Origin of the sequence: Streptococcus sp. TATVAM-FAB8 (assembly GCF_046592795.1) — a bacterium.
GTDB lineage: Bacteria > Bacillota > Bacilli > Lactobacillales > Streptococcaceae > Streptococcus > Streptococcus ruminicola.
Map to the genome: position 1 here is coordinate 57,672 of NZ_JAWVPQ010000002.1, position 115,343 is coordinate 173,014.

Here is a 115,343-nt window from a genome sequence, read left to right on the forward strand (position 1 = left end):
AAATCAAATCGTTGGAAAATTAACCTTTCGGATTTGGCCGCTAACACGTTTAGGAGCAATTGAGTAACAAGGATTTATAGCCAAAAGAAAGGAGTTCTTATGAAAAAGCTGTGGCTCAATCTGATGACTCGATTTAAGCTGAGGCTTAGAGAAAGTGTTATTGCAAGGATAGCTTTGGCTTTATCGATTATTGTCGTTTTTTGTACAACTTATGCTTTAATTTTACCCGCCCTAACTGTCAGTATGGACAATCGTTCAGCTCTGATGCAATCAGCTGAAAATGTTTCTACCGAGCAACTAGAAAGCTCAGAAGAAAAGATGCAAGTGGAAGCTTCAAGTTCTGAACAAGAAACATCAGAGCAGAAAGACAGTCAAACCTCTTTAGATACGTCTTTAGAAGCTAGACGGTTGCAAGAAACAGCTGATAACCTAACAGTAGTGGCAGATTTTACGCAGGGAACTTTTACAGAGGATGTCTCTTTGAAAGTTAGACCGATAGCAGACACGGGAGAGATTAATCAAAAAATATCTACTGTTTTACGTGAAACAAAGCAGAGCCTGTCTAAGGCGTTATCTTATGATATTTCTTTTATTAATGCGGCTGGTCAGGAAGTTGAACCTCAAAAAGAAGTCACTGTTTCCTTGCAGTTCAATGCTGCGATAACTAGTTCGAAGTTGCAAAGCAGCTGGAAGTTATATCATTTCATTGGTAATGATATCAACCATGTAGAAGATTTGACGCACGAAAGTGACACCAATATTGAGCAGGACAGTTCAGAAAATGTTAAAAGTATTGGCTTTAAGTCGGATTCCTTTTCTACGTATACCTTAGCTGGGGTAACTTATGCAGATTTTACAGAATACTTAACGGGTTATTCTTATGATGAAAAAACTGTTGAAGAAAATTTAGCAACAAAAGTTTTGACAGTTGATTTGGAATTGGATTACTTGATTTCTAAGGCTCATTTGATGGCAGATAGGTATTATTATCTTGAATTGCCAAAAGGCACGGCTATTGGGCAAGATATAAATCTTGGGACAGAATATATTGGCAAGGATACGAATCAAGTTGATGCTTATACTTATCGCTTTGTTTATGACGAAGTCACGGGAAAATATTATATTTTAATTGCTTTTATTGAGAGTTATGTCACTGATATTGCCGATGGCACACAGTCAAAAGGGTGGATAAAATACGATGCGACCTATGGTAGTGACTATCAGCAAAATGATGGGAGTTATCAAGTGATTTATTCGGATGACCTTACCGTGACCATTCCAGAAAATGATATTAAAAAGAATTACGATTTAACAACATCTAAATCAGGTTGGGTTACTTATGATGGCGATACGCCTTACTTGACTTATACTGTTAAGGTTGATTCAAAATTTGGCACACCAAGTTCAATTGATATCAAAGATATTCTGAAAGCATCAGGCATTTCTCTGGCTGCTATTGATTCTGTTACTGTCAGTAAATCAACTTATGCTGGAAATAGTGGTAATGTTACTTCAACAGAAACTCTTCCATCTAAAGCTTATTCTTATGATTTTGATGTCTCAAATAAGAATTTGAACATGATGCTTCCACAGTTAATATCTGGGGGAACAGATTCAGCTGGTAATGTTATTGGGCACTTTTATACCATTACTTACCGTTATAAGATTTCTGGTTTAACAGCTGGTTCATCAGTTACGGCAAATAACACGGTGAATGCAAGTTCGCAGACAGATACAAGTGATAAACAGTCACATACAAGTAGTTCTCAAGTAACTTTAGCTCTAAATCAACTTGATAAAAAAGGACAGTACAACGATTCTGATGGCACGATTACTTGGACGATTAGAGTCAATGAGGGGCAAAGTGATATTGCCGGTGCTGTGTTGATCGATGATATGTTAGCTTCAGCAGGTAACATATCAATTTCACCAGAAGCTGGAGCAACTATTGAGTACAAAAATGGAAAAATTTCAGGCATTCGATTTAGCGCCTTTTCGAACAATAACAATACGAACAGTTATACGATTACTTATACGACGCCTGTTGATCAGACAACAGCTGGTTGGGATGCTGGTAAGATAACGAATAAAGTTATTTTAGATGATGATGGAAAAACGTTAACAACGACTGATCAAACGATTAAGGAAGCAGAGGTAACTCTTCCAGGAACAGGAGATATTACCAAAGAAGTGTCAGAGGTCATGGAGTTATCTGAACCAGGTGTCAGAGAAGTGGTTTGGGATGTTGAGATAAAAATGCCAAATTCAGGAGTGCTTAAAAAGGGGACAGTGTTTACAGATACATTGAAAGATCCGTGGAGTCCAAACGCTGATGTTCATTGGTACACTAAAGTGCAGTTGGAAGATCTTTACCACCGATTAGAAGAAGTTTTAGGAAAGAACAATTTTACATTAGAGGCACGTCAATCTTATTCTGATTATACGGATTACAGCCATTTAAGAGATAATGTTCACTATACAGAGTTTAAAGTGACTCTAACAGCTGATAAAACATCTTCAAAGGATGTCATGATTCATTATAGATCAATGATTAGCCTGGAGAAGAGTTCTAATCAACGTTATAGTAATCACATCATATCAGGAACTCACAGTGTTAGTACGGAGTACAATTATAGTAAGGACTCTAACGTCGTCAAAACTGATGGCCATGGTAATTCTGGAACAACTAAAACGACAAGTGCTGACGGAACGGTTACTTGGATGGTCAAAGTTGAGTTAGATGATAGTGCTACAAGTATGGTAGTGACGGATACTTTGCCAGAAGGTATTAGCTTAACAGGTCTATCATATGGTCAACGCTGGGGACAAATTAAGGCTAATCTTGATAGCGGTAGCTTGACACAAGGAAGTAACGACTGGGGAACCTATAACATTGCTTTAAACGGAACAGTTTCAAGTGATGGTGTGGTAACGCTAGATTTCACGACGACTGATGGCAAGAGTTTAAAGAACAACATTGGTGGGAACAGTGATTTTTGGATGACTTTTACAACTCACTACGATGATTTTACAGAAGGCAGTTCTAAGTTAGTCAAATCTCTCACAAATAATGTTTCTGTTACGGTCAATGGTGAGGATTATGGCTCAGATAATCAGACGCAAGAAGTAACGTTTAGTTCAGATGAGGGGAACTCTACAACGCCTGATGTTAAACCAATTGCTAAATCAGGTGAATGGGATAATGCCAAACGTCAGTTGACTTACAGCTTGTCAATCAATCCTCAAGCAGATGATTTAGTTGAAGGCTCAGACACGATAACTTTGACGGATGTTATGCATAATTGGTCAAATGTGATTTCTGAATATCTTATTCAAGATTCAGTGAAACTTTACTACACTGATGGTACTGAAGTTCCAGCCAGCGAATGGGCTTGGAAGATAAGTTCAACAGATGATGGGTGGGGCAATCATTATCACACCTTAGTGGTGACAATGAAAGATTCTAAGGCTTATATTCTTGATTACTCTTATCAATTAACAAAACCAAATGAAGATGCTGCCGCTTATTATTATCCTCACAATACGGCGACGCTTGAAGGCGTAGCAAATGGCTCAGATCACACCACAACGACAGTTCATTGGCAAAGAACGGGAACAAGTTCTGGATTTGATACTGAGAAAGCTTATATTATTAGCAAAGTTGATGCGGATAATTTTGGTTTAGATTTAGAAGGAGCAGTCTTTACTGTTTATAAATATGACGGTGACTCAGATGATAGTAACGATGAAATCGTGACGGCTTATCAGACAAATGCCAAAGGTCTCATCTCTATTGTCTACTCTTCAGGTAACTATCAAGAAGATCAGATTTACTATGCTAAGGAGACACAAGCTCCGGCAGGATACGAGTTGTCAGATAACCCTTCTAAGCACTATTTCTATTGGGATGAGGATGGTAGTTTTTCGGCTTTGCCGATAACCATTTCCAAATTAACCAATCTCTCAGAAAATAATGGTTCTGATTTTGTTGAAAATAAAAAAGCCAAGACTATTAATCTTACGGTTAAAAAGCAATGGTTCGATGCAGATGGTCAGGAAATAGGCAGTGCAGACGGTTCGATTGTATATGATGTGATACAAGTCGCAACAAAGGAAACTGGAGAAAGAACTGAGACATTTTATAAGTCTGGTGAGACTATGAGTCATTCAGATGATTGGACAAAAACTTACTCTAATTTACCATTAACAGATGCTCAAAAGACTGTTACTTATACTTACTATGTTCGAGAGTATGCAACTAGTGGATTTGACATTAGTTATGATAATGGAGCTCAAGTATCAGAAGAACCATCGACTCTTGCCTTGGCTTCAGATTCGGCTCTTATTGTTATGAAAAATACTGCGCAGAAACGATACGCTTTACCCAAAACGGGTGGTAAAGGTGATATTTGGTACTACGTTCTTGGAGCAATATGCATACTGATTGTTGTAGGGATGTTGATAGCATTTATATACGGCAAAGGTGGTGTTGCTTAACGAAGACGAGTAACTGCCTTGAAGTAAATATTTATATTGATTTAAAGGAAAGGACTTATGATGAAAAAGCTTAAATTATTTTTGGCAACCTTGCTAGCTCTTGTTTTTGCCTTTTCAGCAGGCAAAGTAAAAGCTTATGACATTACTGTTGATAACGCAGGTAGCGGTACTTATGAATCATACCGTATCTTTACAGGAACGTTATCAGAAGATGGAAAAACTCTTTCAAATATTAAGTGGGGAGATGGCATTACAGAAGCAGGTCGAACTGCTTTACAAGAAAAATACAAAGTGAGTTCTGCCGCAGCTCTTGCTGAGGTGATAGGAGCAGAAGGCTTCACAGCAACGCAGGCAGAAGAATTTGCGAAAGAGGCTGGTAAATACCTTCAAAATCCCGGCGGTTTAACAGGACTTACTGCTGGTTATTATCTTGTGCAAAATAAAACAGTTGGTAGTAATGAAGCCTACACTAACTATATCTTAGAAGTTGTTGGAAATGTTACTGTAACACCAAAGACTGATATTCCTACACTAGAGAAAAAGGTCAAAGATACAGATGATACTACGGGTGAAGTAACAGATTGGCAAGATTCTGCTGACTATGATTTTGATGATGACGTCCCATTTCAGTTGACAGCAACTTTACCAAGTAATTTCGATAGCTATGAAACTTATTATTTTGAAATTACAGACTCTCTCTCAGATGGCTTAACTTACAATAAAGATGCTAAAATTTATCTTGTAAATGGTAATCAAAAAGACGATGTTACAAAGAACTTTACTGTTGAAACTACTAATGAATTAAGTTTTAAGATTGATAATTTAAAAGCTGTTTCAGGTGTTACAGCTTCATCTAAAATTGTGGTTGAATATACTGCCACACTTAATAAAAGTGCTGTTATTGGTAAAGTTGGCAACCCAAATACGGCTAAATTAATTTATTCAAACAATCCAAATAGCCGAGGAACTGCTGGTAGCACGACAGAAACACCAGAAGACACGGTCATTGTCTTTACTTATAAAACAGTTGTCAATAAAGTTGACAATAAACAAACTCCTTTGGCAGGAGCAGAGTTTACATTGTACAAAAAGTTAGCAGATGGTTCTCAAAAAGCTGTTACGGCCATTAAAAATGATGCAGGGACAACTTTTGAGTTTAAAGGACTTGATGCCGGTGACTATATTTTGTCAGAAACAACAACACCAAATGGCTACAACACTATCGACGATATTGAATTTACCATCACTGCAGAACATGATGTCTTATCAGACACCCCGGCATTGAAATCTTTGTCTGGGAATGCTGCTAGTGGTGACATTACCTTTACTTCAGCTGTGACTGAAGGTTCGGTGTCAACGGATGTTGTCAACAAGAAAGGGGCAACTCTTCCGTCAACTGGTGGAACTGGGACAAGACTTCTTTATGTATTAGGTTTTATCCTTATATTTGGAGCGGGTATCTTATTAGTAACCAAAAAACGTATGGAAACTAAGTAACGAATTGCTATAGGGAATCAATCGGCAAGGTTATTTATCAGCGTTAACACTTTACACCAAGGACTATTTTTGTAAAGTTTTTGTTTACAACCTTGTCAACTTGATGTTGGGAGTGATTACATACTATCACTCTCTTTCCTATGTTTTAGAAAGAAAAATGTAATGCGATTTAGAAAATTCAAAGAGAATTTTGCTACAGCTATATTGATTAGTTTGCTACTAGTTGGTTTGTCCTTGGTTTTGTACCCGACAGTTAGTGATTATTGGAATTCATTTCATCAGTCAAAAGCAGTAGCTTCTTATTTGCAAGATGTTGAGGATATGGAAGAGAGTAAAAAGGATAGTTTGCGAGAAGAGGCGCGTGTCTATAATGAAAAACTTCCTCAAAACGTGACACCGAGTTTACAGGTAAGTAGGTACGACAAGACTTTTTACAATGAAACTTTCAAGGTATCAAAATCAGGGATTATGGCTTACATTGAGATACCAAAGTTAAATACCACACTTCCTATTTATCACGGGACAGACGAGACTGTTTTGCAAGTAGCTATTGGTCATATTCCGGGAACATCTTTTCCTATAGGAGGAAAAGGTATTCATGCGGTGGTTTCTGGTCATAGAGGCTTGCCATCAGCAAGATTGTTTACAGATATTGATCATTTGGTAGAAGGAGATATATTCTTAATTCAGGTTTTAGATGAAACGTTGACTTATCAAGTAGATCAAATATTGACGGTGCTTCCGCAGGAAGTGTCAGCTTTACGTGTTGATCCCAATCAAGATTATGTCACTTTAACGACATGTACGCCTTACGGGATTAATACTCATCGTTTGTTGGTTCGAGGTCATCGTGTGGCAAATCTTAAAGGAGATGTTCGCGTGATTTCAGAAGCGAGCCAAGTAGAGGTCTTACTGATTGCACCATTTATTGCCATTTTTATTTTTGTCGTGATTTTATTGGTGATAGTTGTTTATCGCAAGTGGCGACAATAGTAAAACTAGTTAGCTTTCGGGCTAACTAGTTTTTTGGCTAGTTCGTGTAGCAAAATCAACAAAGCGAAATTTTTCGAGTTTTTGTCGGCTTTCGGTGAATTGAAATTGCTGCTTGTTGGCAAGATAGACTTTTGATTTGACAAAAATTATAATAACAAGAGGATAATTAATAAAATTGCAATGATTAAAGTGATAGATAGCACATAAATCACTTTACCAGCAAGGCTATGAGGGTTAATAGAGACACCAAGTGTTCTTAAGCGCGTGATGTCATCTGTGTTGGAAAATTTTTCACACTCATACCGATAGGCAGAGGCAAGAAGTCCAAGAAGGGTAAGACAGAAGCCGCATAAGATGATTTTTAGACCAAAAGTCGATAACGATTTGCCAAATACCGCAGCAACCATAAAGAAAAAAATAGACAACACTAAAAAAATGAGAAAAGGTCCCCTTTTATCCTGACTAGTTTTCATAAAACCTCCCCAAATAACCTTTTTCCTCATTATAACACTAATTAGTTTAGACAATAAAAAATTATCTCCCTCAAACTCTTACTTGGGGGAGATTGTTTTTATGAGAATGTTTTTTGGAAAATATCTTGAACTTGATTGTCAGGTGTAATAGAAATCAGTTTTATTCCAATTACCTTTCCTTCAGAAAGTGATAAATGCTTCAGACAATAATGATAAGCCTTAGTCATCTTATCTTCAGCAATTCGGTTAGCAATTGTAAGATGTGGAACCCAGTTATTTGGTGAGTAAAGTGAGTCCTTGCTGAGATAATCACTTAATTGCTGATGGATGTCAAAATGAAGTTTACTCATCTGCGGAGTTTTTATAGGGCTAAGAAAAATGATATTGGCATTAATAAAAGAACCAATAGATGTAAACGAAATATCAATTGGCTTATCAGGAAGTGTTAAAGTTTCTAGTCCTTTTATGATATCGTCTTTGGTGGTGCCTTCGTCAAATGATGCTAAGGTAATATGTGGCTCTCTATCTGTTACTTCGTAAGCATATTGAGATAATTGGGCATCACTTAGCTCTTTCCAAAACTCTTTAATAGTCGCTTGTAGGTTATCATCCAACGTCATAATAAGTGCAAACATATCTCCACATCCCTTTAAGTATTTTAGGTAATATTATATCATCTTTTGAAGGACAATAAAAAAACACTTTAGCAAAATGCTAAAGTGTTTTCTGTATTCAATTATTTAACTTCAGTAAAGATTACGTGTTTACGCAATTTTGGTGAGTATTTTTTCAATTGAAGACGGTCTGGAGTGTTACGTTTGTTTTTTGAAGTAAGGTACAAGCGTTCACCAGATTCTTTGTGTTCAAGTGTAATATTTACGCGCATGGTATCTCCCTTCTAATTATTTAGCTGCTTTAGCGATTTTACGTCCTTTGTAGTATCCTTTAAGTGATACACGGTGAGAACGTGAGTAATCTCCAGTAGTTTCGTCAAATTTAACTGATGGAGCAGTCAATTTGTAGTGTGTACGACGTTTGTTTTTCTTCGCTTTTGAAGTGTGACGTGCAGGTACTGCCATGTTTTATTTCCTCCGATAATATTTTTAATTTGTTCTTGATTTTGAATCAACTTTAACATAATAACATATCTTTTTTGTAAAGTAAAGTTACTTGACAAAAAAATTGAAAAAGTTGGCAATTTAACGTTTTCAGGCAAGTTGGGCTTTAATAAAATACGAAAAATAAATAGTCCCTTCTTCTTTAGCTGCCCTTTTTATGATAAAATAAAGAGTGATTGAATAGCTACAATAGTAGAAAGGAATTAATGGGCTGAATTTGCAAAAATTTGGTGCCGGTATATCTTATTTATGAAATTACAAAAACCTAAAGGAACACAAGATATTTTACCTAGCGAAAGCGCTAAATGGCAATATGTCGAAGCTGTTGCACGTGAAACCTTCAAAAAATACAACTACAGTGAAATTCGTACACCAATGTTCGAACATTACGAAGTTATCAGTCGTTCAGTCGGTGATACAACTGATATCGTAACAAAAGAAATGTATGATTTCCATGATAAAGGTGACCGCCATATCACTTTGCGTCCAGAAGGAACAGCGCCAGTGGTTCGTTCTTTTGTGGAAAATAAATTATTTGCACCAGAAGTTCAAAAACCAGTTAAAATGTACTACATTGGCTCAATGTTCCGTTACGAACGTCCACAAGCTGGTCGTTTACGTGAATTCCACCAAGTCGGTGTTGAGTGTTTTGGTTCAGCAAATCCAGCTACAGACGTTGAAACAATCGTTATGGCTTACCAATTGTTCCAAACATTGGGGATTAAAGATGTGACACTTCACTTGAACACTCTAGGAAGTGCTGCTAGCCGTGCTGCTTACCGTCAAGCTTTGATTGATTATTTGACACCAATGCGTGACAAATTGTCAGCAGATAGCCAACGTCGTTTGGATGAAAACCCACTTCGTGTTCTTGACTCAAAAGAAAAAGAAGATAAAGTAGCTGTTGAAAATGCACCATCAATCCTTGATTATCTTGATGAAGAAAGTCAAGCTCACTTTGATGCCGTGCGTGAAATGCTTGAAACACTTAACATCCCATATGTAATTGATACTAATATGGTTCGTGGACTTGACTACTACAACCACACTATCTTTGAATTCATCACGACTGTTGATAAATCTGAGTTGACAATCTGTGCAGGTGGTCGCTACGATAGCCTTGTTGAATACTTTGACGGACCAGAAACACCTGGATTTGGTTTTGGACTTGGTCTTGAACGTTTGCTTCTTATCTTGGACAAACAAGGTATTGAATTGCCAGTTGAAAAAGAAATGGACGCCTACATCGCCGTCTTGGGACAAGGTGCTAACATTAAAGCTTTGGAATTGGTACAAGCTATCCGTAACCAAGGCTTCTCAGCTGAACGTGATTACCTTGGACGCAAGATTAAAGCACAATTCAAATCAGCTGACGCTTTCAATGCTAAAACAGTCATCACATTAGGTGAAAGCGAAATTGAAGCAGGTCAAGTCACTGTTAAAAATAATAAAACACGTGAAGAAGTTTCAGTCAGCTTTGCAGATATCGAAACAAACTTTGCAGAAATCCTTGCTAAATTAAGCTAAGAAAGCAATCTTTGCAAAAAGTTATGAGCTCTTTGTTAATGAAAAGGCTTAATGAGAAAAGAATTTGAAAAACTCCCCCACATGGGTGGGGTTTTTCTTTGCTTTTTGCTATAATAGATGGGAATGAATAAATTTAAAACGGAGAATCATATCAAATGAAACGTACAATGTATGCTGGTCGTGTTCGCAGCGAACACATTGGCCAAGAAATTACTCTAAAAGGTTGGGTCGGACGTCGCCGTGACCTCGGTGGACTTATTTTCATCGATCTTCGTGACCGCGAAGGTATCATGCAATTAGTCATCAACCCAGAGAAAGTTTCAAGTGATGTTATGGCAACTGCAGAAAGCCTTCGTAACGAATTCGTTATCGAAGTAACTGGTGTCGTTGCACAACGTGAACAAGAAAACACTAACTTGCCAACTGGTGCTGTTGAATTGAAAGTATCAGCATTGACAGTTTTGAACACCGCTAAAACAACACCATTTGAAATCAAAGATGATGTGGAAGTTAGCGATGATAACCGTCTTCGTTACCGTTACTTGGATCTTCGTCGTCCAAAAATGCTTAACAACTTCAAATTGCGTGCCAAAGTAACTCACTCAATCCGTAACTACTTGGATGGTTTAGAGTTTATCGATGTTGAAACACCAATGTTGACAAAATCAACTCCAGAAGGTGCGCGTGACTACTTGGTACCAAGCCGTGTGAACCAAGGTCATTTCTACGCTTTGCCACAAAGTCCACAAATCACAAAACAATTGTTGATGAACGCTGGTTTTGACCGCTACTACCAAATCGTTAAATGTTTCCGTGACGAAGACTTGCGTGGTGACCGTCAACCTGAATTTACACAGGTCGATATGGAAACTTCATTCTTGTCAGACAAAGATATCCAAGATATCACTGAAGGAATGATTGCTAAAGTCATGAAAGACACTAAAGGAATCGACGTTACATTGCCATTCCCACGTATGTCTTATGACGATGCAATGAACAACTACGGTTCAGATAAACCTGATACACGTTTTGAAATGCTTTTACAAGACTTGACAGACCTTGTCAAGGATGTTGACTTCAAAGTCTTCTCACAAGCTCCAGTCGTAAAAGCAATCGTTGTTAAAGGTAATGCAGATAAATACTCACGTAAAAGCATTGATAAATTAACAGAATTCGCAAAACAATTTGGTGCCAAAGGTCTTGCTTGGGTTAAATTTACTGATGGTTCTCTTAACGGACCTGTTGCCAAATTCTTGACAAGTATTGAAGATAAGTTGACAGCAAGTTTACAACTTGAAGACAATGATTTGGTACTTTTCGTTGCTGATACACTTGAAGTAGCTAACAACACACTTGGTGCACTTCGTACACGTATCGCTAAAGAACTTGATATGGTTGACAACTCTAAATTCAACTTCCTTTGGGTTGTTGATTGGCCAATGTTTGAGTGGTCTGAAGAAGAAGGGCGTTACATGTCTGCTCACCACCCATTCACATTGCCGACTGAAGAATCAGCTCACGAATTAGAAGGTGACCTTGCTAAAGTTCGTGCCGTTGCATACGATATCGTTCTTAACGGTTATGAACTCGGTGGTGGTAGCCTACGTATCAACCAACGTGAATTGCAAGAACGTATGTTCAAAGCTCTTGGCTTTACAGCTGAAGAAGCAGCTGACCAATTTGGTTTCTTGCTAGAAGCTATGAACTACGGATTCCCACCACACGGTGGACTTGCTATTGGTCTTGACCGTTTTGTTATGCTTCTTGCTGGTGAAGACAACATTCGTGAAGTTATTGCCTTCCCTAAAAATAACAAAGCAACTGACCCAATGACACAAGCACCTAGCCTTGTTTCAGACAAACAATTAGAAGAATTGGCTTTAGCAACTAAAACTAATAACTAATGATTAAAAAAGCATCTTTAAAAAAGAAAACAAAGTATATCGTTAGCCGTTGGGCTAAGAAATATGGCCTTTTAAAAACGATGCAAAGCATTTCAAGAGAGAAGTACGCGGAAAAAATTTCCGCTTCTCTTTTTTATGGTTTGCTTTCAGCTATCGCGGTAAACTTCTTCTTCCAACCAGGACATGTCTATTCAAGTGGCGCAACTGGTTTGGCACAGGTTTTGTCAGCGATTAGCGAGCGTTTGATTGGCTTTAGATTACCGATTTCTATCGTTTTTTATGCCATTAATTTGCCGCTATTAATCTTGGCTTGGTATAAAATTGGTCATAAATTTACCGTTTTTACCCTGATTACAGTTTCCATGAGTTCATTCTTCATCCAAATTGTTCCAGAGATTACGCTAACAACTGATCCACTTGTCAATGCTATTTTTGGTGGTTTGGTTATGGGTACTGGGGTTGGATTTAGTTTGAAATCACGTATTTCCAGTGGTGGTACTGACATCGTCAGCTTGACCATTCGTAAAAAAACGGGACGTGATGTCGGAAGCATTTCCCTTATGGTAAATGGCGTTATCATGATTTTTGCGGGCATTCTATTTGGTTGGCAGTATGCCCTTTACTCAATGGTGACTATTTTCGTCTCAAGTCGTGTGACGAATGCGATTTTCACAAAACAAAAGAAAATGCAGGCAATGATTGTAACCAGCTGCCCAGAAAAAGTTATCGCTATGATTCACACTAAACTTCATCGTGGAGTGACACAGATAAATAATGCTGAGGGAACTTACAATCATGAAAAGAAAGCAGTTCTGCTAGCTATTATTACTCGTGAAGAGTACAATGATTTCAGATATTTAATGAGGAAAACAGATCCTAAGGCCTTTGTTTCGGTTGCTGAAAATGTTCATATTATTGGACGTTTTGTTGATGACTAACCTTTTGATTAATTTCCTATAATTAGTTTTAGGAGGAGTGTAATATGGCTCAAAAGCTTAGACAAATTCGAAGTTTATTGTTGATTGCTCTTGGTGTAGCAATGTATACCTTTGGTTTTGTTAAATTTAATATGGCAAACGCTCTTGCTGAAGGTGGCGTTGCAGGGGTAACCTTGATTATCCATGCGCTTTATAAAATTGACCCAGCTTATACTTCTCTCATTTTAAATATTCCTTTGTTTATCATGGGAGCTAGAGTTTTGGGGCGAAAATCATTAGCTTTGACCATTTATGGGACAGTTTTACTTTCCTTCTTTATCTGGTTTTGGCAACAAGTACCAGTGAAAATTGTGTTACAAGATGACATGATGTTGGTTGCTGTTGTCGCTGGTTTATTTGCAGGTGCAGGTAGTGGACTGGTTTTTCGATATGGTGCAACGACAGGTGGTACAGATATCGTTGGACGCGTGATTGAGGAAAAATTTGGCTTTAAATTAGGTCAAACGCTTCTATTTGTGGATGCTCTTGTATTGACAGCGTCACTTGTTTACATTGATTTGCAACACATGCTTTACACTTTGGTAGCAAGTTTTGTGTACAGCCAAGTGCTAACAATTGTGCAAAATGGTGGTTATACAGTACGTGGTATGATTATCATTACCCAAAAATCGCAAGAAGCTGCGGATGCTATTTTGAATGGTATTAACCGTGGTGTCACTTACCTAAATGGACAAGGGGCTTACTCAGGAAATGAAAAAAATATCTTGTACGTTGTTTTGAATCCAGGTGAAGTTCGTGATGTCAAAGCTATCATGGCTGATCTGGACCCAGATGCTTTTATTTCCATTATAGATGTTGACGAAGTTGTTTCTTCTGACTTTAAAATCAGAAGAAAGAACTACGATAAATAGTCAAAAAGACGAGGTGATTTCACCCGTCTTTTTTTTGATTGACATAAGTGCGGAAAATTCATAAACTAAAGAAAACGATTACAATGTATAGGAGTGATTTGAGATGGCTAAAAGAATTAATGTCACACTTGTCAAAGTTTCTATGATTATTAAAGGTTATGAATGTGGACCAGGTGTTCCAAAACTTTTGGTACAGTTGACGCATAAAGTGTCAGGAGTTATTGCTGATAAGCTCCTAGTCAGGACTGCAGGTAAAGAACGTCAGATTAGTAGAGTGTACTTATCAGATGACAAGGGACAAGAAGTCAGCAGTGCCAGTGAGTATCTAGTTATCAAAATGCCAGTGACTTTTGATAGTCAGAAAAATGCAGCTATAGCTTGTCCATTTTATTACAATCTAGAAACCTTGCATAACACTTGGGTGGAAGATTATCCAGTTACTATAAATGGATTAGAGGTAATTTGTGACGGTGAAGTGGCTGAACTATCTGGAAGCTATGATATTATTCATAACCGTCTATCACCTGATACTGATGTCTTTAATAAGCGTGGCTTTTATTCTGGGACTTATCTCAATCCATTAACGAAGCAAACAGAAAAACTCTCCCTTCATTATGTGGCTTACGAGCCTAAGCACTTAAAATCCGGAGAAAGTTTTCCTTTGTTAATCTGGCTACATGGTCAAGGTGAAGGTGGGGTAGACACGGACATTACCCTTCTTGGAAATGAGGTGGTAGCTCTAGCTAAGCCCGCTATTCAATCCCATTTTACAGCTGGTAAGCAAACAGGTGCTTATGTTTTAGCTATTCAGACTCCAACTTATTGGATGGATGAAGGTGATGGGACCAATGGTGCTGGCGCTGGCGATTCGCGTTATACAGAGATTCTGATGGATATCATCAAAAATTATGTTGCGAGTACGCCTGCTGTGGATACCAATCGCATTTACCTAGCAGGTTGTTCAAATGGTGGCTACATGACGATTAATCTTGCTATTTCAAATCCTGGTTATTTTGCGGCTCTAGTTCCTCAAGCGGCAGCCTATTCTTATTATCAATATGAGAGAAATGCTGACGGTTCATACGCCATTTCGCCTTTTTCTAATAGCCTTATTCGTAAAGATGACTTTTATTTTGATGAGGAAAAAATGCTAGCGCTAAAAGAGACACCGATGTGGTTTGTCCACGCAGCCAACGACAGCATTGTCAATCCAAAGGATTATTCATTGCCTATTTATAAGGCTTTGCTTGATAGCGGAGCTGAGAACAAGTGGTTTTCTTACTTTGAAAGTGTCGAGGGAACAGACATGAAAGGTGTCTCTTACCTTGGGCATTTATCTTGGATTTATTTCTTTAAGGACCAAGTGTTAGGGGTGCAGGATGTCTCTGCTATCAAAAGTGCGAAAGACTTATCAGGCTTTTCTCCAAGTAATAAAGGAAAAGGCGGCACAAGCACAGCTAAAGTCTCAGGGAAAACCTATCACAATATCTTTGATTGGTTAAATGACCAGAAGAAAGCATAAAAAAAGACCGTTAAAACGGTCTTTTTGACTATGGATGAAAGAGGCTGCCTAGCATAATAGCAGTAGCGGCATGCCCTTTATATTTTTCAGGGCTGTCAGCAATTTCTTTGTAAAGTGCTGTAATTTCAGGTGATGTCTTGAGTTTATGCGTTAGCAAATACATAGAAATGGCATGAGCCAGTTTGGTACGTGCTAGTTGATCGTGTTCGTTTTTTTCCAAATCTTTAGCAAGTGCAAAGATGTCTGCTTTTAGAGGTTCGTTATCAGGTAAGCTAGCATAAGCTTTACTGAGCAATTCCATGAGATGATTTTCCCTTGTCATAATAAAAATCTCCTTTATGATTATGGCAATAGTTTATTATTTTAGCTCAAAAAGGTCAAGAAAAAAGAGAGTGGACAGATTCCAACTCTCTTTTTTATATATTGTCAGAAATGATTACATTTCGTTTGGTGCTTCAACGCCAAGAAGACGAAGTGCTTCTTTAAGAACTGTAGCAGTTGCGTAGCTGAGGGCTAGACGGCTGTCACGTTCTGGGCTTTCGTCAAGGATACGTGTGTGTGCGTAGTATTTGTTGAAGCTTTGTGCAAGGCTGATAGCGAATTTTGCAATGATTGATGGTTCAAAGTTGTCAGCTGCACGTTTGATAATGCGTGGGAAGTCTTGGATAAGTTTCACAATTTCCCAGCTTTCAGCATCATCAAGGCTGTAAACGTCGTTTACAGATGGTGTAAACTCAGCTTTACGAAGGATTGATTGGATACGAGCGTGAGCGTATTGCACGTAAGGTCCAGTTTCACCTTCAAATGATACCATAGCGTCAAGGTCGAAGTCGTAACCGTTCAAGCGGTCTGTTTTCAAATCGTAGAATTTGATAGCGCCGACACCGACAGCATGAGCAACAGCTTCTTTATCAGCAAGGTTAGGGTTTTTAGCGTTGATTTGATCTTCAGCTCGTTTAACAGCTTCAGCAATTGTTGGTTCAAGAAGGATAACGTTACCTTTACGAGTTGATAATTTTTTACCTTCTTTAGTAACAAGTCCAAATGGTACGTGAGTAATATCTTCGTTCCATTCGAAATCCATTTCGTTAAGAACGGCTTTCAATTGTTTGAAGTGAGCTGATTGTTCGTTACCAACAACGTAGATAGCTTTGGCAAAGTCATAAGTACGTTTGCGGTAAAGAGCGGCAGCCAAGTCACGTGTGATGTAAAGTGTTGCACCATCAGATTTTTTAATCAATGCTGGGTGTTCGATACCGTATTTTTCAAGGTTAACAACTTGAGCACCTTGAGATTCTTCAAGAAGACCTTTTTCAGTCAAGATATCGACAACTTCATCCATTTTATCGTTGTAGAAAGCTTCACCGTTAAAGCTATCAAATGAAACACCAAGTTCATTGTAAAGGCGGTTGAATTCTACAAGACTTTCGTCACGGAACCATTGCCATAGTGAGATAGCTTCTTCGTCGCCTGCTTCCAATTTACGGAACCATTCGCGAGCTTCTTCATCAAGTTCTGGTTTAGTTTCAGCTTCAGCGTTGATACGAACGTAAAGTTTCAAGAGTTCGTCGATTGGATGAGCTTTAACAGCTTCTTCGTCACCCCATTTTTTGTAGGCAACAATCAACATACCGAACTGTTTACCCCAGTCACCAAGGTGATTGATTTTAACAGCTTTATAACCGAGTTTTTCAAAAATGTTAGCCAAGCTATCACCGATAACAGTTGAACGAAGGTGTCCAATTGAGAATGGTTTAGCGATGTTTGGACTAGACATATCGATAGCAACATTGCGGCCGTGTCCTTCATCCTGGCTAGCGTAGTCGCTTCCGTTTGCGATAACTTGCCCTAGGACATCAGCAGAGATGCTTTTTTTGTCAAGGAAGAAGTTGATGTATGGTCCAACAGCTTCGATTTTTTCAAAACCAGCTGTGTCCATTTTTTCAGCAATATCTGCTGCAATCATTTGTGGTGCTTTACGGAGGATTCGAGCTAATGAGAATGCTGGAAAAGCAAGGTCCCCCATATCAGAATTTTTTGGCACTTCAAGCAGATTAACAATTTGTTCTTGGTCTAATTCTGGAACAATAGTGTGAATGCGTTCTGCAATTGTACGTTTAGTATCCATGATTTTCTCCTAAATTAGTTAGTCATATTATTTTAACATAAAAATAAGAAATAAACGAGGCAAGTGACAAGAAAACGTTTGAAGGAGTAAAAATTAAGACTTTATAAGGAAGATAGCCCAAGGAAAGGTGAAAAAATTCCATTTTTTTGGTATAATTTTAAGGATAAATATACACAAAGGGAAAGTTAAATGAATAAAATAGAACGTCAAAATCGAATCAAACGTTTGATTCAATCAGGCCATATCGGCACACAAGAGGAAATCAAGCGACATTTGCAGGAAGAAGGCATTAACGTCACTCAAGCGACCTTGTCACGTGACCTTCGTGAAATTGGACTGTTGAAATTGCGCGATGCTTCAGGAAAACTCTACTACAGCCTATCAGAGACTTCAGAGACAACTTTTGGAGCGAATATCCGTTCATATATTCTAAAGGTAGCTCGTGCAGGTTTCATGTTGGTGTTACATACTAATCTTGGTGAAGCAGATGTTTTAGCCAACTTGATTGACAGCAGCGATATCGCTGAAATTTTAGGAACTGTGGCTGGCGCTGATACTTTGTTGGTCATTTGTAAAGATGAAGAAACAGCAAAAGCTTTTGAAAGTGACTTATCAACAGGCTTATGAGCAACTATGAAGAAGCCGTAGAACGATTGCTAGAAGTCATAAAAAAGCATGATAGCGTCATCGAATTTCAAAAGGCTGAAGAAAAAATAAAGGACTTTCCAGAACTAGAAGAATTGGTCAAAGATATGAAGGCTTATCAGCAGGAGGCTGTGCTTTTTCACAAGATTGATAAAGCGCACGCTGAGAAAAAAGCTGGTGAGCAAGCTGACCAGTTGCAAGAAGAACTATCAGACCTTCCAATTGTCAAAGATTATCGTGCAAAAATGCAGGATGCCAGTGACCTAGTTCAATATATTACAAATAGCTTGGAAACGAAAATTAACGAGGAGTTAAGTAATGGCAAAAGATAAAATTTCTCCAGGCATGCAACAGTATTTGGATGTCAAAAAAGACTATCCAGATGCTTTTTTACTTTTCCGCATGGGAGACTTTTACGAACTATTTTATGAGGATGCTGTTAAGGCGGCACAGATTTTAGAGATTAGTTTAACTAGTCGTAATAAAAATGCTGACAATCCTATTCCGATGGCTGGTGTTCCTTATCATTCAGCCCAACAATACATTGATGTCTTAGTTGAGATGGGGTATAAGGTAGCCATTGCTGAGCAGATGGAAGATCCGAAGCAGGCAGTTGGTGTGGTTAAGCGTGAAGTCGTTCAGGTGATTACACCAGGGACAGCGGTTGATTCTTCTAAGCCAGATAATGCTAATAATTTCTTGGTAGCCATCGATTCAGATGGTAAAACTTTTGGTTTGGCATACATGGATGTGTCAACAGGTGAATTTTATGCTACAAGCCTCTCAGACTTTACTAGTCTAAAAAGTGAGATTTTAAACCTCAAGGCTCGTGAAATCGTGGTTGGTTATGACCTTTCTGAAGATGAGCAACACAGCTTGGTTAAACAACTCAATCTCTTATTATCGTTTGAGCAAGAGCGCTATGAAGATGTGCATTTGATTGACCCGAATTTAACAGCGTTAGAGATTTCTGCTGCTGAAAAACTTCTTCAATACGTTCATACGACACAAAAACGTGAACTCAGTCACCTGCAAAAGCTGGTTCACTATGAAATCAAAGACTATCTTCAAATGTCTTATACGACAAAATCAAGTCTTGATTTGCTAGAAAATGCCCGCACAAGCAAGAAGCACGGTAGTCTTTACTGGTTGCTTGATGAAACTAAGACGGCTATGGGGATGCGTTTGTTGCGTAACTGGATTGATCGTCCATTGGTTAACCAAGAACAAATTGAAGAACGCCAAAATATTGTCCAAGTTTTCTTAGACAACTTCTTTGAACGTAGTGATTTGACGGACAGTCTAAAAGGCGTTTATGATATTGAGCGTTTAGCTAGTCGTGTGTCATTTGGAAAAGCCAATCCAAAAGATTTGCTTCAACTTGGTCACACTTTGGGACAAGTGCCAACTATTAAAGCTATCTTGGAATCTTTTGATAGTCCTTACCTTGACAAGCTTGTCAACAGCATTGACACTTTACCAGAGCTAGAGTCATTGATTAGCTCTGCTATTGACCCAGATGCTCAGGCAGTGATTACAGAAGGAAGTATTATTAAAACTGGTTTTGATGAGACTTTGGACAAATACCGTAAAGTCATGCGCGAAGGGACAAGCTGGATTGCTGAGATTGAAGCCAAAGAACGTGCGGCAAGTGGCATTACAAATCTGAAAATTGATTACAATAAAAAAGATGGTTACTATTTCCATGTAACAAATTCTAACCTTTCTTTGGTGCCAGATTACTTCTTCCGTAAAGCAACTTTGAAGAATTCAGAGCGTTTTGGTACGGCTGAATTGGCTAAAATTGAAGGTGAAATGCTAGAGGCGCGTGAGCAATCAGCGAGTCTGGAATACGATATTTTCATGCGCGTTCGCGCACAGGTGGAACGTTATATTTCACGTCTGCAAGATTTGGCAAAAGCTATTTCTACAGTCGATGTTCTGCAAAGTTTGGCAGTGGTTGCGGAAAACAACCATTATGTTCGTCCAAGCTTTAATGATAGCCATGAAATTAAGATTGAAAAAGGTCGCCATGCGGTTGTTGAAAAAGTCATGGGTACGCAAGAATATATCCCAAATACCATCACATTTGGCAGAAATACCAATATTCAGCTGATTACTGGTCCAAATATGAGTGGTAAGTCAACTTATATGCGTCAGTTAGCTTTGACGGTTATCATGGCGCAGATGGGGTCATACGTTGCTGCTGAGAGTGTCAGTCTTCCCGTTTTTGATGCGATTTTCACACGTATTGGTGCGGCGGATGATTTGATTTCAGGTCAATCAACCTTTATGGTGGAAATGATGGAAGCCAACCAAGCCATCAAACGTGCCAGTGAAAAATCTTTGATTCTCTTTGATGAATTGGGACGCGGGACAGCGACTTACGATGGAATGGCTTTAGCACAATCTATCATTGAGTATATCCACGATCACATTGGTGCTAAGACCATGTTTGCGACTCACTATCATGAGTTGACATCTCTGTCAACTACATTGACACATCTTGTAAACGTCCATGTTGCAACTCTAGAACGTAATGGTGATGTGACTTTCCTTCATAAAATCGCAGAAGGACCAGCTGACAAATCTTATGGTATTCATGTGGCGAAAATTGCAGGTTTGCCAGAAGATTTGTTGCAACGAGCAGATAGTATTTTAACCAATCTCGAATCAGGTGCTGCGCAGCTTCATTTGACAGCAGAAACTGAAGAGAAAACTCAAGTGAAGACAGAAGCGGAAGAACCTGTTGCAGAGCAGCTTAGCTTATTTGCAGATGACTCAAGTAACCAAGAAGTGATTGAAGCTCTTAAAAAAGTGGACTTGATGAATCTAACACCAATGCAAGCTATGAATGTCATTTATGAGTTGAAAAACATGTTATAAAAGTAAGAGGCAATCTAAAAGCAGATTGCCTTTTTACTTTGTGTTATAATTAAAGGTAAACAATCCTGAATGAAAGGAAAAGGAATGCTGCTTCAAAACTGCATTCTATCAGATAAATTATGAGTAAAATTATTGAGTTGCCAGAGGTTTTGGCCAACCAGATTGCTGCAGGTGAAGTGATTGAACGACCGGCCAGTGTGGTTAAAGAATTGGTTGAAAATTCGATTGATGCTGGAAGTAGTCAGATTACCATCGAGATTGAAGAATCAGGTCTTAAGAAGATTCAAGTCACTGATAATGGTGAGGGAATTTCTCAAGAGGATGTGGCTTTAAGTTTGCATCGCCATGCTACAAGTAAGATTAAAAGCCAAGCTGACCTTTTTCGTATCAGAACTTTGGGATTCCGCGGTGAGGCCATTCCTTCCATTGCCTCAATTAGCCACTTTACAGTGAAAACAGCGACAGCTGATGAACACTATGGAACGCTTTTAGTGGCAAAGGGGGGCGATATTGAGCGACAAGAACCAATTTCAACACCTGTCGGGACAAAAATTACTGTTGAAAATCTTTTTTACAATACACCTGCTCGTCTCAAATATATGAAGAGCTTGCAATCAGAGTTGGCTCATATCGTTGATGTGGTTAATCGCTTGAGCCTAGCTCACCCAGAAATTGCCTTTACTTTGATTAATGATGGTCGTCAAATGACAACGACTTCTGGGACAGGTGATTTGCGTCAAGCCATCGCTGGTATTTATGGTTTAAATACAGCTAAGAAAATGATTGAAATCTCAAATGCTGACCTTGATTTTGAAGTCTCAGGTTATATTAGCTTACCAGAATTGACGCGTGCAAATCGCAATTACATCACCATTTTAATCAATGGTCGCTACATCAAAAACTTCTTGCTCAATCGTGCGATTTTGGATGGTTATGGATCAAAATTGATGGTTGGTCGTTTCCCAATTGCGGTCATTGACATTCAAATCGACCCTTATCTTGCCGATGTCAATGTTCACCCGACGAAACAAGAAGTCCGTATCTCAAAAGAAAAAGAGTTGATGAGCTTAATCAGCTCTGCAATTGCAGAGAGTTTGCGTGAGCAAGATTTGATACCAGATGCACTGGAAAATCTAGCTAAGTCAAGTACTCGTGGTTTTTCAAAACCTCAGCAAACGAGCTTGCCGTTGAAACAAACTGATCTTTACTATGATAAAGAACGTCATGATTTCTTTGTGAAATCAGATACGGTTGAAGAAGAGCCAGCGCAGTTATTTAATGAGGTTGACAAAGCTGTCAAGAAAGTTGACAAGCAATCTTCAGTTAGGTATGCACAGCGTTCAGCGGTAGGTCAAGCGTATGATGAGCATGATGATCTTGATTTTAAAAATAAAACGAAAATCAATCGCATGATTGAAAGTCTTGATAAGGAGGAAGTTTCTACTTTCCCTGAGTTAGAGTACTTTGGGCAAATGCACGGCACTTATCTTTTTGCGCAAGGTAATGGTGGGCTTTATATCATTGACCAGCATGCGGCTCAGGAACGTGTCAAGTATGAGTATTATCGTGACAAAATTGGCGAAGTTGATGATTCATTACAACAGTTGCTAATGCCATATCTATTTGAGTTTTCTGGGGCAGATTTCATCAAAATTCAAGAAAAAATGGAGCTTCTAAATCAAGTTGGCATTAATTTAGAACCATACGGCAATAACACTTTTATCCTTCGCGAGCATCCTATTTGGATGAAGGAAGAGGAGATTGAGACAGCTGTTTATGAAATGTGCGACATGTTGCTGTTGACCAATGAAGTTTCTGTCAAGAAATACCGTGCTGAGTTAGCGATTATGATGTCATGTAAACGATCAATCAAGGCTAACCATACCCTTGATGACTATTCAGCCCGACAACTCATTGTTCAATTATCTCAATGTAAGAACCCTTATAACTGCCCACACGGACGTCCAGTACTTGTTAATTTTACCAAGTCAGACATGGAAAAAATGTTCCGTCGTATTCAAGAAAATCACACAAGTTTAAGAGAGTTAGGAAAATACTAAATGTACGATTATATCAAAGGAAAATTAACTAAAATTACTGCGAAATACATTGTCATTGAAGCAGGGGGATTAGGCTATATTGTCAATGTTGCTAATCCTTACAGCTTTTCAGATTTGATGAATCAAGATATCCAAGTCTACCTTCATCAAGTAATTCGTGACGATGCTCAACTTTTGTTTGGCTTTCATACTGAAGACGAAAAGGCTGTTTTTCTTAATCTGATTTCAGTTTCTGGGATTGGTCCTACAACTGCGCTAGCTATTATCGCAGTGGATGATAATGAAGGTTTGGTCAATGCCATCGATACAAGCGACATCAAATACTTGATGAAATTTCCGAAAATCGGGAAAAAAACTGCCCAACAAATGGTTTTGGATTTGGCAGGAAAATTTGTCGATGTTTCTGTGGAAAATGGCAAAGTTTCTCAGAACAAAGCGGCAGCAAACGAGCAGCTTGAAGAAGCCATGGAAGCTCTTTTGGCACTTGGCTACAAAGCAGCAGAGCTTAAGAAAATTCGTAAGTTCTTTGAAGGCACAAATGAAACAGCAGAACAATACATCAAATCAAGCCTTAAAATGCTGATGAAAGGCTAAGAATCAAGGAATTTTAGGAGATGTTTCACATGAAACGTTGTAGTTGGGTAAAGGAAAGTAATCCTTTATATGTTGCTTACCACGATACGGAGTGGGGAAAACCATTGCATGATGATCAAGCATTGTTTGAACTTTTGTGCCTTGAAACTTATCAAGCTGGTCTTTCGTGGGAGACCATTCTTAATAAACGCGCAGCATTTAACCAAGCCTTCTACGATTATGATGTGGCAAAGGTAGCGCAGATGTCTGATGATGAACTTGAGGTTCTTCTTCAAAATCCAGCAATCGTTCGAAATCGTCGTAAGATTTATGCGACTAGAAGTAACGCACAAGCTTTTATGAAGGTCCAAGAGGCATTTGGCTCTTTTGACAAGTATCTTTGGAGCTGGGTTGATAACACGCCAATTGTAAATGATGTTGAGAATTATGCGACCTTTCCTGTCAGCACGCCTTTATCTGAAAATCTTTCTAAGGATTTAAAAAAACGTGGCTTTAAATTTGTAGGTCCTGTTTGTGTTTATTCTTTTCTTCAGGCAGCAGGTTTGGTAAATGACCATGAAGTAGATTGTGATTTTAAATCAATTTAGTCATCTGATAGTGTCAGGTGGCTTTTTTTGACACTCTTGTCAATTATCTGTAAAACATCTTGACAGTATTAGTGAAATAAGGTATTCTGTAAAGAAAATTCTGTGAAGGATTAGTGGGAGATATGGAAAGTTTAAGCATAAAAAGGAATACATTAGTTTTTTTACTATCAAATTTTCTGGTTAGTGTGGCTTATTCGCTGCCGCATTCTATTTTGACAGTAATTTTATTAGCCAAAGGTTTAAGCTTATCACAAATTCTAATCATTCAGTCAGCTTATAGTATTGCTATCGTCTTATTTGAATTTCCAAGTGGACTATTAGCAGATAATTATTCCAGAAAAAATCTTTACAGCCTGTCAAAGCTATTTTTAATCATCATGTTTTTGGTTGTACTATTTAGCAATCAGTTTTACTTGATTTTTGCGGCTTGGTTTTGTTACGGGATTGCCACAGCTTTAGATAGTGGAACGCTTGATGCTTACATTATTAATCAGCTTAAATTAGCACACCGTGAAGCAGAACTTCGAAAATTTCTGGCCTTAAGTAATCGTCTAGAAATCGTTGGACTCTTACTAGGAAGTAGTCTAGGTGGGATTCTTTATCACTTTATCGGGATTAACATTTATGTCTTAGGAACAGTTTTTCTTGTGGCTTCAACCCTTATCAGTTTTTTCTTTTTTAAGGAAACAACAAAGTCAGACTCACTACAAGATAGTCATGTAATGGTTTTGAAAAAGCAAATTACTGATAGTTTTAAAGAACTTCGCAAGCAGCCACGTTTGAGTTTAATTCTGATTTTTGATTTTCTAACTCAGATTTTCTTTCAGACACATTTTCAGCTTTGGCAATCATTTTTCTTAAGCAAGGGGATTGATAGTCAGTATTTTCCGTTCTTTTATATTACTTTTCAAGTCATCACGCTTTTTTCATATTCTATCAACATTGATGGTGTTAAAAAGTATGCTGGTGTGCTTAAGTTCAGTCCGTTGATTGTTTTTCTACCGTTGACATTCTTTTTAGGGAAGATTGAGATTTTCTTGACAGCTTATTTCATATTTGTTTTTGTCTTTTATGTGATTGAATTTATTTTAAATTATCAATTTAACAAAATGGTTTCTGTTGAGAATATTTCTTCTTTGATTTCATTTAAGTCAACAGTAAGTCGTATAGGAAGTGTTTTACTACTATGCATATTAAGTTTTATGGTGAAGCAAATGTCTGTTTCAGCAGTCATGGCAATCAACTTTATGCTATCTTTGGTTTTGCTTGCAGTCTTGTCTGTGATAATTATGAAAAAAACTGTCGTTGACAGTGATGTAAAGTAAATTTACAATAATTTTACACTTGTTTACGTGAAGCTTATTGCAAAAAACGTTAATTTTCAGCAATTTTTGATAGAATAAAACTAAATTACGAATAGATAAGTAGGTGGCAATTATGAAAGCTGAGATTATCGCTGTAGGAACAGAGATTTTAACAGGACAAATCACAAATACGAATGCACAATTTCTATCAGAGGAATTTGCTAAGTTAGGGATTGATGTCTTTTTCCAAACGGCAGTTGGGGACAATGAAGAACGTCTTTTGTCTATCATTGATTTGGCAAGTAAGCGTAGCGATTTAGTTGTTCTCTGTGGTGGTTTAGGACCAACTGAGGATGATTTGACAAAGCAAACCTTAGCAAAATATTTAGGGCGTAACCTGGTCTTTGACGAACAGGCAAGTAAACGTCTAGATGAGTTCTTTGCGACACGTCCTCAATTTACAAGAACAGCTAACAATGAACGCCAAGCTCAACTGATTGAAGGTTCAACTCCTTTGCAAAATAGCACTGGTTTGGCTGTAGGTGGAGTGATTGAAGTTGACGGCGTCACTTATGTTGTTCTTCCTGGCCCACCAAGTGAGCTTAAGCCAATGGTCTGGGATTATTTAGTACCTTTGTTATCTAGCGACCATAAGCAACTTTATTCACGTGTTTTGCGTTTCTTTGGCATTGGAGAAAGCCAACTGGTAACTGTTTTATCAGATTTGATTGACAACCAAACCGATCCAACCATTGCACCATATGCTAAGACAGGTGAAGTAACGCTGCGTTTGTCAACGAAAGCAGACGACATTGAATCAGCTAAGGCAAAACTAGACCAGCTAGAGCAAAAAATTCTTTCTAAGAAGACTTTAAATAGCATTCCGCTTGAGAATTTGCTTTATGGTTACGGTGATGACAATAGTATGGCGCGTGTTGTTTTTGATTTGCTTAAGAAAAAACACAAGACTATCACAGCTGCAGAAAGTTTAACAGCAGGGCTATTTCAATCAAGTATTGCAGACTTCTCAGGCTCTTCATCAGTCTTTAATGGTGGTTTTGTGACTTATAGCATTGAAGAAAAATCAAAAATGCTTCAGATTCCATTAGAAGAGTTGCAAGAACACGGGGTTGTTAGTCACTTTACAGCTGAGAAAATGGCTGAGCAATCTCGCAAGTTAACAGATGCTGATTTTGGGATTGGATTGACAGGAGTTGCAGGACCAGATAGCTTAGAAGGTCACCCAGCGGGAACAGTTTTCATTGGTATTGCTACTAGAGAAAAAGTTCATTCTATTCGTGTTCTCATAGGTGGACGAAGCCGTTCAGATGTGCGTCATATTGCATGTTTGTATGCATTTAACTTAGTACGTCAAGCTTTATTACAAGATTAAATTCTGCTATAATAGAGCTAGTTTGAACAAACAGAAAGGGAAAAATTTGGCTAAAAAGACAAAGAAAACAGAAGCTATCACGAAGAAATTCGGTGATGAGCGTAAAAAAGCACTTGATGATGCTTTGAAATTAATTGAAAAAGATTTTGGTAAGGGAGCTGTTATGCGCCTTGGTGAACGCGCTGAACAAAAAGTTCAAGTGATGAGTTCAGGTAGCTTGGCTCTTGATATCGCTCTTGGTGCAGGTGGTTATCCTAAAGGACGTATCATTGAAATCTATGGTCCTGAAAGTTCAGGTAAAACAACTGTTGCCCTTCATGCTGTAGCACAAGCTCAAAAAGAAGGCGGTATCGCAGCCTTTATCGATGCTGAACATGCCCTTGACCCAGCTTATGCAGCAGCCCTTGGTGTTAATATTGATGAACTTCTTTTGTCACAACCTGATTCAGGAGAACAAGGTCTTGAAATCGCTGGAAAATTGATTGATTCAGGTGCGGTTGATCTTGTTGTTGTCGACTCTGTTGCAGCTCTTGTTCCACGTGCCGAAATCGATGGTGATATTGGTGATAACCACGTTGGTTTGCAAGCTCGTATGATGAGTCAAGCTATGCGTAAACTATCAGCTTCTATCAATAAAACAAAAACAATTGCCATCTTTATTAACCAATTGCGTGAAAAAGTTGGTGTTATGTTTGGTAACCCAGAAACTACACCTGGTGGACGTGCCCTTAAATTCTACTCTTCAGTTCGTCTAGATGTGCGAGGAAACACACAAATCAAAGGTACTGGTGATCAAAAAGATAGCAACATTGGTAAAGAAACTAAAATCAAAGTTGTTAAAAACAAAGTTGCTCCACCATTTAAAACTGCTGAAGTGGAAATCATGTATGGTGAAGGAATTTCACGCACTGGTGAATTGATTAAAATCGCTAGTGATTTGGATATCATTAAAAAAGCTGGTGCTTGGTTCTCTTACAACGGTGAGAAGATTGGTCAAGGTTCTGAAAATGCTAAGAAATATTTGGCAGATCACCCAGAAATCTTTGACGAAATCGACCACAAAGTTCGTGTTCATTATGGACTTGTTGAAGAAACTGAAGATGAAAAAGCAGCAAAACTTTCTGAAGAATCAGCAGCAACTACTGAAAATGTAGATGAAGTTGTTCTTGATTTGGATGATGCGATTGAAATTGAAGAATAATTTTGAAAGCACTTTAAAGCTTGAAACGATGCGTTTCAGGCTTTTTTGGTTATTTGTGGCTCAAAAGTCGTTAATTTTTGCAAAAAAAATAAATCTTTTTAATTGACTTTTCGAAAAAATAGGTCTTAGGTCCCATGTGCTCCATTATGTATGTGTGCTATAATACAACTATCATGGGATAGAAAGTGAGAGTGCACATGATTAAAATTTACACAATTTCAAGTTGTACAAGCTGTAAGAAAGCCAAAACATGGCTCAACGCTCATCAGCTCCCTTATAAAGAACAGAATTTAGGAAAAGAACCACTATCACGAGAAGAAATCTTAGCGATATTAACAAAAACAGAAAACGGTATTGAAAGTATTGTTTCATCTAAAAACCGTTATGCAAAAGCACTTGACTGCGATATTGAGGAATTAAGTTTAAGTGAGGTTATCGACCTTATCCAAGCTAATCCACGTATCCTAAAAAGCCCAATTTTGATTGACGATAAACGTCTTCAAGTTGGTTATAAAGAGGATGATATCCGTGCTTTCTTGCCACGCTCAATTCGTAATGTGGAAAATGCCGAAGCTCGTCTTCGCGCAGCTTTGTAATATATTATATAGTAGAAAAGATGCCTTTTGGTGTCTTTTTTTAACTCTTAATTAGTATGAAATAAATCTTAAAAAAGTGTAAAAATGAAAAAGTTTACATCCTCTCTATGTCAGCTTTTCTGACCACTTTTGCTGAAAATGATCAAGAATCTGAATAAACTTTGGTTAAATAAAGTCAGATTCTTGTGAAATCTTAGTGAATAAGCTATAATAATTGGTGACAGCTATTTAGAAAGAAGGTGTAAGTATGGGATTTACAGATGAAACTGTACGCTTTAATTTAGACGATAGCAACAAGAAAGAAATTAGTGAAACTTTAACAACGGTTTATCGCTCTCTTGATGAAAAAGGTTATAACCCAATTAATCAGATTGTAGGTTATGTCCTAAGTGGTGACCCTGCTTATGTGCCTCGTTACAATGATGCTAGAAATCAGATTCGTAAATACGAACGTGACGAAATTGTTGAAGAGCTTGTCCGCTATTATCTCAAAGGAAATGGAATCGATTTGAAATGAGAATCATGGGACTAGATGTCGGCTCAAAGACTGTTGGTGTAGCGATTAGCGACCCACTTGGTTTTACAGCACAAGGCGTAGAAATTATCAAAATTGATGAAGAAGCTGGCGAGTTTGGGTTTGAAAGACTTGGAGAGTTAGTTAAACAGTATAAAGTTGATAAGTTTGTGGTTGGTTTACCTAAGAATATGAACAATACTGAAGGACCTCGTGTAGAAGCAAGTAAGGCTTACGGTGACCAAATTAAAGAACTTTTCAACATTCCTGTGGATTATCAAGATGAACGTTTAACGACTGTTCAAGCAGAACGTATGTTAGTAGAACAGGCTGACGTTAGTCGTGGTAAGCGTAAAAAAGTTATCGATAAATTAGCTGCACAGCTTATTTTGCAAAATTATTTAGATAGAATGTTTTAATCTAATCATTAATTCATTTAAAGGAGACTATTATGGCACATAACCATAACCACGATCATAACCATGATCACGAGCATGAAGTTATTACACTTGTAGACGAACAAGGAAATGAAACTCTTTTTGAAATTCTTTTGACGATCGACGGTCGCGAAGAATTTGGTAAAAACTATGTTCTTTTGGTACCAGCAGGTGCTGAAGAAGACGAACAAGGTCAAATTGAAATTCAAGCTTACTCATTCACTGAAAATGAAGATGGTACTGAAGGTGACCTTCAACCAATCCCTGAAGATTCAGATGCTGAATGGGATATGATTGAAGAAGTCTTCAACAGCTTCTTGGATGAAGACTAAGTTTGTACGATGAGAGGTTAGGAGTATTCCTAGCCTCTTTTTTGTTAGTGTTGAACTCTGTACTAAGAAAGCCCAAAAGTGGCTTTTTTTATTTTACGAATAAGTAAAATAAAGGAGGGTATTTTATGGACAAAAATAGTCGTTTAAGTAAAGAAGAAAAGGATTTCCTAAAACGCTACCAATCCAAGCGCCGTCACCGTTTTAGGGAACTTTTAGCTTACTGTGCTATCCTTAGTAAATTGACTAATGATTAGTTTTTGTTATACTTAGAGTATGACAATTCAAGGAGAGAATAAGTGAATACATCAGAACAAGCAAATGTAGATCAGACCGCTGTGCCATCATACAGTCGTTCATCTCGTAAAATCGGTGAAGTTAGCAGCCATCTAGAACCTTCTAGACGAACAAAGGTGCCTCAACCTCATAAACTTTATATTTTGTTATTGAGTGTTGTAGTGAGCTGCTTATCAGTAGCCGTGCCAATGTTTACAGACATGGCAAATAGCCTACAATCACAAAATCTTTATATTGGATTAATGTTTACGCAAGAACATCTTCCATTTACAGACATGTTTGCGACAGGTGGTTTCTTGTATTATGCAGTGATCGCCTTGGCTTATTACCTTGGTTCAACGTTGTGGTTGGTTCCAATTCAAATCGTTACTTTCTATTTATCAGGAATTTATTTCTATAAATTGGTTAACTATTTCACCAACAGCCAACGTGTGGCAGTGGCATTTAGTGGGGCTTTTTATCTACTTAATGTTGCCCTTGGTTTTGGTGGTTTGTATCCGATCCAATTTGCAATGCCTTTTGTTATGGTCTCATTGTGGTTCTTAACAAAATATTTTGCTGATATTATCAAGGATGAAGCTTTTATTTTATATGGATTTGCGGGCGCTGCAGCTATGCTTCTAGAACCACGTACTTTGGTGTTCTGGGCGCTTTCTTTCCTAACAATTATCGTCTTTAATTTGAAACAAAGACATTTTGCGCGTGGTTTTTACCAATTGTTGTGTATCATTTTCGGGACTATTTTAGTCTTTTACACAGCTGGATACTTTATCTTGAATGCGCAAGTATTGTCACCTTATATTACACAAGCTATTGTTTACCAATTTACTAATTTTGCAGTAAGTGACGGTAATTTGATTTTGACATTGTTGTTCCAACTTGTACTGGCTTTGGCATCAGGGCTTTTGCTTGGTGCGGTGTCATTTGGAAAAGTTGTCAAAGGTGAAGATAAAGTAGCTAAATGGCTTATTTTACTAGTCTTTATCGTCTTCTTTGCGATTGATTTATTTACACAAAGTTATCAATTCTATAACTTATTGGCAGCACTGCCTTTTGGTTTGGTGTTGACTGCTATCGTTTTGGGTGAACAATATCAACGTAGTTTGACTAAAACATCACACCGTCGCAGAAAAGCATCAGACAATGCTGGAATTTTTGGTTTATATCTTAAACGTCACTTCTATTTACCAATTTTAGTGCTTGTCTTTGGTATTGGGCAGCCTTTGGTGCACACTGTTTTATCTGCTAATGCCAATAGTGAACGTGGTATCATTGCAACTTATCTTGCCAAAAATGCGACTAAAGATGATACTGTCTACGTTTGGGATGACTCATCTAAAATTGGAATCAATAGTAAGCTAGCAAGTAGTTCACAATTTACATCTCCAGTTGTGAATACTGCTAAATCTGCTAATGAAAAAGTTTTAGAAGATGAATTGCTACAAAATATGGGGTCATATATTGTGGTCAATAAGGACCAAAAAATTTCTGATTCACTTAAAAATAATTTTTCTTCTAACTATGAAGAGGTCCAAATCGGCGGTATTACAGGCTTTACCGTCTATCATAAAAAATAAAGAAAAACGCAATATCTTGTGGTCGACAAAAAAAGTGACCACAAGATATTGATTTTTTTTTGTCCCGTGTTATAATAGACGAGTAAGAAGGAGTGTTCATATGATTACATTAGAAAAAGAAAAAATTGCTGCACAACCTACTGTAAAAGTTATCAAACGCGATGGACGTTCTGTAAACTTTGATTCAGATAAAATTTATAATGCTTTGGTTAAAGCAAGCAATAATGTGACAAAAATGTCACCAGTTGTTGAAGCAAAATTGGAAACTATTTCAGATAATATCATCGCTGAAATTTTTGATCGCTTCAAAGACAACGTCAAAATTTATGAAATTCAAAATATCGTTGAGCATGAACTTTTAGAAGCTAATGAATACGCAATTGCTCAAGAATATATTAATTATCGTACAAAACGCGATTTTGCACGCTCTCAAGCGACAGATATCAACTTTTCGATTGATAAACTTTTGAACAAAGATCAAACTGTCGTTAATGAAAACGCTAACAAGGATAGTGAAGTCTTCAATACACAACGTGACTTGACTGCAGGTATCGTTGGTAAATCAATCGGTCTTAAAATGTTGCCAGCTCATGTTGCCAATGCTCACCAAAAAGGTGATATTCATTTCCACGACCTTGATTACAGCCCATATACTCCAATGACAAACTGTTGTTTGATTGACTTCAAGGGAATGTTGGGTAACGGCTTTAAGATTGGTAATGCTGAAGTTGAAAGTCCAAAATCAATCCAAACAGCAACAGCACAAATTTCACAAATCATTGCTAACGTTGCCTCAAGCCAATACGGTGGATGTACAGCAGACCGTATCGATGAATTCTTGGCACCATATGCTGAACTTAACTACAAAAAGCACTTAAAAGATGCTGAGGAATGGGTTGCTGAAGAACGCCGCGAAGACTACGCACGTACAAAAACGAAAAAAGATATCTACGATGCGATGCAAAGTCTTGAATACGAAATCAATACTTTGTTCACATCAAATGGACAAACACCATTTACATCACTTGGTTTTGGTCTTGGTACAAACTGGTTTGAACGTGAAATTCAAAAAGCTATTCTTAAAATTCGTATCCAAGGTCTTGGTAGCGAACACCGTACAGCTATCTTCCCCAAACTAATCTTCACATTGAAGAGTGGTCTTAACCTTGAAGAAGGTACACCCAACTACGATATCAAACAATTAGCTTTGGAATGTGCAACAAAACGTATGTATCCAGATGTGCTTTCATACGATAAAATCATTGAATTGACTGGTTCATTTAAAGCGCCAATGGGATGTCGTTCATTCCTTCAAGGGTGGAAAGATGAAAATGGCGTTGAAGTCAACTCAGGACGTATGAACCTTGGAGTTGTTACAGTCAACCTTCCACGTATTGCTATGGAATCATATGGTGATATGGATAAATTCTGGGAACTTTTCAACGAACGTATGGGAATTTGTAAAGATGCGCTTGTTTACCGTGTTGAACGCGTTAAAGAAGCTACTCCAGCAAATGCTCCAATCCTTTACCAATATGGTGCTTTTGGAAAACGTCTTGGTAAATACGATAACGTTGATGAACTTTTCCGTCACCGTCGTGCCACAGTATCACTTGGTTACATCGGTCTTTACGAAGTCGGAACAGTCTTCTTCGGACCAGAGTGGGAAACTAACCCAGAAGCTAAAGAATTCACAGTTGACATTATCCGTAAGATGAAAGATTACTGTGTTAAATGGTCAGATGAATACGATTATCATTTCTCAATCTATTCAACACCATCTGAAAGTTTGACAGACCGCTTCTGCCGTCTTGATACTAAGAAATTCGGTATTGTTAAAGATATTACAGATAAAGAATACTACACAAACTCATTCCACTATGATGTACGTAAGAATCCAACACCATTTGAAAAATTGGACTTTGAAAAAGTTTACCCAGAAGCTGGTGCAACTGGTGGTTTCATTCACTACTGTGAATACCCAGTTCTTCAACAAAATCCAAAAGCTCTAGAAGCTGTTTGGGATTATGCTTATACACGTGTCGGATACCTTGGTACAAATACACCAATCGACCGTTGTTATAAATGTGGTTTTGAAGGAGACTTCACACCAACAGAACGTGGATTTGTTTGTCCAAACTGTGGCAACAGCGATCCAAAATCAGTAGATGTTGTTAAACGTACTTGTGGATACCTTGGTAACCCTCAAGCTCGTCCAATGGTTAATGGTCGTCACAAAGAAATTTCTGCTCGTGTTAAACACATGAATGGATCAACAATTAAAAACCCTGGTGACTACCACATGCACAAAGATAAGAGTTGTTAATAAGACTCGTTAACCAATAATTATGGTTTAGACAGTTTCATGACATATTGAAGCTGGAGACGCTTGTCCCAGCTTCTTTATTATATTGATAAAAAACTTGAAGAAAGGAAAAAATCGTGGGAAAATACCAATTAGATTATAAAGGCATGCAACAAGTTGAGCGTTTTCATGAAAAACATTCAACTGCTAAAGGTAATAAAAAAGCGCGTGTCAATGAATTGAAAGCACAATTTTTGGAAAAAGCGAAGAAAAAAAGTAAATAAGAGGTAAGCTTATGCAATTACGAAGACCTGAATTATCAGATAAAGCAGCCGTTATTGAGATGATGAAAGAGTTTGAAATGAGCCAGTCTGCCCACGATGGTGGTTTCTGGGATGTGGATAACTTTGATTACGAGGATTGGCTTGAAAGCAATCGCCTGAGTGAGATGGGGATTAATGTTCCTGCCAACTTTGTTCCAGCCGTTCAGTTTGTGTCTTTTTCTGATGATGGCAGGGCTTTAGGATTTTTGCATTTGCGCTTACGCTTAAATGAGAATCTTTTGAAGCAAGGTGGACATATTGGGTATTCTATCCGTCCATCTGAACGTCGTAAAGGATATGCTAAAGAACAGCTACGCTTAGGATTATTAGAAGCGAAGAAGAAGAATATCACCAAAGCTTTGGTCACATGTCATGATGACAATGAAGGTAGTCGTAAGGTAATATTAGCCAATGGTGGCCAGCTTGAAGATGTTTTAGAAGCTGTTGAGCGTTACTGGATAACTTTGGAGACTGATTAATCAGTATAATAGAAATAAAAAGGTAGAAAGAAGGCTAGGATGGAAGAAAAAAATTGGAATACTCCCAAGCCTGGTGAATGGAAGTCAGAAGAATTAAGTCAAGGTCGCGTTATCGACTATAAAGCCTTTAACTTTGTTGATGGTGAAGGAGTTCGTAACTCCCTTTATGTATCAGGTTGTATGTTTCACTGTAAAGGGTGTTATAATGCTGCAACTTGGTCATTTAAGGCAGGGCAACCTTACACGAAAGAGTTAGAAGAGCAAATTATGGCTGACCTGGCGCAGCCTTATGTTCAAGGCTTGACGCTTCTTGGTGGTGAACCTTTCTTAAACACAGGTTTTCTCTTGCCATTAATTAAGCGCGTGCGCCGTGAACTTCCTGAAAAAGATATTTGGTCTTGGACTGGATATACTTGGGAAGAAATGATGCAAGAAACACCAGATAAACTAGAAATGCTAAGCCTAATTGATATTTTGGTAGATGGTCGCTTTGATATCACTAAGAAAAACTTGATGCTACAATTCCGTGGGTCATCTAACCAACGTATCATTGATGTTCAGAAATCTTTGAAAGCCGGAAAAGTTGTGATTTGGGATAAATTAAATGATGGCGATCAAAAATTTGAACAAGTTAGTCGTGATGACTTACTATAAATGTGGAAAAAGAAGCTGATTTTCAAGAATTGGCTCCTTTTTTTGCCCAAAATAACCTAAAAATAGAAGTTATTAACAGCAAGTTTTCCAAAAATGTGGATAGCTCTCAAAGCTTGATATAAAGGCATTTGTTCTTAGCTTATACACAAGTTATCCCCAGTATATAACCACACTTATCCACAACTTGTGAATAACTCTGTGTAAATTGTGTAAAAATAAGCGAATTTTCAAGATATTTTACCATTTTTAATAAAATAGGCTTAAATGATATGAAAATTTCATGTAAAAAAGCCGGCAAAAAGAAGTTTTTACCGACTTTTATCTATTTAAGATCTCCAAAGAGACTTATTATAAACGGGAACACAAAATAAAGAATAGTTTATCAAGTAAGTTTTACTGAACGATTTCCTTTTAAACTATGAATAAGTTAATACTATTATTGATTGTTTAGCTAACTAAAAATTGAATTCTTGTCAACTAACAATGGCATAGTGTCAACTTATAGGAAAATGGAAACGGTAAATCTGTCAATGTTAGCGTTTTTCTTGTCAACTTTATGGTAAAAAGGTGTCAAGAAATGTAGTTATAGGCATGATTACGAAAATTTCAGAAAATAAATATCCCTATCTTTTATTTCTTATCTTTATATGTTCTTCTGAAGGGGCATTGAAGTAACTAGGGATAGAATTAAAAAGAAGGGATAAGTTTTTTGCAATGAGTTCGGGTTCTTCAGGCTCGTCTTTACTTAGCCAAAATTGTAGGATGTTAAGATAAGCACCGAATAAACCTTTGGAAATGTAATCGATGTTGCTATCTACAGTATCATCAACACACCATGGCAGATTGATGGTTTTATAGATTTGAGCAGATTTTTGATTGAATTTTTCTGTTAGTAATGAAAAGTGCCCACTTTCAACAAGTGATGAAATAAAGGCTTTGTTTTCATACATAAAATTCAAAGTAACTAAGAATACATCTTCAGGTTTTTTCGCCAAGATAAAATTATCTCGTTGAAGATAATATCCTCTGACAAAGTTTTCTAGACAGAAATCCATTAAATCAGCTTTATCATCAAAGTAGCGATAAAATGTTCGACGTGAGATAGTGGCCTTGTCTAAGATTTGATAGATAGTGATTTTGTCATAATGTCGTTCAGTAATCAGTAGATAAAGTGCTTTTGATAAACGGTGTTTAGTTTCTAAAACTTGTTGGTGTTTTTTTGATAAATTTGTCATAAACAATCCTCTACTTGAATGATGTAATATTTCTGAAAAGACCAAAAATTATACCTAATCAATTTAGCATTGTAACATAAAGCTAAAAATTAAGCTACATCAATCCTACGAAATTAACAATATTTGACTTTAGATATTTATCATTGTTAGCTTTCCTAACAATGATAGAGGACGAAATATTAAGAAAATTAGAACTAGGAAACAAAATCTTAAAAAAAGTATCACTTGTACAAAATCCCTTTTCAAAATCGCGAAAAAATATTATAATGTTCTTCAAAACGCCTAGATATATAAAACGACAAAATGAAAAAATGTTTATCTAGTCTTTATTTTTTCAAAATTAGAATAAATATACATTTAAAATTATGTGAGTTTTATGTGAAAACAAATACTAAGAAGGAGGTTCTAACGTGCTTGATGCTAAACAATTAAGAAAACTTCGTCGTTCAGATTTGTTTGAGCTGCTTGTAGAGCAAGCTAAAGAAATTGAAGAGCTTCAAGATCAAGTAAAAGAACTTGAAGGTAAACTTGAGCGTCGTGAGCTAGAAGTCACTGATGCGGGTTCCATCGCTGAAGCAGCCTTGGCAATTAGTAAAGTTTTTGAAGAAGCTCAGGCGGCGGCAGACACGTATCTTTATAACGTCAAACGTATGGCGGATGCAAAAAAGAATACTGAGGATGAGGCATAAGGGGTTAAGCTTTTTAAATGAAACCACTATTTGAGAAAAAATCAGAGAAAATTGCCTTAGCTGACTTACCGAAAGCTGAGGAGCTTTCAAAAGAGTTAGGAAAAATTAAGTATCGTGAGCGCTACATGCGCACCTTACGTAGCACTGTTTTCACCCTAGTAACCGTAGCAGCTTTGGCTGTATTGGTTGCGACAATTTGGTTACCTGTTTTGCAAATCTATGGAAATTCGATGACTCCTACTTTGAAAGCTGGAGACATGGTTGTTTCTGTTAGTAAAAAGAATTTGAAACAAGGTGATGTGGTAGCTTTTTATTATAACAATAAAGTTTTGGTTAAACGTGTTATTGCCACATCAGGACAGTGGGTCAACATTGACAAAAAAGGTAATGTCTTTGTTGATGGGAAAAAGATTAATGAGCCTTACCTACAAAGAGGTGAAAAAAATTATGGAGAAACCAATATCGAGTTACCTTATCAAGTACCAGATGGAAAGTACTTTGTGATGGGGGACCACCGTGAGGTTTCAGTCGATTCACGTAATAAAGCTGTCGGCCCAGTAGACAGTGAACAGTTAGTTGGGAAACTAAGCTTAAGAATTTGGCCACTTAACCGTATGGGGTCAATCGATTAGAGAGTTAACAAAAATTATGTTTAGAAAGGAGTTTGGATGTTAAAGCTATGGGCAAGGTTAGCAATTTTAGTAAAAAAGCGAGTCCGAGATAGTATCATTGCAAAGATTGCTTTGGTGCTATCTCTAGTCGTTGTCTTTTGTACGACATATTTACTAATATTACCAGCCCTAACAATTAGTACGGGAAATAGTTCGTCTGTTTTTCAATCCTCAGATGGTGCTTCATCTCAGGTTGAGTCCACGACGAATGATTCCCAAAAAGAAAATAGCCAGACAGAAGCTTCTTCACAAGCCAGTCCGACTGAGTCAAGTCAAGAAAAAAAGGATATGTCACAAGCAGGTACTTTGACTGCTGAAACGTCAGATGTGACGGTAACGGTCTCTTATGAGGGAGATACCTTTACAGAGCCAGTTCAATTAAAGGTAAAGCCTGTTTCTGACACGACTGCCATTGATAACAAGTTAACATCGCTTTTAAGCGAAAGCAAGCAAAGCTTGTCGCAAGCACATTCTTATGATATTTCATTTGTCACTGATGGTGGCAAGGAAGTTGAACCAAGTAAAGATGTTAAAGTTTCAATGGCCTTTAAGAATGACTTATCCACAAGCGATGACAAACAAGCTGGTTGGAAGTTGTATCACTTTGTGGATAACGATGTCAATCAGGTTCAAGATTTGACTGAATCAACAGATACAGACATTAAAGAAACTGGTGACGGAGCCGTCGAAAGTGTTGATTTCAAGTCTAATACCTTCTCAACTTACACCTTAGCAGGTGTAACCTACGCTGACTTTTCAGGGTATTTGACAAACTATAGTTTTGATACTAATTCTACTAAGTTGGATTTGGCAACAAATCAAGTGACAACGAAATTAACTTTGGATTTTACAAATTTAAGTCAGGCAGATTTAGTTAAGAGAAATGATTATTATTTAAGTCTTCCTGAAAGTGTTATTGTGAACACATCTGAAGAGTATAATGTTTTAGACCATTCAGGAAATAAAGCAGGTACTTTCCACTTCCATCAAGATGAAAAAGGAAGATACTATATGTTAATACATTTCAATGATGATTATGTTCATAAATTAGCACCTGGAACATCAATTGATGGTGATTTATATTATGACATGACGTTGAAAAGTATTGCGAAGAATGATAACGGTGATTATGTTGCAGACTTTTCTGATAGGGTGCATGTAACTATTACTGAACAAAATATCGAAAAGAATTATGATATCAATACCAAGAAGAAAAGTGAATTAAGGTATGAAGGAGATACTCCTTACATTACTTATACAGTTACAGTTGATTCTTTAAATGGAACGCCATCAACCATTAGTGTCAGTGATGCTATTTCTGATTTTTCTTCACTAATGGGACTTGGAATAGCTATTGATAGTGTCGATAGTATCTCAGTTAAAAAATCAACTTATACTGGAAGTTCTAGTAATGTGACAAAAACTGAGGATGTTTCTGCCACACCTAAATTTGATAAATCAAAAGGAAAGTGGTCATTGAATTTACCGCAGTTAACATCTGGTGGTATTGCCTCAAATGGTCAGGCAATTGGTCATTTCTACACAATTACCTATCGCTATAAATTATCAGGACTTAAAGTTGGTTCTATGGTTTCAGTAAAAAATAAAGTGACAGCTACTTCTAAGACTAATGACAATGATAAAGTATCTAAGAGTAGTTCTAGTGAAGTTACTTTGAAATTGAATGACATTAAGAAAACTGGTAAATATGATGATAAAACTGGATTAATTACTTGGACGATTACAGTTAACCCTGACGGGAACGACATTGGTGGTGCCACTTTGAAGGATGATTTCTTTAAGGATGCAACATCAATAACGGTTGCCTTGAAAGACGGTAGCAGTGCATCAGGAACTTTCCGTTATTATGATTCCAATAATAAACAGTTGGATGATAATATAAAGGATTTCAGCAAGGTTGCCTACATTCGTTTCAGTGGGCAAAAAGGTAAGAAATCAAATACAAAATCATATGTTATCACTTATACCACAAAGGCAACTAACTTAGAGTGGGGACAAAATCAGATCAGAAATAATGCTATTCTAGATGATGATGGCGACCAGACTTCGGATGAAGAAACAGTGACAGTTCCTGGTTCAAGTTCGGGTTCAGGCTCTGAGTCGGGAACAGGTTCAAACACAGGTGGTTTGAGCAAGTCGGTTGTTGGTGAAAAAGATGGATTAGATTCTGATACTAAGATTATTACTTGGAAGGTAACAATAACGATGCCATCTAGTGGTGTGATTAAGGCAGTTGATGCTAACGGTGACAAAACTAAGTTTAGAGATTATTTGAAAGATCCGTATAACCAAAATTTTAAACATCACTGGTATACAAAAGCACAATTAAAGGTTTTGTATCAAAATCTTGTAAAAGTATTTGGTGAAAAAAGTTTCACTTTAGAGGCGCGTCAGCCTAACTATGGTCCATATACTGATTATAAAAAATTAGACGATAGTACTCATTATTCAGAATTCCAAATTGAATTGACTAAAGATTTTACGTCAAGTCAAAAAGAGGTTTCTTTCCAATACGACTCTACAGCTAAATTTGATAATAGGCAGATTGTAAGTAATGAAATTACTTCAGAAGGTTCTTCAGCCTCAGCAGACTTTTCTCCAAAAGTTCTTAAAATGGATGGCGATGGTAATCCAGGAACAACGACTAAAACTAGTGAAGATGGTATTGTTACTTGGAAAATCAAAGTCAACCTTGCAAGTGCACTAAATGCGAAAAGTATGACTATCACTGATACGTTACCAGATGGTGTATCGTTAACAGGTTTAACATATGGTAAGTATAATGGTTTAGTTACAGCATCGCTAAAAGGCGGTAAAATTACTGGTGGCGATGATAGCTGGGGAACTAAAAATATCAGTTTGTCTGGTAAAATTTCAGGTAACAAAATCATTTTGGACTTTAAGTCTACTAATAGTGATACACTTGTTAATAATATTGCGGGTGATAAAGACTTCTGGATAACTGTTACGACAACTTACAATAATGTTCCAGAAGTTGGGAAAAAAGTAACGGCTAATTTGATTAATACCGTTACAGTTTCTGTAGATGGAAAAGCTTATGATTCTGATGACCAAACACAAATTGTCACAATTGGGAAAGATAATCCAGGATCGCCATCTGAAGGTAGTGATTCTACAAAGATTAGTAAGGTTCAAACTGGTGAAACTAATAACCAAAACTATGACACTTCAGGTAAGGGATCGGTTAATACGGATTCGGTTGGTTATACCCATGTGCTGAATTATTCTGTAGATATTAATTCCCAAGCTGAAGATTTAGCGAGTGGATCAGATACATTAACTTTGACAGATACGATTGAGTATTACAAAGAGCATGTTACTTATACACTACTTCAAAGTTCAGTGGTTCTCTATGATGCTAATGGTAATGTTGTTCCAAATTCTGCATGGTCTTGGACCTATAAAGATGTTGCTCAATTAAAAGACTATCCTACTCATACTCGATATGGTATTATAACAGTAACCTTGCCAGACTCTGGTCATTATACTTTGAAGTACAACTACCAAATTAGTGATGCTAGTGATGGTTCTTGGTTAGAAGCAAAGAACACTGCAAAATTAGAAGGTGTTAATAAAGGAACGTCAGAAACGACAACTAATTATCAATACCTCGAACAATCTGGTGGTGGTAATGTTTATTCTAAAGGGACTTATACCTTGACTAAAGTTGATGAAAAAAACTTTGGTATCACACTACCAGGAGCTGAGTTCAAAGTTTATCAATACGGTAATGATAAAAAAGCTATAGCCACTTATACAACTGATAAGAATGGTGAAATTCACATTACTAATTCTGATAGTAAACAAAAATATCAATATGAAGCTGTTTACTATGTTGTAGAGACCAAGGCTCCTGCGGGATATGAAGATCCTAAAAATCCTACTAAGTACTACTTTACTTATAGTAAAGTTAATACAAATTTAGATTTTGTCCCAATTGAACTTAAAGGGAAGGTCAAAGATTTGTCAAATGACCCTGGACTTGATTTGGTTCCGAATAAAAAAATCAAGCAAACGAACTTAACCGTTAAGAAAGAATGGCTAAGAGCTGACGATAGCAAAACCGAGCGTTCTGATGGCTCAATCACTTACGACTTGATTCAAGTTGCGACTGATAGTCAAGGCAATTCTACTGAGACAGTCTATAAATCAGGTGAGACATTGACTCACGATGATGATTGGACTCGAACGTACAAGGGATTGCCTGTTTCTGGTAAAAATGCTTCGGGTAATGAAGTAGATTATAAATACTATGTTCGTGAAACGCCCGTTTCTGGCTATGATACTAGTTATTCAAATGGTCCTGATAGTTCGAAAAATCCGATTGTTATGGCGACGGATTCTGAGGATGGTCATATTACCATTAAAAATAAAGCTCAGAAGCAATATGAATTGCCTGAGACTGGTGGTAGTGGCGTGAAGATGCACTATGTACTTGGTGCGGCTCTCGTCCTACTTACTACAGGATTGATAATCCTGAAAGCTTACAAAACATATCAAGCAGGAGGTGACTCCTGATGATAAGAGATTATGGTAAAGGTGGTGGTGCCTGATTCACTACTGTAAAGATTTAGGGTATAACTTCGCTTTAGGAGTTTACACAATTTAGTTTTCAAAAAAAGAAAGAAGGAAAAGGATTTTATAATGAAGAAGTTTAAATTGCTCTTAGCAGCTTTTGTTGCTACACTCTTCGCATTCGTTGGTGGGAATGCATTCGCTGATGAATATACTATTACAATTAATAATGTATCAAAAGATCACACTTATGAAGCTTACCAAATTTTTGGTGGTGATCTCTATAAAGAAGACGGTGCAAAGACACCGACACTTTCAAATATTCACTGGGGTTCTGGTGTAAATGAAAATGGCTTCACATACGACGGTGAATCTGATGCCGCTAAAATTGCTGAAAAATTATCAGGTCAAGCATTTGATTCAGAAACTGCAAAAGATTTCGCAAAGGAAGCTAGCAAACATCTTGCAACTGCAGCTACATCTGAAGAAAGTACTAGTGATACAGTTGAGCTTACAGTAGATGCCCCTGGTTATTACTTGGTAAAAGATAAAGATGGGTCACAAGATAGTAAAAATGGAGCTTATACTCGCTTTATGATGCAAGTAACTGGTGCTGAATCTGTTGAAGTCAAAAATGACGTTCCAACTGTTGAAAAGAAAGTAAAAGAAAATTCAAACTCTGAATGGCAAGATGCTGCTGACTATGATATGGGTGATACTGTTCCATTCCAATTGACAGCAGAATTACCTAAAAAACGTGTTGATGATTATAATCACTACTATGTAGAATTTACAGATACTTTGTCTGCTGGTTTGACATTTAAAGAAATCACAAAAGTAACAGCAGATGGTACAACTTTGACAAAAGATCAATACCAAGTCACTAGAACAGAAAAAGATGGTAAAACTGTACTTTCTATTGTAATTACTGATGTGAAAGCTGTTGCTAATATTACTCAAGACGAGAACCAAGTTGTTGTAGAATACAACGCAACTCTTAATGATAAAGCTGTTCTTGGTTCAGCAGGTAACCCAAACAGCGTTGAATTGACATACTCAAACAACCCTAACGATACTGGTGACGGTACATCTAAACCAGCTGATACTGGTAAAACTCCAAAAGATACTGTAAAAGTTTTCACTTACCAAACAATCATTAACAAAGTTGACCAAGATGGTAAAGCTTTGTCAGGTGCAGAATTCACTCTTGTTAAGAAAAACAAAGACGGTTCAACTAAAAATGTAGATGTAGTTAAAAATGCTGAAGGAACATCATTCACTTTCAAAGGTCTAGATGCCGGTGATTATATCCTCGAAGAATCAAAAACACCAGATGGTTACAACACAATCAAACCAATCGAATTCACAATCAACGCTGAATACGATGTTAAATCAGATGACCCTCAATTGACTAAACTTTCAGGTGATGTCACATCAGGTGTAGCAGAATTTGATGCTAACAAAGCTGACGGTTCATTGACTGCTGGTATCGTCAACCGTAAAGGTTCACTTCTTCCATCAACTGGTGGTATGGGTACAACAATCCTTTACGTTGTTGGTTCAATCCTTGTTCTTGTAGCAGCTATTCTTCTTATCACTAAAAAACGTATGGATGCTGCTAAATAAGCATAAGATTAGTTTGTAAACGTTGGGTTAGCAAGCATTGATAATTGATTAACCTTGTTAATCTGACAAAGGGAGTGGCAAGTAGCATTAAGCTTTCTTTCTACTCCCTTTACTCTTGCAACGGTGGGGAGAGCTCTTTAGTATGTTGAAAAAGTTCAAAGAAAATTTTTTGACAAATTCACTTATTTTTATCTTAATAATCGGGCTGTCCCTCTTGTTGTATCCGACAGTTAGCGATTATTGGAATTCATTTCACCAATCAGAAGCTGTGGCTGGCTATGTCCAAAATGTTCAGGACATGAGTCAAGATAAGAAAGATAAGATGTTAGCAGATGCCAAGGCTTATAATCAGACCTTAGCAAAGGGCATTATGCCTGATTTGAATTTATCAAATGCTGAGAAGTCTGTTTATAATAAAACCCTTGATGTGACTGGTACAGGAATTATGGCTTATGTCGAAATTCCAAAGATTAACACGACTTTGCCAATCTACCACGGTACGGATGATGCGATTTTGCAGGTAGCCGTTGGGCATATTCCTGGAACGTCATTACCGGTTGGTGGCAAGGGAACACACGCTGTGATTTCAGGTCACCGTGGTTTGCCATCGGCTAAGCTCTTTACAGACATCGATCGTTTGGTTGATGGTGATACTTTCATGATTCAAGTCTTAGATGAAACCTTGACTTATGAAGTTGACCAAATTCTGACGGTCTTGCCAGATGATGTCTCAGCGCTAGCCATTGACCCAAATCAAGATTATGTGACCTTGGTGACGTGTACGCCTTATGGTGTTAATAGTCACCGTCTCTTGGTGCGTGGTCACCGCATTCCAAATAAAATTAAGAATGCGCGTGTGATTTCTGAGGCTAGTCGTGTTGAACCGTTGCTAGTCGCACCAATTTTAGCAATCTTTATCTTCATTTTGCTTTTGTTGGTGATTACCGTTTATCGTAAACTGCGATACTAAGTTGTGAGTTATCCAAAAGTTGGCTTAGAGATAGGCTGACTTTTGGATTTTTTTGTTTGGGCGATAATAGCAGAGCTTGGATATTTTGTCTTTGAAAATCCTTGTAACTGTTATTCTTCTGAATTTTTGATAGAATGTTCTTAACAGATTAGAAGGAGATTCCTATGACTCGATACCAAGATGATTTTTATGAAGCCGTCAATGGCGAATGGGAAAAGACAGCTATCATTCCTGATGATAAACCGCGTACTGGTGGTTTTTCAGATTTAGCTGATGAGATTGAAGACTTAATGTTAGCAACCACAGATGAGTGGTTGGCTGGTAAAAATCTTCCAGACGATAGCATTTTGCAAAATTTTGTTAAATTCCACCGCATGACATCAGACTATGAAAACCGTGAAGCTGTTGGTGTAGCACCAGTTCTTCCTTTGATTGAAGAATATAAGAAATTGGCTTCTTTTGCGGATTTTGCCGGACAAATTGCGGATTTTGAAATGGCTGGAAAACCAAATGAATTTCCATTTGGTGTGGCGCCAGATTTTATGAATGCGCAGCTTAATGTTTTGTGGGCAGACGCACCGGGAACAATTTTGCCTGATACAACTTATTACGCTGAAGACAACGATAAAGGTAAAGAATTGTTAGCGACATGGCGTCAGATGCAAGAAGAATTGCTAGCAAAATTTGATTTCTCAGCAGAAGAAATTAAAGATTTGCTAGATAAAACAATTGAACTTGATGCCAAGTTGGCTAAATATGTCTTGTCACGTGAAGAATCATCTGAGTATGTTAAACTTTATCATCCTTATGACTGGGCTGATTTTACAAAATTAGCACCAGAACTTCCTTTGGATAGCATTTTTACACAAATTCTTGGGGAAATTCCTGACAAAGTCATTGTTCCAGAAGAACGTTTTTGGAAAGAATTTGCGGCAGAATATTATTCTGAAAAGAACTGGGAATTGCTTAAAGCAGATTTGATTATTTCAGCAGCGACAAGCTACAACAGCTATTTGACAGATGAGATTCGAGTGCTTTCAGGGACTTACAGTCGTGCTCTTTCAGGAACACCACAAGCCATGGATAAGAAGAAAGCAGCTTATTATCTAGCATCTGGTGCGTATAGCCAAGCTCTTGGTCTTTGGTATGCAGGTCAAAAATTCTCACCTGAAGCAAAAGCTGACGTAGTGCATAAGGTTGCAACGATGATTGATGTTTACAAGAAACGTCTCGCATCCGCAGATTGGTTAGCCACAGAAACACGTGAGAAAGCTATTGTTAAGTTGAACGTTATTACTCCTCACATTGGTTATCCGGAAAAATTACCAGAAACTTATGCGAAAAAAATCATTGACGAGTCTTTGTCACTCGTTGAAAATGCGCGAAATCTGGCTAAAATTTCTATCGCTCACAGCTGGAGTAAATGGAATAAACCGGTTGATCGTAGTGAATGGCATATGCCAGCACACATGGTCAATGCTTATTACGACCCACAACAAAACCAAATTGTCTTCCCAGCGGCTATTTTACAAGCACCATTTTACAGCTTGGAGCAAAGCTCATCAGCTAACTATGGTGGTATCGGAGCAGTCATTGCTCACGAAATTTCACATGCCTTTGATACCAACGGTGCTTCATTTGATGAAAATGGTAGCCTAAACAACTGGTGGACAGAAGCAGATTACAAAGCCTTCACGGAACGTACCGATAAAATCGTTGAACAATTTGATGGGCTAGATTCTTATGGCGCTAAGGTCAATGGTAAATTGACAGTCTCTGAAAATGTGGCTGACCTTGGTGGTGTGGCTTGTGCGCTTGAGGCTGCGAAACAAGATGACGATTTCTCAGCACGAGATTTCTTTATCAACTTTGCAACCATTTGGCGCATGAAGGCGCGTGATGAATACATGCAAATGCTAGCAAGCATTGATGTGCACGCGCCAGCCAAACTTCGTACCAATGTCACATTGCCAAACTTTGATGACTTCCATGAAGAATTTGACATCAAAGCAGGTGACCCAATGTGGCGTGCACCAGAAAATCGTGTGATTATTTGGTAAGTTATTATCCAGAAAATTGTTAGAAACAAGAACTTGGTTAAACCAAGTTCTTGTTTTTTGCTATTCCTTTTTTAAAAATGTGATACAATAAACATTAGTATACCTAGAATATACCTAGATTTTTAAAATAGAAATATAGACTATGATTTTTCTAAGTTGTTTGGGATAACAGCTAAAGACCTTTCTTGCTGGGAGAATTTGAAAATCATAGATTCAAAAAAGGAGACTGTATGAAACTCGAAAAATCAATGCAATTGGGTGAACTTTACCGCGAACTGCGAATTGCGCGTGGTTTGAAACTAAAAGACGTTGCACGAGAAAACCTTTCGGTATCTCAACTCTCACGTTTTGAAAATGGCCAATCCATGCTTGCCGCAGATAAACTCTTAATCGCCATCTCAGGTATCCACATGACCTTCTCAGAATTTGGACATGCGATTAACAACTATCAAGAACCGAAATTATTTTATTTGATAAACACAATTTCTAAATTATATAACCAACAAGATTTAAAAGGTCTCTATGAACTACTAGACGAAGAAAAAGAATCTGAAGCTTTTGATGTTTATAATAGACTAAATGAATTAATTATAAAAACATCAATTTATGCTCTTGATCCAACTTATGTAATTAGTGATGAAGAAAAAAATTTTTTGACTACATATCTTTATGAGATTGAAGAATGGACTGAGTATGAGTTACTTGTTTTTGGAAATACTATGTCTATCTTATCTGAGTCGGATTTAATTTTTTTGGGAAAAGCTTTTGTAGATAGAGATAAAGTTTATTTATCATTGCCAAGTCACAAGAAAAATGCAGAAGTTGTTTTTTTAAATCTTATTTTGTTGTTAATTGGCTATCGTAAAATTTATCAAGCGAATTACTTTATTGAGGCTTTAGAGAAAATAATCAACTATCAAGATATGTTTGCGATGACTTTTGTAAAGTTTTTAAAGAAAATAATCGCGCATATCGAAAGTGACTCTAAAGATATATCGGAATTAGAGCACTTTATTGACTGTGTAGAAGAAATTGGAAACCCTACGATGGTTGCTTTCTTGAAAGTGAATCTGTCTAGGATATTAAAAACACAAAACGATTAGAGGGAGTACGGGACAGATTAAAGCAAATTTTGTCAATTCTTTAGCAGTTTTTTTCAATGTGAACATAATAAGTATCCTCCAAATTTTATATATTACGTATTATTCATAAGTTTTGTGAGTAACAACATTTATTAGGGCAGGGGAAGGGATGAATGTTATTACTTGGGGCTGATTGATTATTTTGAATGGGTTTTACGGGTAATATACAAAGAATGGAAGTACCAGAACGACTGTTTTAAGTAATGGTTTAAGGGTTAGTTTAAGCATTAGTAGTATCCTCCTTAATGTTATGTCTTCATTGTATCAGCGAAAATATTAAAATCGGTTTATTTGCAAATACGCAAATAAACTTTTTTTGTTAAGCAAATATACAATTTTCAGAAATCTTAACTTTTGGATGATATGATGATAGTGTAATCTGTTTAAATAGTTTACGTTATCGGTAATTATTTTTCGAAAAAGAACACCTGATAGATAAGAGTGATTTGCCATTTGTATGGGCATTTTTTGTCCTCTTATTTTTAAAAAGTTGAAAGGAAAACATAAGATTATGTTAGGATTTATGGATAACTACTTGGTTGCTTTGCAAGCTAAATATGCTTCAAAAGTAACTGTTAAGTGGGTTTGGGCAGTTTGCGCTCTTGTTTCTGTCATTGCAGTTATTGGTTATGCGGCTTACTGTACGTCACAATCAGGAAACTTTGCTGGCGGAATCAAGTTAGGTGTTCCTGATGTTATTCATGTAACATTTAACTGTACTAAATAATATTTCTCTTCTCTTTCTTCTTAAGAGAAGTTGTTAGAATAAGGAATTTATGATTAAGATTGAACACTTATCTAAAACATATAAGCGCTTGGTTTTAAATGATATTTCAGTGACTTTTCCTGAAAGACAAGTGAGTGTTATTGTTGGTATTAATGGTAGTGGAAAGACGACATTTCTAGATTGTGTCGTTGGTTTGAAACGCCCGAGTGAAGGCGAGATTTGGATTGACAGTCACCATAATCAATCTGATGCCTTCAAGGAGCAAGTCTTTTACATTCCATCTGATTTTTATCTTCCGGATTACATGACAGGAAATGAATACATTCAATTCGTTTTGGCGCGTTATCCAAATGCAGACCTTGATAAGGTCGACTCTTTCTTTGAATTATATGATTTGAAGGAAGCTAAGAATCAGCTTTTAGAATCTTATTCTTTTGGGATGAAAAAGAAAGTTCAAATTATCGCTGCTGTCTTATCAAATGCTCCTTATGTTTTGGGAGATGAAGTTTTTAATGGTTTGGATTTTGAAACCACTTTGATTACAGTAAAACTATTTCAGGCTTTACTTGATCATCGTAGTTTTGTCTTAATTTCACATAATATGACCATAATCAATCACTTTTGTGACCATATCTTTTTGATGTCTAATGGGAAATTAGTTCCTTTTACTGGCGATGCTAGTCAATTGGAAGCAGAGGTGTTACGCACGGAGTCTGTTCATGATAAAATCACGTTCATTCAAAGATACGCAACTTTTGATGACAATGTTTCTGAATAATGCTTTGAAAGGTTTCTTAAATCGCCCGATTTTCAAATCAAAATGGGTAAGACGTTCCTTTGTCACTTTCCTATGCCTGCTTTATATTTTGTATTATCTCTACAACATGAAAGAGCTGGCAAAAATATCATCCATCAGAACAAATGTTCCTCTTGCTATTTTGGAAACTGGGCAGAAACAAATCTTTTTTAGCTATTTCAGCAATACATTTGTCTTGGGTTGCTTGTCCTTCCTTTTCGTCGAGGCAACCTTGGCTTTGGACAAGACGTCTTTGTATTTCGTTAAAGCTTTACCATTTCGAAAGCGTGATATTCAAAGGGCTTACTCTTTGTTCCGTTTGTTGTTAATGGTTGGGATTTATGAATTAGTCATGATCATTGCAACGCCTGCTATCAAGTTGGTTACAACTTCTGTGGGAGATTTTGGCTTGTTTTTCCTTAGTCAACATTTTTCATTCTTTCTTGTTATCATCAGCTTAGAATGCTTATCTTTAGGGCTAGATAGGCTTTTGCAAAATCAGATAAAACACTTGCTTGTGATTAAACTACTCCTAGCAAATCTTATTTTAATAACTAGTTTGGCTTATTTCTTTCAATGGCGTTATGCATTAGAATCACGATTAGCTTCTTCTCCATTTTCCATTCATGAGTTGATTCTAGGAGCATTCCTTGGGAGTTTGTGCTGTCTAGTTGTCGCTGTTTATTTGCTTTTGCATTTGCCTTTGGCTGATACTTTAGTTACTAGTCGCAGTCGCTTTATTAAGGTACCTGTTCTTGATAAAGTCACCTTTCGTTATAAAACAAATTGGTATTATTTGATTTTTCCTGTGATTGTTCTTGGCATTATGGCTTATCAGAGTGGTGTAAAAGCAGTTCTGGCAGTCTTACCAACATTGCTTGCGTTTAATGGCTTATTATTACTTTCACATGGCGATAGCACAGAGGATTTCCGACATCAGTATAATCTCCTGCGGATTACAGTATGGGAAGAATACTTTGGTCAGTATTTGCTTCTTGTATTGTTGGAAATACCTTTATTGATTTGCTTTGCCTTTCATTTAGCCACTATTAACCAAGTGATGGTGTCAGTTGCTTTTGCTCAATCTGCTTTGATGCTGGGCTATCTTTTTCCAAAATCACGCGGAAATCTCAATGAGACTACGTCAATGTTTTTATTAGGGATTATTTTTATCTTAGTCACGCTTGTTGTGAAAAACGCAAGCATGGGTTTGATAGTTATTATCCTATTAGCAGGTATTCACTATAGTCTTCTTAGGAGGTTAAGATATGAAAGATTTTAGTCGTTGTCTAGGGATTAGTGTAGTGACCTACGCTGCCTTAGTTGTGTTTACAAGCCTTTGGAAATTATTTCAGCTTGGCGGATCGTCAGCTTCAGTAAAAACTTTGTTAGGCATCACCATTGATAACAAAATTACTGAGCACAAGATTTCCACAACATTTGGCTTGTCTTGGCAAACATTAATTGCATTTATCATTTATTTTTGCCTTGTCTGTGCTCTAACTTATCTCACTGATAAATTCAGCGAAACGAAACATGATTGAGTTGTTTAGTTTAGTTGTTATTGCGATTTTGTCAGTTTATGCTGCGGTCGGATTACATGAGATATTGCATTACTTGGTGGCACGAGCACTGCATTACCAAGCGTGTTTTAAACACGTTGGTGTTCTGGCTTTTCAAGTGGAGTATAGAAATCAAAACTGTCCCTTAGACAATTTCTTAATTGCTTTTATATCCCCATTTCTGTTAACTTTAATTGGCATTTTAATCCCTCTAAATTACTACACCCTCGTATTGAAGGTAACTTGTCTAATGAATCTGTTTAACCTCTTACCATTCACAGCAGATGGCGAGGTGATTTTACTGTCAATTGTTCAGCTAATTCAAAAGGAGAAAAATAGTGAAAAATAAAAAAATGAAACTTGGTCTCTTTATCATTTTGTTTGCGATTATTTTTGGTGGTGGTTATATCGTTACCAATAAATTAAACGGAACAAGTGCTTATGTTGATGAAACGGCTCAGCTGGTTAAAGATAATCCAGATGATGTGGTTAGTCGCTTAGAAGCTAAAGAACAAGGCATGTATTATTTTGGCTTTCCAACCTGTCCGTGGTGTGTTGAGTTATTGCCTGTCTTAGACAAGGAATTACAAGCAGACCATGGTAAAGCCTATACAGTCGATGTTCGAGGTAAACATTATAGTGACTCTGACAATGCTATCGTGAAAAAATTCTCTCAAACTTATACCAAAGAAGACAAATTATACGTTCCTTTTGTCGTTGCAATTAATAGTTCAGGAGATGTTAAAGTTCACGTTGGTACGGTCGATGACCATGATGCCACTAAAGATAAAATGACTAAAAATCAAGAAAAACGTCTGGTTAAAATCCTAGACAAAATGATTGCCTTTAGTCAAAGCTGAAAGATAAATAAATACGCCACTTCGTTTTAAAACGAAAGGGCGTATTTTTGAATTGAGGTTTTTAACATCAACTATTCTATTTTTTATTGTAACTTCTTTAGTTTTCTGAATTGTGATTCATTACAGGGGAGTTTTATTCCTTGATATGGATAGATAATTCATCAGTGTCAATGCTTGCTTGGGCGCCGATAGTGATAGTAAAGAGTGGCTGAGTGTGGGCAAAATCAAGGTCATACATGACAGGAATGGTTTTAAGAAGTGGGTGCTTGTCTAGGATATAGGTTAATATTTCGGGTGTCATTTGGCATTCCTTTGGGAAGCGTCCGATAAGCACTGCTTTTGGATTGGGGTAAGCTTGTAAAATGGCTGCTAAATTGCGGTCAAAATCATGATAGTCATCTTCTTCTGCCTCTTCTAAGAAAAGGACATAATCGTTGACTTGAGGGGCGTAAGGTGTCCCGCGAAGAAGTCCAAAAGTAGACAAATTTCCACCAATAATGGTGCCAGAAGCTTTCCCTGCGTTGTAAATTTTCCATTCTGTTGGCATAAAATGACGTGGTTGTGTTGGGTCATACCAAGGGTCGCTTGACCACTCTTGACTTGGAACAAGGTCATAAGCTGATTTTGTCATGGCATTTAACCAAGCCTTGCTCTGGTAATCTTGACCTTCTTTCATTTTAAAACTAGAATATGATGGTCCCATGTAAGTGAGGTTTCCAGTTTTAGCAAAAATAGCATTCAAAAAAGCTGTCGAATCCGAATACCCACAGATGATTTTAGGGTGTTTGGCAATTAAGTCGTAGTCAAGATAGGGCAACAGTTCGTTAGAATTAAAACCACCAATCGTAGCCAGAATGGCATCAACAGAGTCATCAGCAAAAGCAGCGTGCAAATCAGCAACACGGCTCTTGATTGAAGAAGAATAGAGCATATCAGATTCTAAATAATGTTCTGAAAATGACACACGAAATCCCAGATTTTCTAAGGTTTCTTTGGCAGAAAGATTGGCTTCAACTCCGCCTAAGCGAGCAATAGAAGATGACGGACTAAGGATACGAATATGACTGTTAGGACTTAGTTTTTTCATAAAACACCTCCAAATATTTTTAGTATTCTATCACAGACTAAAGAAATGTCAAAGCTATATTTTCTAAATTTCTGAAATCGTCTACTATAATTTCACGAATTAGGCTTGACGAGCTTATTATTTTAGGGTAAAATATTATCTGTTATGGCGGTATAGCCAAGTGGTAAGGCACGGCTCTGCAAAAGCTTGATCGTCGGTTCAAATCCGTCTACCGCCTTCATAATGCCAAGTAAGCTCGATTAATCGAGCTTTTTTTGTTTTTATCTTGGAAAAAACCGTGAAAATTTAGTGGTTATTTTCAGTTATCAAAAGGCTCCAAAAAGCCTAAAATAAAAACTCTTTCAAGCCGCATATGGCTTGCCAATAGCTTGCTTTTATGGTAAACTATGATAGTTGTATTATGCAACAAATACTCATTCTGGATGTATTGTGAGTCTGTTGCTCATTATGAGTGGATTTGCAAGATGAAGTCTGGAAGAGGAAAAAAACATTTTATAAAGGAGAAACTACTCATGGCAGTAATTTCAATGAAACAACTTCTTGAAGCTGGTGTTCACTTCGGTCACCAAACTCGTCGCTGGAACCCTAAGATGGCTAAATACATCTTCACAGAACGTAACGGTATCCACGTTATCGACCTTCAACAAACTGTAAAAATGGCTGACGCAGCTTACGAATTCGTTCGTGATGCAGCTGCTAACGACGCTGTAATCTTGTTTGTTGGTACTAAAAAACAAGCTGCTGACGCTGTTAAAGAAGAAGCAGAACGCGCAGGTCAATACTACATCAACCACCGTTGGTTGGGTGGAACTCTTACAAACTGGGATACTATCCAAAAACGTATCGCTCGTTTGAAAGAAATCAAACGTATGGAAGAAGATGGAACTTTTGAAGTTCTTCCTAAGAAAGAAGTTGCTCTTCTTAACAAACAACGTGCTCGTCTTGAAAAATTCTTGGGCGGTATCGAAGATATGCCTCGTATTCCAGACGTAATGTACATTGTTGACCCACACAAAGAACAAATCGCTGTTAAAGAAGCTAAAAAACTTGGTATCCCTGTAGTAGCTATGGTCGATACTAACGCTGATCCAGATGATATCGATGTTATCATCCCAGCTAACGATGACGCTATCCGCGCCGTTAAATTGATCACTTCTAAATTGGCTGACGCTGTTATCGAAGGACGCCAAGGTGAAGATGCTGACGCTGATTTTGCAGCAGAAGCAAAAGCTGATTCAATCGAAGAAATCGTTGAAGTTGTAGAAGGCGACAACGAATAAGATTAGAGGCTTAACAGTCTTTGATATGCTTTAAAACGGGGCAGAAAGCAAACCGCTCTGTCTCGTTTTTATTATTTGGTAAACAAAAAAATCCTGGAGGACATAAAAATGGCAATTACTGCAGCTCAAGTAAAAGAATTGCGTGAAAAATCAGGTGCTGGTGTCATGGACGCTAAAAAAGCACTTGTTGAAACTGACGGTGACATGGAAAAAGCAATTGAATTGCTTCGTGAAAAAGGTATGGCTAAAGCAGCTAAAAAAGCTGACCGCGTTGCTGCTGAAGGTTTGACTGGTACTTACGTTGACGGTAACGTTGCAGCAGTTGTTGAAGTTAACGCTGAAACTGACTTCGTTGCTCAAAACGCACAATTCGTTGAATTGGTTAAAGAAACAGCTAAAGCTATCGCTGAACAAAAACCTGCTAACAACGAAGAAGCACTTAAAGTAACTTTGGCTTCAGGTGATACTTTGGAAGCAGCTTACGTTAACGCAACTGCAACTATCGGTGAAAAAATCTCATTCCGTCGTTTTGCACTTATCGAAAAAACTGACGAACAACACTTCGGTGCTTACCAACACAACGGTGGACGTATCGGTGTTATCACTGTTCTTGAAGGTGGCGACGAAGCTCTTGCAAAACAAGTTTCAATGCACGTTGCAGCTATGAAACCAACAGTTCTTTCATACAAAGAACTTGATGAACAATTCATCCACGATGAATTGGCTCAAATGAACCACGCTATCGATCTTGATAACGAATCACGTGCAATGGTTAACAAACCAGCTCTTCCACACTTGAAATTTGGTTCTAAATCACAATTGACTGATGAAATCATCGCTCAAGCTGAAGAAGATATCAAAGCAGAACTTAAAGCTGAAGGTAAACCAGAAAAAATCTGGGATAAAATCATCCCTGGTAAAATGGCTCGCTTCATGCTTGACAACACTAAAGTTGACCAACAATACACACTTCTTGCACAAGTTTACATCATGGACGACAGCAAAACTGTTGAACAATACCTTGATTCAGTAAACGCAAAAGTTGTTACTTTCGCTCGTTTCGAAGTTGGTGAAGGTATCGAAAAAGCAGCTAACGACTTTGAATCAGAAGTTGCAGCTACAATGGCAGCAGCTCTTAACAAATAAGAATAGCTTGCTAATATAAAAAGAAGATCACTTAGTGGTCTTCTTTTTTTGTGTGTAACATTAAAGAGCTTGGGATTTCCAAGCTCTTAGTTTTTCAAATTAAGATAAAGCACCTAAACCAAGAACAGTTAGTGTTCCCATGATTAAGCCTGCAAGGATAACCCCTAGCATAACAGCTGTAATACTGCGTTTGAAGTCCCAGTCAAGAATTGAAGCGGCAAGTGTTCCTGTCCAAGCTCCTGTTCCAGGAATTGGAATCCCTACAAAGAGAAGAAGGGCGATGAAGATCCCTTTGTCACCAGCAGTATCTGCAAGTTTTTTACCGCCTTTGTGACCTTTTTTCAAACACCAAGTAAAGAAACCGCCGATAACAGGTTTATCAGCTCCCCACTCTAAAACGCGGCGAGCAAAGAAGAAGATAATTGGAACTGGAAGCATGTTGGCAACAACCCCGATAATCAGTGCTTGCCACATTGGAATACCAGTTGCGATAGCATAAGGAACAGCACCACGAAGCTCAATAAGTGGTACCATGCCGATTAAAAATGTAATAATATAGTTCATTACTTGAAACCTTTCATTTGTTACAAGGTTAATTGTATCTTATCTAGGAAACAAACTCAACTAAAATCTGTTCTAATAGTAAAATACTATTGCTTAATAAGCGCTATTTATTTTAAATGGTGAGAAAAGCTTACGAGGGTAGGTCATTTGGTGTATTTTCGTTTATAAAAAGTGATATTTTTGTTATAATATTAGTCAGTTATAGTCAAAGAGAGTCCATCTTGAAATGGTCTTTAATCTTGAAAAGGAGGAAGCTAATGGCAAAAAATACATCTGATAGTATTGAAGAATACATCAAGCAATTACTTGCCCAATCAGGTATTGCTGAGATTAAGCGGTCAAACTTGGCAGATGCCTTTCAAGTTGTTCCTAGCCAAATTAACTACGTGATCAAAACACGTTTTACAGAAAGTCGTGGCTATACAGTCGAAAGTAAGCGTGGTGGCGGTGGCTATATTCGCATTGCTAGAGTGCGATTTTCAGACCAACACCAAATGTTTGACAACCTTATGGCAAATATCGGTGAACGTATCAGCGAGCAAGTCTTTACAGATTTGATTCAATTACTTTTTGACGAAAAAATTATTAGTGAACGTGAAGGAAATCTGATTTTAGCAACAGCTACTGATGAGGTTTTGGGAAAAGATGCTCCTGAAATTCGTGCACGTATGTTGCGAAAAATCTTACAAAGATTAGATAGAAAAGGATTCCATTTATGAGTGAATATTCAATGAAAATGCAGGAGGTTTTCAGTATCGCCCAGTACCAAGCGGCGCGATTTGAAAGCCCATATTTAGAAAGTTGGCATGTGCTTTTAGCCATGGTAGCTGTTCATGATTCAGTGGCAGGGTTAACATTTGCTGAATACCAAAATAAGATTGCTTACGAAGAGTACGAAGCGGCAGCTGTTTTGGCACTCGGGAAATCACCTTTGGCAGATGTTAAAAATGTGCAGTTCTTAGAACAATCTAAAGCCTTAAAAGACGTCTTAGCTTTTGCTGAGTCAATTTGCAAAGTGACTGGCAGCACTGAAGTCGGAACAGAGCATGTCCTTTATGCTATGTTGTTGAATCTCGATTTGTTTGCGACACGTCTTTTGGAAGTTGCTGGATTTAAAAATAAAGAAGATGGTGATTCAGCACGCTTGCTTGATTTGCGTAAATCATTGTCACGCAATGCTGGATTTACTAAAGAAAAAATCAAAGCTATCCACGATCTTCGTAAACCGAAAAAAGCCACAATGGGCGGTGCTTTCTCAGAAATGATGAAGCCTCAGTCAACAGCGGGAGAATTATCAGATTTCACGCGTGATTTGACTGAAATGGCACGTCAAGGGAAATTGGAACCAGTTATTGGTCGTGAAAAAGAAATTTCTCGTATGGTGCAAGTCCTTAGCCGTAAGACAAAGAATAATCCTGTCTTGGTCGGTGAAGCTGGGGTCGGAAAAACTGCCCTTGCTTACGGTTTAGCACAGCGTATTGTTAATGGTGAGATTCCATACGAACTTCAAGACATGCGTGTTCTAGAACTTGATATGATGAGTGTTGTGGCTGGTACGCGTTTCCGCGGTGACTTCGAAGAACGCATGAATCAAATCATCTCTGATATTGAAGAAGATGGTCACATCATTTTATTCATCGATGAAGTGCACACTATTATGGGATCTGGTTCTGGAATTGATAGTACTTTAGATGCTGCTAATATCTTAAAACCTGCTCTTGCACGTGGTACGCTTCACATGGTTGGTGCGACAACTCAAGAAGAATATCAAAAGCATATTGAAAAAGATGCTGCGCTTTCTCGTCGTTTTGCTAAAATCACCATCGAAGAACCAAGTGTTGAAGATGCTTATCAAATTTTACTTGGGCTTAAGAAATCTTACGAAACTTTCCATAATGTGACGATTTCTGATCAAGCTGTGTTGACGGCTGTTAAAGCTGCACACCGTTATTTGACAAGTAAAAATCTACCAGATTCAGCTATTGATTTGCTTGATGAAGCTAGTGCAACCGTTCAAGGTTTGGTGAAAAAAGAAACTCCTTCTGACTTAACTCCAGCTGACCAAGCTATCTTAGAAGGTGATTTCAAAAAAGCTACGAAATTGCTGAAAGCTTCACGTAAAGCTGTGACACGTAAGCCAACAGCTGTGACAGAAGATGACATCATGGCAACTCTTAGCCGTTTGTCAGGTATTCCAGTTGAAAAAATGACACAAGCCGACAGCAAGAAATATTTGACGCTTGAAAAAGAATTGCACAAACGTGTTATTGGTCAAGATGCTGCGATTTCTGCCATTAGCCGTGCTATTCGTCGAAATCAAGCTGGTATCCGCACAGGAAAACGTCCAATTGGTTCATTCATGTTCTTAGGACCAACAGGTGTTGGTAAGACAGAATTGGCTAAAGCTTTAGCAGAGCTACTTTTTGATGATGAATCAGCGCTTATCCGCTTTGACATGTCTGAATACATGGAAAAATTTGCGGCGAGTCGTTTGAACGGAGCGCCTCCAGGATATGTTGGTTATGAAGAAGGCGGCGAGTTAACTGAAAAAGTTCGCAACAAACCTTATTCAGTGCTTCTTTTCGATGAGGTTGAAAAAGCTCACCCAGATATTTTCAATGTCTTACTTCAAGTTTTGGATGATGGCGTATTGACAGATAGTCGTGGTCGTAAAGTTGACTTTTCAAATACTATTATTATCATGACGTCAAACCTTGGTGCAACTGCCCTTCGTGATGATAAGACAGTTGGATTTGGGGCGCGTGACATGGCTCATGATTATGATGCTATGCAAAAACGCATCATGGAAGAGCTTAAGAAAACTTACCGTCCAGAATTCATCAACCGTATTGATGAAAAAGTTGTCTTCCATCACTTAACACAAGAAAATATGCGTGATGTTGTTAAAATTATGGTTAAACCATTGATTGCAACCTTAGCTGAAAAAGATATTACGCTTAAATTCCAACCATCAGCGCTTAAATACCTTGCTGAAGCTGGATATGACCCAGAAATGGGAGCTCGTCCACTTCGTCGTACTCTCCAAGATAAAGTTGAAGATAAATTATCAGAGCTTATCCTAGCAGGCGACCTAGCAAGTGGAAATACCCTTAAAATTGGTGTTTCTAAAGGACAACTCAAATTTGATATTGCTTAATAAAATAACCCTGCTCAGTTTATCTGAGTAGGGTTTTAGTTATAATAATTCCCCGATAACTTTTGTTATCAGGGATTTTTTTCTCATCGTAAGCTGTTAAAGATTTCTTTGACTTCGTCGATTGTTTCTGCGCGTGAGACGGCTCCACGGATTTTGGCAGCGCCAGCAGTACCACGTAGGTAATGTGGAGCTAGACCACGGAATTCACGGACAGCGATTTTTTCACCTTTGAGGTCAATGAGACGTTTGAGGTGATCTTCTGCGATGTCCAATTTTTTGGCAAATGGAAGATCTGGTAACTCTTCACCAGTTTCAAAATAATGATTGATTTGAGTGAAGATGTATGGGTTGTTCATGGCTGCGCGTCCAACCATAACAGCATCAACACCGATTTCTTCAATCATGTACTTAGCATCGTGAACGCTGCGCACGTCACCATTTCCGATAAATGGAATTTTAGTGATGGCTTTTGAGACGCGAGCAAGTGTTTTATGGTCACATTTACCAGTGTACATTTGTTCACGAGTACGTCCGTGCATAGCAAGGGCAGACACACCAGCTGATTCAGCAGCCAATGCGTTTTCAACAGCAAGTTCGCTGTCTGACCAGCCTGTACGCATCTTAACAGTTAGTGGAATATCAAGAACAGAAGTGACTTCATCGATGATATGATAAATCTTATCAGGGTCTTTAAGCCATTTTGCTCCTGCTTCATTTTTGACAACTTTATTGACAGGACAGCCCATATTGATGTCAACGATGTCAGCTTTTGTATTTTCTTGAATATACTCAGCTGCACGTTTCAAACCATCCGCGTCTCCACCAAATAATTGGATAGACATTGGATGTTCAGTTTCATCAATGTGAAGCATGTGAAGGGTTTTTTCGTTATTGTAAAGGAGACCTTTTTCGGAAATCATCTCCATTACGACTAAGCCAGCTCCGAATTCTTTGGCAATAGTACGAAAAGCAGAGTTTGTCACCCCTGCCATGGGTGCTAGAACCGTACGGTGAGGAATTTCAACATCACCAATCATAAATGATGAGCTGAGTTTAGTCATTGATTAATTCCTCCAAGTCATCTTCAGTGAAGTTGTAAGTTTTACCACAGAATTGGCAAGTGATTTCAGCACCGTGGTCTTCGTCTTTCATAGCTTTAAGCTCGTCTTTGCCAAGAGTGACAAGAGCAGCTTCAAAACGTTCACGTGAGCAGTCACAGTTAAAGCCAATTTCATCTTCAGCAAGGACTTTGTATTCGTCTTCGCCATAGATAGCTTTTAGAAGAGCTTCAATGTGGTCGTCAGATTCCAAGAGTTTTGAAATGGCAGGCATTTCTTGGATACGTTTTTCGTAGCGGTTGATTTCTTCTTCAGATGCACCTGGAAGGACTTGCAACATAAAGCCACCAGCAACTTCGACTTTGTCTTCGTCGTCAAGAAGGACATTAAGTCCAACGGCAGAAGGTGTTTGTTCAGATTCAGTCAAATAAAAGGCCAAATCTTCACCGATTTCACCTGAGACAAGTGGTGTTGAAGATGTGTAAGGATTACCTGTACCATAGTCTGTAATGACAACGAATTGACCATTACCCATGAATGGACCGACCATGACTTCGCCAGTAGCAGTTTTCTTAACATCAACGCCAGTGTTTTGAATGTAGCCTTTAACATGTCCTTTAGTATCAGCCACAGAGATGATGTGACCTAGTGAGCTATCACCAATGACTTTGACGGTTACTTTGCTGTCTCCTTTCTGATTGGCAGCTAGGATTTGATTGGCAATAAGCGTTCTACCTAGAGCAACTGTAGAGCTAGAAAGTGTTTGATGTTTTTCTTGAGCAGTTCTGACAGTCTCAGTGCTATCAAGCACGTAAGCACGGAAAGAACCAGATTTTGAAATTGATTTTATAAGTTTATCCATAAGAATATTATAACACAAAGCAAATTTGATGGGCTAGTATTGTGAGCTGTAAAGCGTAATCATCTCGTGAAAAGTAAGAAGATAAAAAAGGCGAGGATTCTCGCCTTTTACTATTATTATTCTTCTGTAATGTCTGTTCTTTCGACTTCTTCTTGACTTTCTTTGCCTTCGTTAAGAAGGGCTTCGACGATTTTTTGGTCACGGATTTTGACAGAGTCGTTGATGGTTTCTGCTGATTTGACGACAGCTGCTTCGAGTTGGGCACGTTGTTTACGACCGTTGTCGATAGCGGCGATAATGCCGTTATTTTGTTCAACGAGGCTTTCAGCAAGAGCTGTGACAGACTGGATAGAAACCGTTGGGCTTTGAGCAGTGCGTTCTAGCATGGGAATAGCTTCCTTGCTAGTCTCAGCCAGCATTTGAAGCGCAGCATTATTAGCATTGACAATGGCATCAGCAGTCACACCAGATTTAACTGATTGTTGCAAAATGCCGAGCTGGGCAATTGACAATTTCATTGTCGGAATGGTGTTGCGACGAAGCATACCAAGTTTTTGGCGCATGTCTGATGACACTTTGACCATGTTACGCATTTGCGGCGTTGTTGTCCAAGCCACGTAAAGGCGACTGAGGTATTCAGTGTGCTGTTGTTCCAGTGTGTTGATAACTTCAGTCATGCGAGCTAGTTCGTCAGATTTTGTTTGATATTCTGGTGTTGCACTATCTAGTGTTGCCAGTTCATTTTGAAGGGCTTGTGCGCGGTTAGCACTTTCTGTTTGAGAAGCTTCGATAAAAGCAATCACACCGACAAGGTTTTCAATCGATTTGTTATTATCTTCAATCAGCATCTCAGCAGAGACGATGTTGCGTGCTAAGGTTTCTTCTTGTTTAACAACAGCGGCAGCCATGCCATCCATTTTTTGTTCAATATTTTGTGAATCAAAGTAGAATTCTTGCAAGCTATTTTTACTTTGTTTGAAAAGTTTTTGGAAGAAATTCGGTTTCTTTTCAAGCTCAGCAGGTGTAGCATCTTTATATTTAGCAATGAAGCCATTCAATTCACGGTTAGCATTTTTGAGCAGGTCGTCAACTTGCGGAATTTCCAGTTTCTTTTGTTCTGCCAAAATGCGATTAACTGTTGTGTTAACTTCTTCAACAGCAGATGTTCCAAAATCAAGCAGTGCATTCTGGTCAGCAACAAAATTATCAACCAAAGCTGGCGCTTTAGCGGTAATAGCAGTTTGTTGTTCAGGAGTCAACTTATCGTAAAAAGAGACTTGTCCAGTTGAGGCGGTGTCAGTTGCTACGATAATTTCTGTTGTTTTGTCAGTTTTTGTAATAGCATTATCAGCGATTTTATCAATGTCAAAATTAAATGTATCAGCCATAAATAATCTCCTTTGTCAGAGCTAAATTACAAATTAGTATCGTCATCAGCCATCATGCGTAGGCTAATGTCAAAGTCTTTCAAGTCGCTTTCGTTAAGTTTTCTAAGGGTATCATCAAGTGCCAAATCAAATTTTTCCATAGCAGCTTTTGCTTTTGCTAGGCGCTCCTCAGCATTGTAGTAATTCTTAGGAGCTCTTTTGATTTTGAGGTAGCCATCTAAAATATCATGGAATCGTTCCATATCAGCTTCATGCAGAGCAGTAAGCTCTTCACGGTTATCAGCTTTTTCAATTTTTTTCAAAATGGTAAGGTGATCTTGCTGAATGTTGTTATAAAGATGAGCCAACTCTGGAGCAAGTTTTAGCAAATCTGTTTCTTCCTTAGAAGCATTTGCTGTCGTTGGAGAGATATCCAATTTATCCAGTTGCAAGAGAATATCATTTTCGACTGATTCGGCTTTTTTAAGGACACGTTTATAGATTTTGAGGTCCATTTTAGCCTTAAGGTTAGTAACTTCACTTTTAATATGACGAATTTGTGGCAATAGCTGGCGCGCCACAACGACATATTGTGTGTAGTTTTTTTCATCGAGGTAATTGTCTAGAAGTTTTGACTGACGATCAGCGACGCGAATATTATCTTTTAAATCTTGAAGACGTTGTTTGGTATTTACTTTTTCTAAGCGTGATTGCTTGGTCGCCAAATAATAAACGCCAAATCCAATACCACCGATAAGGGCAATTGGGATAATAATTTCAAGTAAGCTTTCGAGTAAAGCGATAAGAAGGATAACGCCAATAATAATAGTGATTAATCCTCCAGCACTATTTCTAGGTCTTGACATAAACTCATTCAATCCATTTCTATCTAAGATTGTATTTATTTTATCGCAAAAAGGGGAATAATGACAAGCAATGACTGTACTTTGACGAAGATTATTTTTGAGCTTAAAGTTCTGGGAAAAGTTTGGCTAGAATTTTAGGTGTGAGGGCTTGTCCTGGTCCTTCGTGGCAGTAGGTATGTAGGTAAATGGCTGGGTTAAAGTTTAGTTCGATACAAGCGCAGTTGGGATTTTCTTTGCTGGCTGGTAAGGTCTTATCTGGGATAATCAAATCAACCCCGCAGACCCAAGCTCCAACAGCGCTAGCCATTTGGGCAGCTAATTCTTTATAATCTGATGGCATGATATCAGTCACGTCGATGGAGTCACCGCCTGTAGAGATATTTGAATTGCGACGCAAATCGACTTTCACGCCTTTAGCAAGAATGTCATCAGGTGTGTATCCTTGTTGTTGCAACATTAGGCGTTCGACATCACCGAGATTAATGATTTCAAGTGGTGAGCGGTGGTCACGTCCTCGAAGAGGATTTTGATTTTTGAGCTCAACCAGCTCAGCAATGGTATGCTTGCCATCACCGACAACATTTGCGGCCACGCGCAGGACAATCGCCTCACACTTACCGTCTAGAACGAAGAAGCGGTATTCAGTCCCCGCAATAAAATTCTCAACCAAGACAGTATCATCTTCAGAAAACGCGATATCTAAGGCTTTTTGGTAGGCAGTTAAGTCTGCAGGTTCTTTGAAAATAGAAATGCCAAGACCGAAGTTTGTCGATTTTGGTTTGACGACGATGGCTTGGTCTTTGATTTGGGTGAAATAGCGGAGCGCACTATCTTTGTCGCTGAATTCTTGTCCCGCAGGAACTGGGAAACCAGCTCTAGCAAGCAGCTTTTTAGTCACTACTTTATTTTCCATAATAAGCGGTGTGATGTAGCTGTCTTTTGCGGTCATATTGGCATTTTTGACGTATTCGATGTGGTCACCGTGCCAGAGTTTGATGAATTGGTCATTTTCATCGAGAATTTCTAAATGAAGGCCTTTTTGGATAGCGTCAAACATTAACATTTGAGTAGAGAGTTCCATTGATTCATACCCTTTAAGAGCATAGGGAGCTTTAAGGGCATACTCGTGGAAAGCTTGTCCTTGTTTTTGACCAAATGTTTCTAATGAAAGATTATCAATTTTTTCTAGTAAACGTCCTCCAATAGTTAATTCAGGATTCTTGATTTGTTCTTTGACATGATTTAACAATTCTTGGTAATAAGATGGCAAGTCAAAATGTTCAATCACGCCTTGCATAGCTGATAAGATTTCTGAAATAGGTGCTTCTTGTGGTAATTTTTCAAGCGGGTGGCTAAGAGCAATGACATTATTAAGCTCAGTAGCCTTAGCGATATCTTGGTCAATAGCAGAGCTACTATCAAGCCAGAGAAGAGCAAGAACGAAAAGATGAACAGTATCAAGTGTTTCTTGGGTGATTCCACGATGATCAAAAGGATTAAGGTCAAAGCAGCGTACTTCAAGGTAAGTGATGCCTTGTGTTAAATAATCACGGATGTGTTTGCTACCACGTAGACGAATAGCAGAATAAAATTCCTTTTCAGCAATAAGCTGACCAGAAGTTACGTAATGCTCGATATCAGTAATATATTTTTCAAGACTTTGATAAGAAACTTGAATATTTTTGTGGTTCACATAACCAAACTGACTATTTCGAATAGACCGAACAGGTTGAGCTAATTTGTGACTTAAAAATCTTTGTTCAGCGATTGGCGAAGCTCCGTAAAGATAGGTTAGAAGCCAACGATAACGCAAGAAATTTTGAGCTAATTTTAGATAAAGGTCGTTTTTAAAGGTGATGAGCGAATCATAGCCGCTTTGTTGGAAAAGCGCAGCGACCAAATCTTTTCCCAGCTCCATATTGTAATGAATGCCAGACATAGATTGTAATTTTTTGCCATAAACCTTAGCTAGATGTTTACGATAATGACGCTCCCAATCATCTTCTAATTGAGCAATGTGAATCTCATCTTCACTGACTTGAGGTGGCATTGATAAAGGCCAGAGGTATTCATCCTTATCAATCGAGCGCCCTGCAACGTCTGTAATGGCTCCTAAAAAACGTAGGGCATCTTTGGTTGACTGCCCGATAGGAGTAATGAGTTCCAGCTGAGCTTCACTATAATCTGTCTGAATATAAGGGTGAAAAGAACGACTTCCAAGACAGGTTGGGTGGCTTGTTTGAGCAATTTTGCCTTGTTGATTAATCCGCAAGCTTTCTCTTTCTAAACCAAAAGTTGCTTGCAAGATTGGTAAATGTTTAGACGAATCTTGTAATAAACTATTGATGTTCATATCTATGTATCTCCGTTGATTTTCAATTATTATTATGGCAAATTCTACCATTGTATGTAATGTATACCTATTCTATGGAAAAGTTTATGAAAATGCAAAGAATTGCTATACTTTTGTACAAAAAAATTAAGAATTTTTAGAAAATTGAGACTATGTTAGAAAAACTGTCATATTTAGCCCCTTTTTCAAAAAAAGTTCGGAAAAAATAATATTTTACCGTGAAATATTGAAAAAAAAGCAGAAAAGTCATATAATAAATTGTAAGACAAACTCGCAGGTGAGATTCCTGCCAAGTTGTAGAGAAAGGACGAAGATACGAATTTTAGCTTGGAGATGGAGACGACAGGCTGGATAAGTTAGTATCGTTTTTATTTGCTCGCTAGGTGATTTCGTATCAATATCGAACAGAATATGACATCAGTAGTAGTTGTTGGTACCCAATGGGGTGATGAAGGTAAAGGTAAAATCACTGACTTCTTGTCACAAGATGCAGAAGTGATTGCACGTTATCAAGGTGGAGATAATGCAGGACACACTATCGTTATCGACGGTAAAAAATTCAAATTGCATTTGATTCCATCAGGTATTTTCTTCCCAGAGAAAATCTCAGTTATCGGAAATGGTGTAGTTGTTAATCCAAAATCATTGGTAACTGAATTGAAATACTTGCACGATGAAGGTATTAAGACAGACAGTCTTCGTATTTCAGACCGTGCACACGTTATTTTGCCATATCACATCAAACTTGACCGTTTGCAAGAATCTTCTAAAGGTGATAACAAAATTGGGACAACAAACAAAGGTATCGGCCCTGCTTACATGGATAAAGCAGCGCGTGTTGGTATCCGAATTGCTGACCTTTTGGACAAAGACATCTTTGCAGAACGTTTGCGCGTGAACTTGGAAGAAAAGAATCGTCTTTTCGAAAAAATGTACGAATGCGAACCAATCAAATTTGAAGATATCTTTGAAGAATATTATGAATATGGTCAACAAATCAAAGATTACGTTACAGATACATCAGTTATCTTGAACGACGCTCTTGACGCTGGTAAACGTGTTCTTTTCGAAGGTGCACAAGGTGTCATGCTTGATATCGACCAAGGAACTTACCCATTTGTTACTTCTTCAAACCCAGTTGCTGGTGGGGTAACAATCGGTTCAGGTGTTGGTCCAAGCAAGATCAATAAAGTTGTCGGTGTATGTAAAGCTTACACAAGCCGTGTTGGTGATGGACCATTCCCAACTGAACTTCTAGATGAAGTTGGAGATCGTATCCGTGAAGTTGGTCACGAATATGGTACAACAACTGGACGTCCACGTCGTGTTGGTTGGTTTGACTCAGTTGTTATGCGTCACAGCCGTCGTGTATCTGGTATCACAAACTTGTCACTTAACTCAATCGACGTTCTTTCAGGACTTGATACTGTTAAAATCTGTGTGGCATACGACCTTGACGGTCAACGTATCGACCACTACCCAGCAAGCCTTGAACAATTGAAACGTTGTAAACCAATCTACGAAGAATTGCCAGGTTGGTCAGAAGACATCACAGGTTGCCGTAGCCTTGATGAACTTCCAGAAAATGCTCGTAACTACGTTCGCCGTGTTGGTGAACTCGTTGGTGTTCGTATTTCAACATTCTCAGTTGGACCAGATCGCGATCAAACTAACATCCTTGAATCAGTTTGGGCAAATATTTAATTAAGTTGAAAAAATCTTTATAAAAGCAAACCCTGCCAGAAGCTTTCTGGCGGGGTTTTGTGCTAAAATGAAGGTAAGAAATACCCTTGTTTTTTAAATGGCATTTGCTTGAAAAAGAGTTGTAAATAACGTGAAAATTTTCACAGAAATTTAACAAATGTCATACTGAGATTACAATCGTCATTTTGTCTTAATCTGTTTTTGTTAACCTATTAATGTTGCCTGATTTAAAAAGGAGGAAAAATGGTTAAACGAATTTTATCAATTGCACTAGCTTATGTTGGTATTATTGTTGGTGCTGGACTTTCTTCGGGACAGGATTTGATGCAATATTTTGTCGGATTTGGTATCTGGGGAATGATTGGCGTTATTGTTTTAGGGATTTTGAATGCTATCTTTGGACGTATTATCGTGACATTAGGAAGTTACTATCGTTCGAATGACCATTCAGAGGTACTTTCAAAGATTGCCCATCCTTTTACCAATCGTGTATTAGACATTGCTTTGATTGTTTCTTGTTATGTCATCGGCTTTGTTATGATTGCTGGAGCTGGTTCCAACCTTAATCAACAATTTGGATTGCCCACTTGGTTAGGAGCTTTAATCTGTGTTCTCCTTGTGATTTTTGTAAGTTTCCTTGATTTTGAGAAAATTACTCAGATTATTGGGATTTTTACGCCGATTGTTATTATCATGGTATTGATTATTGCTGGTCATAGTCTGATTGGACATTCTTTTGACTTTGAACAGTTAAATACAGTAGCTAAGACTCTACCGACAAATATGCCAAATATTTGGGTGTCTGTTCTTAATTACTTCGCCATTTGTGTGATGACTGGGGTATCAATGGCTTTTGTCCTTGGTGGTTCAATTATTCGTATTGGCGTTGCTGAAAAAGGGGGAACACTTGGTGGTGCGATTGTCGGTCTGATTATTGCGATTACCTCACTTGTCTTGTTTGTCAATGTTGGAAAAATTGCTTCAGCAGATATTCCAATGTTGGTACTTGCCAATGAAATCCACCCTTGGTTTGCTTTTGCTTATTCTCTTGTCGTATTTGGGCTTATTTTCAACACAGCCTTTAGTCTTTATTATGCTCTAGCTAAACGCTTTTCTGAAAATAAAGGTGAGGGTCAGTTTAAACGTTATATGATTATCTTTGTCGTGACTGGTTATGCCTTGTCCTTCCTTGGTTTTAAACAACTGGTTTCTATCATGTATCCTGTGCTTGGTTACATTGGCTTGATTATGTTGGTTGTTTTGCTTCAAGCTTGGATTCGTGAAAAAAGTAATGTGCAGGACGAAAAACATTTGCGTCGCCGCATGATTTCTTTGATTTCTAAAAAATACGATGATGACAAGAAATTTACCAAGAAAGATAAAGTAGAATATCAACAACTAGGTGAAGAATCTGTGGTTGAAACAGATGAGATTAAAGAAGATATTCATGAACACGTTGAGCAAGTGTTCGACTCGGAAAATGATGATTAATCAAGAATAAGAAAGCTAGAATTATTATTTTTCTAGCTTTTTTAAATGACTGGGGTAATATTAATAAAAGTAGTTAAGAAAGCGCTAAAAATATGCTATACTGAAACTAAAAGATGAAAAGGAAGTAAGCAATGGCAAGGTTTGTGAGTAGTTTTTCGGGTGTTCTGATTATTCTTATCATGGTATTAGTCGGTTATGTGCTAACCAAAAAAGGTTGGTTCGACGAAAAAGCGCCGAATCTCATTGCCAAGTTGGTAACACAGGTAGCATTACCATGCTATATGATTTCAACCATTGTCGGGCGTTTTACGGCAAAAGAGTTACTTGAAATGCTGCCACAATTGCGTTTTCCAGCACTTTCGATGGTGATTTTATTAGCTATTGCTGTAGCGGTAGCTCATTTATTCTTGATTGATAAAAAGCATCAGGGCTTATTTGTTTCTATGTTTTTTAATTCTAATACGATTTTTGTGGGACTTCCCATCAATCAAGCACTTTTTGGGGATAAAAGTATTCCTTATGTCTTGGTTTATTACATGTGTAACACGACATTTTTCTGGACTATTGGGACTTATTTGATTCAAAAAGATGGTCGCAAAGAAGTCACGCTTGATTTGCGAGGAACCTTGAAGAAAATCTTCTCACCACCACTTATGGGCTTCATCATCGGGGTGATTTTGGTTCTTTTAAATATCAAACTCCCAGCTTTCTTGCTGAGTGATTTCCAATATTTGGGCAATTTGACCATCCCTTTGTCGATGATTTTCATTGGGATTTCGGTGGCTAATGCAGGGCTATCACGTTTGCGATTTACCAAGGATAATGTCTTGGTCTTAGTCGGGCGTTTCGTGATTGCTCCACTTTTGATGTTAATCATTGTCAAACACACCCAAATGCCACAATTGATGAAAGAAGTCTTTATTATTCAATCAGCCATGCCAGTCATGACCAATGCACCTGTTGTGGCTAAACTTTACGGAGCAGATAGTGACTATGCAGCCATTATGGTAACCGAATCGACCATTTTGACCATGGTTGTTGTTCCCATTCTTATGCTCTTATTGAATGTTTTATAAATATCATCTGCATTCCAAAAGTTAGACAGACCATCTAACGATTGGGATGCTTTTTTAATACAAAAAGCCTAGCAGAGCTAGACTTTAAGGAGATTATGAAAAAGATACATTCATCTAAATTGGGAGTTCTAGATGAACGTCAAACTAGCAAAGCTAGTTGTGAAAGTTTTAGGAATGACTATAGTATAAGTGGGGGGGCTTAAAGTAAGCTTAAGGAGAAATTTTTTCTTCTTTTTGAAACATCTTTAAGAGCCAAATGTAGGCTCAAGATGTGGTATAATAAAGCCATGGAAAACAAGAAGAAATTATTATTAATTGACGGGTCATCCGTTGCTTATCGTGCCTTTTTTGCACTCTACAATCAGATTGATCGCTTTAAAAACCGTGCTGGTCTGCACACCAATGCCATCTACGGTTTTCACCTTATGCTCAATCATTTATTAGAAAGAGTTCAGCCAACGCATGTATTGGTGGCTTTTGATGCTGGAAAGACAACTTTCCGTACGGAAATGTACAAAGATTACAAAGCTGGTCGTGCTAAAACACCAGATGAATTTCGTGAGCAGTTGCCATACATCCGTGAAATGTTAACAGCATTGGGTATCAACTGGTATGAGTTGGAAAACTATGAAGCTGATGACATCATCGGAACATTGGATAAATTGGCTGAAAATGAAGATGAATACGACGTAACCATTGTCAGTGGGGATAAAGACCTTATCCAATTGGCGGATAACAATACAACCGTTGAAATATCTAAAAAAGGTGTGGCTGAGTTTGAAGAATTCACCCCAGCTTACCTCATGGAAAAAATGGGCATTACGCCAAAACAATTCATCGACCTTAAAGCCCTTATGGGTGATAAATCCGATAATATCCCTGGTGTTACCAAAGTCGGTGAAAAAACAGGTCTAAAACTTCTCTTAGAATACGGAAGCCTTGAAGGTGTTTACGAAAACATCGACGGCATGAAGAAATCTAAAATGAAAGAAAACTTGATTAATGATAAAGAGCAAGCTTTCTTATCTAAGACCTTGGCTACAATTAACATCACAGCGCCGATTGCGATTGGCTTAGATGATATTAATTACAGCGGACCAGACTTAGAAAAACTTGTGCCATTTTATGATGAAATGGGCTTCAAACAGTTTAAAGACAATCTTGGTGCTACTAAGAAACAAGAAAAATTTGACGTTGCCTACACTGAAGTGGACAGCTTGAGTGATGACATGTTCACAGATGACCAATTTTTCTATTTTGAAATTTTAGGTGATAATTATCATATTGAAAACATCATTGGTTTTGCTTGGGGAAATGACAAGGCAATCTATGCCTCAACAAACCTTGAGTTGCTTAAGGACGATTTGTTCAAAGCAGCGCTAGCTAAACCAATCAAGACTTATGATTTCAAACGCAGCAAAGTTCTTCTTAGCCATTTAGGCATTGATTTGCCAGCGCCAGCCTTTGACAGCCGCTTAGCGAAATACCTCTTGTCAACCGTGGATGACAATGAATTATCAACGATTGCTCGTCTTTATACAGAGTATGTTCTTGATAGCGATGAAGCAGTTTATGGTAAAGGGGCTAAACGCGCGGTGCCAGATAAAGCTGTGCTTCTTAGCCACCTGGCTCGTAAGATTGTCGTTTTGAACCACTCTGAAAAAGCCATGCTAGACAAGTTGACAGAGCATCAACAAGCAAGTCTTCTTTTTGACATGGAACAACCTCTTGCAAACGTTCTTGCTAAGATGGAAATCGCTGGTATTTCAGTTAAGAAAGAAACGCTGCAAGACATGGAAAAAGCCAATCAAGCTGTTATTGATGAGTTGACACAAGAAATCTATGACCTTGCTGGCATGGAATTTAACATTAATTCACCAAAACAATTGGGAGAATTGCTTTTTGACAAGATGCAATTGCCAACAAGCTACACTAAGAAAACTAAGACAGGCTATTCAACAGCAGTAGATGTCTTGGAACGCTTGGCCCCAATCTCACCAATCGTGTCTAAGATTTTGGAATACCGTCAAATCGCTAAACTTCAATCAACTTACATCGTTGGTTTGCAAGATTTTATCTTGAAAGATGGCAAAATTCATACGCGTTATTTGCAAGATTTGACGCAAACAGGGCGTTTGTCTAGTGTTGATCCTAACTTGCAAAACATTCCAGTGCGTTTGGAACAAGGTCGCTTGATTCGTAAAGCTTTTGTCCCGGAGACAGCAGATGAAGTGCTTTTGAGCTCTGACTACTCACAAATTGAGTTGCGCGTGCTAGCCCACATTTCAAATGATGAACATTTGATTGCGGCTTTCCGTGAGGGAGCAGATATCCACACGTCAACAGCCATGCGTGTCTTTGGTATCGAAAAAGCTGAAGACGTCACACCAAATGACCGTCGTAACGCCAAAGCTGTTAACTTCGGTATTGTTTACGGTATTTCTGATTATGGTCTTGCTAATAATCTGGGCATTCCACGTAAAGTGGCAAAACAATACATTGAGACTTACTTCGAACGCTACCCAGGTATTAAAGACTACATGGAGCGCGTGGTGCGTGATGCCAAAGATAAAGGCTATGTTGAAACGCTCTTCCACCGTCGTCGCGAATTGCCAGATATCAATGCTCGCAATTTCAACGTACGTCAATTTGCAGAGCGTACAGCCATCAACTCACCAATTCAAGGTAGCGCAGCTGATATTCTCAAAATCGCTATGATTAACCTTGATAAAGCCCTTGTTGAGGGTGGGTTCAAGACTAAAATGCTTCTTCAGGTACACGATGAAATCATCCTTGAAGTGCCAAAAGACGAGCTAGAAGCTATTGAAAAATTAGTCAAAGAAACCATGGAATCAGCCATTGAACTTTCAGTCCCACTTGTGGCAGACGAAAGTGCAGGCCAAACATGGTACGAAGCAAAATAGAAAAAATGAAAAGGAAGTGGCTGATACAGTCATTTCCTTTTTGCTAGGCAGAAAATCAATGATTTGCTATACTTAAGAAAAACGCAATAAAAGGAGGCAGCTAAATGACACCATTTCAAAATCCTAGCCAAGATGTGATTGCATCTTATCTTAAAAATGCTAAAACCATTGCAGTTGTCGGCTTGTCTTACCGTGAAAATAGCCCAGCATATGGCGTTTCAAAGATTATGCAAGAAGCAGGATACACCATTATTCCGGTCAATCCTCGCCTTGCGGGTCAAAAGGTTCTTGGTGAAACTGTCTATGCTTCGCTTCAAGATGTTCCTGTCCATATTGATATTGTCGATGTCTTTAGGCGCAGTGAGTTTCTCCCTGAAGTTGCCAAAGATTTCATTGAAACGGATGCTGATGTCTTCTGGGCACAACTTGGACTCGAAAGTCAAGAAGCTGCAGATATATTGCAGGCCGCTGGACGTGATAAAATCGTCATGAACAAGTGTATTAAGATTGAATACCAAGGCTTGTAAAAGTTTTTTGAAAACAACAATGAAAATGAGGAGATTCTTTCAAAATGAATTTTCTCATTTTTTATTGGCTAAAAATGCTAGATTAGTAGCCTTTTTGAGAAAAATAGTTAACTTTTACTCTGAAAACTTGAAATCGTCAGATTTTTATAATAAAATGAATGAGCATGTCAGGATGGCTGACAGATAAACTATGTTATAATGACCTTAATAAATAGAACAGGAGAGCCATAATGGACATTCATACCCATCACCGTCCTTTGGATGCCTATGAAAATGTCATTGAGCATCTCAAAAGAAAGCACATTCGTATCACGGAGACTCGTAAAGCCATTATCGCTTATATCATAAATAGCCATGAGCACCCAAGTGCTGAGAAGATTTATAAAGACCTTTTGCCAGAACACCCAAATATGAGTTTGGCAACAGTTTACAATAACATGAAAGTCTTGGTTAAAGAAGGGTTTGTTGCTGAGTTAAAAGTGACTAACGACCCAACAACTTACTACGATTTCATGGGTCACCAGCACATTAATATCGTTTGTAAATATTGTGGCGATATTGCAGACTTTATGGATGTTGATGCTATCGATATTGGAAAAGAAGCTTATGAACAAACCGGCTACATGATTACTAAGGTTCAATTGACAGCCTACGGTATTTGTCCAAAATGCCAAGAAAAGCTCAAAGCAGCCGGCGAACCTTTCATGGCTTACCGAGAAGATAATAAATAAAGAGTTTGGGAAAATTTCCAAGCTCTCTTTTTAATCATAAAAAATCCCCAGTATTACTGGAGATTTTTTGCTTGTTAATGATTTATTATTCTGCTTTATCTAGCAAATCTTCATAGAAGTAAAGTGTAGCAGTTGTAGTGTATGGAAGTGTATAGAAATGAAGCAAGCCACATGTTAGGCCAGTCAAGATATACCAACCGATGAAGCTAAATTGTAAGCAGAAGTAGCGCCATTTGTTGCCATTCATCAATTCTTTACTCTTAGAGATAACGCTGTTAGGACCATCGTAAGTACCGTTGGCAACAGCATCGTAAAGAACAAATGTAGTCATGGCATATGAGTATTGTTTGATGATTGAAAGAACAAAACCAGCAATCATAAGAACAAAGCCAAGTAAAGCAACAAAGAGTCCGACATTACTGTCTTTGCTTGAAGCGGCTGTAGCTCCTGCAACAAGAAGAATCATACCTACAAATGCAAGCAATGACCATAAGAAAATGTAGAACCATTTTACAATAGCGGTAATGACGTATTTACCGAATAGTTCATTGGAGAAGACACGCATATTGTCGCCTACTTCAACATGGTCGGTTTTATGACGCATGACATCAAGAACAGCGTAACTTGCTGATGCAAGGAACAATGCTAACAAGATGCTGATGATTCCTGGAACGGATTCAGTAATGCTAAATTCAGTACCATTGTAAGTATAAGTTTCCTTGTAACTGATTGAGACAGCAAGGATAGCTAAAATGATAGGAACGATAAACAATTGATACTTGCCAGAGAGAGTTTTCAAAAATTCCCTAGCTTTGCGACGAGTTTCTGAAGCTTTCATAATATGGACCTCCTTAAAAAGTTTCCTAAAATGTAATTACTTCCACGCTTTCATTATAGCACCTTGTATTAGAGAAGTCACACGAAAAGAGGTAAACATGACAAAAAAGGTGATTTCTGGTAAAATCGTAAAGGTTGCGCTTTTTAAGCAATGTATTGTAAGAATCTAGGAAGCTTTTCCGAGGTTTTCTCAGTCTGATTATTTCTAATCATGACACTATTAAAAATGCCCACAACTGTTTTTTGTGGTAGCTAGGAGAAAAAAGATGACAGATTATCCGATTAAATATCGTTTAATTAAGAAAGAAAAACACACTGGAGCTCGTTTGGGTGAAATTATCACACCACACGGGACTTTCCCAACACCAATGTTCATGCCTGTTGGAACACAAGCAACGGTTAAAACACAATCACCAGAAGAACTCAAAGAAATGGGCTCAGGAATTATCCTATCAAACACTTATCACCTATGGTTGCGTCCAGGTGATGAGTTAATCGCTCGTGCTGGTGGTCTTCACAAATTCATGAATTGGGACCAAGCTATTTTGACAGATAGTGGTGGTTTCCAAGTGTATTCATTAGCTGAGACACGTAATATTACCGAAGAAGGGGTTACCTTTAAAAACCACCTCAATGGTCAAAAAATGTTCTTGTCACCAGAAAAAGCTATCTCAATCCAAAATAACTTGGGTTCAGATATCATGATGAGTTTTGACGAATGCCCACAATTCTATCAACCATACGATTACGTTAAAAAATCAATCGAACGTACAAGCCGCTGGGCTGAACGTGGTTTGAAAGCTCACCGTCGTCCGCACGACCAAGGACTTTTTGGTATCGTTCAAGGAGCTGGTTTCAAAGACCTTCGTCGTCAATCAGCTAATGATTTGGTAAGTATGGATTTCCCAGGTTACTCAATCGGTGGACTTGCTGTTGGTGAGTCACACAAAGAAATGAATGCTGTGCTTGACTTCACAGTGCCAATGTTGCCAGAAAACAAACCACGTTACCTTATGGGGGTTGGTGCACCAGATAGCTTGATTGATGGTGTTATCCGCGGTGTCGACATGTTTGACTGCGTGCTTCCAACACGTATCGCTCGTAATGGAACATGTATGACAAGTGAAGGTCGTTTGGTTGTTAAAAATGCAGCTTACGCAGAAGACTTTACACCACTTGATCATGATTGTGATTGCTACACATGTCGCAACTACACACGTGCTTATATTCGTCATCTTCTTAAAGCTGATGAAACATTTGGTCTTCGTTTGACAAGTTACCATAACCTTTACTTCCTTGTAAACTTGATGAAAAAAGTTCGTCAAGCAATCATGGATGATAATCTTTTGGAATTCCGTGAAGATTTCTTTGAACGTTATGGCTACAATAAGAGTGACCGTAATTTCTAATATATTATAAAGCCTGAAACGATTGTTTCAGGCTTTTTTACTTGAACTTCAAAAAGTGTTAACCTATATACAAAAAGTAGTTGACTAAAATAAAATGAAGTAGTAAACTTTGTTAAAAGGTTGGTGATAATGATGATTTATGGAGTTGATCTTGATAGTGAGGGAAGATGTCGACACTATCATACAGCATGTGATGTTGTTGCTTTGAAATGTAGCAAGTGTCAGGAATATTTTGCTTGTTATCAGTGTCATGATCAGTTGCGAGATCATCCTTTTGAGCCTGTTTCGGTAGATGATGATGCACCAGTGCTTTGCGGCAGTTGTCGTCATACGTTAACTTTTACGGAGTATAAAAAGGGATTTTGTCCTTATTGTCACCATGCCTTTAATCCAAAGTGTCAGTTACATGAGACTATTTATTTTTCAAAGGAGTAGGTTATGAAAAACGTCAGGGATTTACTTTACATTGCTATGATGGCAACTATTTTGGTTATTTTAGGATTCATTCCAGCCATTCCACTGGGATTTATTCCTGTTCCGATTGTTTTGCAGAATTTGGGAGTCATGTTAGCTGGTGTTTTATTAGGCTGGAAGAAGGGAAGTTTATCAATTCTCTTATTTTACTTATTAGGGATGTTTTTGCCAGCTTTTTCTGGGAGTACATTTTTTGCGGTTTTAGCTGGTCCGACGGCTGGTTATGTGGTGGCTTGGTTTTTTGTACCAATGCTAGTCAGTTTGATTTTGAAAGCTTTTAAAACGTCATCGTTTATTGGAAATGTGATCGCGATTTTAGTAGGCGGAGTTTTGTTTGTTGATTTGTTAGGGGCCATTTATTTGTCAGTTTATATGCACATGCCTTTGATGACCTCATTATTATCAAATCTTGCTTTTATTCCTGGGGATACTATCAAAGCAATTCTTGCCAGTCTTATCGCTTATAAATACAAAGAACAATTGGCTCTCGCGTAAAAGGACATATTTTTTGTTATAATATGGGTAAAGTAAACAAAGAAGGAGCCTATTATGAAACTCACAACACTTGGTTGCTGGGGAGCATACCCTTATAAAGATGGCGGAACAACCTCTTATCTTGTTACGAGCGAAGATGGTTTTCAATTGCTTATGGATTGTGGAAGCCGTGCCGTCACAGAATTAGAAAAAGAAATCAGCCCACTTGATTTGGATGCGGTGATTATTTCACATTATCACCCTGATCATATTGCTGATCTTGGTGTACTTCGCCATTATTTCCAACTTTATCCAAAACACCTTTGGACACCAAAGGTTTTGCCGATTTACGGTCACAATGAAGACGAAGTTGAGTTTGCTAAATTGACTTTGCCTGGTGTCTCTGAAGGAAAAGCCTATAATGTCTCAGGTGTTGAACAGATTGGTCCATTTGATATTACCTTTATTAAGACTGTTCATCCCGTTCCTTGTTACGCTTTTCGTATTGTTGAACGTGCTACCGGTCAGACACTTGTCTTTACTGGTGACACAGGCTATTTTGCTGAATTGGAAAAATTCGCCGCAGGCGCAGATCTCTTTTTAGCAGATGTTTATCTTTATGCTGGTAATGAAAATCACCCAGCACATTTGACAACAAAAGAAGCTGGACAGATTGCTAAAGCCGCAGGTGTTAAATCACTCGTTTTGACACATACACCACCAGTACCTCCACAAGGTATTGATGCTAAAAATCATCTTCAAGTTCTTAAAGAAGAAGCACAAAGTTTTGCTGACGGTGTGCCAGTTGACTTGGCTGAACCACACAAATCTTGGCAAATCGGGGAGCTCTAATGGCTGAATTTACGCAGGAAGAAAAAGAGTATTTCATGCGCGAAGCGCTGAATGAGGCTAAGAAGTCATTAGAAAAAGACGAGATTCCTATTGGTTGTGTTATTGTTAAGGATGGCAAAATCATCGGACGTGGGCACAATGCGCGTGAAGAAGAGCAAAAAGCGATTTTGCACGCTGAAATTATGGCTATCAATGAAGCTAATGAGAACGAAGGCAACTGGCGTTTGCTTGAGAGTACTTTATTTGTCACCATTGAACCTTGTGTGATGTGCAGCGGAGCTATTGGGCTTGCCCGTATTCCGCAAGTGATTTATGGGGCGGCTAATCAAAAATTTGGCGGTGCTGGCAGCCTTTACGATATTCTGACAGATGTTCGTCTCAACCACCGTGTTGAGGTGGAGACTGGCATTCTTGAAGCAGAGTGCGCTGGAATCATGCAAGATTTTTTCCGTCAAAATCGTGAGAAGAAAAAAGCAGCCAAGAAGCAAGCTAAAGAGCAGTGCTAATTTGCATAATCAAAAAAATATGATATAATAGCTATCGGAGCAACATCTGCGCGTGAAGCGGGTCAGGGGAGGAATCCAGCAGCCCTAAGCGATTGTAGGTGTGTGCTCTTTTTTATTCTTTAAAATGCTTGAAATCATGCAAAAAAAGTGGAGTTTTTCACGCTTGAATGATTGTTTCATGAAAGTTTTCAGTAAGTTAGAAAAAGTCCGTGAAACGCTTTATTTTATAGGATTATTTAGTAAAAATGATTGAAAAAAAGTGCATAAAAGAGTAATATAGAAGAGAAATTTAATTTTTTGAGGAGTATTGTAATGACACATATTAAATTTGACTATTCAAAATTGTTGGGTCAATTCGTCGAACAAGAAGAAATCGACTTCATGCAAACACAAGTCAACGTTGCTGACGAATATTTGCGTAAAGGTACTGGACCTGGTTCTGATTTCCTTGGTTGGGTAGACCTTCCAGAAAACTACGACAAAGAAGAATTTGCTCGTATCCAAAAAGCTGCTGCTAAAATCCAATCAGACAGCGAAGTTCTTGTCGTTATCGGTATCGGTGGTTCTTACCTTGGAGCACGTGCTGCTATCGATTTCTTGAGCAATCACTTCTACAACCTTCAAGCATCTGCAGACCGTAAAGGCCCACAAATCCTTTACGCTGGTAACTCAATTTCTTCAACTTACCTTGCAGACCTTGTTGAATACGTTAAAGACAAAGATTTCTCAGTTAACATTATCTCTAAATCAGGTACTACAACTGAACCAGCTATCGCTTTCCGTGTCTTCAAAGAACTTCTAGTTGAAAAATACGGTCAAGAAGAAGCTAACAAACGTATCTACGCTACAACTGATAAAGCTAAAGGTGCTGTTAAAGTTGAAGCAGTTGCTAACGATTGGGAAACATTTGTTGTTCCAGATAACGTTGGTGGACGTTTCTCAGTATTGACTGCTGTAGGTCTTCTTCCAATCGCTGCTGCTGGTATCGATATCGAAGCTCTTATGAACGGTGCTAACGCTGCTCGTAAAGAATTGACTTCTGCTGAAATCTCAGAAAACATCGCTTACCAATACGCTGCAGTTCGTAACGTACTTTACCGTAAAGGTTACATCACTGAAATCTTGGCTAACTACGAACCATCACTTCAATACTTCGGTGAATGGTGGAAACAATTAGCTGGTGAATCAGAAGGTAAACACCAAAAAGGTATCTACCCAACATCTGCTAACTTCTCAACAGACCTTCACTCACTTGGACAATTCATCCAAGAAGGTTACCGTAACATCTTTGAAACAGTTGTTCGTGTTGATAAACCACGTAAAAACGTTGTTATCCCTGAATTGTCAGAAGATCTTGATGGTCTTGGATACCTTCAAGGTAAAGACGTTGACTTCGTAAACAAAAAAGCAACTGATGGTGTACTTCTTGCTCACACTGACGGTGGAGTACCTAACATGTTCTTGACACTTCCTCAACAAGATGAATTCACTCTTGGTTACACAATCTACTTCTTCGAGTTGGCTATCGGTCTTTCAGGTTACCTTAACGCTGTTAACCCATTCAACCAACCAGGTGTAGAAGCATACAAGAAAAACATGTTTGCTCTTCTTGGTAAACCAGGATTTGAAGACTTGTCAGCAGAATTGAACGCACGTCTTTAATTCATCAATACACAGATAAAAAAGCTTCCGAAAGGAAGCTTTTTTTGTGTGGTTAGCAGTCTACAAATCAAATTAGTGAAAAATCAAAGAAATTTCTTTCCAAATTTTCTGAATATTTGGTATAATAGTATACAATTAACTAAATTTGAATTAGAAGGGATAGGGTGTTTGACGAGAAAAGAGAGCTATCTGTTCTCGATTTTCTAACACTTTTGGTATCTTAAATATGACTGCACAAAAAATGACGGCTCAAGAGATTATTGCGTTTATTGGGAATGCGGAGAAAAAGACAAATGTTAAGGTGACATTTGAAGGTGAATTGGCTGCAGCAGTTCCAGAAAACGTCCTAAAACTTGGCAATGTGCTTTTTGGTGACTGGAAAGATGTTGAACCACTTTTGGCTAATTTGACTGAAAACAAAGACTATGTTGTTGAGCAAGATGGTCGTAATTCAGCAGTGCCACTTCTTGATAAACGTCACATTAATGCTCGTATCGAACCAGGTGCGATTATCCGTGACCAAGTAACTATTGATGACAATGCCGTTGTTATGATGGGAGCAGTTATCAATATCGGTGCTGAAATTGGTGCTGGGACAATGATTGATATGGGTGCTGTTCTTGGTGGACGTGCTATCGTTGGTAAAAACAGCCACATTGGTGCTGGTGCTGTTCTTGCAGGTGTTATCGAGCCAGCTTCAGCTGAACCAGTTCGCATCGGTGACAATGTTCTTGTTGGTGCCAATGCTGTTGTTATTGAAGGGGTTCAAGTTGGTAATGGTTCTGTTGTTGCAGCAGGAGCTATTGTTACTAAAGATGTTCCAGAAAATGTTGTTGTTGCAGGTGTTCCTGCACGCGTCATTAAAGAAATTGATGCTAAAACACAACAAAAAACAGCGCTTGAAGACGCTTTGCGCAATTTGTAATAAGAGATTCTTGAGCTAAAAGATATTTAGCTTCATTACTCATGTAGTTGTAGTGAGCAAGACGCAGTAGTTGAGTGGGCTCTAATGCGCTGATAAATCAGCTTTTACAACCCTACTCAACCTTGCGGGGGTGGGACGACGAAATCGAATTTCTTCGGAATTACCGATTTCTGTCCCACTCCCTTTTCACAAATTAAGGAAAATATATGACTTTAGATTTAATTAAAATTCGTCGTGATTTGCATCAGATTCCAGAGATTGGTTTGGAAGAGTTTAAGACGCAGGCTTATCTTTTGGAGCGTATCGCAGAAATCACAGTGGGAAAAGACTTTGTGGAACAACGAACTTGGCGAACTGGGATTTTAGTCTTTTTAAAAGGTTCTGCTCCTCAAAAAACAATTGGTTGGCGTACAGATATAGATGCTCTTCCTGTTGTTGAGGAAACAGGCCTTCCTTTTGCCAGCCAACATGAGGGCCGCATGCATGCGTGTGGACATGATATGCACATGACAGTAGCTCTTGGTTTGTTAAATGAGCTAGTGCAAACACAACCAAAGAATAACCTACTCTTTCTTTTTCAACCCGCCGAAGAAAATGAAGCAGGTGGTATGCTCATGTATCAGGATAATGCCTTTGGGGATTGGAAGCCAGATGAATTTTATGGTTTGCATGTGCGACCTGATTTTAAGGTTGGGACTATCGCGACAAATACCTCAACTCTATTTGCGGGGACTTGTGAGGTCTTAATCACTTTTAAAGGAAAAGGTGGTCACGCTGCTTTTCCACATGAAGCTAACGATGCCTTGGTTGCGGCGTCCTATTTTGTCACACAGGTGCAGACAATTGTCAGCCGAAATGTAGACCCGATTCAAGGTGGTGTCGTCACATTTGGTTCTTTCCACTCGGGGACAACTAATAATGTCATTGCCGAAACAGCGCAGCTGCATGGAACCATTCGTACCTTGACACAAGACATGAGCCTCTTGATTCAAAAACGAGTGACTGAGATTGCAAAAGGGGTGGCAGCAAGCTTTGGAATGGAAGTAGAGGTTAATTTGAAACAAGGTGGTTATCTCCCTGTGGAAAATAATCCCGAATTGGCGCGTGAGGCTATGGATTTCTTCAGAAATCGCGAAGCTGTTCATCTGATTGACTGCTTGCCAGCTATGACTGGAGAAGATTTTGGCTATTTGTTAAATAAAATTCCAGGGGTGATGTTCTGGTTAGGCGTTGAAACACCGTACGCTCTTCATCATCCTAAGATGAGTCCAAATGAAGCAGCTCTTTCATTTGCGGTTAGTGAAATATCAGCTTTCTTAAAAGAAAAAGCAAGTCATTAAATCTAAAATAAGGTAGCAAGTTTTGGTCTTGCTACCTTTTGTGTTTAGCAATAAAAAAAGCCGCTATTGGGAGCTAGCGGCTTAAAAAGGGAAGGACATGATTTTTCAATCATGTCCAGGAGATTTATGAAAAGGGAATAACTCCAAAAGAGCCAATTCCCAGCGGTTTGGGAGAACCGCTATTTAGGATAGATATAGTATATCGGAGAAACCTTAAAGAAACCTTAAAGTAAATTTTAAGGTTTTTGCTGAGTAAAATACCGGTTTTGTGTTATCATAAAAGCATGGAAAAAGTAGCCTTACGAAAGAGTATCATTGCTCATTTAAAACATCAAGATAGAAAAGAAAAAGCCTTGAAAGATAAGGCTTTATTAGATGATTTGCTAGCCTCTTCAGCTTATCAAAAAGCGGATACTATTGCCACTTATTTAGCTTTTGATTTTGAGTACAATACTGAATTGTTGATTAAACAAGCTCAAAAAGATGGCAAAACTATTTTAGTTCCAAAAACTTATCCACACGGCAAAATGATTTTTTGTCCTTATGATGTGGATAACTTGGTGAAAACATCATTTGGATTGTGGGAACCTGCTTGTGATAAAGCTGTGGATAAGTCAGAAATCGATTTAATTCATGTGCCAGGCGTTGGTTTTAACCAAGATGGTTTTCGAATTGGATATGGAGCTGGCTATTATGACAGGTATTTAGTGGATTATAAAGGCAAAACAATCAGTACGATTTATGAGTGTCAGAAAGCAGAGTTTCAGCCAGACAGTCATGATGTCGCTGTTATGGAGGTATTTAGTCGATGAAAAACGTTATTAAAGAAAGTCCAGTGACGATTTTTTTGCTGGCTCTAACGACTTTGGTTTTTATAGCCATGCAGGTAATTTATTTTGGAAATGCCACATCCAACCAAGCCATTTTTAATACTGGTGGGATGTTCGGTGCCTACGTACGTTTATTTCCAAGTCAATTGTGGCGCTTAGTGACACCGATATTTGTCCACATCGGTTGGGAGCATTTCTTTTTCAATGCTTTAACGCTATATTTTGTTGGTCAAATAGCAGAGCAGATTTGGGGACATCACAAGTTTTTAGCTTTGTATGTTTTGTCAGGAATTGTTGGTAATATCTTTACGCTTTTCTTTACGCCAAACGTGATTGCTGCGGGGGCTTCAACATCGCTTTTCGGTGTTTTTGCGGCGATTATGGTTGCTGGGTATTTTGGAAGAAATCCTTATTTGAAAGAACTTGGTAGAAATTATCAAGCTTTGATTATTGTGAATTTGATTTTTAATTTATTTACTCCAAGTATTGGGATTGCTGGTCATATTGGTGGTCTTGTCGGGGGTGTCTTATGTGCCATCTTTTTACCAACGCTTGTGGAGAAAGGTATGTTTAAACCATGGCAACGTTGGTTGGCGGCAGCGGCTTACGTTGGCTTAAGTCTTTTCTTGATTGTCTTGGCTTTACATTAAAGTTATAATAAAAAGTTCCTCTAGACAAAGTCTAGAGGAACTTTTTTATGTTATAGCATATTATTTAGATTCTTTTTTAGTTGATTCAGCTTCCAATTTTTTACCCAAATCAATAAGATATTGTTTCATGTTATCTTTGATTTGTGGGTGTTGAAGCGCATAGTCAATAGAAGTTTTCATGAAGCCGAATTTATCACCGACATCATAGCGATCACCGTTAAATTGACGTGCAAAAACACGTTGTGTTTTGTTCAAAGTGTCGATAGCATCTGTCAATTGGATTTCATTACCAGCTCCAGGTTTTTGTGTTTCAAGAATATTGAAGATTTCTGGAGTAAGAAGGTAGCGACCGATGATAGCAAGATCACTAGGTGCATCTTCAGGTGCTGGTTTTTCAACAAATGTTTCAACACTGTAAAGACCGTCTTTTCCTTCGCCTTGAGGTGCGATAACGCCGTAAGATGAAACTTCTTCGTGTGGCACAGGCATAACAGCAATTGTTGATGCATGTGTGTTTTCGTAATCGTTAATCAATTGTTTTGTAAGTGGTACAGCTTTATCGTTGTTGATATCCATAAGGTCATCACCCAGCATAACGACGAATGGTTCGTTGCCTACAAAAGCTTTAGCTTGAAGGACAGCATCACCAAGTCCACGAGGGTGACTTTGACGGATGAAGTGAAGATTAATGGCTGTAGTGTCATTAACGAGTTTAAGAAGATCAGTTTTCCCTTTGTGTTCCAAATTGTATTCTAATTCGAAGTTTGAGTCAAAGTGGTCTTCGATAGAACGTTTTGATTTACCAGTAACAACCAAGATATCTTCAATACCTGATTTCAAGGCTTCTTCGACGATAAATTGGATGGTTGGTTTATCAACAATTGGAAGCATCTCTTTAGCGAGTGCTTTTGTAGCTGGCAAGAAACGAGTTCCAAGACCAGCTGCGGGAATAACGGCTTTTCTAACTTTTCTCATATTCATACGAGAACTCCTTTTCATAAATAAACTATGCTGAATTAAATTATACTATAATTCTAATTTTAGTGCCATTCGTTTTCTGAACGGAAGTCATTTGACATCATGCCAAGAATGCTATCACGAACATCAGCACCTTCGTAGATGACTTTGTAGATAGCAGTTGTGATTGGCATGTAGACATCCAATTCTTTAGCTAACTCATAGGCAACTTTAGTTGTTGAAATCCCTTCGATAACCATTCCCATATTTTTCTCAATGTCTTCGAGTTTTTCACCGCGACCAAGAGCATCACCAGCTCGCCAGTTACGAGAGTGAACAGATGTTCCTGTTACGATAAGGTCACCAACACCAGAAAGACCACTGTAAGTAAGTGGGTTAGCTCCCAATTTAACCCCGAGACGTGTGATTTCAGCAAGTCCACGTGTGATAACGGCTGCTTTAGCATTGTCACCGAAACCAAGACCGTGAAGTGCACCGGCACCAACAGCTATGATGTTTTTAAGTGCACCAGCTGTTTCCACACCAATAACATCAGTATTAGTGTAAAGGCGGAAGTAATTGTTGCTAAAGAGTTTTTGAACGTATTTAGCAGCTTCGTGATCTTTAGAAGCGGCAGTGATCAAGGTAATGTCTCGAACAATTGTTTCTTCAGCATGGCTTGGTCCAGAGACAACGACGATTTCAGAGCGCAATTCGGCAGGAATTTCTTCCTCAAGAATTGTTGAAAGACGTTCGTGTGTTCCAGGTTCAAGACCTTTAGAAGCGTGCATGATAACAGCTTTGTGATCAAGTGTTTCAGCGACTTGTTTGGCAACTAAACGTGTTACTTTTGTTGGGACAACAAATAAGATAGCATCAACGTCTGTAAGTGCTTCTTTCAAGTCAAGTGTCGCTTTGATATCTTCAGAGATTGTGATGTCTTTGAAGTAGCGAGTGTTAGTATGTTTCGTATTTAATTCTTCGATTTGTTCTGGGATATTTCCCCATAGACAAACTTCATGTCCATTGTCGTTTAATACTTGTGCAAGAGCGGTTCCCCAAGAACCAGGCCCTAAGACAGCAACTTTTTGTCTTGTCATTTTTACTCCTCTCTTAAACGAGCAAGATTACAATCTCCATTATATCATAAGACGGCTATGTTTGTCTTTGTTTATAAAAAACAGGTGATAATTGTCATTTTTTTGCTCTATTTTAATTAGAAATCTTTGTCATTTTTTTGAAAAATAACTTATGGTATAATGGGGTGACCTCATCAGTACTGGAAAGGAAGACTATTTTTGTGATTGATTTAGAAGAGATTTTATCACGAATGAATCCCAATCAAAAAATCAACTATGACCGTGTCATGCAACAAATGGCTAAACGTTGGGCGCAAGAAGAAGTAAGACCTAAAATTCTTGTTCACGTTTGTTGTGCGCCGTGTTCAACTTATACATTAGAATATTTGACGCAATACGCTGATGTGACGGTTTATTTTGCGAATTCTAATATTCATCCAAAGGATGAGTATCTTCGCCGTGCTTATGTGGTGCAAAAATTTATCTCAGAATTTAATGAAAAAACAGGAAATAAGGTTGATTTCATCGAAGCACCTTATGACCCATCTGAATATTTTCAAAAGGTTCATGGCTTAGAAGACGAACCTGAAGGTGGCGAACGTTGTACGGCTTGTTTTGATTATCGTTTGGACAAGGCTGCGCAAAAAGCAGTTGAGCTTGGCTATGACTATTTTGCTAGTGCTTTGACAATCAGCCCGCACAAAAATTCCCAAGTGATTAATAGTGTCGGTATTGAGGTTCAAAAGGTTTATGCAACCAAGTATTTGCCAAGTGATTTCAAGAAAAACAATGGCTACCGCCGTTCAGTTGAAATGTGTGAAGAATATGATATCTACCGTCAATGTTATTGTGGCTGTGTCTTTGCAGCAAAAATTCAAGGTGTTGATTTGAATCAAATTAAAAAAGAAGCCAAAGAATTTATGGTTGGAAAAGACGGCGAAAAAGAATTCCCACACATTCGCTTTACCTTTGAAGGAAAAGAAATTTAATACGAATAGATAATTAAGGAGACAAAATGAGCAAAATTAGAGGATTTGAATTGGTTTCTCAATTCACAGACGAAACATTATTACCAAAACGTGAAACAGCGCATGCGGCTGGTTATGATTTGAAAGCTGCGGAAACAACAGAAATCGCACCTGGCGAAATCAAATTGGTGCCAACTGGTGTCAAAGCTTACATGCAAGCTGGCGAAGTGCTTTATCTCTTTGACCGTTCATCAAATCCACGTAAAAAAGGTTTGGTTTTGATTAATTCAGTTGGTGTTATCGATGGTGACTACTATGGCAATCCAGCCAATGAAGGTCACATCTTTGCGCAAATGAAAAATATTACAGATGAAACAGTTGTGGTTGAAGCTGGCGAACGCATTGTCCAAGGTGTTTTCATGCCTTTCTTGGTTGCTGATGGTGACGAAGCAGCTGGTGTGCGTACTGGTGGCTTTGGGTCAACAGGAAAATAAGGTTTAGAGTAAAAATATAAAGGAGGTAATGAGCTATCGCTAAGAAGAAAACAACGTTTATTTGTCAGGAGTGTGGCTATCATTCTCCTAAGTATTTAGGGCGTTGCCCAAACTGTTCGTCATGGACGTCATTTGTCGAAGAAGTTGAGGTGCAAGAAGTTAAAAATGCGCGTGTCAGTTTGACAGGTGAAAAGAGCAAGCCAACCAAATTAAAAGATGTGAGCTCGATTAACTACTCACGCACGAAGACAGACATGGATGAATTTAACCGTGTGCTTGGTGGCGGTGTGGTGCCAGGCAGTTTGGTGCTTATCGGTGGTGACCCAGGTATCGGAAAATCAACCCTGCTTTTGCAAGTATCGATTCAGCTTGCTGACAAAGGAACGGTTCTTTACGTTTCTGGGGAAGAATCAGCTGAGCAGATTAAACTACGTAGTGAAAGACTTGGCGATATTGACAATGAATTTTACCTTTATGCTGAGACTAATATGCAAGCCATTCGTGCGCAGATTGAGCAAATTCAACCTGATTTCTTGATTATTGACTCGATTCAAACCATTATGAGCCCTGATATTTCTGGGGTTCAAGGGTCAGTATCACAAGTGCGTGAAGTAACTGCAGAGCTCATGCAACTAGCTAAGACTAATAATATTGCAACCTTTATTGTTGGTCATGTGACTAAGGAAGGGCAGCTTGCTGGGCCGCGTATGCTTGAGCATATGGTGGATACAGTACTCTATTTTGAAGGGGAACGTCATCACACCTTCCGTATTTTACGTGCTGTGAAAAATCGTTTTGGTTCGACAAATGAAATTGGCATTTTTGAAATGCAATCTGGTGGTCTTGTTGAAGTGCTTAATCCGAGCCAAGTTTTCTTAGAAGAACGTTTGGACGGTGCGACGGGGTCAGCTATCGTGGTTACTATGGAAGGAAGTCGTCCGATTTTAGCAGAGGTTCAAGCTTTGGTAACACCAACGGTCTTTGGAAATGCCAAACGCACAACAACAGGTCTTGATTTCAACCGTGTTAGTTTGATTATGGCGGTACTTGAAAAACGTTGTGGGCTTTTGTTGCAAAATCAAGATGCTTATCTCAAGTCAGCTGGTGGGGTGAAACTTGATGAACCAGCCATTGACTTGGCAGTTGCGGTAGCGATTGCGTCAAGCTATAAAGAAAAGCCAACTAATCCCCAAGAAGCTTTCATTGGTGAAATTGGCTTGACGGGTGAGATTCGTCGTGTCACTCGTATTGAACAACGTATCAATGAAGCGGCAAAACTTGGCTTTACCAAAGTTTACGCGCCGAAGAATTCTTTGGCTGGCATTGACATTCCAGAAACGATTGAAGTGGTTGGGGTAACAACTGTCGGTGAAGTTCTTAAGAAAGTTTTTAAATAGATTCAGAGGAGAATACTCCTCTGTTTTTTTGTGCTAAGTCTTTTTAAGCGACAATCCATCCTAAAAGTGATAAGATGATAAAAACGCTCTCATGGCTATATTAGGAGGACTTTTATGTCTTATTTTGAAAAATTTTTAAAAACCAATCAGGCATATGCTGACTTGCATGGCACGGCGCATTTGCCACAAAAACCTAAGACACATGTTGCGATTGTGACCTGTATGGATTCACGCCTGCACGTTGCGCATGCGCTTGGTTTGGCACTTGGGGATGCTCATATTTTGCGAAATGCAGGTGGGCGTGTGACAGATGATACCATTCGTTCGTTGGTCATTTCAGAGCAGCAACTTGGGACACGCGAAATTGTTGTTTTGCACCATACAGATTGTGGGATGCAAGGTCTTAGTAATGATGCTTTTGCAGAGCAGTTGGCGCGTGATTTAGGTGTGTCAGTTCATGGAAAAGATTTTCTGCCATTTTCTGATGTTGAAGAAAGTGTCCGTGAGGATGTTAGAAAGCTGCGCGAGTCGCCGTTGATTCCTGATGATATCGTCATTTCAGGAGCTGTTTATGATGTTGATACAGGTCGCATCAGTGAAGTAACACTCTAGGTGTTTGATTTTGAAAAAGGAGAAAAAATGAGATATATCAAATTTGGCGAGCGCCAAAAGGAAGTTTCAGAAGTTGTTTTGGGATTAATGCGCATTTCAGAAATGACGGTTGATCAAGTTGAAGACTTGATTGAGTCTGCTCTGGCGGTTGGAATTAATGCCTTTGATATTGCTGATTGTTATGGTCATGGAAAATGTGAACAGATCTTAGGAGAGGTGTTGAAACGTCGTCCTGACTTGCGTGAGAAGATGTGGATTCAATCAAAATGTGGTATCTGCATGGAAGAATTTACTTATTTTGATTTTTCAAAAGAGCATATTTTAGAGGCTGTGGATGGCATTTTAGAGCGTCTTAATGTTGATTACATTGATTCTTTGTTACTTCATCGTCCAGATGCGCTTATGGAGCCTGCAGAAATTGCGGAAGCTTTTGATTTGTTGAAGGCACAGGGAAAAGTTATCGATTTTGGTGTCTCAAATCAAAATCCGATGATGATGGCATTGATTCAAAAAGATGTTAACCAACCTTTGGTGGCTAATCAATTGCAACTGAGTGCAGCCTTTACTCCTAGTTTTGACGCTGGTTTTCATGTCAATATGAAACAAGAGGCTGGGATTGTTCGCGACAGCAGTATTTTTGAATATTGTCGCTTGCATGATGTGGTGATTCAAGCTTGGTCAGTACTTCAGTTTGATTATTTTGGCGGTGTTTTCTTGGGCTCTGAGAAATACCCTGAGTTAAATCACGTTTTAAACCGTTTGGCTGAAAAATATCATGTCAGCCCGTCAGCGGTTGCTATTGCTTGGGTGTTGCGATATCCAGCAAAAATGCAAGCTGTGATTGGAACAACCAAAAAAGCTCGTGTTGCTGAAGCAGCTAAGGCGGCAGAAATCCAGTTGACGCGAAAAGAATGGTATGAAATCTACTTGGCTGCGGGCAATGATTTGCCATAAAAATGCTTTTAGTGTTTTGAGTAAATTGGGAGAAGTTTATGCGAAAATTTGAAATCAGCCAAAAATTCTGGTCGCTAGCTGGCAAGTTTGACATCTTTGATGAGGATGGTCGTTTGGCTTATCAGGTTCAGGGTTCTTTTCTGAAATTATTTAAGGAATTTACTATTTTTGATGGGCGAGGAAAGACTGTCAGTCATATTAAGCAGCAGTTTAGTTTTCCTTTCCAGCGTTTTACGGTGACTTTTGCAGATGGTAAGGAAATCACGATTCAAAGACGATTTTCGTTATTAAAAGCTAAATATGATATCTCTGATTTTGGACTAGAGGTGTCAGGTGATATCTGGAATATGAATTTTAGCTTGCTTAATCAAGGACGTGAAGTTGCTACAATTCGCCAACAATGGTTTAAATTCCCTTCGACTTACCAAGTAGATATATATGATGAGCATCTTTCAGACTTAGTTATATCTCTTGTGATTGCTATTGATTATGTGAAGGAAAAAGAATCGAGTGCAGGCAGCGCAGCATCAAGTTAAAACCCGATTGATCAAAATCTCAAATATAAGAAGGAATTCAGCTGTTTTTCAGCTGAATTTTTTGTTCCAATACTAAAGATTGTGCTATAATAGAAACGATTGAAATTTAACAGGAGACGAAAATGCCTAAGAAAATTCGCGTGCGTTATGCACCAAGTCCAACAGGACTTTTACACATCGGAAATGCGCGTACAGCGCTCTTTAATTATCTTTACGCTCGTCACCACGGTGGTGATTTTGTAATCCGTATCGAAGATACTGACCGTAAACGTCATGTCGAAGACGGTGAACGTTCACAATTGGAAAACCTTAAATGGTTGGGAATGGATTGGGACGAAAGCCCACAAACTCACGAAAAATATCGCCAATCAGAACGTTTGGACATCTACCAAAAATACATCGACCAATTGTTGGCTGAAGGTAAAGCTTATAAATCATACGTTACTGAAGAAGAACTAGCTGCAGAACGTGAACGCCAAGAAGCTGCTGGTGAAACACCTCGTTACATCAACGAATTCCTTGGTATGTCTGAAGAAGAAAAAGCTGCTTATATCGCAGAACGTGAAGCAAAAGGAATCATCCCTACTGTACGTTTGGCCGTTAACGAATCAGGTATCTACAAATGGCATGATATCGTTAAAGGCGACATCGAATTTGAAGGTGGAAACGTCGGTGGTGACTGGGTTATCCAGAAAAAAGATGGTTACCCAACATACAACTTTGCCGTTGTTATCGATGACCACTTGATGGAAATCTCTCACGTTATCCGTGGAGATGACCACATCGCAAACACACCAAAACAATTGATGGTTTACGAAGCACTTGGTTGGGAAGCACCAGAATTCGGTCACATGACATTGATTATCAACTCTGAAACTGGTAAAAAATTGTCAAAACGTGACACTAACACACTTCAATTCATCGAAGACTACCGTAAAAAAGGTTACATGCCAGAAGCAGTATTCAACTTTATCGCTCTTCTTGGTTGGAACCCTGGTGGTGAAGATGAAATCTTCTCACGTGAAGAATTGATCAAACTCTTTGATGAACACCGTTTGAGTAAATCTCCAGCTGCATTTGACCAAAAGAAAATGGACTGGATGAGCAACGAATACATCAAGAATGCAGATTTCGATACAGTCTTTGCAATGGCTAAACCATTCTTGGAAGAAGCTGGTCGTTTGACTGACAAAGCTGAAAAATTGGTTGAACTTTACAAACCACAAATGAAATCTGTTGATGAAATCATTCCATTGACTGACTTGTTCTTTGAAGATTTCCCAGAATTGACAGATGCTGAAAAAGAATTCATGGCTGGTGAAACAGTTCCGACAGTTCTTGAAGTCTTCAAAGCAAAACTTGAAGCTATGAGTGACGAAGATTTCAAATCAGAAAACATCTTCCCACAAATCAAAGCTGTTCAAAAAGAAACTGGTATCAAAGGTAAAAACCTCTTCATGCCAATTCGTATCGCCGTTTCAGGTGAAATGCACGGTCCAGAACTTCCAGATACTATCTATCTTCTTGGTCGTGAAAAATCAATTGAACACATTGAAAACATGCTTAAAAACTTGAAATAATATCAATAAAAGTCTGAGATGAATGTCTCAGGCTTTTTGTTTATAAATTATGAATTTTGAGAAATATTTTAATTTGTTGTGAAAAACGTTTTCTTTGATAATGCCTATTCTAAACGCCCCTAGTTCTTGCTATAATAGGCTTTAAAATTGTTTATTTATAAGTTAAGAGGAGTTACATGAAAAAAGACTATTCTATCTTTTTTGTCCCAGGGATTATTCTTGTGGGCGCTGTTATGCGTATCCCATTTACGACAATTCCGACTGTCCTTAGCTATGTTGCGGATGGTTTAGGAGTTTCAGTCAATTCTTTGGGTGTTTTGACAAGTATTCCGTTGATTATGTTTGCCTTTTGTTCATCTTTGGCACCACGTTTAGCGGATAAATTTGGACTTGAAAAATTATTCACCATGGTTCTGATTGCCATGTTTATCGGTTCAAGCATGCGCGTGCTTAACCTTCCAAGTCTTTACATCGGTACAATGATTATCGGAATCAGCATTGCCATGATGAACGTTTTGTTCCCAAGTATCATTTTGGCAAACCAACCGTTCCGTATCGGATTGTTGACAACGATTTATACAACAGCTATGGGGCTTTCTTCATCAGTTGCCGCATCAGTTGCTGTTCCAATCGTTAAAGCAACATCTTGGAAAGGTCTGATTCTGATTCTTAGTTTCTTGATTTTGGTAGCTTTGGCAGTTTGGTTCCCAAATACTTTCCACAATCACATGACAGAGCAAGATGAAGAAAAACGTTCATCATCACTTTGGAAAAATAAAGCCGCTATCGCGCTTCTTGTCTTTGGTGGTTTGCAATCTCTTCTTTTCTACACAGGAATGACATGGTTGCCAACAATGGCTAGCCAAGCTGGTCTTTCAAGCGAAGCAGCAGGTATCTTAGCTTCAATTTATTCATTGATTAGCTTGCCATTTTCATTGACAATCCCAACTTTGACAACAAATCTTTCAAGTAAAAACCGTAAAATCATGCTTGCGATTGTGTCAGCTTGTGCTATTGTAGGTACAGGAATGCTTCTCTTCCAAACAAGCAGCTTTGCTTATTGGTTGACAGTTAATATTTTAATCGGTATTGCTGTTAGTGCTTTGTTCCCATACTTGCTTGTGACATTCTCAATGAAATCACACACACCAAGTCAAACAGCACAATTGTCTGGTATGGTGCAATCAGGTGGTTACTTCCTAGCAGCCTTTGGACCAACACTTTTCGGATTTAGTTTTAATCTCTTTGGTTCATGGACAGTAGCAGCACTTTGCTTGTTCATCTGTACAATTGTGATGACAGCAGCTTTGTTCTATACAGAACGCTTTGAAAAAATTCAATAATTTAGCTAATATAATCTCCCTAGCATTTGCTGGGGAGTTTTTTTGTATAAAAAAGTGTGATTTTTTGTATATATGCAGTATTTTTGTTATAAAATCATAAAAAAGTAGCTTTTTTTGAAAAAATATTCAAAAAATTGTTGACAGGGGTGAAAGGTATGTGTATAATTATACACATAAAGTTGATAAAAACACAAAATAAGAAAAGAGAGTAGTCCTATGTCAAAAGAAAAAGTTATCCTTGCGTACTCTGGTGGTCTTGATACTTCAGTTGCCATTACTTGGCTCATGAAAGATTATGATGTCGTTGCCGTTTGTATGGACGTCGGCGAAGGTAAAGACCTTGATTTTATTCATGATAAAGCTCTTAAAGTTGGTGCAGTTGAATCTTACGTCCTTGACGTTAAAGATGAATTCGCTGAAGAATATGTTCTTCCAGCTCTTCAAGCTCATGCTTACTACGAACAAAAATACCCATTGGTATCAGCGCTTAGCCGTCCGGTCATTTCTAAGAAATTGGTAGAAATTGCTCATAAAACAGGTGCGACAACAATCGCTCACGGTTGTACTGGTAAAGGGAATGACCAAGTTCGTTTTGAAGTGGCAATTGCTGCGCTTGACCCAGAATTGAAAGTTATCGCTCCAGTTCGTGAATGGAAATGGTCTCGTGAAGAAGAAATTGAATACGCTAAAGCAAACGGTGTGCCAGTTCCAGCTGACCTAGACAACCCATATTCAGTTGACCAAAACCTTTGGGGTCGTGCAAATGAATGTGGTGTTCTTGAAAATCCATGGAACCAAGCTCCAGAAGATGCTTTTGGTATCACAAATTCTCCAGAAGAAGCTCCTGATACACCAGAATTCATCGACATCGAATTCAAGGAAGGTAAACCAGTTGCTCTTAACGGCAAAGAAATGAAATTGGCTGACCTTATCCAAGAAGTCAATGCTATCGCAGGTAAACACGGTGTTGGACGTATCGACCACGTTGAAAACCGTTTGGTTGGTATCAAATCACGTGAAATTTACGAATGCCCAGGTGCTATCACACTTTTGACAGCTCACAAAGAAATCGAAGACATCACATTGGTACGTGAAGTATCTCACTTCAAACCAATTCTTGAAAATGAATTGTCAAACCTTATTTACAATGCTTTGTGGTTCAGTCCAGCAACAAAAGCAATTATTGCTTACATTAAAGAAACACAAAAAGTGGTTAATGGTACTGCAAAAGTTAAATTGTACAAAGGTTCAGCAAAAGTTGTTGCTCGTAAATCACCAAACTCACTTTACGATGAAAACTTGGCAACATACACATCAGCTGATAGCTTCGACCAAGATGCAGCTGTAGGCTTCATCAAACTTTGGGGACTACCAACTCAAGTTAACTCACAAGTTAACAACAAATAAATCATCTGCTTAAGCAGTCGATTATGAAAAAGAAAAGAAAAACATGGGCGTGAATAAGTCACAGCCAAATAAACAATAAAAGTATAAAAAGAAAAGAAAATTTCAGATAAAAGGGGACAGGGAGCCCCATCTGAGACTCTTTTCTTATAACTTACCAAACCCTCGTTAATGTCAACAGAGAGTGGCATCGAGCTTAAATAATGATATCCTGTGAGAATCATTTAAGACATTCGCCCCGTGAGGCATCACATCATAAGTCCTTGGTAGCTCCTAGGACTTATTTGTTAATTGAAATAAGAAAAGAGAAAGGCTTTGAACGCCAGCTTTGGTGGTTCATTGTATCAGTGTTATGACAACAGAAAATCATAAATTATGGGGCGGGCGTTTTGAAGCTGGTCTTGAAAAATGGGTTGAAGAATTTGGAGCATCCATTTCTTTTGACCAAAAAATGGCAGAGTTTGACTTGAAAGGCTCAATTGCACATGTGACCATGCTTGGTGAAACAGGTATTATCACAAAAGATGAAGCTAACCAAATCAAAGCAGGTCTTGAAGAATTGCTGGCTGAGTACAAAGCTGGAAAAATCGAATTTGACGTGTCAAACGAAGACATTCATATGAATATGGAAAGTCTTTTGACCGCTAAAATCGGTCCTGTTGCTGGGAAATTGCACACAGCGCGTTCACGTAATGACCAAGTCGCAACTGACATGCACTTGTATTTGAAAGCGAAGCTTGACGAAGTTATCGCTAAACTTGCGAACTTGCGTAAAACTTTAGTTGATTTGGCTGATGAGCATGTTTATACCATCATGCCAGGTTACACGCATTTGCAACACGCACAGCCAATTTCATTTGGACATCACTTGATGGCTTACTATAACATGTTTTCGCGTGATAGTGAACGTTTTGAATTTAACATCAAGCATGCGGATATGTCACCGCTTGGCGCAGCTGCTCTCGCTGGAACAACTTTCCCAATCGATCGTGAGATGACAGCAGAACTCATGGGCTTTGCTAAACCATACAGCAACTCACTTGATGCGGTGTCTGACCGTGATTTTATTCTAGAATTTTTGTCAAACAGTTCTATTTTGATGATGCACATGAGCCGTATCTGTGAAGAAATCATCAGCTGGTGTTCAAATGAGTTTAAGTTTGTGACGCTTTCTGATACGTTCTCAACAGGCTCATCTATCATGCCACAGAAGAAAAATCCAGATATGGCTGAGTTGATTCGTGGAAAATCTGGTCGTGTTTACGGTAACTTATTTGGCCTTTTGACAGTCATGAAATCTTTACCTTTGGCTTACAATAAAGATTTACAAGAAGATAAAGAAGGAATGTTTGACACTGTTGAAACCATCACGGTAGCTATCGATATTTTGGCTGGCATGCTTAAAACAATGACCGTCAACAAAGAGCACATGGCTGAATCCACTGAAAAAGACTTCTCAAATGCAACTGAATTGGCTGACTATCTTGCTAGCAAGGGGCTTCCTTTCCGTCAAGCTCACGAAATTGTAGGTAAATTAGTCCTCGAATGCACGAAAGCTGGCTATTATTTGCAAGATGTGCCATTTGAACGTTACCAAGAAATTTCTGATTTGATTGAGGAAGATATCTATGAAACTCTCAAATCTCATATGGCGGTTGAACGTCGTCACTCTCTTGGTGGAACAGGATTTGACCAAGTGAAATGGCAAATTGCTTTAGCCAATGAAGCCTTGCAAAACTTAGATTAATAGACACTTAGGCTTTTCAAGATTTTTAAGCGTATTTTCCAATAAAAATATTTTAAAGATAATGAGCCCAAACTCCTTAGAGGTTAGGGCTTTTTTGAATTTTATGGTATAATAAAAATAATTTAGAATGGAGTCGTACGTTGAAGAAAACCTATCGTGTCAAAAGTGACAAAGATTTTCAGGCGATTTTTAGCAAAGGTACAAGTGTTGCTAACCGAAAATTTGTCCTTTATCATTTAGAAAAAAATCAGAGCCACTATCGAGTAGGGCTTTCTGTGAGCAAAAAACTTGGTAACGCGGTCACTCGCAATAGCATTAAGCGAAAAATTCGTCACGTTATCATGGAATTATCACCAAATTTGCTTAATCAGGACTTTGTCATCATTGCGCGTAAAGGTGTCGAGGAACTTGATTACCATGAAGTGAAGAAAAATTTATTGCATGTGTTAAAACTTGCTAATTTATATCAGGAAGGTCTCAATAGTGAAAAGAAAGATTAAATTATTAGGATTAAGTAGTCTTACTTTAATGCTTTTGGCTGCTTGTGGGCGCAGCGAAGTAACCGCTTCATCAACTAACGGTTGGGAGCAAATTGTTTACTTCTTTGCCAAAGCTATTCAATGGCTTTCAATTAATGGTCGTATTGGTGTGGGGATTGTTCTCTTTACTATCATCATTCGTGCCATTATGATGCCACTTTACAACATGCAAATCAAATCAGGTCAAAAGATGCAAGATTTGCAGCCAGAGCTTAAAAAATTACAAGAAAAATATCCTGGCCGTGATACAGACAGCCGCATGAAATTGACTGAAGAAAGCCAAGCACTTTATAAAGAATATGGTGTTAACCCATATGCGACAATGCTTCCATTGGTTGTGCAATTGCCAATTTTGATGGCTTTGTACCAAGCATTGACTCGTGTTGCTTTCTTGAAAACAGGTACTTTCTTGTGGATTGAATTGTCACAACCAGATCCATATTATATCTTGCCTGTTTTAGCAGCTCTATTTACATTCCTTTCAACTTGGTTGACTAATAAAGCTGCGCGTGAGAAAAACTTCGCGATGACGCTTATGACCTACGTGATGCCAATCATTATCTTCTTCTTTGGTTTCCGTTTGGCGTCAGGGGTTGTGCTTTACTGGACAGTATCAAATGCCTTCCAAGTGTTCCAAATCCTTTTGTTAAATAATCCATTTAAGATTATTGCAGAACGTGAAGCTAAGGAACGTGCTGAAAAAGAACATGCGGCTAAGATTCGTCGTGCTAAAAAGAAAGCGCAAAAGAGAAGAAAGTAAGAGGATAAAGCTATGGTAATATTCACAGGTCGAACTGTTGAAGATGCTATTGAAAAGGGCTTGAAAGAGTTAAATCTTTCACGTCTTAAAGCCCACATTAAAGTTGTTTCTCGTGAGAAAAAAGGTTTCTTTGGTTTTGGTAAGAAACCAGCTCAAGTAGATATTGAAGGAATTAACGAAGTCACTGCTCACCGTGCTAACCAAAAAGCAGTTAAAGGTGTACCAGAAGAAGTTAATCAAAAAAATGAGCCCGTGTCATCAAAATTTGAAGATACTATGGAGCTTCGTAAAGTAGCCAGCATCATTAAAAAAATGGAAGAACGTGGCGAAGTCATCGATGATTCTGTCAAAGAAGATATCGTCATGCACAAGAAAAAAACACAAACCATTCTTGAAGAAGCTGGACATACAGAAGTTTTAGAAGCACTTGGAAAAACAGACGATGCTAACGAAGTAGTTGCAGAGCCAAAAGAAGTTTCAGACACACCAAAACCTGTTAACACAGACCAAAGTTTTGAAGAATTTGTGGCCAGCGAATTTCCTGCGCAACGTGAATTGAGTAAAGATATCGAAAAAGCGACAGAAGAAGTGGCTGATTATGTTAAAAAAATCATCTACGAAATGGATATTGAGGCAACTGTGGAAACAAGCCACAATCGCCGTCAAATCAATTTGCAAATCGAAACACCAGAAGCTGGTCGTGTGATTGGGTATCACGGAAAAGTGTTGAAATCACTTCAATTGCTTTCACAAAACTTCTTACATGACCGTTATTCAAAGAATTTCTCTGTGATTTTGAATGTTCATGATTACGTAGAGCACCGCACAGAGACATTGATTGAATTTACCCGCAAAGCCGCAAGCCGTGTGCTTGAAACTGGTAAAGATTATGTCATGGACCCAATGAGTAATAGTGAACGCAAAATTGTTCATAAAACTATCACAAGCATTGAAGGTGTTGATAGTTATTCTGAAGGTAACGACCCAAATCGTTACGTGGTCGTAACACCTGTTCAATAAGACTTAAAAGCCCATTCGGGCTTTTTTTAATACCATTTACCGCTTATTTTTAACCGCTTACCAAAAAAGGCTTTATTTCAAACCTTTTTTTGATAAAATAATGTCAAAAGGGAGGGTTAATTATGCTAATTAGAACAAAAGATTTAATCAAAACCTTCGGAGATAAAACGGTGATTGACCACTTGAATTTGGAAGTGGAAGAAGGGAAATTGCTAGCTTATATTGGGACAAATGGTGCTGGGAAATCAACAACTATGAAGATGTTAACGGGGCTCTTAAAAGCAACGTCAGGTGAGATTGAATTGGCAGCAGATTTGAAGATTGGAATGGTTTTTCAAGAGAGTGTGCTTGATGAGGAATTGACGGTTTTAGATAATCTGAAAAGTCGCCAAGCGCTTTACCGTAAACAGGATAAAGCTTGGTTAGAAAAACTTATTCAGCTGACAGGTTTGGATGCTTTTTTGAACCAAACGTATGGCACGTTATCAGGTGGTCAACGTCGTCGTGTTGATATCGTTCGTGCCCTTTTGAATAAGCCTAACTTACTTTTCTTAGATGAGCCAACGACAGGACTTGATATCCAGACACGTCGCGCGATTTGGGAGATTTTACGTCGCTTACAGCGTGAAGAAAACTTGACTATCTTTTTGACCACTCATTACCTTGAAGAGGCTGAGAATGCGGATATGGCTTATATTATTGACCATGGGAAGGTTTTAGCCAAAGGCTCTGCTAAGGAACTGAAAGAAAGGTATTCAAAACCATATCTACTGCTTGAAACCGATAATCTTGCTGCCTTTTCGGATATTGATTACAAGCTTTTAGAGAATGGCCAGATAAAAATTTTTGTGGATGACTCAGCGAAAGCTTTAGCTATTTTGGCTGATAAGCGTGATAAGATTTGCGATTTTGAGTATGTAAAAGCAAATATTAATGATGTCTTTTTGAGCATTACGGGAAGGGAGATGGCTTAAATGTGGGCGATGACCAAACGCAATTTAAAACTCTATTTTTCAAATAAAGCGAGCGTCTTTTTCTCATTACTTGGAGCTTTGATTGCATTTATTCTTTATGTTGTTTTCTTGCAAAAAAACATGCAGGATTCTTTTACTGGGACACCAAACTTGGAAGAATTGCTCGATAATTGGGTTCTAGGTGGAACGTTAGCTGTTACGAGTATTACAACAACGTGGACTGGTATTTCTCGCTTGGTTCAAGATAAGGTCAGTCATAAGTTAGAAGATTTTTTACTGACTGATATTTCGCGACTAAAACTTTATCTTGGTTATCTCATTTCATCTAGTGTGATCGGCTTTACCATGCAGCTGGTCATGTTAGTTACCATGAAGCTTTATTTTTACTGGCAAGATGGCATTGATTTTGGTTTTACTCATTTGCCTCAGCTGCTTTTAATCATGCTTTTGAGTTCAATCATGGGAGCTGGTTTTGCCCTTCTTGTCTTGCAATTTGTCAAAACACTAACAACAAATGAAGCTTTATCAACTATTGTTGGAACAGTTTCAGGTTTTCTTGTGGGAGTTTACATGCCAATTGGGGCGTTGCCTGATTTTGCACAAAAAGTGGTCAAATTAACGCCAGCGGCCTATGTATCAGCAGCTTATCGTCAGCTTTTGATTGCAAAAGATGCTGTTAACACAGATGCAAAAGAAATTTTAGGTATTGGTTTGAAATTAAAAAACTTAACAACCTTGAATCAAGAAATGCTTTTAGTGAGTCTTGTCATCTGTGGCATCATCGTTCTTTTGGCACTTAGCTTGTACCTTGAGCGATTTTCATTGACTAAGAATAAATAAGAGGAGTTAAAGGGTGCACTACCAGTTTGAAGAGGATAGCAGTTTACCAAAAGAGGCTATTGAAGTTTTGGTACGAAGTGGGAAATACGACCAAGCTGTCCAAGATGTTTTAGATTATTTAGCGAAATTTGAGCAGGGCAGGGTGGAGATTTTGCCAGTAAAAACGGCTGTTCGTACAGAGTTATTACGCGTGTCAGATTTGATTCTTGTGGATGTTGATGGGACTTCTTTGATTTTGGAGACGACCAATGGAAGACTTATCACTACGGATCGCTTGTACAAGTTTCGTGAGCGTCTAGCTAATCCAGACTTTGTACAGATCTCAAAGCATGCTCTGATTAATATTAATCATTTAAAATCCTTAGAGAATAGCTTCTCAGGAAATATGTTGGCCATGCTTACAAATGACGTGACGACAAATGTTAGCAGACGTTATTTGTCAGATTTGGAAAAAGCTTTGGGATTGTGAGGTGGACGTGATGAAATATATTAAAGGTGCGGTTATCTATATTTTAATTGGAATAGGCTTTGGTGGTCTTTGCTATCTCTATTTCTTGTGGCAAAGTGGTGCTGAAACCCAGACAGTTCAACAAATTGCTAATGTTATTTTCACAAGTGGGTTGATAGGTTTGGTTAGTATGATTTTTGCGGTTGAAACTATTCCAATGATATGGAAAATTATAATTCATTTTTGTTTAGTTTACAGTATTAATAGCTGGTTAAATTTATTGAATGGTATTACGACAACTTTCATTTGGTCATGGGATTTTTTGGTAGAATTTACCTTGATTTACCTAGTGATTTGGCTTGTGCTTTATATTAATTTTAATCATCGTGTAAAAAATATTAACCAGAAACTACAAGAAAAAACTAAAAAATAAATTTTAACTTATTATTGCCAGGATTCAGGACTTTTTCTTCTATCAGACGCTCAAAAGAAAGTCTTTGAAATTAAACAAAAAGTAGAGCTTGACAGTTAGACGGACTTATTATAAAATAGTATGGTATGTTTAGTAACTGATCAAATATAGCCGGCTAAACGAATACGAAAATCTATTAGGAGGTATTCATCGTGAAACGTACTTATCAACCAAGTAAAATCCGTCGTCAACGTAAACACGGATTCCGTCACCGTATGTCAACTAAAAACGGACGTCGCGTGCTTGCTGCTCGTCGTCGTAAAGGACGTAAAGTTTTATCTGCTTAATGATAGACTATCCGCCAGTGCTCGAGTCTGGCGGTCTTTTTTTTATTTATCAGAAAATGAAAGCGAATTCTTTTACTTATCTAACTGAAAATGATAGACTTTAGGTAATTTAAAGATAGGAGGACACTAATATGTCTGACGAAAAAATTAAAGCAAAACTTGACCAAGTTAAAGGTGGTATTAAGCAAGTTGTTGGTAAGGTAACTGAAAATAAAAAACTAGAAGCAGAAGGCATGGTCGAAAAGACAATTGCTAAGGGTAAAGAAGTTGTTGATGATATCAAAGAAGGTACTGAAGGTGCTGTTGATAGCATCAAGAAAGCATTAGATAAGAAAAAATAGTCTTTAAACCACAGTTTCACGTTGAAATTGTGGTTTTTTATAAAATTTTTTTAAGATTTTATGAAAAAACGGCAAAAAATGTAGTATAATATATATGAAAGCGGTTTTATAAAAATACATGGGATAAAATAAAGGGAGGTTTTTGTCGATGAAGGAAATTAGCATTTATGTCAGAATTATTGATTTGATTTTGCTGGTTCTAGCATTTTTAGATAGTGGTGTGAAAAGTGTCTTGATTTTAGCTGCAGTTATTTTCTTTTTATCAGCATTAATGCAAGTCATTATGTCTTATAAACGAGTAAAATTGAGTCACCACGTTTAAATGATGAGTTGTCTTTCTTTATTTTTAGGAAGTCTTCTTAGAGCTATTTTTTAGCAAAATGGTTCTGAGAAGACTTTTTTAATTTTCTGCCTTCAGGTCATAAATTTGATATTTTTTGTGGGAATATAATATATTATCTAAAATGAAAGCGCTATACTTATGACATAACGGTGTAAGGAGGGTTTTAAAGAGAAACATTTATCGTGTGACTAGCATTCTTTTCGGAATTATGAAAAAGAAAAATTGCCCCATTTTTGAAGTAACAGTTACTGAAAAGAAAAAGTGAATTTAACTACGATTGATTAGGCGTTTTCAATCTGTAGTAGAGGAGATTAGTTCCTTTTTCTGACAGAACTCCTTTTTAAAATGATTAAAATTGAGGTATTATTATGTGGAAAAAAGTTAGTTGTTTAATTGTTCTCTTATTGGCTTTCTTTGGTTTTCAACAAGGTGTTGATGCGCAAAGCAAATACCACTATAGTCAAGAACTAAATTACTATAATGGTAACACCATGGAACTTCGTAATGGTTCTAATGGAAGTATGTTTAATTGTAATTTTGTCCCTGGAAATGTCGGCTTTAATAACGGCTTGATGAGTCTTAAAATTGACAGTGATGGTCGTGGTGGCTACACTGGGGGCGAATGGCGTAGTAAAGATCGTTTTGGATATGGTCTTTACCAAGTTAACATGAAACCTATTAAAAACCCTGGTGTTGTTTCATCTTTCTTCACTTATACTGGTCCAAGTGAAGGCAACCCATGGGATGAAATTGACATTGAATTCCTAGGAAAAGATACAACAAAAGTTCAATTCAACTACTTTACTAACGGTAGAGGTGAACATGATGAACATGTGCATCTTCATAATTTAGGCTTTGATGCTTCTCAAGGCTTCCATACTTATGGTTTTGATTGGCAAGCTGATCACATTACTTGGTATGTTGATGGAAGAGCTGTTTATACTGCTTACAATGATATTCCTAGCACACCTGGTAAGATTATGATGAATGCTTGGCCAGGAAAAGGCGTAGATGCATGGTTGGCTCCATACAATGGTCGAACTCCTTTGTATGCATACTATGACTGGATTAGCTACGACCAATTTTAATAAAGCTAGACAGTAACCAAATAACAATTTGTTTTTACTTAACTGATTATAACTACACTCCCCAAATAAATCGGTTAAAATCTCTCTCAACAAAATAACTCTTTAAAATTCTTTCTTTTTAAACGTTAACGATAAAAGGAGCTGAGCTTGTCTCAGTTCCTTTTTTGTGATGAGTGAAATCAATTGATTGGTGTCTTGATAAGTTTGATAAGCTTGTGTATAACAGCTATAAAAGGCGATTTGAAGCAGTAATTGCCTTGGCTGAATAAAATAATGCAATCATTCTTAACAGCTCTTATAGAAACTGATTTTGTCTTAGAAAAGGGACGTTTTTTAAAATGAAGCCATAAAAAAACTGGGAGCAAGTCCCAGTTTTCTTTATAGAGTAAGAGTGATTTGGTTAGTGTCTTGTAAGAGGTCTTCAGGAAGATAGGCTTGGTCAAGTTCTTGACCGTTTAGGACAAGTTTTGTAAAGCCTGTTTCCTTGTGGTTTGGATTTTCCACAGTAATGTGAAGTTCTTTGCCACGGAAAATCTTAGTCATGCTGAAGTTATCCCATTCTTTTGGAATGGCTGGTGAGAGTTTTAATCCACCTAAGTCAGGTCGAAGTCCCAAGATACCTTCCACACAACCAACCATGACAGTTGATGCTGTACCTGTGAGCCAGTGAACGTGTGAACGTCCGAAGTGTGGACTAGCAGGACCTTCTGTAAATTGACCATAGCAGTAAGGTTCTAGTTGGCGAATTTCTGCACGGTCATTTTGACCAGCTGGGGCATTTTCCATAAAGTAAGTAAAAGCACGTTGACCTTGTCCGCGTAGGGCCTCAGCTAGGATTAACCAGCCTTGTGATTGTGAGAAGATACCTGCATTTTCTTTGGTCCCTTGGTTGTAGATAACGGCAAGGGCTCCATCGAATGCATGAGCGTGATATGGTGGGTTCATGAGGATGGCACCATAATCAGTGTTAAGTTGCTCGTAGACATTGTTCATGGCAAGTTCAGCTTGTTCTTTATCAGCAAAGCCACTGATAACAGCCCAACTTTGAGGGTTTAGCCACATGTTAGCTTCTGGGTCATCAGCTGCACCGATACGTTCGCCAGCTTCGGTAAAGCCGCGAATGAAGCGGTCATTGTCCCAGCAGAGGTCTTGAATTTTTTGTCCCATTTTCTCTTGTTCAGAGTCGAGAAAAGTAAGGTAGTCAGTATCTTCTTTGGCTTTGGCAAATTCTCTCAAAACGCTAAGAGCATAATAGAATTGCAAGGCAACGAATGATGATTCACCATTTGCTCCTAGGCGGAGGCAGTCATTCCAGTCAGCGTAAAGGCCAGCAGGCATGCCGTGTGGTCCGAGGTGGTCAAGTGAGAATAGCACAGCACCTTTTAAGTGTTCGTAAACACTAGCCTCACCTTTATTGGCAAATGGAATCACTTCATCAAGGAAAGCAAGGTTACCTGTTTCAGAGATGTATTTGTAAACTGTTGGGAAGAGCCAGAGAGCATCGTCAGCACGGTAAGCTGGGTGTCCAGTTTCTTGAACGTAAGAAGCATCATCAGGTGTGTCTTCATGTCCTGGGTTATGAGTGAATTTTACAAGTGGAAGTCCGCCACCATTGTCAACTTGGGCTGATAACATGAAACGAATTTTTTCGGCAGCCATTTCAGGTTTCAAGTGAATGATACCTTGAATATCTTGAACGGTGTCACGGTAACCATAACCGTTACGAAGACCACAGTAAATAAATGATGCTGCGCGTGACCAGATAAAGGTCATGTAACAGTTATAAGCATTCCAAGTGTTAAGCATAGTGTTGAATTCAGGGCTAGGTGTGTTGACTTGTAGGTTAGTCAAGCGGTCTTCCCATTCTTTGCGAAGTTCTTGGATTTCCTCTTCGACGGTTTCTGCAGGGTATTTGTAATGTTCTAGAATTTCGGCAGCTTCTTGTGATGATTTTTCACCAAGGAGAAAGACAAGGGTTTTGCTTTCTTGAGGTTCAAGAGTGACTTTACTTGAAAGGGCACCACAAGCATTTTCATTGTAGCTTGTTTGGTTGCCGAGGTCTCCTGATGTGACACCAGCAGGTTTGTCGTAGCCATTATATTGACCTAAAAAGCCTTTTTTATCTCCACAGAATGAGCTAACGCTAGCACCGCCAAGACCGAAGAAACGTTCAGTAACGTTCTTTTCGTCAACTTGTTCGCTGTCATCAAGGGTATCAAGATTTCCGTGGATTTGTTGGATGATGCGGTTATCTTGGAAAAGTGTGCGTGTGATAAAAAGTGAATATTGTAGGTTAACTTGGTCTTGTTCGTAGTTGCTGTGGTTGGTAAATTCAGCGTAACCAGTTAGTGTTAAATGTCGAGTTTGTTCAGAACGGTTAGTAACGGTAATTGCCCAAACTTCATAGCTTTTATCTTTTGGCACATAGTAGCTGGCTTTTGAATGAATGCCAGAGTAATCAGCAATCATTTTAGTGTAGCCCATGCCGTGGTGGCATTCGCTGTGGTAGTCTTTTAGGTCTTTACCAACAGGTTGCCATGAGGCAGACCAGAAGTCTTTGGTATCATCGTCTCGGAGGTAGATGTAGCGACCTGGTTGGTCAAAGTTATTGAAGACGTAGCGTAAAATGCGTCCATTGGCACCTGATTTAGCAAAGCTGTAACCGCCAGCGTTATTTGAGATAATAGCACCATATTTTGGTGACCCAAGGTAGTTAACCCAAGGTTTGGGTGTGTTTGGGTGGTCGATGACATATTCGCGATTAGCGTCATCAAAATAACCGTATTTCATGAGAAAATCCTTTCTTTTTCTTAATCTAGTGTAATGACAATTTCATGAACCTCGTCGTTTAGGTTAGCAAGGTCAGCTTTTGTGATAAAGGCAAAAGCATCATCCGTGATATCGATTTCTTGGTTATCACAAGTGGCTTTTTTGATAATGTATTTTCCGAAATCTTTTTGATTTGGATTATCGTAGTGGATTTGGAAGGTTTTATCAGCAAATTGAGTTGTGATACTTGCACGTCCATTTTCGTCAAATTGTTCTGCAAGAAGTTTTGGATAAAGGACAAGGTCGCCAGCTTTACCGTGAACACCAAAGGCTTCAGTAACCATTGTTAACATGTACCAGCTTGCTGCGCCAGTTAGGTAGTGATAAACTCCTCGGCCATCTGCACGGAAGTATTCAGGAATTCCTGGATAGATGCGACTAGTTTCAAAGTTTAGAGCTGTGTCAGACAGTGTCTTGAGAGCTTTCCAACCTTCTTTGGCAAAGCCACGACGGTAAAGTGCATTAGCATACATAACAGTCATGTGAGAGAAGACGGCACCGTTTTCTTTTTCACCGTAAGCAAAACCAAACATACGTCCAAGGTCTGTTTTGATTTCTTTGAAATCTGTATTGAGGCGGTAGCCACCGATTTCTGGGCGGTAGAGGTAGTGGTCAGCGCTGGCAGTGATTTTACGGATTTGTTCATCTGTAGCGACATAGTTCATGATAGGGAAGACTTGTCCAGTCAACATCATGTGCATACGGTCATTGTAGAAGCCGTCCGTTGGTTTGCTGCTGTTGTCGTAGTAGCTATTGTAGCAACCTTCTTGATCGTTGAAGTCAAGCCATTCTTGTTGTTGAAGGTGTTGACGCAACCAAGCTGCTTTTTGAATGAGGTTAAGAGCAAGTTCAGAAAGGGAAATTCTGATTTTACGTCCTTTCACGTTGTGAAGGCATTGGTTAGTGTAAGCATCAAGGATTTGGTGCTTGCGTTCGATATTATCGTAGATATCAGAATCCTTTTTAAGCAAGAGTCCGATTTCTTCAAGAATTTCGACAGATTCTGTATTTGTTTCGCTTTCTAGGAGGCGAACAAGGCTTGCTAGTTCCATCAAGTTACCAGAGTAAGCAGCGGTAAAGGCAACACTTTCACCATTTTCATCCGCCATATCAAGGGCATCATTCCAGTCAGCTCCGCGGAGACGGTAAATATTGTGTTCACCAACTTCATAGAATCCTGTCAAATGTTGGATTAACAAGTGTTCTAGGATGCTACCTGTGTAGACAGCGTCGTCAGCAGTACGTTGTTCATTGCCGTAGGCATCGTTCCAGTCTTGGTCGATTTCAGTACCACGTTTGACGTGTGGGTCTTTAAAGTAAGAAACTTCTTTAGTTAAGATATCGATATCGCCAGTTTGGTCGATATAAAGTTTTGTTGTCATTAAAGGCCAAAGCGCGTGGTCCATCCAAACACGAGTGATACCGTTACGGTCAGCAAGGAAGTTACCATCACCTTCACCGATGATTGTAGCATTGGTACCATCAAGACGAACCCCTTTATAGTTGTTGACAATCATATCACCAACTGTTTTTGGTTCCATTAAAAGTAGTGACAAGCAGTCTTGCCAAAGATCACGCCAACCGCGTCCGCCACGTCCATAGTCATGGTGTGGAAGGAATGAACAACCAAAGAGACGACGTAGGAATGGTTGGAAGCATACCCATTTCATATAACCATCGAAGTCGCTGTCGCCAGTTTTGAAATCAACCCCAACTTTTTCTTGCCAGTAATCTTTTGTTTCTTGCAATGTTTTTTCGACAGTCGCAAGGTTTTTATATTTTTGAGCGACTGCTTGGATGTGTTCTTGATTTTCGTTGATTCCCATTAATAGGATGAAAGTTTTGCTTTGACCAGCAGCTAAGGTGAATGGTTTAAATTTGAAGGCACCCATGGCTTCGCGCCCATCGATGCGGCTGTCGCTTGCTACGCCACTTGTTTCTTTATAAACGGCAGCTGGATGAGTAAATGTTCCTCCTTCACCGATAAACATTTCTACGGTTGGATAGAATGTTTCAGGTGTTTTTTCCTTGTCATCAAAGCCAAGCACGTAATAAATTTGGTGGTTGAGTTGGTGACCACGTTCATCAAATGACATGGTTGGACAAACTAAGACGCCTTCATCGGTAGTTTTGATACGGTGAAGCATAGACGTTACATTTCGGTGGTCACGGATATTATCAGCGCTACGCCCGAAAATCGGAACGGCGCCGTATGCTGTTAAAGTTTGGTCAGCATCAGATAAATTTTCAAGTGTTACGAGCATGACTTCAACATTTTCATCTCGTGGAACAAATGACGTAATTGTAGATTTTAAAGGTAGGTCAGCTGATTGACGTTTAATGGTATGCCACATAAAACCAGCTTCTACAGTATTTTCTTCTTCTTGATCTGAGAAACGTAGCGCTTCTTGACTAGCAGAAGCACCTGTTGCAGAATAAATATTTCCTTTGTCGTCGCGAACCCAGAAATTTCGAGTTGAACGATTGTTGTGGAGGTTATCCACACTGACAGGTTCTAATAGGAAAGTTTCTTGATTGATTTTTGAATCGCCACCCAAGTTAGGAGTGACTGCACTTTTTAGTCCAACTTCTGATGCAAGTGGAAAGTACAAAGAACTGATATTTTCTGCTTGGGAAAGTTTGAAATCCCCCTTGTTATTAGTAAAAGTTAATGGCTTCATAGTTATCTCCTTTATCTTCTGCCCCATATTTTAGTCGAAATTAGCCTTAGAGAAAATAAAAAAGAAGAGAAAAATATCATAATTATGATATTAACTCAAGAAGTGTCAAATTTTTTACATATAGCACTTTATTAGGAAACTATGGTGTATAAAGTTAGAAAACTGGCTATAAAGCCTAATTTTATAGGAAAAGCAACGTTTTATATGAAAAGGTTTACCTATTAAAAAGATTAGAAAAGCATGATTTTTTATAAAAATTTTTTCAAACAAGGTCATAAAAATGATATTTTTTAAAATATTATAATATAACACTTCTCGGAATCGCGTTATAATGCAGTTACAAAAAACATGAGGGGAAACCTCAAAAAGGAGAAGGATTATGAACAAAAAAGTAAGCGCTTTTATAGCGATTGCTCTTGCAGCAGGGACAATGGTTGGTTGCTCTTCTAAATCAAGCACATCAGCTTCAGGTGCAGAAGGCAAAGTTATCAACATCTACTCTTGGAATGATGAATTCCGTCAACGTGTAGAAGCTGTTTATCCAGAAGTTAAATCAACTTCTAAAGATGGAACAGTTACTAAACTAAAAGACGGTAGTGAAATCCACTGGATTATCAATCCAAACCAAGATGGTGTTTACCAACAAAAATTGGATGAAGCGCTTGAAAAACAAGACTCAGCTTCTGCTGATGACAAAGTCGATATTTTCCTATCAGAAACTGACTACGTTTCAAAATACACTTCTAAAAAAGCAAACGTTGCGATGCCTTTGAAAGATTTGGGAATCAATCCTAAGAAAGATTTGGCTGACCAATATGATTTCACTAAAGAAACAGCTTCTGATGAAGATGGTGTTCAACGCGGTTCAACTTGGCAAACATGTCCAGGTGTTCTAATCTATCGTCGTGATATTGCAAAAGATGTCTTTGGTACTGATGACCCAACAGCAGTTGGTGAAAAAGTTAAAGACTGGGATACTATGAAAGCAACATCACAAGAACTTCTTAATAAAGGTTACTACACATTTGCATCATATGCTGATACATTCCGTTTGTACGGTAACAGTATTTCTAAACCTTGGGTTGAAAAAGGTTCAACAACTGTACGTGTAGACCCTCAAATCATGAACTGGGTTAAAGATTCTAAAGAATGGCTTGACGCTGGTTACTTCAATAAAACAGTTAAAGGTCAATGGACAGATGACTGGAACAAAGCTATGGGTTCACAATCTAAAGTCTTTGCATTCTTGTTCCCAGCTTGGGGTATTGACTTTACTTTGAAATCTAACTGGGATGGTGCTGATGGAGAATGGGCAGTTACTAATCCACCACAAGAATACAACTGGGGTGGTTCATACATCCACGGTGCCGAAGGTACTGATAACCCTAAACATGTTAAAGAAATCATCAAAGCTTTGACAGCTGATAAAGATAACCTCTTGAAGATTTCTAAAGATTACCAAGACTTCACAAATACTAAATCTGGTATGGAAGCAGCAGCTAAAGATGATAGCTTCAAATCAGACTTCCTTGGTGGTGAAAATGCTTATTCATACTACGCACCAGTTGCAGAAAACATTAAGATTGCACCATTGTCATCATATGACCAAGGTTGTGTTGAATTGATTCAAAATGCCTTTAATGATTACCTACAAGGTAAAGTAAGCTACAACAAAGCTAAATCAAACTTTGAAACAGCCATTAAAGAACGTTATCCAGAAATTACAGATGTTAAATGGCCAGACTAAAAGTAGCTTAATCGTCCTAGACTTAAGTACTATTTAAAAAATTGAGGCATTTAATTGGGATTTTAGAATTTTGGTAGACCTTGCGGGGGCGAGTTAGAAAATCGATTCCAGATGGAAGGTATTCTGACTTGCTCCTCGTATTTTGGAGGAGTGATAAAGATGAAAAAAAGACGTAAGCGTATAGATTATGGGAAATGGGGATATATTTTCATCCTTCCCTTCTTCCTAATTTTCTTCATTTTCTCTTTTATACCTTTGGTGGACACCATTCGGTATAGTTTCTTTGAATATTATCGTTCAGGGATGACAGAGATTGGGCCTAATTTCGTTGGGCTAAAAAACTACGTAAGCTTACTGCATTCAGATATGTTGAAATATGCGGCAAATACCATGATTATGTGGTTGATTGGTTTTATTCCACAGATTGTTATTGCCTTGCTACTTGCCAACTGGTTTGTTGATGCAAGACTTAAAATTCGTGGTCGACAATTCTTTAAAGTTGTCATTTACTTGCCAAACTTGATCATGGCGTCAGCCTTTGCCATGTTATTCTTCACACTCTTTTCAACAAATGGTCCTATCAATTCTATCTTGGAATCACTTGGTTGGATTAAAGAACCAATTGATTTCATGGGTTCTGCTCTTGGAACACGTTCATTGGTTGGTGTGATGAACTTCTTGATGTGGTTTGGTAATACCACAATCATGTTGATGGCAGCTATCATGGGAATTAGCCCAGATATTTTTGAAGCAGCTGAAATCGATGGTTGTAACAGTCGTCAACGTTTCTTCTATATCACTTTGCCAATGATTCGACCTATTTTGGCTTATACCTTGATTACGTCAATTATCGGTGGTTTGCAAATGTTCGATGTTCCGCAAATCTTGACTAACGGACAAGGTTCTCCAGACCGTACATCAACAACCTTGATTATGTTCTTGAACAATCACTTGAAGAGCAAGAACTACGGTATGGCCGGTGCACTATCAGTTTACCTCTTTGTGGTTAGTGCGATTCTTTGTTGGTTCGTTTATCGTATGACTAACAACGAACTTAAAACAACCAAACACCAATTGAAACACAAAGGTAGAAAGGCGAAATAATGTCAACAAAAGCAAAAAATAGATTACGTGTTATTGTGGCACATTTTGTGTTAATTACCTTATCATTCATGTGCCTATTCTTCTTTTATATCTTGATTATTAATGCGACCCACTCACATGTTGAGTTGCAAAAAGGTTTCTCAGCACTACCTGGTGGTTCCTTATTTGATAACCTGAGCAAGGTAGCTAACGATGGTAGCTTCCCGATGTTTCATGGGATTTTGAACAGCTTGATTATTTCAGGTTTGACAGCTGCTATCTGTACTTACTTTTCAGCATTAACCGCTTATGGTTTATATGTTTATGATTTTAAATTGAAGAAAGTTGCCTTTACTTTCATTTTGGCGATTTTGGTTATGCCAACACAAGTTACTTCAATGGGTTTCTTGCGCTTAATCACTAATATGGGAATGTACGATAGCTGGCTTCCTTTGATTATTCCATCAGTAGCTTCACCAGCGGTCTTCTATTTCATGTATAGCTACTTGGAATCATCATTACCAATTTCATTGGTAGAAGCTGCACGTATTGATGGTTCAAATGAATTTAGAACATTTAATACTATCGTTCTTCCAATTATGAAACCAGCTATTGCGGTTCAAGCAATCTTTACCTTCGTTGGTTCTTGGAATAACTACTTCATTCCAGCCTTGGTTATTCAAACGAAGAGCAAGATGACTGTGCCAATTTTGATTGCAACATTGCGTGGCGCAGATTACATGAACTTTGATATGGGTAAAATTTACACAATGATTTTAGTGGCTATTGTGCCAATTATTATCGTTTATCTTTTCCTTTCAAAATACATTATTGCCGGTGTGACACTCGGTGGTGTTAAGGAATAAACTTTAAGAGAAAAAGGAGATTTCATGACTAAGAAAGATGTAGTAAAGTACATTTGCTACGCAACTGCCCTATGCAGTTTACAAGTTGGAGCTGGTTTAGTAGCAGCAGATGAAGTGGGCAATGTTTCAACACTTGATAATGTTCCTGCTCTTACGAATACACAAACTACAGATACTAATGACATTACTAGTGAAACAGTAAATACCTCTACAACTGATGACAATACTACTCAGTCAGTAATTGACTCAACAAATCAAGTGAATACAAATCAGGTAGTGACTCCTGAGACTAGTGTGCAAAATCAGGAAAACTTAAGCTTGACGTCTACAAATGACCAAGTTAATCTTACAACAACTACCGAAGATACTAGTCAAACAGGAACTCAAGCTGCACACACAGGCGATTATCATGAAGATTTTAACGCTTATGATGATACGACAATGGAGCGTTCTGACTGGTTCAATGGGAATCCATTTGATTGTCGTTGGGTACCAAAAAATACCGTTGTTAACGATGGCACATTGACCTTGACCATTGATCAAAATACAACGGATGAGTACCGTTATAATGGAGCTGAGTGGCGTACACGCGAGTTCTTTGGTTATGGTATGTATTCTGTTCGTATGCAGCCAATTAGCAATCCAGGTGTTGTGTCATCATTCTTCACTTATACTGGACCAAGCGATAACAATCCTTGGGATGAAATCGATATTGAATTTCTCGGAAAAGATACAACAAAAGTCCAATTCAACTATTACACTAATGGTGTTGGTGGGCACGAATTCCTTTATGATTTAGGCTTTGATGCGTCTGAATCTTATCATGTGTATGGTTTTGATTGGCAAGCAGATCATATTACTTGGTATGTTGACGGTGTTGCAGTCTACACAGCAACTGAAAATCTCCCAGTGACACCGGGTAAAATTATGATGAATGCTTGGCCAGGAATTGGTGTTGACGATTGGTTGGCACCATATGACGGTCAAACACCGCTTGTCGCTTATTATGATTGGATTTCATATAGTGACCAAGTTGCACAAAATCAAGATAATACGAGATCTAGATCTAAATCAAATACGGCATCTAAGTCTAGAGCAACAGGTGATGTTGCAGGGAATACTTCAACTACTACCAAGGGAACTGAAAGTATAACACCAACTAAGAACTCAACTGCTTCTAAGAGTGAAAAACAAACTTTGGTTTTGGACAATCACTCA

The 115,343-nt window shown here is 38.2% G+C and carries 105 protein-coding genes, 1 tRNA gene, 1 other RNA gene and 1 pseudogene (2 of these 108 cut by a window edge); 88 read left to right on the plus strand and 20 right to left on the minus strand.

The window, feature by feature from the left end; translation table 11 throughout:
- From lepB (SFC32_RS02020) to SFC32_RS02035, 4 genes are all read left to right on the plus strand, one after another.
- Window positions 1-67, plus strand: partial view of a signal peptidase I gene (lepB, locus tag SFC32_RS02020; RefSeq protein ID WP_411049463.1) — the final stretch only. The gene continues 548 nt to the left of window position 1, outside the view; 67 of the gene's 615 nt are visible here — the last part of the coding sequence; its start codon lies off the left edge, out of view; it ends in the stop codon at window positions 65-67.
- Between the two features lie 32 nt (window positions 68-99).
- On the plus strand, window positions 100-4,497 hold the full coding sequence (locus tag SFC32_RS02025) for a SpaA isopeptide-forming pilin-related protein (RefSeq protein ID WP_411049462.1): 4,398 nt from the start codon (window positions 100-102) through the stop codon (window positions 4,495-4,497).
- 60 nt (window positions 4,498-4,557) lie between these two features.
- Complete coding sequence (locus SFC32_RS02030; RefSeq protein ID WP_411049465.1) at window positions 4,558-5,994, plus strand: isopeptide-forming domain-containing fimbrial protein; 1,437 nt, start codon at window positions 4,558-4,560, stop codon at window positions 5,992-5,994.
- A gap of 162 nt (window positions 5,995-6,156) precedes the next feature.
- Window positions 6,157-6,987 (plus strand): class C sortase, encoded by an 831-nt coding sequence (locus SFC32_RS02035; protein WP_411049461.1) that lies wholly within the window; start codon window positions 6,157-6,159, stop codon window positions 6,985-6,987.
- A gap of 21 nt (window positions 6,988-7,008) precedes the next feature.
- Here the strand turns inward: SFC32_RS02035 and SFC32_RS02040 are convergent.
- From SFC32_RS02040 to rpmF, 5 genes and pseudogenes are all read right to left on the minus strand, one after another.
- Window positions 7,009-7,137: pseudogene (locus SFC32_RS02040) on the minus strand (trehalose operon repressor); the annotation flags it as partial.
- Window positions 7,134-7,460: a hypothetical protein gene (locus SFC32_RS02045; protein ID WP_411049460.1), complete on the minus strand. Its 327-nt coding sequence runs from the start codon at window positions 7,458-7,460 to the stop codon at window positions 7,134-7,136. The gene SFC32_RS02045 and the pseudogene SFC32_RS02040, both read right to left, overlap by 4 nt.
- Window positions 7,461-7,558: 98 nt before the next feature.
- Window positions 7,559-8,095 (minus strand): 2'-5' RNA ligase family protein, encoded by a 537-nt coding sequence (locus SFC32_RS02050; protein ID WP_411049459.1) that lies wholly within the window; start codon window positions 8,093-8,095, stop codon window positions 7,559-7,561.
- A 101-nt stretch (window positions 8,096-8,196) separates the two neighbouring features.
- Window positions 8,197-8,346, minus strand: a complete 150-nt coding sequence (gene rpmG / locus SFC32_RS02055) for a 50S ribosomal protein L33 (protein ID WP_002262412.1) — start codon at window positions 8,344-8,346, stop codon at window positions 8,197-8,199.
- A gap of 16 nt (window positions 8,347-8,362) precedes the next feature.
- A complete protein-coding gene (gene rpmF, locus SFC32_RS02060) occupies window positions 8,363-8,539 on the minus strand; it encodes a 50S ribosomal protein L32 (protein ID WP_003066947.1) in 177 nt (58 codons plus the stop codon).
- Window positions 8,540-8,827: 288 nt separating this feature from the next.
- On the opposite strand from rpmF, the gene hisS reads away from it, so the two are divergent.
- The 5 genes from hisS (at window position 8,828) to SFC32_RS02085 (ending at window position 15,380) form a co-directional block, all read left to right on the plus strand.
- A complete protein-coding gene (gene hisS / locus SFC32_RS02065; RefSeq protein WP_411049458.1) occupies window positions 8,828-10,105 on the plus strand; it encodes a histidine--tRNA ligase in 1,278 nt (425 codons plus the stop codon).
- 155 nt (window positions 10,106-10,260) lie between these two features.
- Window positions 10,261-12,009, plus strand: a complete 1,749-nt coding sequence (gene aspS / locus SFC32_RS02070; RefSeq protein WP_039696130.1) for an aspartate--tRNA ligase — start codon at window positions 10,261-10,263, stop codon at window positions 12,007-12,009.
- Entirely contained in the window at window positions 12,009-12,947 is a 939-nt protein-coding gene (locus SFC32_RS02075) for a YitT family protein (RefSeq protein WP_039696131.1), read from the plus strand. The genes aspS and SFC32_RS02075 overlap by 1 nt, the downstream gene beginning before the upstream one ends.
- A gap of 44 nt (window positions 12,948-12,991) precedes the next feature.
- On the plus strand, window positions 12,992-13,858 hold the full coding sequence (locus SFC32_RS02080; protein WP_411049457.1) for a YitT family protein: 867 nt from the start codon (window positions 12,992-12,994) through the stop codon (window positions 13,856-13,858).
- 103 nt (window positions 13,859-13,961) lie between these two features.
- Entirely contained in the window at window positions 13,962-15,380 is a 1,419-nt protein-coding gene (locus SFC32_RS02085) for a prolyl oligopeptidase family serine peptidase (protein ID WP_411049456.1), read from the plus strand.
- Window positions 15,381-15,408: 28 nt separating this feature from the next.
- Here SFC32_RS02085 and SFC32_RS02090 read toward each other — a convergent pair whose 3' ends face one another.
- Together SFC32_RS02090 and argS are read right to left on the minus strand one after the other, a co-directional pair.
- Window positions 15,409-15,702 (minus strand): bacteriocin immunity protein, encoded by a 294-nt coding sequence (locus SFC32_RS02090; RefSeq protein WP_411049455.1) that lies wholly within the window; start codon window positions 15,700-15,702, stop codon window positions 15,409-15,411.
- Between the two features lie 114 nt (window positions 15,703-15,816).
- Window positions 15,817-17,508, minus strand: coding sequence for an arginine--tRNA ligase (gene argS / locus SFC32_RS02095; protein ID WP_214223202.1), 1,692 nt, complete (start codon window positions 17,506-17,508; stop codon window positions 15,817-15,819).
- Between the two features lie 189 nt (window positions 17,509-17,697).
- On the opposite strand from argS, the gene argR reads away from it, so the two are divergent.
- From argR to nrdG, 19 genes are all read left to right on the plus strand, one after another.
- Window positions 17,698-18,135 (plus strand): arginine repressor, encoded by a 438-nt coding sequence (argR, locus tag SFC32_RS02100; RefSeq protein WP_006531423.1) that lies wholly within the window; start codon window positions 17,698-17,700, stop codon window positions 18,133-18,135.
- Window positions 18,132-18,485, plus strand: a complete 354-nt coding sequence (locus SFC32_RS02105) for a YlbF family regulator (protein ID WP_039696136.1) — start codon at window positions 18,132-18,134, stop codon at window positions 18,483-18,485. The genes argR and SFC32_RS02105 overlap by 4 nt, the downstream gene beginning before the upstream one ends.
- Window positions 18,472-21,039 carry a DNA mismatch repair protein MutS gene (mutS, locus tag SFC32_RS02110; RefSeq protein ID WP_411049454.1) on the plus strand — a complete coding sequence of 856 codons (2,568 nt, stop codon included), beginning with the start codon at window positions 18,472-18,474 and terminating at the stop codon, window positions 21,037-21,039. The genes SFC32_RS02105 and mutS overlap by 14 nt, the downstream gene beginning before the upstream one ends.
- 119 nt (window positions 21,040-21,158) lie before the next feature.
- On the plus strand, window positions 21,159-23,099 hold the full coding sequence (mutL, locus tag SFC32_RS02115; RefSeq protein WP_411049453.1) for a DNA mismatch repair endonuclease MutL: 1,941 nt from the start codon (window positions 21,159-21,161) through the stop codon (window positions 23,097-23,099).
- Window positions 23,100-23,693, plus strand: coding sequence for a Holliday junction branch migration protein RuvA (ruvA, locus tag SFC32_RS02120; RefSeq protein ID WP_411049452.1), 594 nt, complete (start codon window positions 23,100-23,102; stop codon window positions 23,691-23,693). It abuts the gene before it with no gap.
- Window positions 23,694-23,722: 29 nt separating this feature from the next.
- Window positions 23,723-24,280, plus strand: coding sequence for a DNA-3-methyladenine glycosylase I (locus SFC32_RS02125; protein WP_411049451.1), 558 nt, complete (start codon window positions 23,723-23,725; stop codon window positions 24,278-24,280).
- 122 nt (window positions 24,281-24,402) lie between these two features.
- Entirely contained in the window at window positions 24,403-25,605 is a 1,203-nt protein-coding gene (locus SFC32_RS02130; protein ID WP_411049450.1) for an MFS transporter, read from the plus strand.
- A 112-nt stretch (window positions 25,606-25,717) separates the two neighbouring features.
- Window positions 25,718-26,977 carry a competence/damage-inducible protein A gene (locus tag SFC32_RS02135; RefSeq protein WP_258255159.1) on the plus strand — a complete coding sequence of 420 codons (1,260 nt, stop codon included), beginning with the start codon at window positions 25,718-25,720 and terminating at the stop codon, window positions 26,975-26,977.
- 46 nt (window positions 26,978-27,023) lie between these two features.
- The gene (gene recA, locus SFC32_RS02140; protein WP_039696214.1) at window positions 27,024-28,178 is read left to right on the plus strand and encodes a recombinase RecA; all 1,155 of its coding nucleotides are present in this window, start codon (window positions 27,024-27,026) and stop codon (window positions 28,176-28,178) included.
- 197 nt (window positions 28,179-28,375) lie between these two features.
- On the plus strand, window positions 28,376-28,774 hold the full coding sequence (gene spx / locus SFC32_RS02145; protein ID WP_004233512.1) for a transcriptional regulator Spx: 399 nt from the start codon (window positions 28,376-28,378) through the stop codon (window positions 28,772-28,774).
- Window positions 28,775-29,021: 247 nt separating this feature from the next.
- Window positions 29,022-29,291 carry an IreB family regulatory phosphoprotein gene (locus SFC32_RS02150; RefSeq protein WP_003066890.1) on the plus strand — a complete coding sequence of 90 codons (270 nt, stop codon included), beginning with the start codon at window positions 29,022-29,024 and terminating at the stop codon, window positions 29,289-29,291.
- Window positions 29,288-29,707 (plus strand): Holliday junction resolvase RuvX, encoded by a 420-nt coding sequence (ruvX, locus tag SFC32_RS02155; protein WP_020917593.1) that lies wholly within the window; start codon window positions 29,288-29,290, stop codon window positions 29,705-29,707. The genes SFC32_RS02150 and ruvX overlap by 4 nt, the downstream gene beginning before the upstream one ends.
- Before the next feature lie 32 nt (window positions 29,708-29,739).
- On the plus strand, window positions 29,740-30,057 hold the full coding sequence (locus SFC32_RS02160) for a DUF1292 domain-containing protein (RefSeq protein ID WP_006531413.1): 318 nt from the start codon (window positions 29,740-29,742) through the stop codon (window positions 30,055-30,057).
- Window positions 30,058-30,182: 125 nt separating this feature from the next.
- A complete protein-coding gene (locus SFC32_RS02165; protein WP_267887989.1) occupies window positions 30,183-30,311 on the plus strand; it encodes a hypothetical protein in 129 nt (42 codons plus the stop codon).
- 42 nt (window positions 30,312-30,353) lie between these two features.
- Entirely contained in the window at window positions 30,354-31,928 is a 1,575-nt protein-coding gene (locus tag SFC32_RS02170; protein ID WP_411049449.1) for a DUF2079 domain-containing protein, read from the plus strand.
- Between the two features lie 100 nt (window positions 31,929-32,028).
- Entirely contained in the window at window positions 32,029-34,254 is a 2,226-nt protein-coding gene (gene nrdD / locus SFC32_RS02175; protein WP_411049448.1) for an anaerobic ribonucleoside-triphosphate reductase, read from the plus strand.
- 116 nt (window positions 34,255-34,370) lie between these two features.
- Window positions 34,371-34,517, plus strand: a complete 147-nt coding sequence (locus tag SFC32_RS02180; protein WP_006531408.1) for a hypothetical protein — start codon at window positions 34,371-34,373, stop codon at window positions 34,515-34,517.
- Window positions 34,518-34,528: 11 nt separating this feature from the next.
- Window positions 34,529-35,035: a GNAT family N-acetyltransferase gene (locus SFC32_RS02185; protein WP_093815703.1), complete on the plus strand. Its 507-nt coding sequence runs from the start codon at window positions 34,529-34,531 to the stop codon at window positions 35,033-35,035.
- 39 nt (window positions 35,036-35,074) lie between these two features.
- Window positions 35,075-35,689 (plus strand): anaerobic ribonucleoside-triphosphate reductase activating protein, encoded by a 615-nt coding sequence (gene nrdG / locus SFC32_RS02190; protein WP_039696145.1) that lies wholly within the window; start codon window positions 35,075-35,077, stop codon window positions 35,687-35,689.
- Window positions 35,690-36,312: 623 nt separating this feature from the next.
- Here the strand turns inward: nrdG and SFC32_RS02195 are convergent.
- The gene (locus SFC32_RS02195; protein WP_074564623.1) at window positions 36,313-36,924 is read right to left on the minus strand and encodes a TetR/AcrR family transcriptional regulator; all 612 of its coding nucleotides are present in this window, start codon (window positions 36,922-36,924) and stop codon (window positions 36,313-36,315) included.
- Window positions 36,925-37,334: 410 nt separating this feature from the next.
- On the opposite strand from SFC32_RS02195, the gene SFC32_RS02200 reads away from it, so the two are divergent.
- The 13 genes from SFC32_RS02200 (at window position 37,335) to SFC32_RS02260 (ending at window position 52,584) form a co-directional block, all read left to right on the plus strand.
- Window positions 37,335-37,613, plus strand: a complete 279-nt coding sequence (locus SFC32_RS02200) for a hypothetical protein (RefSeq protein ID WP_039696147.1) — start codon at window positions 37,335-37,337, stop codon at window positions 37,611-37,613.
- Window positions 37,614-37,630: 17 nt separating this feature from the next.
- Window positions 37,631-38,245 carry a signal peptidase I gene (gene lepB / locus SFC32_RS02205; RefSeq protein WP_074564621.1) on the plus strand — a complete coding sequence of 205 codons (615 nt, stop codon included), beginning with the start codon at window positions 37,631-37,633 and terminating at the stop codon, window positions 38,243-38,245.
- 36 nt (window positions 38,246-38,281) lie between these two features.
- Window positions 38,282-42,844, plus strand: a complete 4,563-nt coding sequence (locus SFC32_RS02210; protein WP_411049447.1) for a SpaA isopeptide-forming pilin-related protein — start codon at window positions 38,282-38,284, stop codon at window positions 42,842-42,844.
- A 126-nt stretch (window positions 42,845-42,970) separates the two neighbouring features.
- Window positions 42,971-44,467 (plus strand): isopeptide-forming domain-containing fimbrial protein, encoded by a 1,497-nt coding sequence (locus tag SFC32_RS02215; RefSeq protein WP_411049446.1) that lies wholly within the window; start codon window positions 42,971-42,973, stop codon window positions 44,465-44,467.
- 142 nt (window positions 44,468-44,609) lie between these two features.
- Complete coding sequence (locus tag SFC32_RS02220; RefSeq protein ID WP_411049445.1) at window positions 44,610-45,437, plus strand: class C sortase; 828 nt, start codon at window positions 44,610-44,612, stop codon at window positions 45,435-45,437.
- Between the two features lie 164 nt (window positions 45,438-45,601).
- Window positions 45,602-47,497 carry a M13 family metallopeptidase gene (locus SFC32_RS02225; RefSeq protein WP_411049444.1) on the plus strand — a complete coding sequence of 632 codons (1,896 nt, stop codon included), beginning with the start codon at window positions 45,602-45,604 and terminating at the stop codon, window positions 47,495-47,497.
- Between the two features lie 230 nt (window positions 47,498-47,727).
- Entirely contained in the window at window positions 47,728-48,600 is an 873-nt protein-coding gene (locus tag SFC32_RS02230; RefSeq protein WP_258255134.1) for a helix-turn-helix domain-containing protein, read from the plus strand.
- Between the two features lie 550 nt (window positions 48,601-49,150).
- Window positions 49,151-49,366, plus strand: a complete 216-nt coding sequence (locus tag SFC32_RS02235; protein ID WP_015695792.1) for a hypothetical protein — start codon at window positions 49,151-49,153, stop codon at window positions 49,364-49,366.
- Between the two features lie 49 nt (window positions 49,367-49,415).
- Entirely contained in the window at window positions 49,416-50,144 is a 729-nt protein-coding gene (locus SFC32_RS02240; protein ID WP_411049443.1) for an ATP-binding cassette domain-containing protein, read from the plus strand.
- Window positions 50,145-50,250: 106 nt separating this feature from the next.
- Window positions 50,251-51,444, plus strand: coding sequence for a hypothetical protein (locus tag SFC32_RS02245; protein ID WP_411049442.1), 1,194 nt, complete (start codon window positions 50,251-50,253; stop codon window positions 51,442-51,444).
- Window positions 51,431-51,706: a hypothetical protein gene (locus tag SFC32_RS02250; RefSeq protein WP_074626771.1), complete on the plus strand. Its 276-nt coding sequence runs from the start codon at window positions 51,431-51,433 to the stop codon at window positions 51,704-51,706. The genes SFC32_RS02245 and SFC32_RS02250 overlap by 14 nt, the downstream gene beginning before the upstream one ends.
- Entirely contained in the window at window positions 51,699-52,073 is a 375-nt protein-coding gene (locus SFC32_RS02255) for a hypothetical protein (RefSeq protein ID WP_411050222.1), read from the plus strand. Before SFC32_RS02250 ends, SFC32_RS02255 begins: the two co-directional genes overlap by 8 nt.
- Entirely contained in the window at window positions 52,063-52,584 is a 522-nt protein-coding gene (locus tag SFC32_RS02260; RefSeq protein WP_411049441.1) for a transporter, read from the plus strand. Before SFC32_RS02255 ends, SFC32_RS02260 begins: the two co-directional genes overlap by 11 nt.
- A 133-nt stretch (window positions 52,585-52,717) precedes the next feature.
- On the opposite strand, the gene SFC32_RS02265 is transcribed toward SFC32_RS02260, so the two are convergent.
- Complete coding sequence (locus SFC32_RS02265) at window positions 52,718-53,671, minus strand: S66 peptidase family protein (RefSeq protein ID WP_411049440.1); 954 nt, start codon at window positions 53,669-53,671, stop codon at window positions 52,718-52,720.
- 146 nt (window positions 53,672-53,817) lie between these two features.
- On the opposite strand from SFC32_RS02265, the gene SFC32_RS02270 reads away from it, so the two are divergent.
- The 3 genes from SFC32_RS02270 to tsf all read left to right on the plus strand — a co-directional run bounded on the left by SFC32_RS02270 (window position 53,818) and on the right by tsf (window position 56,097).
- A tRNA-Cys gene (locus SFC32_RS02270) sits at window positions 53,818-53,888 on the plus strand.
- Window positions 53,889-54,183: 295 nt separating this feature from the next.
- Window positions 54,184-54,951: a 30S ribosomal protein S2 gene (gene rpsB, locus SFC32_RS02275; protein WP_021143273.1), complete on the plus strand. Its 768-nt coding sequence runs from the start codon at window positions 54,184-54,186 to the stop codon at window positions 54,949-54,951.
- Between the two features lie 108 nt (window positions 54,952-55,059).
- Window positions 55,060-56,097, plus strand: coding sequence for a translation elongation factor Ts (gene tsf / locus SFC32_RS02280; protein ID WP_074869514.1), 1,038 nt, complete (start codon window positions 55,060-55,062; stop codon window positions 56,095-56,097).
- 99 nt (window positions 56,098-56,196) lie between these two features.
- Here tsf and SFC32_RS02285 read toward each other — a convergent pair whose 3' ends face one another.
- Window positions 56,197-56,661, minus strand: a complete 465-nt coding sequence (locus SFC32_RS02285; RefSeq protein ID WP_074560991.1) for a COG2426 family protein — start codon at window positions 56,659-56,661, stop codon at window positions 56,197-56,199.
- A 257-nt stretch (window positions 56,662-56,918) separates the two neighbouring features.
- Between SFC32_RS02285 and SFC32_RS02290 the strand changes: the two genes are divergently transcribed.
- On the plus strand, window positions 56,919-57,380 hold the full coding sequence (locus SFC32_RS02290) for a CtsR family transcriptional regulator (protein WP_039696152.1): 462 nt from the start codon (window positions 56,919-56,921) through the stop codon (window positions 57,378-57,380).
- Window positions 57,377-59,818 (plus strand): ATP-dependent Clp protease ATP-binding subunit, encoded by a 2,442-nt coding sequence (locus tag SFC32_RS02295; RefSeq protein WP_411049439.1) that lies wholly within the window; start codon window positions 57,377-57,379, stop codon window positions 59,816-59,818. The genes SFC32_RS02290 and SFC32_RS02295 overlap by 4 nt, the downstream gene beginning before the upstream one ends.
- Before the next feature lie 83 nt (window positions 59,819-59,901).
- Here the strand turns inward: SFC32_RS02295 and dusB are convergent, their stop codons facing one another.
- The 5 genes from dusB to gshAB form a co-directional block, all read right to left on the minus strand.
- Window positions 59,902-60,879 carry a tRNA dihydrouridine synthase DusB gene (dusB, locus tag SFC32_RS02300; protein WP_411049438.1) on the minus strand — a complete coding sequence of 326 codons (978 nt, stop codon included), beginning with the start codon at window positions 60,877-60,879 and terminating at the stop codon, window positions 59,902-59,904.
- Entirely contained in the window at window positions 60,872-61,738 is an 867-nt protein-coding gene (hslO, locus tag SFC32_RS02305) for an Hsp33 family molecular chaperone HslO (RefSeq protein WP_006531039.1), read from the minus strand. The genes dusB and hslO overlap by 8 nt, the downstream gene beginning before the upstream one ends.
- 116 nt (window positions 61,739-61,854) lie before the next feature.
- Window positions 61,855-63,126: a toxic anion resistance protein gene (locus SFC32_RS02310; RefSeq protein ID WP_074869506.1), complete on the minus strand. Its 1,272-nt coding sequence runs from the start codon at window positions 63,124-63,126 to the stop codon at window positions 61,855-61,857.
- Window positions 63,127-63,152: 26 nt separating this feature from the next.
- Window positions 63,153-63,971: a hypothetical protein gene (locus SFC32_RS02315; protein ID WP_411049437.1), complete on the minus strand. Its 819-nt coding sequence runs from the start codon at window positions 63,969-63,971 to the stop codon at window positions 63,153-63,155.
- A gap of 103 nt (window positions 63,972-64,074) precedes the next feature.
- Window positions 64,075-66,324, minus strand: coding sequence for a bifunctional glutamate--cysteine ligase GshA/glutathione synthetase GshB (gshAB, locus tag SFC32_RS02320; RefSeq protein WP_411049436.1), 2,250 nt, complete (start codon window positions 66,322-66,324; stop codon window positions 64,075-64,077).
- A gap of 411 nt (window positions 66,325-66,735) precedes the next feature.
- Here gshAB and SFC32_RS02325 point away from each other — a divergent pair, with 411 nt between their 5' ends.
- The 6 genes from SFC32_RS02325 to perR all read left to right on the plus strand — a co-directional run bounded on the left by SFC32_RS02325 (window position 66,736) and on the right by perR (window position 74,777).
- Window positions 66,736-68,028: an adenylosuccinate synthase gene (locus SFC32_RS02325; protein ID WP_074482359.1), complete on the plus strand. Its 1,293-nt coding sequence runs from the start codon at window positions 66,736-66,738 to the stop codon at window positions 68,026-68,028.
- Window positions 68,029-68,271: 243 nt separating this feature from the next.
- A complete protein-coding gene (locus SFC32_RS02330) occupies window positions 68,272-69,519 on the plus strand; it encodes a hypothetical protein (RefSeq protein ID WP_411049435.1) in 1,248 nt (415 codons plus the stop codon).
- Window positions 69,520-69,650: 131 nt separating this feature from the next.
- Window positions 69,651-70,595, plus strand: a complete 945-nt coding sequence (locus SFC32_RS02335; RefSeq protein ID WP_258255116.1) for an AEC family transporter — start codon at window positions 69,651-69,653, stop codon at window positions 70,593-70,595.
- A 287-nt stretch (window positions 70,596-70,882) separates the two neighbouring features.
- Window positions 70,883-73,519, plus strand: coding sequence for a DNA polymerase I (polA, locus tag SFC32_RS02340; protein ID WP_411049464.1), 2,637 nt, complete (start codon window positions 70,883-70,885; stop codon window positions 73,517-73,519).
- A gap of 104 nt (window positions 73,520-73,623) precedes the next feature.
- A complete protein-coding gene (locus SFC32_RS02345; RefSeq protein WP_411049434.1) occupies window positions 73,624-74,046 on the plus strand; it encodes a CoA-binding protein in 423 nt (140 codons plus the stop codon).
- Between the two features lie 230 nt (window positions 74,047-74,276).
- On the plus strand, window positions 74,277-74,777 hold the full coding sequence (gene perR / locus SFC32_RS02350; protein ID WP_039696162.1) for a peroxide-responsive transcriptional repressor PerR: 501 nt from the start codon (window positions 74,277-74,279) through the stop codon (window positions 74,775-74,777).
- An 85-nt stretch (window positions 74,778-74,862) separates the two neighbouring features.
- Here the strand turns inward: perR and SFC32_RS02355 are convergent, their stop codons facing one another.
- Window positions 74,863-75,615: a DUF975 family protein gene (locus SFC32_RS02355; protein WP_411049432.1), complete on the minus strand. Its 753-nt coding sequence runs from the start codon at window positions 75,613-75,615 to the stop codon at window positions 74,863-74,865.
- Window positions 75,616-75,880: 265 nt separating this feature from the next.
- Here SFC32_RS02355 and tgt point away from each other — a divergent pair, with 265 nt between their 5' ends.
- The 11 genes from tgt (at window position 75,881) to SFC32_RS02410 (ending at window position 84,736) form a co-directional block, all read left to right on the plus strand.
- The gene (tgt, locus tag SFC32_RS02360; RefSeq protein WP_074482369.1) at window positions 75,881-77,023 is read left to right on the plus strand and encodes a tRNA guanosine(34) transglycosylase Tgt; all 1,143 of its coding nucleotides are present in this window, start codon (window positions 75,881-75,883) and stop codon (window positions 77,021-77,023) included.
- Window positions 77,024-77,152: 129 nt separating this feature from the next.
- The gene (locus tag SFC32_RS02365; RefSeq protein ID WP_074603037.1) at window positions 77,153-77,458 is read left to right on the plus strand and encodes a CHY zinc finger protein; all 306 of its coding nucleotides are present in this window, start codon (window positions 77,153-77,155) and stop codon (window positions 77,456-77,458) included.
- A gap of 3 nt (window positions 77,459-77,461) precedes the next feature.
- Window positions 77,462-77,992, plus strand: a complete 531-nt coding sequence (locus SFC32_RS02370; RefSeq protein WP_074869480.1) for a biotin transporter BioY — start codon at window positions 77,462-77,464, stop codon at window positions 77,990-77,992.
- A gap of 54 nt (window positions 77,993-78,046) precedes the next feature.
- Window positions 78,047-78,823: an MBL fold metallo-hydrolase gene (locus SFC32_RS02375; protein ID WP_411049431.1), complete on the plus strand. Its 777-nt coding sequence runs from the start codon at window positions 78,047-78,049 to the stop codon at window positions 78,821-78,823.
- Complete coding sequence (gene tadA, locus SFC32_RS02380) at window positions 78,823-79,329, plus strand: tRNA adenosine(34) deaminase TadA (RefSeq protein WP_411049430.1); 507 nt, start codon at window positions 78,823-78,825, stop codon at window positions 79,327-79,329. The genes SFC32_RS02375 and tadA overlap by 1 nt, the downstream gene beginning before the upstream one ends.
- Window positions 79,330-79,355: 26 nt before the next feature.
- Window positions 79,356-79,453: signal recognition particle sRNA small type (gene ffs / locus SFC32_RS02385), an RNA gene on the plus strand.
- A 188-nt stretch (window positions 79,454-79,641) separates the two neighbouring features.
- Window positions 79,642-80,991: a glucose-6-phosphate isomerase gene (locus tag SFC32_RS02390; protein ID WP_074480136.1), complete on the plus strand. Its 1,350-nt coding sequence runs from the start codon at window positions 79,642-79,644 to the stop codon at window positions 80,989-80,991.
- Between the two features lie 226 nt (window positions 80,992-81,217).
- On the plus strand, window positions 81,218-81,916 hold the full coding sequence (gene dapD / locus SFC32_RS02395; RefSeq protein WP_074603033.1) for a 2,3,4,5-tetrahydropyridine-2,6-dicarboxylate N-acetyltransferase: 699 nt from the start codon (window positions 81,218-81,220) through the stop codon (window positions 81,914-81,916).
- Between the two features lie 206 nt (window positions 81,917-82,122).
- A complete protein-coding gene (locus SFC32_RS02400; protein ID WP_133017976.1) occupies window positions 82,123-83,256 on the plus strand; it encodes an N-acetyldiaminopimelate deacetylase in 1,134 nt (377 codons plus the stop codon).
- A 284-nt stretch (window positions 83,257-83,540) separates the two neighbouring features.
- The gene (locus tag SFC32_RS02405) at window positions 83,541-84,068 is read left to right on the plus strand and encodes a 5-formyltetrahydrofolate cyclo-ligase (protein ID WP_411049870.1); all 528 of its coding nucleotides are present in this window, start codon (window positions 83,541-83,543) and stop codon (window positions 84,066-84,068) included.
- Window positions 84,065-84,736 (plus strand): rhomboid family intramembrane serine protease, encoded by a 672-nt coding sequence (locus SFC32_RS02410; protein ID WP_006531016.1) that lies wholly within the window; start codon window positions 84,065-84,067, stop codon window positions 84,734-84,736. Before SFC32_RS02405 ends, SFC32_RS02410 begins: the two co-directional genes overlap by 4 nt.
- Before the next feature lie 60 nt (window positions 84,737-84,796).
- Here the strand turns inward: SFC32_RS02410 and galU are convergent, their stop codons facing one another.
- Both galU and SFC32_RS02420 read right to left on the minus strand, forming a co-directional pair.
- The gene (gene galU / locus SFC32_RS02415) at window positions 84,797-85,711 is read right to left on the minus strand and encodes a UTP--glucose-1-phosphate uridylyltransferase GalU (RefSeq protein WP_039696218.1); all 915 of its coding nucleotides are present in this window, start codon (window positions 85,709-85,711) and stop codon (window positions 84,797-84,799) included.
- 65 nt (window positions 85,712-85,776) lie between these two features.
- On the minus strand, window positions 85,777-86,793 hold the full coding sequence (locus SFC32_RS02420; RefSeq protein WP_015695767.1) for an NAD(P)H-dependent glycerol-3-phosphate dehydrogenase: 1,017 nt from the start codon (window positions 86,791-86,793) through the stop codon (window positions 85,777-85,779).
- A 200-nt stretch (window positions 86,794-86,993) separates the two neighbouring features.
- Here SFC32_RS02420 and SFC32_RS02425 point away from each other — a divergent pair, with 200 nt between their 5' ends.
- The 21 genes from SFC32_RS02425 (at window position 86,994) to bglS (SFC32_RS02525) (ending at window position 104,919) form a co-directional block, all read left to right on the plus strand.
- Window positions 86,994-87,761, plus strand: coding sequence for an epoxyqueuosine reductase QueH (locus SFC32_RS02425; protein ID WP_411049871.1), 768 nt, complete (start codon window positions 86,994-86,996; stop codon window positions 87,759-87,761).
- 26 nt (window positions 87,762-87,787) lie between these two features.
- Window positions 87,788-88,234 (plus strand): dUTP diphosphatase, encoded by a 447-nt coding sequence (locus tag SFC32_RS02430; protein WP_411049872.1) that lies wholly within the window; start codon window positions 87,788-87,790, stop codon window positions 88,232-88,234.
- A gap of 35 nt (window positions 88,235-88,269) precedes the next feature.
- Window positions 88,270-89,631 (plus strand): DNA repair protein RadA, encoded by a 1,362-nt coding sequence (radA, locus tag SFC32_RS02435; RefSeq protein ID WP_074560973.1) that lies wholly within the window; start codon window positions 88,270-88,272, stop codon window positions 89,629-89,631.
- A 114-nt stretch (window positions 89,632-89,745) separates the two neighbouring features.
- The gene (locus SFC32_RS02440) at window positions 89,746-90,243 is read left to right on the plus strand and encodes a beta-class carbonic anhydrase (RefSeq protein WP_074564548.1); all 498 of its coding nucleotides are present in this window, start codon (window positions 89,746-89,748) and stop codon (window positions 90,241-90,243) included.
- 27 nt (window positions 90,244-90,270) lie between these two features.
- Window positions 90,271-91,197 carry an aldo/keto reductase family oxidoreductase gene (locus SFC32_RS02445; RefSeq protein WP_411049873.1) on the plus strand — a complete coding sequence of 309 codons (927 nt, stop codon included), beginning with the start codon at window positions 90,271-90,273 and terminating at the stop codon, window positions 91,195-91,197.
- 38 nt (window positions 91,198-91,235) lie between these two features.
- Window positions 91,236-91,733, plus strand: coding sequence for an LURP-one-related/scramblase family protein (locus SFC32_RS02450; RefSeq protein ID WP_411049874.1), 498 nt, complete (start codon window positions 91,236-91,238; stop codon window positions 91,731-91,733).
- A 122-nt stretch (window positions 91,734-91,855) separates the two neighbouring features.
- Window positions 91,856-93,313 (plus strand): glutamate--tRNA ligase, encoded by a 1,458-nt coding sequence (gene gltX / locus SFC32_RS02455; protein WP_411049875.1) that lies wholly within the window; start codon window positions 91,856-91,858, stop codon window positions 93,311-93,313.
- A 176-nt stretch (window positions 93,314-93,489) separates the two neighbouring features.
- Window positions 93,490-94,656 (plus strand): CynX/NimT family MFS transporter, encoded by a 1,167-nt coding sequence (locus SFC32_RS02460; protein ID WP_074564540.1) that lies wholly within the window; start codon window positions 93,490-93,492, stop codon window positions 94,654-94,656.
- Between the two features lie 216 nt (window positions 94,657-94,872).
- Window positions 94,873-96,063 (plus strand): argininosuccinate synthase, encoded by a 1,191-nt coding sequence (locus SFC32_RS02465; protein ID WP_074560967.1) that lies wholly within the window; start codon window positions 94,873-94,875, stop codon window positions 96,061-96,063.
- A 349-nt stretch (window positions 96,064-96,412) separates the two neighbouring features.
- The gene (argH, locus tag SFC32_RS02470; RefSeq protein ID WP_411049876.1) at window positions 96,413-97,807 is read left to right on the plus strand and encodes an argininosuccinate lyase; all 1,395 of its coding nucleotides are present in this window, start codon (window positions 96,413-96,415) and stop codon (window positions 97,805-97,807) included.
- 140 nt (window positions 97,808-97,947) lie between these two features.
- Complete coding sequence (rnpA, locus tag SFC32_RS02475) at window positions 97,948-98,307, plus strand: ribonuclease P protein component (RefSeq protein ID WP_006531772.1); 360 nt, start codon at window positions 97,948-97,950, stop codon at window positions 98,305-98,307.
- Window positions 98,291-99,106 (plus strand): YidC/Oxa1 family membrane protein insertase, encoded by an 816-nt coding sequence (locus SFC32_RS02480; RefSeq protein ID WP_039696185.1) that lies wholly within the window; start codon window positions 98,291-98,293, stop codon window positions 99,104-99,106. Before rnpA ends, SFC32_RS02480 begins: the two co-directional genes overlap by 17 nt.
- A 12-nt stretch (window positions 99,107-99,118) precedes the next feature.
- A complete protein-coding gene (jag, locus tag SFC32_RS02485) occupies window positions 99,119-100,126 on the plus strand; it encodes an RNA-binding cell elongation regulator Jag/EloR (protein WP_074560965.1) in 1,008 nt (335 codons plus the stop codon).
- Between the two features lie 122 nt (window positions 100,127-100,248).
- On the plus strand, window positions 100,249-101,100 hold the full coding sequence (locus SFC32_RS02490) for an ATP-binding cassette domain-containing protein (protein ID WP_411049877.1): 852 nt from the start codon (window positions 100,249-100,251) through the stop codon (window positions 101,098-101,100).
- Window positions 101,101-101,940: an ABC transporter permease gene (locus SFC32_RS02495; protein ID WP_411049878.1), complete on the plus strand. Its 840-nt coding sequence runs from the start codon at window positions 101,101-101,103 to the stop codon at window positions 101,938-101,940.
- 13 nt (window positions 101,941-101,953) lie between these two features.
- Window positions 101,954-102,409, plus strand: a complete 456-nt coding sequence (locus SFC32_RS02500; RefSeq protein WP_039671268.1) for a LytTR family DNA-binding domain-containing protein — start codon at window positions 101,954-101,956, stop codon at window positions 102,407-102,409.
- A 10-nt stretch (window positions 102,410-102,419) separates the two neighbouring features.
- Window positions 102,420-102,821: a DUF3021 domain-containing protein gene (locus SFC32_RS02505; protein ID WP_006531778.1), complete on the plus strand. Its 402-nt coding sequence runs from the start codon at window positions 102,420-102,422 to the stop codon at window positions 102,819-102,821.
- Window positions 102,822-103,012: 191 nt separating this feature from the next.
- Window positions 103,013-103,147: a 50S ribosomal protein L34 gene (gene rpmH, locus SFC32_RS02510; protein WP_002885866.1), complete on the plus strand. Its 135-nt coding sequence runs from the start codon at window positions 103,013-103,015 to the stop codon at window positions 103,145-103,147.
- Between the two features lie 131 nt (window positions 103,148-103,278).
- Entirely contained in the window at window positions 103,279-103,488 is a 210-nt protein-coding gene (locus SFC32_RS02515) for a CsbD family protein (protein ID WP_074869436.1), read from the plus strand.
- Window positions 103,489-103,636: 148 nt separating this feature from the next.
- Window positions 103,637-103,810, plus strand: coding sequence for a hypothetical protein (locus SFC32_RS02520; RefSeq protein ID WP_015695712.1), 174 nt, complete (start codon window positions 103,637-103,639; stop codon window positions 103,808-103,810).
- A gap of 389 nt (window positions 103,811-104,199) precedes the next feature.
- Window positions 104,200-104,919 (plus strand): beta-glucanase, encoded by a 720-nt coding sequence (gene bglS / locus SFC32_RS02525; protein WP_411049879.1) that lies wholly within the window; start codon window positions 104,200-104,202, stop codon window positions 104,917-104,919.
- A gap of 378 nt (window positions 104,920-105,297) precedes the next feature.
- Here bglS (SFC32_RS02525) and SFC32_RS02530 read toward each other — a convergent pair whose 3' ends face one another.
- Both SFC32_RS02530 and SFC32_RS02535 read right to left on the minus strand, forming a co-directional pair.
- A complete protein-coding gene (locus SFC32_RS02530) occupies window positions 105,298-107,709 on the minus strand; it encodes a GH36-type glycosyl hydrolase domain-containing protein (protein ID WP_411049880.1) in 2,412 nt (803 codons plus the stop codon).
- Between the two features lie 20 nt (window positions 107,710-107,729).
- Entirely contained in the window at window positions 107,730-110,429 is a 2,700-nt protein-coding gene (locus SFC32_RS02535; RefSeq protein ID WP_205400085.1) for a GH36-type glycosyl hydrolase domain-containing protein, read from the minus strand.
- Window positions 110,430-110,808: 379 nt separating this feature from the next.
- Here SFC32_RS02535 and SFC32_RS02540 point away from each other — a divergent pair, with 379 nt between their 5' ends.
- From SFC32_RS02540 to bglS (SFC32_RS02555), 4 genes are all read left to right on the plus strand, one after another.
- Window positions 110,809-112,176, plus strand: a complete 1,368-nt coding sequence (locus tag SFC32_RS02540; RefSeq protein ID WP_074482397.1) for an ABC transporter substrate-binding protein — start codon at window positions 110,809-110,811, stop codon at window positions 112,174-112,176.
- Between the two features lie 159 nt (window positions 112,177-112,335).
- Complete coding sequence (locus SFC32_RS02545) at window positions 112,336-113,280, plus strand: carbohydrate ABC transporter permease (protein WP_074564520.1); 945 nt, start codon at window positions 112,336-112,338, stop codon at window positions 113,278-113,280.
- A complete protein-coding gene (locus SFC32_RS02550) occupies window positions 113,280-114,125 on the plus strand; it encodes a carbohydrate ABC transporter permease (RefSeq protein ID WP_411049914.1) in 846 nt (281 codons plus the stop codon). The genes SFC32_RS02545 and SFC32_RS02550 overlap by 1 nt, the downstream gene beginning before the upstream one ends.
- A gap of 24 nt (window positions 114,126-114,149) precedes the next feature.
- Window positions 114,150-115,343: the 5' portion of a beta-glucanase gene (bglS, locus tag SFC32_RS02555; RefSeq protein WP_411049913.1), read on the plus strand. Its footprint extends 252 nt past the window's final position; the window shows 1,194 of its 1,446 coding nt (coding positions 1-1,194); it begins with the start codon at window positions 114,150-114,152; the stop codon falls past the right edge of the window.

What these genes read in the sequence shown, in the direction of transcription:
- SFC32_RS02025 (WP_411049462.1), top strand. Translation starts at nt 100, where the DNA reads ATGAAAAAGCTGTGGCTCAATCTGATGACTCGATTTAAGCTGAGGCTT.
- SFC32_RS02030 (WP_411049465.1), top strand. Translation starts at nt 4,558, where the DNA reads ATGAAAAAGCTTAAATTATTTTTGGCAACCTTGCTAGCTCTTGTTTTT.
- SFC32_RS02035 (WP_411049461.1), top strand. Translation starts at nt 6,157, where the DNA reads ATGCGATTTAGAAAATTCAAAGAGAATTTTGCTACAGCTATATTGATT.
- SFC32_RS02045 (WP_411049460.1), bottom strand. Translation starts at nt 7,460, where the DNA reads ATGAAAACTAGTCAGGATAAAAGGGGACCTTTTCTCATTTTTTTAGTG.
- SFC32_RS02050 (WP_411049459.1), bottom strand. Translation starts at nt 8,095, where the DNA reads ATGTTTGCACTTATTATGACGTTGGATGATAACCTACAAGCGACTATT.
- rpmG (WP_002262412.1), bottom strand. Translation starts at nt 8,346, where the DNA reads ATGCGCGTAAATATTACACTTGAACACAAAGAATCTGGTGAACGCTTG.
- rpmF (WP_003066947.1), bottom strand. Translation starts at nt 8,539, where the DNA reads ATGGCAGTACCTGCACGTCACACTTCAAAAGCGAAGAAAAACAAACGT.
- hisS (WP_411049458.1), top strand. Translation starts at nt 8,828, where the DNA reads ATGAAATTACAAAAACCTAAAGGAACACAAGATATTTTACCTAGCGAA.
- aspS (WP_039696130.1), top strand. Translation starts at nt 10,261, where the DNA reads ATGAAACGTACAATGTATGCTGGTCGTGTTCGCAGCGAACACATTGGC.
- SFC32_RS02075 (WP_039696131.1), top strand. Translation starts at nt 12,009, where the DNA reads ATGATTAAAAAAGCATCTTTAAAAAAGAAAACAAAGTATATCGTTAGC.
- SFC32_RS02080 (WP_411049457.1), top strand. Translation starts at nt 12,992, where the DNA reads ATGGCTCAAAAGCTTAGACAAATTCGAAGTTTATTGTTGATTGCTCTT.
- SFC32_RS02085 (WP_411049456.1), top strand. Translation starts at nt 13,962, where the DNA reads ATGGCTAAAAGAATTAATGTCACACTTGTCAAAGTTTCTATGATTATT.
- SFC32_RS02090 (WP_411049455.1), bottom strand. Translation starts at nt 15,702, where the DNA reads ATGACAAGGGAAAATCATCTCATGGAATTGCTCAGTAAAGCTTATGCT.
- argS (WP_214223202.1), bottom strand. Translation starts at nt 17,508, where the DNA reads ATGGATACTAAACGTACAATTGCAGAACGCATTCACACTATTGTTCCA.
- argR (WP_006531423.1), top strand. Translation starts at nt 17,698, where the DNA reads ATGAATAAAATAGAACGTCAAAATCGAATCAAACGTTTGATTCAATCA.
- SFC32_RS02105 (WP_039696136.1), top strand. Translation starts at nt 18,132, where the DNA reads ATGAGCAACTATGAAGAAGCCGTAGAACGATTGCTAGAAGTCATAAAA.
- mutS (WP_411049454.1), top strand. Translation starts at nt 18,472, where the DNA reads ATGGCAAAAGATAAAATTTCTCCAGGCATGCAACAGTATTTGGATGTC.
- mutL (WP_411049453.1), top strand. Translation starts at nt 21,159, where the DNA reads ATGAGTAAAATTATTGAGTTGCCAGAGGTTTTGGCCAACCAGATTGCT.
- ruvA (WP_411049452.1), top strand. Translation starts at nt 23,100, where the DNA reads ATGTACGATTATATCAAAGGAAAATTAACTAAAATTACTGCGAAATAC.
- SFC32_RS02125 (WP_411049451.1), top strand. Translation starts at nt 23,723, where the DNA reads ATGAAACGTTGTAGTTGGGTAAAGGAAAGTAATCCTTTATATGTTGCT.
- SFC32_RS02130 (WP_411049450.1), top strand. Translation starts at nt 24,403, where the DNA reads ATGGAAAGTTTAAGCATAAAAAGGAATACATTAGTTTTTTTACTATCA.
- SFC32_RS02135 (WP_258255159.1), top strand. Translation starts at nt 25,718, where the DNA reads ATGAAAGCTGAGATTATCGCTGTAGGAACAGAGATTTTAACAGGACAA.
- spx (WP_004233512.1), top strand. Translation starts at nt 28,376, where the DNA reads ATGATTAAAATTTACACAATTTCAAGTTGTACAAGCTGTAAGAAAGCC.
- SFC32_RS02150 (WP_003066890.1), top strand. Translation starts at nt 29,022, where the DNA reads ATGGGATTTACAGATGAAACTGTACGCTTTAATTTAGACGATAGCAAC.
- ruvX (WP_020917593.1), top strand. Translation starts at nt 29,288, where the DNA reads ATGAGAATCATGGGACTAGATGTCGGCTCAAAGACTGTTGGTGTAGCG.
- SFC32_RS02160 (WP_006531413.1), top strand. Translation starts at nt 29,740, where the DNA reads ATGGCACATAACCATAACCACGATCATAACCATGATCACGAGCATGAA.
- SFC32_RS02165 (WP_267887989.1), top strand. Translation starts at nt 30,183, where the DNA reads ATGGACAAAAATAGTCGTTTAAGTAAAGAAGAAAAGGATTTCCTAAAA.
- nrdD (WP_411049448.1), top strand. Translation starts at nt 32,029, where the DNA reads ATGATTACATTAGAAAAAGAAAAAATTGCTGCACAACCTACTGTAAAA.
- SFC32_RS02185 (WP_093815703.1), top strand. Translation starts at nt 34,529, where the DNA reads ATGCAATTACGAAGACCTGAATTATCAGATAAAGCAGCCGTTATTGAG.
- nrdG (WP_039696145.1), top strand. Translation starts at nt 35,075, where the DNA reads ATGGAAGAAAAAAATTGGAATACTCCCAAGCCTGGTGAATGGAAGTCA.
- SFC32_RS02195 (WP_074564623.1), bottom strand. Translation starts at nt 36,924, where the DNA reads ATGACAAATTTATCAAAAAAACACCAACAAGTTTTAGAAACTAAACAC.
- lepB (WP_074564621.1), top strand. Translation starts at nt 37,631, where the DNA reads ATGAAACCACTATTTGAGAAAAAATCAGAGAAAATTGCCTTAGCTGAC.
- SFC32_RS02210 (WP_411049447.1), top strand. Translation starts at nt 38,282, where the DNA reads ATGTTAAAGCTATGGGCAAGGTTAGCAATTTTAGTAAAAAAGCGAGTC.
- SFC32_RS02215 (WP_411049446.1), top strand. Translation starts at nt 42,971, where the DNA reads ATGAAGAAGTTTAAATTGCTCTTAGCAGCTTTTGTTGCTACACTCTTC.
- SFC32_RS02220 (WP_411049445.1), top strand. Translation starts at nt 44,610, where the DNA reads ATGTTGAAAAAGTTCAAAGAAAATTTTTTGACAAATTCACTTATTTTT.
- SFC32_RS02225 (WP_411049444.1), top strand. Translation starts at nt 45,602, where the DNA reads ATGACTCGATACCAAGATGATTTTTATGAAGCCGTCAATGGCGAATGG.
- SFC32_RS02230 (WP_258255134.1), top strand. Translation starts at nt 47,728, where the DNA reads ATGAAACTCGAAAAATCAATGCAATTGGGTGAACTTTACCGCGAACTG.
- SFC32_RS02235 (WP_015695792.1), top strand. Translation starts at nt 49,151, where the DNA reads ATGTTAGGATTTATGGATAACTACTTGGTTGCTTTGCAAGCTAAATAT.
- SFC32_RS02240 (WP_411049443.1), top strand. Translation starts at nt 49,416, where the DNA reads ATGATTAAGATTGAACACTTATCTAAAACATATAAGCGCTTGGTTTTA.
- SFC32_RS02245 (WP_411049442.1), top strand. Translation starts at nt 50,251, where the DNA reads ATGAAAGAGCTGGCAAAAATATCATCCATCAGAACAAATGTTCCTCTT.
- SFC32_RS02250 (WP_074626771.1), top strand. Translation starts at nt 51,431, where the DNA reads ATGAAAGATTTTAGTCGTTGTCTAGGGATTAGTGTAGTGACCTACGCT.
- SFC32_RS02255 (WP_411050222.1), top strand. Translation starts at nt 51,699, where the DNA reads ATGATTGAGTTGTTTAGTTTAGTTGTTATTGCGATTTTGTCAGTTTAT.
- SFC32_RS02265 (WP_411049440.1), bottom strand. Translation starts at nt 53,671, where the DNA reads ATGAAAAAACTAAGTCCTAACAGTCATATTCGTATCCTTAGTCCGTCA.
- rpsB (WP_021143273.1), top strand. Translation starts at nt 54,184, where the DNA reads ATGGCAGTAATTTCAATGAAACAACTTCTTGAAGCTGGTGTTCACTTC.
- tsf (WP_074869514.1), top strand. Translation starts at nt 55,060, where the DNA reads ATGGCAATTACTGCAGCTCAAGTAAAAGAATTGCGTGAAAAATCAGGT.
- SFC32_RS02285 (WP_074560991.1), bottom strand. Translation starts at nt 56,661, where the DNA reads ATGAACTATATTATTACATTTTTAATCGGCATGGTACCACTTATTGAG.
- SFC32_RS02290 (WP_039696152.1), top strand. Translation starts at nt 56,919, where the DNA reads ATGGCAAAAAATACATCTGATAGTATTGAAGAATACATCAAGCAATTA.
- SFC32_RS02295 (WP_411049439.1), top strand. Translation starts at nt 57,377, where the DNA reads ATGAGTGAATATTCAATGAAAATGCAGGAGGTTTTCAGTATCGCCCAG.
- dusB (WP_411049438.1), bottom strand. Translation starts at nt 60,879, where the DNA reads ATGACTAAACTCAGCTCATCATTTATGATTGGTGATGTTGAAATTCCT.
- hslO (WP_006531039.1), bottom strand. Translation starts at nt 61,738, where the DNA reads ATGGATAAACTTATAAAATCAATTTCAAAATCTGGTTCTTTCCGTGCT.
- SFC32_RS02310 (WP_074869506.1), bottom strand. Translation starts at nt 63,126, where the DNA reads ATGGCTGATACATTTAATTTTGACATTGATAAAATCGCTGATAATGCT.
- SFC32_RS02315 (WP_411049437.1), bottom strand. Translation starts at nt 63,971, where the DNA reads ATGTCAAGACCTAGAAATAGTGCTGGAGGATTAATCACTATTATTATT.
- gshAB (WP_411049436.1), bottom strand. Translation starts at nt 66,324, where the DNA reads ATGAACATCAATAGTTTATTACAAGATTCGTCTAAACATTTACCAATC.
- SFC32_RS02325 (WP_074482359.1), top strand. Translation starts at nt 66,736, where the DNA reads ATGACATCAGTAGTAGTTGTTGGTACCCAATGGGGTGATGAAGGTAAA.
- SFC32_RS02330 (WP_411049435.1), top strand. Translation starts at nt 68,272, where the DNA reads ATGGTTAAACGAATTTTATCAATTGCACTAGCTTATGTTGGTATTATT.
- SFC32_RS02335 (WP_258255116.1), top strand. Translation starts at nt 69,651, where the DNA reads ATGGCAAGGTTTGTGAGTAGTTTTTCGGGTGTTCTGATTATTCTTATC.
- polA (WP_411049464.1), top strand. Translation starts at nt 70,883, where the DNA reads ATGGAAAACAAGAAGAAATTATTATTAATTGACGGGTCATCCGTTGCT.
- SFC32_RS02345 (WP_411049434.1), top strand. Translation starts at nt 73,624, where the DNA reads ATGACACCATTTCAAAATCCTAGCCAAGATGTGATTGCATCTTATCTT.
- perR (WP_039696162.1), top strand. Translation starts at nt 74,277, where the DNA reads ATGGACATTCATACCCATCACCGTCCTTTGGATGCCTATGAAAATGTC.
- SFC32_RS02355 (WP_411049432.1), bottom strand. Translation starts at nt 75,615, where the DNA reads ATGAAAGCTTCAGAAACTCGTCGCAAAGCTAGGGAATTTTTGAAAACT.
- tgt (WP_074482369.1), top strand. Translation starts at nt 75,881, where the DNA reads ATGACAGATTATCCGATTAAATATCGTTTAATTAAGAAAGAAAAACAC.
- SFC32_RS02365 (WP_074603037.1), top strand. Translation starts at nt 77,153, where the DNA reads ATGATGATTTATGGAGTTGATCTTGATAGTGAGGGAAGATGTCGACAC.
- SFC32_RS02370 (WP_074869480.1), top strand. Translation starts at nt 77,462, where the DNA reads ATGAAAAACGTCAGGGATTTACTTTACATTGCTATGATGGCAACTATT.
- SFC32_RS02375 (WP_411049431.1), top strand. Translation starts at nt 78,047, where the DNA reads ATGAAACTCACAACACTTGGTTGCTGGGGAGCATACCCTTATAAAGAT.
- tadA (WP_411049430.1), top strand. Translation starts at nt 78,823, where the DNA reads ATGGCTGAATTTACGCAGGAAGAAAAAGAGTATTTCATGCGCGAAGCG.
- SFC32_RS02390 (WP_074480136.1), top strand. Translation starts at nt 79,642, where the DNA reads ATGACACATATTAAATTTGACTATTCAAAATTGTTGGGTCAATTCGTC.
- dapD (WP_074603033.1), top strand. Translation starts at nt 81,218, where the DNA reads ATGACTGCACAAAAAATGACGGCTCAAGAGATTATTGCGTTTATTGGG.
- SFC32_RS02400 (WP_133017976.1), top strand. Translation starts at nt 82,123, where the DNA reads ATGACTTTAGATTTAATTAAAATTCGTCGTGATTTGCATCAGATTCCA.
- SFC32_RS02405 (WP_411049870.1), top strand. Translation starts at nt 83,541, where the DNA reads ATGGAAAAAGTAGCCTTACGAAAGAGTATCATTGCTCATTTAAAACAT.
- SFC32_RS02410 (WP_006531016.1), top strand. Translation starts at nt 84,065, where the DNA reads ATGAAAAACGTTATTAAAGAAAGTCCAGTGACGATTTTTTTGCTGGCT.
- galU (WP_039696218.1), bottom strand. Translation starts at nt 85,711, where the DNA reads ATGAGAAAAGTTAGAAAAGCCGTTATTCCCGCAGCTGGTCTTGGAACT.
- SFC32_RS02420 (WP_015695767.1), bottom strand. Translation starts at nt 86,793, where the DNA reads ATGACAAGACAAAAAGTTGCTGTCTTAGGGCCTGGTTCTTGGGGAACC.
- SFC32_RS02430 (WP_411049872.1), top strand. Translation starts at nt 87,788, where the DNA reads ATGAGCAAAATTAGAGGATTTGAATTGGTTTCTCAATTCACAGACGAA.
- SFC32_RS02440 (WP_074564548.1), top strand. Translation starts at nt 89,746, where the DNA reads ATGTCTTATTTTGAAAAATTTTTAAAAACCAATCAGGCATATGCTGAC.
- SFC32_RS02445 (WP_411049873.1), top strand. Translation starts at nt 90,271, where the DNA reads ATGAGATATATCAAATTTGGCGAGCGCCAAAAGGAAGTTTCAGAAGTT.
- SFC32_RS02450 (WP_411049874.1), top strand. Translation starts at nt 91,236, where the DNA reads ATGCGAAAATTTGAAATCAGCCAAAAATTCTGGTCGCTAGCTGGCAAG.
- gltX (WP_411049875.1), top strand. Translation starts at nt 91,856, where the DNA reads ATGCCTAAGAAAATTCGCGTGCGTTATGCACCAAGTCCAACAGGACTT.
- SFC32_RS02460 (WP_074564540.1), top strand. Translation starts at nt 93,490, where the DNA reads ATGAAAAAAGACTATTCTATCTTTTTTGTCCCAGGGATTATTCTTGTG.
- SFC32_RS02465 (WP_074560967.1), top strand. Translation starts at nt 94,873, where the DNA reads ATGTCAAAAGAAAAAGTTATCCTTGCGTACTCTGGTGGTCTTGATACT.
- argH (WP_411049876.1), top strand. Translation starts at nt 96,413, where the DNA reads ATGACAACAGAAAATCATAAATTATGGGGCGGGCGTTTTGAAGCTGGT.
- jag (WP_074560965.1), top strand. Translation starts at nt 99,119, where the DNA reads ATGGTAATATTCACAGGTCGAACTGTTGAAGATGCTATTGAAAAGGGC.
- SFC32_RS02490 (WP_411049877.1), top strand. Translation starts at nt 100,249, where the DNA reads ATGCTAATTAGAACAAAAGATTTAATCAAAACCTTCGGAGATAAAACG.
- SFC32_RS02495 (WP_411049878.1), top strand. Translation starts at nt 101,101, where the DNA reads ATGTGGGCGATGACCAAACGCAATTTAAAACTCTATTTTTCAAATAAA.
- SFC32_RS02505 (WP_006531778.1), top strand. Translation starts at nt 102,420, where the DNA reads ATGAAATATATTAAAGGTGCGGTTATCTATATTTTAATTGGAATAGGC.
- SFC32_RS02515 (WP_074869436.1), top strand. Translation starts at nt 103,279, where the DNA reads ATGTCTGACGAAAAAATTAAAGCAAAACTTGACCAAGTTAAAGGTGGT.
- SFC32_RS02520 (WP_015695712.1), top strand. Translation starts at nt 103,637, where the DNA reads ATGAAGGAAATTAGCATTTATGTCAGAATTATTGATTTGATTTTGCTG.
- bglS (WP_411049879.1), top strand. Translation starts at nt 104,200, where the DNA reads ATGTGGAAAAAAGTTAGTTGTTTAATTGTTCTCTTATTGGCTTTCTTT.
- SFC32_RS02530 (WP_411049880.1), bottom strand. Translation starts at nt 107,709, where the DNA reads ATGAAATACGGTTATTTTGATGACGCTAATCGCGAATATGTCATCGAC.
- SFC32_RS02535 (WP_205400085.1), bottom strand. Translation starts at nt 110,429, where the DNA reads ATGAAGCCATTAACTTTTACTAATAACAAGGGGGATTTCAAACTTTCC.
- SFC32_RS02540 (WP_074482397.1), top strand. Translation starts at nt 110,809, where the DNA reads ATGAACAAAAAAGTAAGCGCTTTTATAGCGATTGCTCTTGCAGCAGGG.
- SFC32_RS02545 (WP_074564520.1), top strand. Translation starts at nt 112,336, where the DNA reads ATGAAAAAAAGACGTAAGCGTATAGATTATGGGAAATGGGGATATATT.
- SFC32_RS02550 (WP_411049914.1), top strand. Translation starts at nt 113,280, where the DNA reads ATGTCAACAAAAGCAAAAAATAGATTACGTGTTATTGTGGCACATTTT.